The organism is Streptomyces sp. NPDC056161 (assembly GCF_042268025.1).
Lineage (GTDB): Bacteria > Actinomycetota > Actinomycetes > Streptomycetales > Streptomycetaceae > Streptomyces.
Window position 1 is genome coordinate 1 of record NZ_JBHJUV010000024.1, and the last position, 111272, is coordinate 111272.

The following is a 111272-nucleotide window of genomic DNA, read 5'->3' on the forward strand; positions in this document are numbered from 1 at the left end:
AGCAGGCACCGATCGTCTACGAGCAACAGTCAGCTACCCTGACGCTCGCCGCATAACGACACGAACAGGTGTCCACTCCCCGGGGACAAGGCCCCCGCGCCCCTGGCCCGCTCCCTCGTCAGGCGGCGCCAGATCTTCCACGCCGGCGGCAGCAGCCGCGGACCCGGCCGCCTGCGAGTCCCCTCGAGGGACTGCTGCTTCAGCCCCGAGGAAGTCCCTCAACTGCTGCCGCAAGCCTGGTTCGACGACCACCTCGCTTACCTCATCGACCACATGCAGCAGGTCAACAGCTCGACCGTACGCCACCTGCGGCGAGCGGCGTCCCTGAAGTTGATGGAGATGACCGCCGGCGGCACCTGGGCTGAATGCGCCAAGACACTGGGCACGCTACGCGGCAGCGTCGTCAGTACCTTCGATGCACTCGGCCGGGCGATGCCCGGAAATCTGTGGGAGGAGTTCGAAGCCGGCGTCGAACGGATCGCTGCCGAACTCGACAGCAACCCCAACCGAGTCAACTACGCACGACGTCGTCAATCCATAGCCACCTGGCGGATGCCGGCGCCCGACTGGCCCGAGCTATGCGACGGAATCCCCAAGCTCGGCCACCTGGCACGGCAAGAGCCTCACCTCGCCACGGTTCTCGTCTGGGCTGAGGTCACCCAGTCCGAGCACCTCAACTGCCCCCTCCTTGCCGCCCCGGCTCTTGGCGGACGGGACAGGAAGCAGCTGGTCGACCAGGTCGCCCAGTTCCTCACCCCGGCACACCAGAAGGCCGGACGCCTCGAGCTCCGCAGACGGCTCGACCTGTACGCAATCCGCCTCGCCGTGCAATGCGACTCCGCGCCTGACGGCGGCCAGTAGAAACCTAACTGGCCGCTGACAGCGCCTCCCGGCTCCTTCGGGCAGGGCACTTCGACAGCTTCAGCTGACCAGAGCGCAGCCGGCGAGGTATGAGACGCAGCGGATACCCTCGTGAACTCTCATTGACGACCGAGCCCGGCCGAGGCGAGGTCGGGCTGAGCCGGGACGCGCTACCGGTACGGCGTCTTCGCAGCGAGTCGCCTCCGACTGGTCGCTCAGGTCGCCCGGCCCCGTGAAGGCCGCGATGAAGGCGTTTGGGGCCACTCGGCCGGCCGTCGGCGCGATGGGCGCTCAGCATGGCCCGCGCCGCCTGCGAGCACGCCCTGGACTACGCACGCGAGCGGGAGCAGTTCGGCAGGAAGATCGGTGGCTTCCAGGTCATCGTCTTCAAGCTCGCCGATATGAAGACCCGGATCGACGCGTCTCGGCTGCTGGCGCGGCGAGCGGGCTGGATGGCGCGCCAGGACAAGCCCTTCGCTCAGGCTGAAGGCTCCACGCCAGCCAGACGGCCGTGCGTGTGACCGACGAGGCCATCCAGATCCTTGGAGGCCATGGCTACACGCCCGACTACCCCGTCAGGCGCATCAACCGCGACGCCAAGGTCTTCACCATCTTCGAAGGCGCCGGCGAGATCCGGCGTCCGGTCATCGGCAGCGCCTTGACCGGTCTGCCGGTCCACTGACGGAAGCTTCGTCGCCTGGCCGGCAGACAGTGCCAACTATCCCGCTTTTGTGCCAACTAAAAAGCCTCGTCACACGGGTTCAGCGCCGCACCCGCGGCATCCCCAGTCCGATCCACGAGATGATCTCGCGCTGGATCTCGTTGTTGCCGCCGCCGAAGGTGAAGATCACCGCCGAGCGATAGCCGCGTTCCAGTTCGCCGTGCAGGACCGCGCCCGCCGAACCCTCCCTGAGCGGGCCCGCCGCGCCGACGATCTCCATGAGCCAGGCGTAGGTGTCCCGGCGCGCCTCGGAGCCGTACACCTTCACCGCGGAGGCGTCCTGCGGGGTGAGGCTGCCGTCCTGGACGGCGCCCACCATCCGCCAGTTGAGGAGCTTCATCGCGTCCAGCCTGGTGTGGGTCCGGGCCAGCCGATTGCGCACCCAGGGCAGGTCGATCACCCGGCGGCCGTCGGTGAGCTCGGTCTCCGTCGCCCAGCGCTGGACGTCGCTCAGCGCGCGGATCGCCATCGTGCCGTGCGCGGCGAGGGTGACGCGTTCGTGGTTGAGCTGGTTGGTGATCAGCCGCCAGCCCTGGTTCTCGGCACCGACCCGGCGGGAGACGGGGACCCGGACGTCCTCGTAGTAGCTGGCCGTGGTGTCGTGCGAGGCGAGGGTGTTGATCACGGTACAGGTGTAGCCGGGGTCGGCGGTCGGCACCAGGAGCATGGTGATGCCCTTGTGCGGCGGGGCCGTCGGATCCGTGCGCACGGCCAGCCACACCCAGTCCGCGGTGTCGCCGTTGGTGGTCCAGATCTTCTGCCCGTTGACCACGTACTCGTCGCCGTCGCGCACCGCGCGGGTCTTCAGGGAGGCGAGGTCCGTACCGGCGTCCGGCTCGCTGTAGCCGATGGCGAAGTCGATCTCGCCGGAAAGGATCCGGGGCAGGAAGTAGCCCTTCTGCTCGTCGGTGCCGAACCGCATCAAGGTCGGGCCGACCGTGTTCAGCGCCATGAGCGGCAGCGGTACGCCGGCCTGCGCGGCCTCGTCGAAGAAGATGAACTGCTCCATCGCCGTCAGCCCGCGTCCGCCGTACTCCTCGGGCCAGCCCACGCCGAGCCAGCCGTCCGCGCCGAGCCGCCGGATCGTGTCGCGGTAGAACCGCTTCTGCGCGGCCGGGTCCGCGTAGCGCGCGTACGCGTTGTCCGGTACCAGGTCGGCGAAGTAGGCGCGCAGTTCGGTGCGCAGCCGCTGCTGCTCGGGCGTGTGGTCGAGATGCACGGCGCCTCCAGGCTCCCGATGGCCGGTCCTGACGGCGCACACCGTAGAACGTGTTACAGAAATTGTGAATGGCCCGTCTCGAAGGAAGTCTCAGTCCAGCAGCGCGACGAAGTCGGCACAGGCCCGAGCACACACCCGGCACACCTCCGCCGTCGACTGCGCGCCCGGCCGCCCGTCGAACGCCGCCGCACTGTCGGCGCAGACCGCGCGGCACCATTCCAGCTGGACCCGGACGCCGGCCTCGTCCTGGCAGTTCTGCTCGATCAGCATGCGACAGGTGCTGTCGCACACCTCGGCGCAGAGAATGCCCTGCCGCCGCGCCCGCTCGGGCCCGTCGGTCCCGTCCGGATCCAGCAGACTCGCGCGCAGCGCACATGCCCGCGCGCACTCCGTGCACGCCTGCGCACAGGCGAAACGGTCCTCAAGGAAGCGGTACAGCTCCTGCTCGGAAGTCGTCGGTGTCACGCGCACCGGGTTGCCCCGGCGAGGCGGATGAAACCCGGACGGCGGGATCGACGGCCGCCGGCTGTCCAGGAGGAGCACTGACCACCCAGAATGAGATATGTCCGGTTCACACCATTATCAGAAGGGTAGGTCAGCGCTATGAGCACACATTCGATACAGCTGGCCGCGCCGAGCGGCCTGTGGAGCCTCGCGCTGTTCGCGGTGGCCGTCGCCGTCCTGGCGGTGCTCGCCGGCAGCTTCTGGCTGGGCTCCCGGATCAAGTTCCGCGAACCGCCCCGGCCGCGCCCCGACGAACAGCCGCAGCTGCCTCCGGGCGGTGCGGTGCGCGAGATCCGGGAGAACCGGGAATCGGAAGAGGTGCCGAAGACGCTCGACGGCGGCCGTCCGCTCACCCCGTACGAGCTGAGCAACCAGCAGACCCGGCCGAGCACCGCCAAGGAGCGACCACGCTGGAGCAAGGGCTCCAGCGGCTCGTTCGGCGGGGGCGGCCTGGGCGCCCACTGACCGGCGCCCGTTCGTCCGCGACAGCGGCCACCGGGCTCCCACCCGTACGGTCCTCCCCTCTCCCCCGCCTGCCATGAGGACCGGGTGCGCGCGGTGGACGCGAGAAGCCACCGCCTTCGCCGTCACCGACCTCGTGACCGCCCGGCCTCGTCACCGCCCGGCCGTGGTCGCCTGCACCGCCGCACCACCGCGCAGCAAGCGACGAGAGGCGAGCAGGGGCTACGAATCCGGCCGCCCGGCGTCGAGGCGCCCGACGTGGGCCACGTTGCCCCGGTCCTCGGCGTCGTCGCTGGACCCGGTCGCGAACCAGGCGTCAAGAATCTCCTTGAGGACCGGCCCGGAGGTCAGGCGCAGGCCGAGGGCCAGGACGTTGGCGTCGTTCCAGCGTCGGGCGCCCTCGGCGGTGTACGCGTCCGTGCACAGCGCCGCGCGCACGCCCGGAACCTTGTTCGCCGCGATCGAGGCGCCGGTGCCGGTCCAGCAGCACACGACGGCCTGGTCCGCCGCCCCGGCGGCCACGTCACGGGCCGCCGCCTCCGAACAGACCGCCCACCGGGGGTCGGCCCCCGGCTCCAGAGCCCCGTATACGCGCACCTCGTGCCCGCGCTCGCGAAGTTCCGCGACGAGGAGACGGGCGACGGGTTCGTCCATGTCCGAGGAGACAGAGATCCGCATGCCGCGGAGCCTAACCGACCGCTGCCTACGGGCCCACCGCCCGTGGCCGGTGCCGCACCGGCCACGGGCCCTCAGCCGCGCGGCGGGCGGGCGGCGGGGCGAGCGACCGCGTGTTCAGGAGGCGGTGGCGGGGGCGGCGAAGTAGTGGCCCTTGTCTAGGTCGTCGAGGAGGCCGGGGTGGACCGGCTGCCAGTCGATCAGTTCACGGGTCAGGGCGTTCGAGGCGGCCATGTCGAGCCCGACGAGACCGGCCAGCCAGCCGAAGTGCCCGGCCGCCGCCTCGGGGGCCACGGGCGTCACCGGCAGATCGAGATGACGGCCGATGACCTCGGCGATGTCGCGGATCGCGACGCCTTCCTCGGCGACCCCGTGCAGCACCGAACCCGCGGGGGCCCGCTCGACCGCCAGCCGGAACATCCGTGCCGCGTCGAGGCGGTGGACGGCCGGCCAGCGGTTGGCGCCGTCGCCGAGGTAGCCGGAGACGCCCTTGGTCCGGGCCACGGCGACCAGGGACGCCATGAACCCGGCGTCCCCGTCGCCGTGGCAGGTCGGGGAGAGCCGGACCACGCAGGAGCGCACGCCGCGCGGGGCGAGCGCGAGCGCCGCCAGGGAGGTGGTCATGCGGACGGAAGCCGGTGAGCCGTCGTCGGCGGGCATGTCCCGCTCGGTCGCCACCCGCCCCGGGCTGAGGCCGACCAGGCCGGAGGCGAGGACGAAAGGCCGGTCGGTGCCGGCCAGCGCGTCGCCGACGGCGTCGACGGCGCGGCGGTCGGCTTCCGCGGCGCCCCGGTAGTCGCCGCTGAAGGCGATGTCGTGCTTGTAGGCGAGGTGGATCACGCCGTCCGACGCGGCCGCGGCGCCGGCCAGGACGTCGAGATCGTCGACGGTGCCCCGGACCGTCTCCGCTCCGGCGGCGGAAAGGGCGGCGGCGGAGGCGTCGGAGCGGGCGAGCCCGACGACCCGGTGCCCCGCGGCGATGAGTTCGGGCACGAGTGCGGAGCCGATCCAGCCGGACGCTCCGGTCACGAAGATACGTATGGAGAAGACACCCCAGACCTTGAAGTCAGTGACTGTCATCGACCGTAGCATGCGATGTCAGGCACTGACGTCACGTAGGATCTGCGCATGGGAAGATGGCAGCCGGATGCACGCGGACGCCTGGCTGTGGCGGCGTTGGAGCTCTACAGCGAGCGCGGCTACGAGCAGACCACCGTGGCGGAGATCGCCGGCCGGGCCGGTCTGACCGAGCGGACCTTCTTCCGGCATTACGCCGACAAGCGCGAGGTGTTGTTCGGCGGCACGGACCTGCTCCAGGACCTGTTCGTGAACGGGGTCGCCGAGTCTCCGCGGTCCGCCACGCCCCTCGACGCGCTGACGGCGGGGCTCACGGCGGCCTGTGCGATCTTCACCGGCCGACGCGAATTCGCGCGGCGGCGACAGGCCGTCATCAAGGCCAACCCGGAACTCTGGGAACGCGAGATGACCAAGCTCGCCACGCTGTCGGCCGCGGTCGCCGAGGCCCTGCGCCGGCGCGGCGTCGAGGAACCGGCCGCGAGCCTGACCGGCGAACTGGGGGTCGCCGTCTTCAAGGTCGGCTTCGCACGCTGGATCACGGCGGACGACGAACGCGAGATGGCCGAGTGGCTGGGGGAGTCGCTGGAAGGGGTGCGGGACCTGATGGCGGCGGGCGGCCGGGCCGAGCCGTCGCCGTGACCGACGGGCGGGACGGGCCGCACGGACGGGGTGCGAACCGGTCTCGGCGGCCCGGACGTGCCCGCCGGCCGGGACCTGGGCGGAGCACCGCAGGCCCGCACCCGGACAGGGCACGGGCCCGGGGGCCTGTGGGCGATCAGGTGTAGAGGAGTTCCGCCTGCCACTGGTCCTGCGGCTGGTGGTGCAGGTCGAGGTAGGCCGCGGCCAGGGACGCGGGAGCGAACCGGGGGTCCTCGCCGCCGATGTAACCCGCCACGGTCACGGTGGTCACGTGAACGCCGGAGCCCTGCTGCTGCGCGTGCAGGGTCTGGACGTACGCCCGCAGCGCCACCTTGCCCACCGACAGCGAGGTGTACTCGGGCGAGGGGCGGAGGGCGAAGCCGCCACCGGTGAACAGCAGGCTTCCCCGGCCGCCCGACAGGAGCGGAAGGACCGTCCGGGCGGCGACCACGGCCCCGGTGACGTTCACCGCCAAGGTGTGCGCGAAGTCCGCGGGGTCGGTTCCGGTAGGGGTGTCGGGACCCAGTACGGCCGCGTTGTACACGAGCAGTTCCGGCGCCCCGAGGTCGTCCGCGGCCCGTACCAGCCCGGCCCGCAGTCCCTCCGGGTCGGCGGCGTCCGCCTGGTAGGCACGCGCCGTGTGGCCTTCGGCCGTCAGTGCGGACGCGTAGCCCTCCAGGCGCTCGGCACCACGGCCGAACAGCGCCACCGGGTTGCCGTCCCTGGCGAACGTCTCCGCCAGGGCCAGACCCAGGCCCGGGCCCACCCCCACGATGAGTGCGGATCCCTTGCTCATGCTTGTTCCTCCAACTACCGGATGTTCCTGCGCCCGGTGACAGCGCCGAGACACGACGTCGTGCCCGCGACGGGCGGGCCTTCCCGCCTCGGCCGGGCACGGGCTCCCTGAAGTCAACCCGGTACGACGGCGGACCTTAAGGACCGATTCGGGCGCCGTTGATACCCCGCGAGTATGAATAGGGCGGAGCGACTCGGCGGCTCACGGCGATGACGGCCGTGACGGCGATGACGGCGGTGACGGCGGTCAGGAGTGCGGGATGCGGAGCGCCAGGACGGCCATGTCGTCGTGGCCGTCGCTGGGGTGATGGTCGGCCAGGGCTTCGACGAAGTCCGGCAGGGGCAGGGCGGCGTGCGTGGTGGCGAGGGTGGCGAGACGTTCCAGTCCCGTCTCGATCGGGTACCGCAGGTGCTCGACGAGGCCGTCGGTGAAGAGGACCACCGTGGAGCCACCTGGTGTGAGGCAGGTGTGGTCGGTGCGCGGTTCGGAGGTGTCGATGCCGAGCGGCAGGTCGGGGTCGGCGGTCAGGTACCGGGTCCGGCCGTCGGGGGTGAGCAGCAGGGGTGGTAGGTGGCCCGCGGTGCTCCAGCTCAGCCTCCACCCGTCCGGCGGGGCGGGTTCGATGCGGGCGAGGCACGCCGTGGTGAAAGGCTGCTCGGTGAGCACCTGGAGCGCCCCGTCGAGGTGGGCGAGGACGGCGCCGGGCGGGGTGCGCTGGTCGTAGAGGAGCACGCGCAGCATGTTGCGGATCTGGGCCATGGCGGCAGCGGCTTGCAGGTCGTGGCCGGCGACGTCGCCGATGACGGCCGCGCAGGAATCGTCGGGGACCAGGAGGGCGTCGTACCAGTCCCCGCCGATGTGGCCCGGTGTGACAGCGGCACGATAGGCCGCGGCGGCTTCGAAGGGGCGCAGGTCCGGCAGGCTCGGCAGCAGGAGCCGCTGGAACAGTTCGGCGTCGAGCCTGGTCTGCCGGTAGAGGCGGGCGTCGTCGATGGCCAGGCCCGCGGCGCCGGCGAGCGAGACGATGAGCGCCTCGTCATGGGCGTCGAAGGGCCGCCCGTCGCGTCGGTCGGCGACGTAGATGTCTCCGTAGACCTTGCCGCGGGTACTGATCGCGGCTCCGAGCAGGGACCGCATCTGCGGGTGGCCGGGCGGGAACCCGGCCGCGTCCGGGTGGGCGGCGATGTCATCGACGCGCAGCGGTTCGGGGACGGCGATCAGGCGTCCGAGCAGGCCGCGGCCGCGCGGGAACTCGACATCGGCCAGGTCGGCCCGCTCCTGCTCGGAAAGACCCGCCGAGATGAACCGGATGAGGGACTCGCCCTTCGCGTCGAGGACGCCGAGTGCGCCGTAGCGGGCACCGACCAGTTCCCTCGCGGTGTCGACGATCAGCCTCAGCAGCACCGACAGGTCCACGTTCCGGCCGAGGACCGCCTCGTACAGCTCGTGCAACCGGTCCTGTGCCCGGGCCAGCGACCGGAGTTGCTCGGCGATCCCTTCGAGCTCGGCTCCCAGCCGCAGCCGCGGCGGGTCGTCCGGCGGCTCGGAGGCGTCCGGTTCCCTCGGCATCACTGGCGGCCGTCCGTCCGACGTCCGCACCCGGTGGCACTCGCGTGGATGCCGCTCACGCGATCTGTACCCGTACGCCTGTTGCGCCCCATGGACTCCCTGCCCCGACCGTGCCCGACAGTCCGCACAGCGTGACCCGCCGGACGGCACGACACCGGGCATTGCACCAAAAGCGGTATGTCACACATGATCGGGGCTCCTGGCGTCGCCGCCGGTCCGGTGGCGCGGTGGGTCCGGTGGCGCGGTGGGTCCGGTGGCGCGGTCGGGCCGGTGGCGCGGTCGGGCCGGTGGTCACCCCGCTCCGGCGAGGCGTCGTTGTTCGAGGTAGATACCGGTGAAGACCGCGACTTTGGCCCGCAGGACCCAGGGGTCGAAGGGTTTGCCGATGTAGTCGACCGCGCCGGCGGCGTAGCCCCGGGCGGAGTGTTCGGGGTCGGTGCCCATGGCGGTGAGGAAGATGATGGGGACGTCACGGGTGCGGGGACGCCGCTTGATGTGGGCGGCGGTCTCGTAGCCGTCCATGTCGGGCATCTGGACGTCCATGATGATCACGGCGAAGTCGTCGTGGTCGAGCAGGGCCTTGAGGGCCTCCCGGCCGGAGGGGACGGCGACCAGTTCCTGGTCGAGCGTGGCCAGGACGGCGGTCATGGCCAGCAGGTTGTCCGCCTGGTCGTCGACGATGAGCACCTTGGGCATGGTCTGGGAGACGGCCGGTGCCACGGCCGCGGCGGTCTGCTGGACCTGCTCGACCGCGTCCAGTTGGCGTTCCAGCAGGGTGCAGCGCTGTTCGGCTTCGTCACGCTGTTTCTGCGCCTCGTGCAGCAGGGCCGACAGGCGGGTGACCTCGTCCTGCAGCTGATCGCGTTCGTGCAGCAGTTCGGTGGCGTCGGGGCCGGCGGCGGCGAGCCGTTCGGCGCGTGCGCGTTCCGCGCTCCAGGCCGCTTCCAACTGGTTCAGGCGCACCTCCAGGTCGGCGATGCGGTGCTTGCGGTCCAGCAGCGCGTCGCTCAGCGCGTCACCGCGTGCGGTGGAACGGCGTGAGACACGGTCCGCCTCGGCGAGTTGCTGCTCCAGTACCTCGACCGCGTGGCGGGGCGAGACGCTGGTCTCGACGGCCGCCCGGTGCAGTCGGCGCACCAGTTCGATGGCGTCCGGGGTGGCGGCCATGCCCCGGTGTTCGGCGGCGTCCGTGAACAGGTCCATCACCACTTCCCATGGCGGGACGCGGGTGCCGCTGAGGTAGCGCGAGAACGTACCGGCGTCGCGCAGGCGGCGGGCCGCGTAGCGGCGGACCGAGACGTCCAGGCTCTCGAACAACTCGCGCAGCGCCATGGCCAGGGCACGCGATTCCGGTGTCAGATCCGACGGCAGCGGACGCAGCTCACCCACGGGCCTGTCCGCCCTTCGCACGGGTCTCGCGCGAGGCGGGACCGGGCCGACCGGGGTCCGGGGCGATCACCTGGTTGAACACCGGCAGGGCCCCGCCCGTCGCGGCGAGCCCGGCGAGCAGGCCGCCCGCCGCCCCTTCGCCGGCCAGCACCGACAGGAGTCCCGCGGTCACACCGGCCAGCGCCGCCAGTAAGAGCACCAGCGCGGCCCGCACCGACACAAGCGAACGATCCATCGAACCTGCCTTCCCTCACCCCCGCCGCACGCCGGCCGGGACGGCGCGGCCCCGGACGGGCCCGCCCCGCGGTGAGCTACACAATGACGGCAGGTGAATCCGTTGCGCCGGGCAACCGGCAAACCGGCAACAGCCGGGGGCCGTTGCCGCGCCCGCGCGCCGTCCGCAACGCCTCCCGTCCGAGGTCGGGGCCGCCGCACGAATGGGTGTTGCGGCAACACCCGGGACGCCCGCGGCCGCCCGCACCATTTGCATCACCCGCATCACCCGCATCACCCGCATCACCCGCATCACCCGCATCACCCGCGGGCAGGGTGCCGAGTCCGGCCGGCTCGGGAGAAGTCAGTCGATCCCGGCGGCGGGGTCCGTGGCCGGGGTGTCGCGCAGGCCCAGGCGCAGGTGCTCGACGTGGTAGAGCGCCTGGTCGAGGAGTTCGGCCACGTGGTCGTCGTACAGGGCGTAGATGATCGAACGCCCTTTGCGTTCGCCGGTGACCAGGCCGAGGTTGCGCAGCAGGCGCAGTTGGTGGGAGCAGGCGGACGGCTCCATGCCCACGGCCGCGGCCAGGTCGCCGACCGAGCAGGGGCCCTCCTGGAGCCGGGCGAGGATGTGCAGTCGCGAGGGGGTGGCCAGGGCCTGGAGGGTGGCGGCGACATCGGCGGCGCCGACGGCATCGAGACGTTCGCGGGTGGTCGCGGTGCTGGTGGTGACGACTCCGTGGCCCATGAGGACAGCATAGCCATCACATGTGAATACTTGTTCATGTGTTCCGGTATGGTGAGGAGACGCGTCGGCCACGCCCGTACCGAGCCGACCACATCCGTGAAGGGTTGATGTGCCCATGCCTTCTGCGCTGGATCAACGTCCGGCCCCGGGCCTGACCGGTTTCAGCCCGCCGCCGCCCGCGCGGCGCACCCGGCTGCTGTCCCTGCCCGAGGCGCGGTGGGCGCTGGCGGCACTGGTGCTGTTCCTGGCGGCCCTCACCCTGTACCTGCCCGGTGCCCCGCTCTGGCTGTGGGGGCCGCTGTTCGCCGCGGTCTACGTCACGGGCGGCTGGGAGCCGGGATGGCAGGGGCTGAAAGCCCTGCGGGACGGGACGCTGGACGTGGACCTGCTCATGGTCGTCGCGGCGCTGGGCGCGGCGGCCATCGGCCAGATCCTGGACGGTGCGCTGCTGATCGTCATCTTCGCCACGTCCGGCGCCCTGGAGGCGGTCGCCACCGCCCGTACCGCCGACTCGGTCCGGGGACTGCTCGATCTCGCACCCGCCACCGCGACCCGGCTGACCGACCGCGGCGAGGAGACCGTCCCGGTGGAGCGTCTCGACGTGGGGGACCTCGTCCTGGTGCGGCCCGGGGAGCGGATCGGAGCCGACGGTCAGGTCGTGGCGGGCAGCAGCGAGGTCGACCAGGCCACCATCACCGGCGAACCGCTGCCCGTGGCCAAGCAGCCGGGGGACGAGGTCTTCGCCGGAACCGTCAACGGCACCGGTGCCCTGCGGGTCCGCGTCGACAGCGACCCGGCGGACTCGGTCATCGCCCGGATCGTGCAGATGGCCGAGGAGGCCGCCGCGACCAAGGCGCCCACCCAGTTGTTCATCGAGAGGATCGAACAGCGCTACAGCCTCGCCATGGTCGCCGCCACCGCCCTGGTCTTCGCCGTGCCCATGCTGCTGGGCTCCCCGCTCCAGGCCGCGCTGCTGCGCGCGATGACCTTCATGATCGTCGCGTCGCCCTGCGCGGTCGTCCTGGCGACCATGCCGCCGCTCCTGTCGGCCATGGCCAACGCCGGCCGGCACGGCGTCCTCGTGAAGTCCGCCGTCGTCATGGAACGCCTCGGTCGGATCGACACCGTTGCCCTGGACAAGACCGGCACCCTCACCGAGGGCACGCCCTTCGTGACCGACGTACGGCCCCTGACCGGCAGCGGGCTCGGCCAGGACGAGTTGCTGCGGCTCGCGGCAGCGGCCGAGCACGCCGGCGAACACCCGCTGGCCCGCGCCGTCGTGGACGCCGCCCGGACCCGCCGGCTTGCTCTGCCCACCGCCACGGAGTTCTCCTCCACGCCCGGCACCGGGGTCACCGCCACCGTCGACGGCCGTACCGTGACCGTCGGCAGTCCCGCCCGGCTGCTGTCCGGGCGGCACGCCGCCCTCGCCGTGGTCGAGCAGGTGGAGGAAGCAGGACGCACCGCCGTCCTGGTCATGATCGACGGCGAACCGGCAGGCGTCCTCGGCGCCGCCGACCGGCCGCGCGACGCGGCAGGCCCGGCGACCCGCGCGCTCACCGACCTGACCGGTCGCGCGCCCGTCCTGGTCACCGGCGACAACCCGCGTGCCGCCCGTCGCCTGGCCGACGGCCTCGGCATCAGCGATGTCCGCGCCGGCCTGCTGCCCCAGGACAAGGTCGCCGTCGTACGCGAACTGGAGCAGGACGGACGCAGGGTCCTGGTGGTGGGCGACGGCGTCAACGATGCCCCCGCCCTGGCCGCCGCCCACACCGGGATCGCCATGGGCCGCGTCGGAGCCGACCTCGCGCTGGACGCGGCGGACGCCGTCGTGGTCCGTGACGACCTCACCGCCATCCCCGCCACGGTCGGCCTCTCCCGTCGCGCCCGCCGCCTGGTCGTCCAGAACCTCGTGATCGCCGGCACCTTCATCGCCGCCCTGGTCCTCTGGGACCTGGCCGGGACCCTCCCGCTGCCCCTGGGCGTCGCCGGGCACGAGGGCTCCACCGTCATCGTCGGGCTCAACGGCCTGCGGCTGCTGACCGAGGCGGCCTGGCGGCGGGTACGGCCGGACGACGGACCGGCGCGTCCGGTGTGAGAACCGGCTGACGGGTTCGCCCGCGCCGCGGGACCAGGTCTTCGCCCGTGCTGTGCGCACCCCGGATGCGGCGGACCCGGGTGGATGATCGCATCCGAGGGATGAGGGCACCGCTTCGGGGCACTCGGAGCCGAGGAGCAAGCCAACGGCAGGAGGCACATCATGATTGCCCTCGGAGTCATCCTCCTCATCGTCGGATTCCTCACGGGAATCTCGATCCTGTGGACCATCGGCATCATCCTGGCCGTGATCGGCGTCGTCCTGTGGCTCTTGGGAACCATGGGCCACGCGGTCGCCGGTCGACGTCACTATTGGTGAGCGTCACCACGATGCGTGCGCACCACCATGCGTGCGCGTCACGGCCGTGGCTTCCCGCCTCCCGGCACCCGACTCCGCGGGCCCGGTGGGCGGGCGTCCCGTCTTTCCGTCGCACCGTCGTGAACGCGCACACGCCACCGAAAACGCGCGAGAATCGAAGTGGCACATCATGCCGACTCCGATGAAAGGAGCAGGACGATGGCCAGGACAGCGGAAGGCTCCCGACAGGCGGAATCCCGATCGCACAATGGCGCGGGACTGCATGTGCACATGCATACGCTGCATCCCTCGGTGCCGATTCCGTACTTCACCAAGGAGGACGTGACGAGCACCGCGCGCGAGGCGACGGCGCATCTGCCCGGTAGGCCCCCGGCCAAGGAACTCGCGTTCTACGGAGGTCTCGGAGCGTTGACGGTGGCAGGGGTCCTGGAATGGCCCGTCGCACTGGCCGTCGGCGGAGCCACCTGGCTGCTGCGCAGCGGACGGAAGGAGAAGAAAGAGGCAGGCGCCGAGACGCAGGCGTGACGAGAGGCATACCTACGGTCGGGGCGGGTTTTACGCGCCGACCGGCCGGGCGGTGCCGCGCAGGGAACGGGAGCAGGCGGCCCACAGGTCCCACAGGACTCGCAGGATGATCGCCTCGGCGATCGCTACGGCGACCTTCGTTGCCACGGTTATGAGGATCTCGCCCATGTCGGTCGGCTTCCTTTGCTGTGGATACGGATCTCCGAAACCCGGATACGGGTCCCTGAAAGCAGACAATGCATTCTTTTCCTCCGCCGCGGATGCCCTTCGGGTGCATTTTCCGTAGCGCTTGGGCGAACACCGGTCGGACGGCGAGCGATGTCGCCCGTGGAACGTGACCAGCTTCACGGCATTGGAACCCCGACCACCAGACAGGACCACATATCGTACGAAAGGGGCAGCATCGGAATCGACGAGACGGACATGACGGAATCGGAGATCGACTACAGCGCGGTTTTCCAGACCCTTCCCGGGGCTGCCGCGCTCTTGACCCCGCAGCTGGTTTTCAGGGACGTCAACACGAAATGGATGCGGCTGCTCGGCCGCCGCCGCGAGGACGTCATCGGCCGCTATATGCCCGACGATTTCGCCGACATGCCGAACCATCCCAACGCGGCGGCGGCACGCCAGATCGAGGCATCGCTGCGGCTGGTCGCCGAAACCGGCAAGCCGGAAACGATGGAGTTGCAGCGGTTCGAGCCATGGCCTTGCGACCGGCCCCACATGGGTGACGGACGCTTCTGGAGCATGACCAACGTCCCCGTCTTCGGCAGGGACGGGGAGGTGGCGCTGTTGCTGCACCGGGTGGAGGAGGTCACCGAACTCATCCGCGCCCGGGTGGTCGCACTCAGCCTGCAAGAGGCCATGCTGCCCGCTCCCCGCCCGGCCGGACGCCGTCCCGTGGCCGTCCGCTACCGCCCCGCCATCGGCACGCTGGAGGTGGGCGGCGACTGGTACGACCTGGTCGACCTGCCGGGCGACCGCCTCGGGGTCGCCGTCGGCGACGTGGTCGGGCACGGGCTGGCCGCGGCGAGCGTCATGGGGCAACTGCGCAGCGCGCTCAGCGCCGCGTCCCGCTCCGCCGACAGTCCCGCCCATGCCCTGGAAGTCCTGGAGCTGTACGCCCGCTCCGTAGTCGGCGCCGAGAACACCACCGTCACCAACGCGTTCGTCGACTGGGACACCCACACCATCACCTACAGCCGCGCCGGCCATCCCCCGCCGGCCCTCCTGCACCGCGACGGCACCGTCGAGTTCCTCGACCGGGCCACCGACCCGCCGCTGGGCGCCCGCCCCGAACACGGCCCCTGGCCACAGGCCGCCACCTCCTTCACCGAGGGCTCATCCCTCGTGCTGTACACCGACGGCCTGATCGAGCGCCGCCACGAGGACATCGACACCGGCCTCACCCGGCTCGCCGACTCCCTCATCCGCCACCGCGGCGCCGACCCCGAATCCCTCGCCGACGCCCTGCTGACCGACCTGTCCGCACCGCAGGGCATCACCGACGACACCGCCCTCGTCATCGTGAGTCTGTGATCCGGCGGCCCGCCGGGAAGGGGCCCCTCTGAGCACCGGGTTCCGGCCGCTTCCGAGCGGACCGGTGCGGGCCCCGGCCTGCCGGACGGCCCTCATCCGCGGACGTACCGGGCACGCACTCCCTCGCCCTGGTCGACGTGGGGGGCGTGATGGTCCGCTACCGGGTGGAGCGCCCGCAGGTGCGGGTCGTGCCGCGGACCGCCCTGGGCGGCTCCGCCGAACTGGCCGCCCAGGTGATCGGCGGCAGTCTGGACCTGGCGTTCGCCGCCCTCCCCGTGTTGCGTCCGCCCGACCTGACGGTCCGTGCCCTCAAGTCGGAGCCGTTGGTGCTTGTCTGCCCCCGGGCAGGCGGTCCCCGGCCCGGTGGGGCCGCGGCCAGGCTCCGGGCGGCGCGGCGGCTTCTCCCCAGGTCCCCCCGGCCGGCGTCACCGCGTCCGGCGCAGTCCCGTGACGAGGAGGGCGACCAGCCGGCGCGCGTCGTAGCCCGGATCGCTCTCCGCACCCACACAGAGGTTGCCCACGCCCCGCATCAGCTCAAGGCCGTCGAGTCCGGGGCGGATCTCGCCGCGCTCGGCCGCCGCGTCGAGCAGCCGGTCGCACACGGGTACGAGCCGGTCGAGGAAGTAGGCGTGCAGGGACTCGAAGCTGCTGTTGTCCGGTTGCAGCACGGCAGCGAGTCCGTGCTTGGTGATCAGGAAGTCGACGAAGAGGTTGATCCACTGCTCCAGCGCGGCGTACGGGGTGGGGCACTCGGACAGCAGCGCCGGGCCGGCCTCGGCGCAGGCGTCGACCTGGTGGCGGTAGACCGCGATGACGAGGTCCGCCCGGGTCGGGAAGTGGCGGTAGATCGTCCCCATTCCGACGCCGGCCTTGGCCGCGATGTCACGTACCGGCGCCTCCACCCCCGACGTGACGAAGACCGCCGCGGCCGCATCCAGCAGGAGCTGCTGGTTGCGCCGGGCGTCCTTGCGCTTGGACCCGGCTGCGCTGTTCGTGCTGTGACCGCTGTCGTTCACCGAGGCGACCCTCCTCCGAGACTTGCAAAGCGGAACATCGCTCCGTATCTTTGCGGAGCGAGGTTCCGTTTCACCCATTGTGGCAGACCCACGACCGGCGACCAAGCCGTCCGCCGGGCCGAACGGACCGAAGAACGCGAAGCAACCGAACGGAAGGCACGTCCATGTCCGATTCGATCAACGCCCCCGCACAACTGACCGCGGATGCGCCCGTCACGGTGATATCCGCACGGCCGGTGGTGCTGCCCGCCCCGGGACGCGGTACGGACCTCCAGGTCGCCGTGTCCGCCCCCGCCACCGGGAACGACCTCCCCGTCGTGGTCTTCTCGCACGGCTTCGGCATGTCGATGAAGGACTACGCTCCGCTGGCGGACTTCTGGGCCGCCCAGGGCTTCGCGGTCCTGCAGCCCACCCACCTCGACTCCAGGACGCTCGGTGTCCCCGCCGACGATCCCCGCACACCGCGGATCTGGCGCTTCCGCATCGAGGACGTCACACGTGTGCTGGACAGTCTCGACGTCCTGGCAGCCGCCGTCCCGGGCCTCGGCGGCCGCCTGGACCGCAGCCGCATCGCCGTGGCCGGCCACTCCTGGGGCGCCCAGACGGTGAGCACACTGCTGGGCGCACGCGTCCTCGACGCCGACGGCGTCCCCGGCGAGGACATGTCCGACCCTCGCGTCAAGGCGGGGGTGCTGCTGGCCCTGACCGGTCTGGGCGACGACCTGACCCCGTTCGCCGAAGAGAACTTCCCCTTCATGAAGCCGTCCTTCGACACCATGACCGCGCCGGCCCTCGTCGTCGCCGGGGACCACGACCAGTCCGCGCTGTCCACCCGCGGACCCGACTGGTTCACCGACCCCTACACCTACAGCCCGGGAGAGAAGAGCCTGCTCACGCTGTTCGGAGCGGAGCACTCGCTCGGCGGCATCAACGGATACGGGGCCACCGCGACCACGGACGAGAACCCCGCGCGCGTCGCCCTGATCCAGCGGCTCAGCACGGCCTTCCTGCGCAGCGCCCTGTGCGCCGAGGACACCGGCTGGAAGGCCGCCGTCACCGCCCTGGCGGCGGACCCCAGCCCGCTGGGGCAGCTCCGGAGCAAGTAGTCCGTCCCCGCCGGGGGCCCGCCGCGCGGCGGGCCCCCGCGCGCACCCGGCGGGACGGCCGCGACAACCGAACACCCGGTCGAGCGCCGTGGCGGGCACCGGCGCGTGGGCCGCCGAGCGCCCCGGGCGCAGGCCGCGCCAAACACAGCCGCGGCTCGCCCGTCCGCCGGGGCCCGCACCCTCGTTCACCCGAGCGATCGCCGCACGTGACCTTCGCTGCCACAAGGCCGATACTGCCGATAGCGCACTTCAGCGTCGCCGCACACGTCCACCCGATACACCTGAACCTCCGTCAGAAAGTCGGCATCCAGTCGGCGCCGTACCCCCCAAGACCGTTCCCATCACCCTGGACCGCCACCGTCGACAACCGCTCATATATAAGCTGACCAGCTAAGACGCAGGTATGGAAGCATGCCTGCCGAGCTACGTAGGAGACGCCCATGAGGATGCTCATCAACGTCCCGGAGTCCGTGGTGGCGGACGCGCTGCGCGGGATGGCGGCGGCCCATCCCGAGCTGACCGTGGATGTGGAGAACCGGGTGATCGTACGGCGGGACGCACCGGTGGCGGGACAGGTCGCGCTCGTCTCCGGCGGCGGCTCCGGGCACGAGCCGCTGCACGGCGGCTTCGTGGGGCCCGGGATGCTGTCGGCCGCCTGCCCGGGTGAGGTGTTCACCTCACCGGTGCCCGACCAGATGGCACGCGCCGCGGCGGCCGTGGACAGCGGCGCCGGTGTGCTGTTCGTCGTGAAGAACTACACGGGCGACGTCCTCAACTTCGACATGGCGGCCGAACTGGCCGAGGACGAGGGCATCCAGATCGCGAAGGTGCTGGTCGACGACGACGTCGCGGTCAGCGACAGCCTCTACACGGCGGGGCGGCGCGGCACCGGCGCGACCCTGTTCGTGGAGAAGATCGCGGGCGCCGCGGCCGCCGAGGGACAGCCGCTGGAGCGGGTCGAGTCCATCGGCCGACAGGTCAATGAGAACTCCCGCAGCTTCGGCGTCGCGCTCAGCGCGGTCACCACGCCCGCCAAGGGCAGCCCCACCTTCGATCTGCCGCCCGGCGATCTGGAGTTGGGCATCGGCATCCACGGCGAGCCGGGCCGTGAGCGGCGGCCGATGATGACGTCCGGTGAGATCGCCGACTTCGCGGTGAACGCGATCCTGGACGACATGACCCCGCGCAGCCCGGTCCTGGTCCTGGTCAACGGCATGGGCGCGACCCCGCTGCTGGAGCTGTACGGCTTCAACGCCGAGGTGCAGCGGGTGCTCGGCGAGCGGGGCGTGGTCGTGGCCCGCACCCTGGTCGGCGACTACGTCACCTCCCTGGACATGGCGGGCGCCTCGGTCACCCTGTGCCAGGTCGACGAGGACCTGCTGCGCCTGTGGGACGCGCCGGTGCGGACGCCGGCCCTGCGCTGGGGGATGTGACCCGGCGGACGCACCGACCAACGTACCTACCACGCAAGGAGATCTTGTGCTCGACGCCGATTTCTTCCACCGCTGGATGACCGTGACCGCCGCGTCCGTCGACCGCGAGGCGGAACGGCTCACCGCTCTCGACTCGGCCATCGGGGACGCCGACCACGGCGCCAACATGCAGCGCGGTTTCCACGCGGTGACGGCCGCACTGGAGAAGGAGGCGCCCGACACGCCCGGTGCCGTGCTGACGCTGGCGGGACGCCGGCTCGTCTCCACGGTGGGCGGCGCGTCCGGCCCGCTGTACGGGACCCTGCTGCGCCGTACCGGCAAGGCGCTCGGTGACGCCGCCGAGGTCGCGCCGGCGCAGTTCGCCGAGGCGTTGCGGGCGGGCGTCGAGGGGGTGATGGCGCTCGGCGGAGCCGCGCCGGGCGACAAGACCATGATCGACGCTCTGCTGCCGGCCGTGGACGCGCTCGGTGACGGCTTCGCGGCGGCGCGGGCAGCCGCCGAGGAGGGCGCCGTGGCGACCACGCCGTTGCAGGCCCGCAAGGGCCGGGCGAGCTATCTCGGCGAACGCAGCATCGGCCACCAGGACCCGGGGGCCACCTCGTCGGCCCTGCTCGTCGCCGCGCTGGAGGAGGCCGCAGATGACTGACGGCCAGCGGGTCGGCATCGTCCTGGTGTCGCACAGCGCCGAGGTGGCTGCCTCGGTCGCCGAGTTGGCGAAGGGCCTGGCGGGCGGTGCGGAAGGGGTGTCCGTCGCGCCGGCGGGCGGCACGGAGGACGGCGGTCTGGGCACCAGCGCCGAACTGATCGCCGCCGCCGCTGCCGCCGTCGACCGAGGCGCCGGAGTGGCGGTCCTCACCGATCTGGGCAGCGCGGTGCTGACCGTGAAGGCCCTGCTCGCGGAGGGCGACGAACTGCCGGACGGCACGCGTCTGGTGGACGCGCCCTTCGTGGAGGGCGCGGTGGCGGCGGTCGTCACCGCGGCGGCGGGCGCGGACCTGGCGGCGGTGGAGGCGGCCGCCGTCGAGGCGTACTCGTACCGGAAGGTCTGAGCACCGGAAGGTCCGAGCACCGGAAGGTTCGAGGGCCGCCGGAACCAGGGGCCGCGGGGCCCGGACCGGCACGGCCGTCGTGGACAGGGCGCCCGCATCCGGCCTCCGACAGGGGCCGGGGGCCTGGGCCGTGCCGGCCCAGGCCACCCCGACCACCCGCGCACGGCGCGGGATCAGCGACGACAGCGTTCCGCGCCACAGGCGCGAACTCCCCGGCACCGCAGGAGAGTTCGGCCGTGAGGAACCTCAGCATACGTAACTTTCGCGGGTGGTCACCAACACGGCCCCCTTGCTGTGATCGCACCGGTCGGCCATATTGGTCCGGACCATTGCCGTGACCGTCCCCGGGGAGGCACAGCCGTGCGACGCGTTTCCGTACCCCACGTGCTGGCCCTGGCGGCCCTGGCGCTGGTCTCGGCCTGCGGCTGGGGCTCGTCCTCCGACAACGGGGGTGAGCGGCCGCCCGGCGCGCCGACGGGCGTCACCGCGGAGGCAGGCAGCGCCACCAGCGTGCACGTCATGTGGAACGCGGTGCCGAGCGAACCGGGCATCGACTCCTACGAGGTCTACCGCGACTCCACGAGAGTCGCCGAAGTGCCGGGTTCCGAACGCATGGTGGACGTCACCAGGCTCAGGCCGTCCACCACGTACGCCTTCACCGTGCGGGCGCGGGACACCGAGGGGCGGCTCAGCGCGGACAGCCGACAGGTGCGGGCGAAGACCCCGGCCGCCGTCGCGGCGGACCGCTCGGCGCCCTCCCGTCCGGCCGAACCGACGGGCCGGGCCGTCGGCAGCCGGGCGGTCCAGCTGTCCTGGGACGCGGCGAAGGACGACCGGGCCGTCGTGTCGTACGACGTCTACCAGGGAACGGCGAAGATCCACAGCGTCGGCGGCAACCAGACCGCGACGGTGGTCGGCGGGCTGCGGCCGGGCACCCGGTACACGTTCACCGTCCGGGCCCGGGACGCCGCGGACAACCTCTCGCCCGCGAGCAGCGCCGTCCGCCTCACCACGCCGGGCACCGACGACGGCAGGGCCACCGCGCCCACCGGCTTCCGCGTGACGAGCCGTCTCACCGACGGCGCGTACTACCTCGACCTGTCCTGGGACCCGCCGGCCGACGACGGTGTGGTCACGGAGTACCAGATCCAGCTCGACCGGGGGCAGCCCACCTCGCTGGTGTGGGGCGGCACCCCGCCGAAGGGCCGCGCGACGTACAGCTTCTACGTCGGCCGGGAGGCCGGCGCCGACCACCGGGTGCGGATCCGGGCCCGGCTGTCGGACGGCACCTGGGGCGGGTACTCGGCGGAGCGGTCCGTGACGACCGGCGCGGGGTCCGGCGCCACCCCGTAGGCCGCGGGGAAGCCGCCACGCACGGCATTGCCCGGAACGGAGGACACCGCCACCCGGACGGGGGCCGTCCGGATGCGGCAGGGCCCGACTCCGCATGGGATTCCGGTGAGGCAGCACGGACGTTTCCCGACCCCCGGCGGCGCATGGGACGTTCCGCCACCCGTGCCGCCGGAGGGCAGCCCAATGCGCACTACTCGACTCCTCATCCGCTCCGGGCCGATCCTGGCGTTCGCCGCGGCGCTGCCGATATGCCTCGCCGGGCCGTCCACGGCGGCCTCGGGCATCTCGGCCGGCACCAACGGATCCACCGTCTCGGTCACCACCAGCGCCTGCACCCAGATCAACGGCAACTGGGGCAGCGCCTCCCTGCTCACCGGCGACCAGCGGAACTTCGCCGAGGGACGCCAGACGCCGCTCTCGGGTACGACCGCCGGTCAGTCCGCGGCCTGGTCGAACGTCGCCGCCGGGACGTACACGGTCGTCGTCGTGTGCTCGAACGGCACGTCCGCCGGCTCCCAGTCGGTCGTGGTCTCCGCCCCGAAGGTCCCGCAGACCGGAAAGGCCCCGGCGGCTCCGGCGGTGCCCGCGGCCCCGGCGGTCCCGCCCCCGGCCGTCCCGCAGCGGGGGGTCCTGGGCGGCCTGGGCGGCACCGTGCGCGACTACGGGCCGCTCACCCTCGGCGCCGGCGCGGCCCTGGTGGGCAGCGGGGTCATCGCCACGGCCTGGTACCTCCGGCGCCGCACCCGTCCCCACGGGTTGTGAGCCCGGCGCCGCCCACGGCCGGCCCTCCTCGTCGGGCGCGGTGCGGTGCCACCGGTGACGACGAGTCCCGTTCCGCCGCGCACCCGGACCCTACGGAGACGGCCCCCTGGGGAAGGACGGAACGGACGGGACGGTCAGCGGCTCTCCAGCCGCAGATGCAGGTCCCGCTCCTGGTCGCCGGAGGCCGTGCAGGTCTCCTGCACGCGGAACAGGGAGTCCAGGGTGGCGCGGAACCGGTCCACGGCCCAGTAGCCGCCCTGGACGTCCGCGACGACGCCCGTCCCGCGCAGGGCGGGCGGGGCGGGCACCGCATGGGCGTCCGCGACGTCGTAGGTGCCCAGCCAGACCATGGGACGCGTCTCGTGGAGCTGCTGCGGCACCTCGTCCGCGCCCCGGTCGCACGTGAAGCAGGCCCGCAGGGCGTCGAAGACGACCCGGGCGTCCTCCTTGGAGCACCCGCTGATCTCCACCGAGACGGATTCCGGGTGCGACCGCTCCATGTTCTTCATGATCGCTCCTCTCGTGGCCGCGCTGCGGCGGCACGGGGGTGCCTCGCGGCAACCCCGTCCCACCTCAGCAAAGCACCGCCCGCCGCGGAGCACTACCGGGCGCGGGCGCCACCCGGGAGCGCCGGGTCAGCTCCGTGTGAACCGGTACGTCTTGCTGTCCGTGAGCACACAGAAGCCGGGCGAGACGACGATCACGCGCAGGGTGCCGGTGCGCCGGTCGTAGTCGATGCCCTCGGCCTCGAAGGTGCCGGAACAGCCGCTGCGCAGCGGGAGTTGGCGCAGCGCCGTGACGTGACCGGACACGTCCGCCGTGCCGTTCGGCTGGGCGGACAGGTCGATCTGCAGGAGCGGCTTGGTGATGCCGAACAGGCTGCCTTCCGGATCGTCGGAGGAGCACAGCAGGGTCGTGGGGCCGGAGAAGTCGCAGCCCTGGACGTCGCGCACGGCGTGGTCCAGGTTGACGGTGGCGGCCTGCGGCAGGTTCGCGGAGGGCGATGTGCTCGGATTGACGCCCGGGGTCGGGAAGACCAGGAGCCGGTTCATCGTGCCGTACTCACCCGACAGCATCCACTGCCCGTCCGGCGAGATCGCGACCCAGGAGTTGTTCAGCGCCTCCCCGGCGCTGAGGGTGTGCACGTACTCGGTCCAGGCACCGCCCGGCGCCTGGACGCGGAACATCTTGGCGTTGCCCGAGTCCGCCTGGTAGGGCTCGATGTAGTGACCGTCGTAGGAGGCGTCGGGGTCGCCGACGTGGTTCCAGCCGCGGACGGCGAGGTCCACGGGGATGGTGCCGACGCCGGTGTAGTGGTTGGGGCTGCCGGCCGGGACCTCGACCGAGGTCAGGCCCTGGCTCTCGGTGAGCGGGTCGGCGCGGTCGGAGCCGACCTCGGTCCAGGTGTCGGCGGCGGAGGCGGGCGGTGCTGCGGACACGGACACGACGACGGCGGTGGCGAGGGTGACGAGTCCGGTCAGGACTGCGTGACAACGTTGCCGGGCGGACGCGGGCATGGGGGCCGACTCCTCGGTGGTGGGGGGCGGGTTGCGAGTTCCGGCGGACAGTCTGGCCCGCATCCGCTGAGCATGTACAGACCAATAGAGGAACTTGAGGGTGAACACACGGACCGGCGGTGGGCGGCGACTACCGTCGAACCGCGGTGAAGGACGGCGGACCGCGGCGGAAGACGGCAGACCGCGGGCGGGGCCGGCGGCCGACAGCTGCCGGTGCAGTGCGAATGCGAACGAAGGTTCGACCGGACCGGCCCACGGCGAACTGATGCCTGGTGAACTGCCGACTACCGCCCGCTTTCGGGCCGGTGTCCACCGGTTGACGACCGGTGGATGGCTGTTTCGCCGGACGCCCGGCCCGATGGTGAGGGATGGTGGAGGTAACGGACGGCGGCGTCGGAGAGTCGGGTGTGGGCGCGGGAGGACATGGGGTGCCGGCACGAGGGGACGGCGTGCCGCAGGGACGGTCGAAGGCGGTGCGTGCGATGAGTACAGCCGAGGCTCCCGTGGCCGAGGGCGAAGGTCCGGTACGGCCGAGCGGGCTGCTCGACGTGCTCAATGTGGCCTCGGTCGTACTGGACGACAAGGGCCGCATCGTGCTGTGGAGCCCCCAGGCGGAGGAGTTGTTCGGCTACTCGGCGCAGGAGGCCCTGGGCGAGTACGCGGCCCGTCTGATGGTGCACGACGAGCACATCGAGCTGGTCGGCAAACTGTTCGCCGATGTGATGGCGACCGGCCAGAGCTGGGCCGGGGCGTTCCCCATCCGGATCAAGGACGGCAGCACGCGGCTGGTGGAGTTCCGCAACATGCGGCTGATGGACGACCGGGGTGACGTGTTCGCGCTGGGACTCGCGGCCGACCGGTCGACGGTGCGCCGTCTCGAACAGGACGTCGCCCTGTCGGAGCGGATGGTCACCCAGTCCCCGATCGGGCTGGCCGTACTGGACACCGAAATGCGGTACGTCTCGGTCAATCCGACGCTGGAGCGGATGAACGGCCTCTCCGCCGAGGAGCACGTCGGACGGACCCCCCGCGAGGTGCTGCCGCGGCTGGACGCCGACACCCTGGAGGAGGCGACCCACCGGGTGCTGGAGACCGGCCGGCCGCTGATCGACCGCCCCACCGTCGGCCGGACCCCGGCGGACCCGGACGCGGACCACGCCTGGTCGGTGTCGCTGTACCGGCTGGAGGACGCCATGGGCCGGGTGCTCGGCGTCGCGACGTCGATCGTGGACATCACCGAGCAGTACCGGGCCGGAGTCGAGGCCGAGGCCGCGCGACGGCGGCTGGCCATCGTCGCGGACGCGTCCGCCCGCATCGGCACCACCCTGGATCTGGACCGCACCGCCCACGAACTGGCCGACGTCGCCGTGCCGGAGCTGGCCGACGTGGCTGTCGTGGATCTGCTCGACGCCGTGGTGGACGGCCGCCGCAGCACGTTCGGGCCCGCCGGGCCCGCGTTGATCCGGCCGGTCGCGGTCCGGGCGGTGCAGGCGGCGGACGCGGACGCGGTCCGGGCCGCCGACCTGCCCGGCCGACGGGTCAGCTACGACCCCGACCGGCTGATCGCCAGATGCGTACGCACCGCGAGCCCGGTCGTCGTGCCGCGGGTGACGGACGCGGACCTGGACCGCATCGCCCGTTCGCCCGAGGCGGCCGAGTTCCTGCGGCAGGCGGGCGTGCACTCCTATCTGGCGGTGCCGCTGATCGCGCGCGGCGAGGTGCTGGGCGCCCTCGACCTCAAGCGCACCCGCAATCCGCGGCCCTTCGACGAGGACGACGTGCTGCTGGCCCGGGAGCTGGCAGGCCGCGCGGCCGTGCAGATCGACAACGCCCGCTGGTACCAGAACGCCCGTGACACGGCCCTCACCCTGCAACGCAGCCTGCTGCCGGGCCGGCCGCCCGTGACGACCGGTCTTGAGGTCGCCTCCCGCTACCAGCCGGCGGGCGCCACCACCGAGGTCGGCGGTGACTGGTTCGACGTCATCCCGCTGGAGGGCGGCAAGACGGCGCTCGTCGTGGGCGACGTGATGGGCAGCGGCATCGAGGCGGCGGCCACCATGGGCCGGCTGCGCACCGCCACAGCCACCCTCGCCTCGCTCGACCTCGATCCGGCGGTGCTCCTCCAGCACCTCGACAAGATCGCCTCAGGTCTCGACCACTCCATCGCGACCTGCGTCTACGCCGTCCACGACCCCCGGCTGGGCCAGTGCCGGATCGCCAATGCCGGGCATCTGCCCCCGGCCCGGATCCGCGCCGGGCGCACTCCGGAACTGCTGACGCTGCCCACGGGGGTGCCGCTGGGCGTGGGCGGCGTCTCCTTCTCCACCACCACCGTCGGCTTCGCCCCCGGCGACCGGCTGGTCTTCTACACCGACGGACTGGTGGAGACCCGCAGTCACTCGCTGGACGAGCGCCTGGACGCCCTGCTGGCCCTCCTGGACGGCCCGGACCGCCCGTTGGAGGACGTCTGCGACCTGCTGCTGCGAACGCTCCACCACCCCGACAACCACGACGACGTGGCGCTGCTCATCGCGCGGGCCCGGGACGCCGGGGCCGCGTGATCCCCCGTCACGCCGGGAGGGAGCGCGGCGGCCCGGGGCGGCGTACGGCTCGGGACGGGGCGCGGCCCGGAACGGCGTACGGCCGGCGGCGTCTGAAAGACACCTCCGGCCGTCCGGTTCCGCAGCCGTGGTGGCTACTCCCTGACCCCGATCACCACATGCGCGTACCGCTCGTCGCAGACCGCCAGGGTCGCGGTCAGGCCGGCCCCGGCCAGGGTCTCGACGGCCGGGCCCGCCTGCTGCTCGCTCGTCTCCACCAGCAGGCAGCCGCCCGGGGCGAGCCAGTGCGGTGCGGCGATGGCGACGCGCCGCAGCACGTCGAGGCCGTCCGCGCCGCCGTCGAGGGCGAGCAGCGGCTCGTGGTCACGGGCCTCAGCGGGAAGCAGACCGACCTCGCCGCTGGGGACGTACGGCACGTTCGCCGCGAGGATGTCGACGCGGCCCCGGAGGGTCGGGGGCAGCGCCTCGAACAGGTCGCCCACGTGGGCGTGCCCGCCGTGGCCGGCTATGTTGCGCCGGGCGCAGCGCACGGCGGCCGGGTCCACGTCGGCGGCGTGCAGTTCGACCCGTCCCAGCGCGGCGGCCAGGGCGGCACCGACGGCGCCCGAACCGCAGCACAGGTCCACGACGACCCCGGCGCCCGGACGGCGGGCGAGGGCCTGGTCGACCAGGAATTCGGTACGGCGGCGGGGCACGAAGACGCCGGGTTCGACGGCGATCCGCAGTCCGTGGAACTCGGCCCAGCCGAGGACCTGTTCGAGGGGCAGTCCGGCGGCGCGCCGGTCCACCATCGCGGCGGCCTCGTCCGGTGTGCGGGCGGTGGCGAGGATCAGTTCCGCCTCGTCCTCGGCGAAGACACAACCGGCGGCGCGCAGCGCGGCGACGACGGTGGAAGGGGTGAGCAGGGGCATGGAAGCCGAGAGCCTTTCGGTGACCTGGGGCCGAAGGACGCTCCCCCCGGGCACCGGCTACCGGCGATGGACGCCGCGGTGCGGGGTGAGCACCCGACCTGACACAGCGGTAATGGGTCTCACCTCCTCGACGGCACACGGCCGGGACGTTCCACAGCCGGACGGCCACCCTACCCCAACGGCCTGACACCGACGGCGGCTTCGGTCTCCCACAAGACTCCGGCCGTCCCGGGGCCCCGGTCTCCTCCCGGCCCTGGCTGCGTCCAGGCGCCGCCGCAGTCCCGCAGCCCCGTCCTCCCCTTGCGTCGGAGGGCCCCGTTCCCCGGTCCCCGGACGCCCGCCCGGCCCGGTCCGCACCGCGCCCCGCAGGGCCGCTCGCCCGCGGGCCGGCGCCCGGACCGCGGGCGAGCCGAGTTGTATCGTGCAACCAAGGAGGACCGGAGGATTGGACGCTCGAAGGAGGCATTTCCGTGACGGCAGCGCAGACGGCGATCGAGACCATCCAGTACGAGATGACGGTCTTCGCCCGCCGGGCCCGGACTCTGGCCGGCCGGATGCACCCCGAGCTGTCCCTGGTGTCGTTCACCCTGCTCGGCCACCTGGAGGAGAGCGGCGGCTGCCGGGCCACGGACCTGGCGGCGCACTACGCCCTGGACAAGTCCACGGTCAGCCGCCAGGTGGCCGCCCTTCAGCGGGCCGGGCTCATCGAGCGGCGCCCGGACCCGCAGGACCATCGGGTCCAGGTGCTGCACCTGACCGGGAGCGGCCAGGAGATACTCGCCCAGGTCACCCGGAGCCGCCGTACCGCCGTCCAGGAGCGGCTCGCGGACTGGCCCGAGGAGGACCTGACACGGTTCGCCGACTTCCTGAAGCGCTACAACGGGGCCGGGCCCGGCCCCGTCGCCACTGACTGACCGGTCCCGGTCAGACCGGTACGGCGGTCCGCCCGTCCGCGAGGCGCTGCGGTGCCCGGACCGCGAGGAACTGCGTCCTGCGCCGGAGTCGGAAGCCGAGCGACTCGTAGAGCCGGATGGCGTTGGTGTTGTCCTCGCTCGTGTGCAGGAACGGCGTCTCGCCCCGGTCCCGGATGCCGTGCGCCACGGCGAGGATCAGCCGGGTCGCCAGGCCCTGGCCGCGGACGGCCGGGTCGGTGCAGACCGCGCTGATCTCGGTCCAGCCCGGCGGGTGCAGCCGCTCCCCCGCCATGGCGACCAGGGCTCCGTCGCGCCGGATGCCCAGGTACGTGCCGAGTTCGACGGTGCGCGGCAGGAACGGGCCCGGCTTGGTGCGGCCGACCAGATCGAGCATCTCGGGGACGTCGGCGGGGCCGAGGCGGACCGCCTCCGGGTCCGGCGCGGCGGCAAGGCCGTCGTCGACGAACTGCACGCCCTCGATCCGGAAGACCACCTCCCAGCCCGGCGGTACCTCTCCCCGGAAGCCGGGCAGCGGGACCTCGGCGCCCGGCCCGGCGAGCGCCGCGAGGTCCGCCCAGTCGCCGGCATCGGGCTCGTCGGGCATCCCGATCCACGGGGACACGTCGACGGGATAGCGCAGCACCCGGCCGCGGCGCTCGGCGAAGAAGGCGTGCGGGCCGGTCAGCGAGGTCAGGGCGGGATTGTCGAGGACGTGCTCGGTCCCGGCGGGCACGCCGGTCCGGTGGCTGGATTCGCTCACCGGGCGACCTCGATCACGATCTTGCCCTGGGTGTGGCCCTCCTCGACGGCCCGCAGCGCGGCTCCGGCCTGCTCCAGCGGGAAGGTGCGGGTGACATGGGGGTCGAGCGCGCCGGTCACCACGAGGTGGGCCACCGCGTCGAGCACGGCCGCGGTGCGGGCCCTCGCCACCCGGGAGGCGCCGCGCCGGGCGAGCGCCTCGGGCAGCGCGGCCGCGGTGATCACTTCGGCGGGGTCGGCGGGCAGGGCGGCCACCTCGGTCAGCACGTCGCCGCCGACCAGGTCGTAGACGGCGTCGACCCCGTCGGGTGCCGCGGCCCCGACCCGGTCGGCCAGGCCCGGCCCGGAGGGCACGTGCACGGCGCCGAGGGACTCGATGAAGTCCTTCTTGCTCGCGCTCGCCACGCCCACCACGCGCAGCCCGAGGGACCGGGCGATCTGCAGGGCCGACGCGCCGACACCGCCGCCCGCGCCGGTGACCAGCAGGGTCGCGCCGGCGGGCAGGTCGAGTTGGTGGAGGCCGTCGTAGGCGGTGGCCGCCGCGACCGGCAGGGTCGCCGCGTCGGCGAAGGACAGCGCGGCGGGCTTGTGGGCGGTCACCGCGGTGGACAGCAGGGCGTACTCGGCGTATCCACCGTCGACGGTGTTGCCGAAGACCTCGTCCCCGACGGAGATTCCGGTCACGCCGTCGCCGACCTCCTCGACGACACCGGAGACCTCGCTGCCGAAGACCGACGGGAACGTGCGCTCACCGGAGCCGGGGCGCCGCAGGCCGTTCCGCAGCTTCCAGTCGACGGGATTCACCCCCGCGGCACGGACCGCGACCAGGACCTGACCGGCGCCGGGCCCCGGCCGGGCGACGTCGGCCAGCGCCTCCGTCTCGGGACCCCCGTACCGGGTGAACACGTATGCCTTGGGCATCTGCTTCCTCGCTCTCCTTGCACTGTCACCGGCGCACCAGTGCCAACACCCAGCGGCAAGGCGGAGCACCCGGCGGCTATTCCCGGTCCGGCGCCGAGTTCATACGGCCGCAATGCTCGGGGCGCCGGGCCGCACCGGGGGGAGCCGCGGAGCACGACGTACGGTCGAACGATGCAGCGTCATCCGGGGTGTCACCGGGCCGCCGGGCGCCCTCGGGCCGGCTCCTCCGGGTCGTTCGGGTCGGGTTCCGGGGAGCCGGTACGGGGGGCGCGTCCCCGGGTGCGGAGCGCCGCCGCGGGCTCCCGTGCGACGGTCGCGTCCGTCGCCGGTGCCCGCACGCTGACGCAGCCGCACCGACCCGGGTACGACAGCGGTACGGACGCATCCCCGCGTGCGCGGCGCGCGGTGTGGTGGCGGCCGTCGCCCCTGAACGCCGACCGGAGCGACGGCAGGACGCCGTCCGGCCCTCCGGCCCCGGGCGGCCAGGAGGTCTGACATGCGGATCCCGGTGCGCGGCGGGCTTCGGCGCGGCAATCCGCTGCGGCGCCGCTCGGACGCCGTGGCGGCGTGGTCTGCGGTGAGCGTCGCGCTGCTGCTGTTCACGGGCGCGCCGCTGGCCGGGGTGTGGGCGGGCCTGTGGGCCCACCGCCAGGCCGCGACCGTCGCGGCCGTGCAACGGGCCGAGCGGCATCACGTGCGCGCGAAGGTGACCGGGAACCCGTCCCGGCCGCTTCCCGCGGCGGACGGCCAGGAGCGTCCCCGGCGGGCCACGGTGCGCTGGACGGAGGCCGCCACCGGCGAGCACACGGCCGAGGCGCGCGTCCCGGCGGGCACCCGCGCCGGAGACGTGGTGGACGTCTGGATCGATGCCCGGGGGCACGGTGTGGGCGCGCCTCCGGACGACGTGGCCGTGTGGCAGCACACCGTGACCGTCGGCGGGTGCGCGACGGGCGGAGCGGCCCTGCTCGTCGTCCTCGGCCACGGTGCGGCACGCCGGATCGCGATGCGCCGCCGACTGCTGGAGTGGGAGCGGGAGTGGGCCCGTACCGGCCCGGACTGGACCTCCGGGGCGGCCTGAACCGGACCGACCGGCCCGTCGGGCCGACCCGGACCGCCCCCGACCCGCACGGCCCGGTGAGCGGCGTGGCGGGCCGCCACATCCTGAGGGCGCGGAGCCTGTTCGGCACGGGGATGGTGGGGGTGTCCGACCGGATGCGGGCCCGGTCGACCCGGTCGGCCCGTCCCCGCCGTCTGCCACCGAGCCCTTGACACAGCCACCTGGGCAAGCGCTTCCTGTTCTCTGACCAGGGTCGCCCACCCCGCGGTCTCGGCACCGCGGAAAGGGTTGCGCCTCTGGCGAACGCTCCGACCGTCCACGTACGGTGTGATCATCCGCACGCACTCTTCACAAAGGCGACTGCTGATGGCTTTGTTCGACCTTCCGCTCGACGAACTCCGCGACTACCGCAGCGCGTCCACGGAGCCCGAGGACTTCGACGCCTTCTGGTCCAAGACGCTCCAGGAAGCGCAGGAGTACGACCTGGACGCGCGCTTCGAACCGGTGGACACGGGCCTGTCCACGGTCCGGGTCCACGACGTGACGTTCGCCGGATTCGGCGGACACCCGGTCAAGGGCTGGCTGACCCTGCCCGCCGGCGCCGAGGAGCCGCTGCCGCTGGTGGTGCAGTTCATCGGTTACGGCGGCGGGCGCGGGCTGCCCTACGAGCATCTGCTGTGGGCGTCGACGGGCCGCGCGCACTTCGTGATGGACACCCGTGGGCAGGGCAGCGCCTCCGGTGGCGGAGGCGGCACCGCCGACCCCGTGGGCGCCGCGCCCGCGTACCCCGGGTACATGACGCGGGGTGTGGACGCACCCGAGAACTACTACTACCGGCGGGTGTTCACGGACGCGGTGCGCGCGGTCGAGGCGGCCAGGTCGCACCCGCTGACCGACGCGACCCGGACCGTGGCGACGGGCGGCAGCCAGGGCGGCGGCATCGCGCTCGCCGTCGGCGGACTGGTCCCCGACCTGGTGGCCGTCGCCCCTGACGTGCCGTTCCTGTGCGACTTCCCGCGGGCGACGAAGCTCACGGACCGCCACCCGTACCGGGAGATCGGCCTCTACCTGAAGACGCACCGCGGCAACACCGAGGACGTGCTGCGCACGCTGTCGTACTTCGACGGCGTCCACTTCGCGGCCCGCGGCCGGGCGCCCGCCCTGTTCTCGACGGCGCTGGAGGACCAGACCTGTCCGCCGTCCACGGTGTTCGCCGCGTACAACGCCTGGGCGCACGACGACAAGGCGATCAAGGTGTACGACTTCAACGACCACGAGGGGGGCGGGCCGTACCAGGACGAGACGAAGGTGCGCTGGCTGCGCCCGCGCCTCTGAGGGCCCGTCCCACCGTCGTGTGCGCGGGGCCGGTCGCACCGGGAGACCGGCGGAATCCCGAGTGCGGCGCCGGCCGTGGGGGCGGTTGGGTTTCGGTCGTTCCGGCGGACCGGCCTTCCCTGTTGGTTTAGACCAATGCTAGATCTTGTCACGCAATGAGCCCGAGTGGCTACGTCTTGTGACCAACAGGAGGCGCGGCATGGCCCGCACCACCCCGCACGACCACCCCCGGACCGACGGCCCCGTCACGCCCCTGTACTGGCGGGTCGCGGCAGAGCTGCTCGGCGAGCTGCGCGACGGGACCGTACCGCCGGGCGAGCGGCTGCCGGGCGAACGGCGGCTGGCCGAGCACTTCGGGGTCAGCCGGGAGACCGTCCGGCAGGCCCTGGAGGTGCTGCGGCGGGACGGGCTGGTCAGCACCGACCGGCGGGGCAGCCACGCCGGCCTGCACGGCCGTCCCGTGCAGGCCGGCGTGTTTCTGGCCTTCCCACTGGGCGTGCGGGCGGCCGACCCGCACATGGTCGAGAGGGCCACCGTGACCTGGGAGACTCCCCCACCGGACCACGCCGCCGCCCTGGGGATCGCCCCGCACCGGCCGACCCTGGTGCACCGCTACGAGTCCGCGGCGCCGGACGGCCGCACCCTGCGCAGCGCGGTGACCTCGTTCTCCGCGGTGGCCCTGGCCGAGGTCGCGGAGCTGGGGCGCTACCGGGCCCGGGCCGGGGCCGCCGCGACCGCGCAGCTGCGGCGCGCCTACGACTGGATGCGCAAGGCGGGTCTGGCCCTGCACCACCGCGACGCCATCAGCCAGGTCGCGGACGCTTCCTCGGTGCGGGTGACACGGCACGTGCACGACCAGTACGCCCGCCCGCTGGAGATCACCGATCTCGTGGTGGACGCCCACCAGGACACCCTCGTCTACGAATTCACCCTGCCCGCGGTGGGCACGGACGACGGCGTGCCGGGCGACCGCGGGCGGGACGGCCGCGCACGGGGTGTCAGCTCACCTCGCGGCGGGTTACGGGGGAACACGGCCCCGGCCGTCGGTTAGGCCGCCGGTCAGGGCAGCCGCCGCGCCACGACCAGGCGGGCGCGGGGGCTGCCGTCGGCGCGCCGGCCGAACTCGGGCAGGGCGTGCAGTTCCGTGCCGAAGCCGGCGCGCCCCAATCCGTCGAGCACCGCGCCGAGCCGGAAGGCCCGGTAGTACATGACGAACGGCGGCCGCCACACGGCGTTGCGCACCCGCATCACCGCGTCGAAGCCGAGCAGCATCCAGAAGCCGGGGCCCGAGGGCCGGGGTGGGGCGAGCACCGGGAACGCGAAGCGGCCGCCGGGCCGCAGCACGGCGCGGACCTGGCGGAACAGCCCCGGCAGTTCGCGCGGCAGGAAGTGCCCGAAGGCCCCGAAGCTCACCACGAGATCGAAGGCGGACGCGAACGGCAGGGCGCGCGCGTCGGCGCGCACCAGGTGGACGCGCGGTCCCTCGGGGCAGCCGTGCCGGGCGGCCTCGGCGAGCATGCCGGCACTGAAGTCGACGCCCGTGACGCTCCGCCGGCACACCCGCGCCAGCACCTCCGTCCCCGCGCCCGTGCCGCAGCACAGGTCCAGCCCGTCATCGACCGGACCGAGCCTGCCGAGCGCCGCGGCGACGGACTCCAGGATGCCGTCGGGGGTACGGAAAGGCGTGTGGTCGAACTTCGGCGCGAGCAGGTCGTAGCCGTGCTCGACGGACGACAGCGCCTGGACGGCGAGTTCGCGCAGGCTGGGTCCCTCAGGACTGAACATCCGATCAGCCTAGGCGCACGCGGCGGCGGTCGGCTGCTCGGGCACGGCCGCGCGAGCCGACGGTCCGGCACGGCGGTCGTCGGCGCCGCCGTGGCCTGCGCCGGGTCCGCTGTCGTCCTGCCGACGTACGGCCCTCAGCCGGATCCGCACTCCGCGAGCCGCCGCTCCAGGAACCTCCGCTCCGCGTCGTTCTCGACGAGTTCCAGTGCCCGCTCGTACGCCGCGGCGGCCTCGGTGGTGCGGCCCAGGCGGCGCAGCAGGTCGGCACGGGTGGCGGGCAGCAGGTGGTATCCCGCCAGTCCGCCCTCGTCCGCCAGTTCCGCCACCAGGGCCAGGCCCGCCTCGGGGCCCTCGGCCATGCCCACCGCGACCGCCTGGTTCAGCCGTACCACCGCGGAGGGCACCCGGCGCCGGAGTTCGCCGTAGAGGGCGGCGATCTCGACCCAGTCGGTGTCCTCGGCCGTGGCCGCGCCGGTGTGACAGGCCGCGATGGCCGCCTGGATCTGGTAGGGGCCCGGGCGTCCGCGGCGCAGGGCCCGCTCCAGCAGGGCGGTGCCCTCGTCGATCTCCGCGCGGTCCCACCCGGAACGGTCCTGGTCCTCCAGGGTCACCAGGTCGCCGTGCGCGTCGACGCGGGTGGCGCGGCGGGCGTCGTGCAGCAGCAGGAGGGCGAGCAGGCCCGCCGCCTCCGGTTCGTCGGGCATGAGGCGGGCCAGGACCCGGGTGAGACGAAGGGCCTCCGCGCACAGGTCCACCCGTACCAGACCGCTGCCCGAGGTGGCCGTGTAGCCCTCGTTGAACAGGAGGTAGAGCACGCCGAGCACGCCCGTGGTGCGCTCCGGCAGCAGATGCGCGGGCGGCACCCGGTACGGGATCCCCGCGTTGCGGATCTTCCGTTTCGCCCGGACCAGGCGCTGTGCCATGGTCGCCTCGGGCACCAGGAAGGCGCGGGCGATCTCCGGGGTGGTCAGGCCCGCGAGGGTGCGCAGGGTCAGCGCGACCCGGGCCTCGATGGGCAGGGCCGGATGGCAGCAGGTGAAGATCAGCCGCAGCCGGTCGTCCCGCACCCCGCTGTCGCCGTCGTCGTCGCAGAGTCCCTCGTCGCGCGTCAGCAAGGCCGCCTCCCGCAGTTTCCCGGCGCCCACCTCCTGCCGGCGCAGCACGTCCACGGCGCGGTTGCGGGCGGTCGTGGTGAGCCAGGCACCGGGGCGGCGCGGCACTCCGTCGCACCGCCATCGCTCAAGGGCCTGGGCGAAGGCGTCCTGGGCGCATTCCTCGGCGAGGTCCCAGTCGCCGGTCGCCCGGATCAAGGTGGCGACGACCTGGCCCCATTCCTCGCGGAAGGCGGCGGTGACCGCCTTCTCGACGTCGTGCGCGGCGTTCACTCCCAGACCGGCCGCACCTCGACCGTGCCGCCGCCCAGCGCGGCCGGGTGCCGCGAGGCGAGCGAGATGGCCTCGTCGAGGTCGGCGACCTCGACGATGTCGATGCCCGCGACGTACTCCTTCGACTCCGCGAAGGGGCCGTCGCCGAGCAGCACCTCGTCGCCGCGCACCCGCACGGTCGTGGCGTCGGTGACGGGCCGCAGGCGGGCCCCGCCCTTGACGACGCCCCGTTCGCGCACCTCTTCGATGTACGCGGTGAAGCGGGGGTCGTCGGCGATCTCGGCGGGGCTGAGTTCCTCGCCGCCGACCGGGGTGCAGATGAAGAACACGTACTTCATGACCGCTCCTTCGTGGCGCCCGCCTCCGGCGCCGAGAGGTGTTCGTGGGTGATCAGCCAGCAGAAGCCGGTGTCGCGGTAGCCGGTGGTCACGCGCACCAGGCGGTCCAGCGGCCCGTTGTCGGTGCCGGTGGCGCGCAGCCGCACCAGGGCGTGGCTGAACGCGCTGCCCTCACCGGGGCGTACCCGCAGGTCGAGGACCTCGCGGTGGACCGGCCCGGTCAGCCGCGCGAGCCGGTCCCCGAGCGACGTGCGAAGGGCGTCGGCGCCCGTCGACTCGCCGCCCGCCAGGTGGAACACCTGCACGTCCGGGTCGTAGCAGGCCATCATCCGGTCGAGGTCACGCTCGCGGGCGGCCGCGGTCAGCTCGGCGTCGAGCCGTCGGACGCTCGTCTCGGCGTCCGCGCCGCCCTCGTCCCAGAACGGGCGCACCTCCATGGCCCCGATCGTCGCCACGGGGTGCTCGGCGGCGATCCGCACGGCCTCGTCGAGGCTCGCGCAGTCCACGACGTCGAACCCGGCGACGTACTCCTTCGTCTCGGCGAAGGGCCCGTCGGTGCACAGCACCTCGCCGTCCCGCACACGGACGGTGACCGCGTCGCCGGGAAGCCGCAGCCGGTGGCCGTACAGCCGCGCGCCGCCGCGGACGCCGTGCTCCTCCACCCACGGCTCGACGGGTTTCGTGCCGGAGGCGTCCGCGGTGTCGTCGCCGCAGACCAGCAGCATGTATTTCATGGTTCCTCCCGGTCCTCAGGGTCTTCCTACACCCCACCGACGAACGGGGCCGGGCGGAATCGACACACCGGGCGGGACGTTTTCCGCTAGGACTCCGCGGGGGACCGGGGCAGGTGGCCGCGGACATGGAAAAGCGGGAGTCAGCCGGGCTGACTCCCGCTGTGCGGGCCGGAATCCGCGGCTCAGGCGGAGACGGCCGACTGTTCCGGGATGACGGCGGGGTCGGCGGGGTCCCGGGCGGGGTCCTTCGACGGGCGCCGGCCCATGTAGCCGTAGACGGCGCCGACCAGCAGGCAGCCGCCGACGAGGTTGCCCAGCCCGACCAGGCCGAGGTCCTGGGCGAAGGCGCTCGCGGTCGCACCCGGCACGTGCTCGAACATGCCGAGCGCGAAGTAGGTCATGTTGGCCACGACGTGTTCGAAGCCGGACGCCACGAACGCCAGAATGGCCCAGAAGATCAGCATCAGCTTGGCGCCGTCGGACTTGGTCCGGGCGGCCATCCACACGGCCAGGCAGACGAGGAAGTTGCAGAGCACACCGCGGAAGAAGAGGGCCGCGCCGGACTCCGCCGTCTTCGTCTTGATCAGGCTGGTCAGCAGCGCGAGGGCAGGGGCGGGGTGGCCGGGGGTCGCACCGGCTTCGATGACGCCGCTGCCGTGCACGATCCAGGCGAACAGGACCGAGCCGATGAGGTTGCCGACGAACGAACCGACGATCAGGGCTATCGCGTTGCCGACCGTGCAGCGCCGGGTGATCGCTCCCTGGACCCCGGTCATCATGTTGCTGGTCGTCAGTTCGGCACCGGCGAACACCACCAGGGTCAGGGCCACGGCGAACACCAGGCCCTCGACGAGTTTGGTGAGCGGTGACGACGCGACGAGCAGTGGTCCGCCGACACTGAGCAGAAGGACTGCTCCCACCCCGATGAAAGCGCCGCCCAGTGCTGAACTCACCAGGTAATGACCGGGCTTGCGAAGACTGTCAACCTTGTCGGCAGCCACCTGCCCCTGCTCCATCAGAGCCTCGGTTACGGGGATGGGCATGCTTTCACCTCGTTGTGCTCGACTTGCTGGTCTTTCCGTGGTTCCCTCGCGGTGCCACCGCTCCCGCCGAGGGGCCCGACGACATGCGTGGTCTGCACATGCATCAGTGCAGACCTTCGATGTTTATCCCAGCCGCAGCCTGATTGCGTCAATAGAGTTAAAAGCTATGACAAAATGGCAGAAGTCCGATTCGCCGGTGCGCGAGAGCATTTATCGGCGCCCGTGAGAATTGTCACAGCCAATTCGGCGGGCTTCATCCGGTGGCGGTGGCGGCGAGTTTCGGCACGAAAGCCGAGGCGTCGATGGTGCCGAGTCCGGAGGCCATGTCGTAGCCCTTCACCGCCTGGTACCCGTCCGGGCCGTTGTTGCCGACGGTGATGTCGATGACGCCTCCGGAGGGGTCGTTCTGCAACCCGTACATCGGGCCGTGGACGGCGCCGAGGCGCCGGCCCGCCTTCTGGTCGGCCAGCGCGATCACCGCGGCGAACATGGGAGCCGCCTCGCTGGTGCCACCGACCGGCACCCAACCCGGGCCCGCCGGCAGGAAACCCTGGTAGATCAGGGTGCCGCCGGAGGCCGAACCGTCCATGCAGATGTCCGGTGTGCCGCGCCTGCCGCCGACGCGGTCCTCGACACCGTCCTGGTAGGCGGGGCGGGTGAAGGTCTGGGAGGGGCCGCCGCCGGTCGCGCCGTACTGGTCGTGCCAGACGGTGTCGGGGCCGGTCCGCCGGCCCTGGTCGTCGAGGTGGAGCCGGGAGGCGCCCAGGGAGAGGACGCTGGGGTCGGACGCGGGCCAGGACACCGACTTGACCCGCTCGCCGTGCGGCCCGATGGGCGGGGCGGCACCGGAGTCGCCCGCGCTGGCCACCAGGGACACCCCACCGGCCACGATCTGGGCGAGCACACCGCTGAACCGCGCCAGGTTCTGGGCGGGCCGGCCGCTGTTCCCGGCCGCCGTGTACTCCTCGACGCCGAAGCTGATGGAGATCGCGTCCGGGTGATGCCTGTTCAGACTGTCGGCGATGCCGTCGAGGATGAGCCCGGCGCCCACCGCCGCGCCGTCGGCGGCCTGCCGGGCCGCCTCCTCGTCCGGGGTGGGCTCGGGGGTGCCGGACGGGGAGGGTCCGGGACGGTAGACGGCCGCGGGCAGTCCGATCTGCGTGACGACGATCTTCGCCTCCGGGGCGACCATGTGGACCATCTGCACGTCCAGGGTGGTCTCCATGGCGGTGACGGCCAGCTGGGAGTTCTTCGGGTCGAACGGGGCGATGCGCCCGGCCGGATCGTAGCGGTCGACGGTCAGCTCCGGCTTCGGCAGCTTCATCGCCTGGCTGAAGGTCTCCAAGTCCCGCCTCAGCGTGTCCGGAACCACCTGCTCGTAGACGACGACCGTGCGGCCCTCGCCGGTCAGCCCCAAGGAGTTGAGCCGGTCGATGCCGTAGGCCGTGCGGACCAGGTCCGGTGTGTAGCAGGCGGAGCCGAGCACCCTGCGGCACTCCGCGCTGCTCGGCACCTGCCGGAAGGGGTGCGCCGTGGCGGACGGGGAAGCCCGCACCGTGGCGGTCCGCCGCGGTGTTTCGGCTCGGCCCGAGCCGTCACCGCCGCCCGAGCAGCCGACGGCGGCCAGCGCGAGCAGGGCGGCACAGGCGGCGGACTTGAGAACCGGGTGAGTGGTGGTCATCGTGGGATCGTGCTCCGTCGTCAGCCGAGTTTGCGTCGCAGTTGCAGGCTGTACAGCAGGTAGAGGGAGGGCGCGATCAGGATCGCCGCCACGCAGGAGACCGCGAACAGCATCCACAAGGAGGCCGCCGGGGCCGCCGCTTGATGAATGGTCAGGTGCGTGCCCAGGAGATAGGGGTACTGGGCGACTCCCCACCCCGCCACGACGGCGGCGATCGCGAGGGCCGCGAGGGTGCGCACGACGGGCGGTCGGCCCTTGCGCAACAGCAGCAGCGCGGCGAGACCGCACAGCCCGGAGACGGCCAGGAGCGCCGCGCCCACCGTGCTCAACTGGTGGAACAGCCGCGGGGCGTCCAGATCCAGGATGAACACGCCCGCGAGGGCCACCAGTCCCGTGACGACGCCCGCGCCGACGGCCCGACGGCGGAACCCTCTTTCCAGCGAGGTGCTCCCCCGGCGCTGGGCCTGTCCGGTGAGGAACACGGCGGCGAGGTAGGAGCAGACGGTGACCGCGAGCACGCCGCCGAGCACGGATGTCGGATTGAGCCAACTGGACATCGGGTCGCCGCGGCCCGCCGCGGGGACTCGGCCGGAGGCGATCCCGCCCGCGATGGTGCCGAAGAAGAAAGGGGTGACGATCGACGAGGAGGCGAAGGCGACACTGATGCCCAGCTCCCCCCGGCTGTGGGACAACGCGTGCCGGAAGGCGAAGCTCGCTCCGCGCGCCACGATGCCCAGCGCGGCCAGGCCCAGCGGGATGTACAGGGTGGTGGTGATGGCGGTGTACGCCTGGGGGAAGGCCGTCCAGATCGTGACGAGGCAGAAGATCAGCCAGGTGTGGTTGGCTTCCCACACCGGGCTGATGGAGAGGTTGATCAGCTCCCGGACGGGTCGTCCCCGCTCGCGGCCGCCGGCGGTCAGGTCCCAGAAGCCGGCTCCGTAGTCCGCCCCGCCGAACAGGGCGTAGGCGATGACGCCGACGAACAGGACCGCGGCGATCAGTGTGCTCATACGTCATCAGCTCCCGGTGTGCGCCCGTTCGCCGCCGGCGCCGGCTGGGGACCGTACGGGACCACGACGGCGTCGGTGCCCTCGCGCAGCCAGCGCCGGTGCATGGCGCGCAGGACCAGCAGGGCGCCGGTGCCGACGCAGATGTAGATGGCGAGGACCGTGGCGAACAGCGGCCACAGGTTGCCCTGCGTGGCGACCGCGTCCCTCGTCAGCAGGAGCCCCACCACGGTCCACGGCTGCCGGCCCACCTCGGTCACCACCCAGCCGCTCCACAGGGACAGCAGCGCGACCACGCCGGAGACCGCGGCACCGCGCAGGAACCAGCGGTTCGTCGGCACCTCGCGCCGCCGCCACCACAGCCAGCCGAACCACAGGGCCAGCAGGAGGAGCAGGGAGGCGGTCCCGACCATCACGTCGAAGGCGAGGTGTACGACGCTGACCACCGCGTCGTCGGGGCGCACCGCAGGGGGGATGGCGTCGAAACCCTTGATCGTGGTGGACGGGCTGAAACCCGCGAGGATCGACGCGACGTCGGGCAGGGGGATGCCGTAACGGACCTTGCCGTCGATGAAGACGCCGCCCAGGGTCTCGGGGATGTGGTCACCGGTCTTGGGGACCATCTCGATGGCCGCGAACTTGGCCGGTTCCCGGTCGAAGACCTGCCGGGCGATCGTGTCCCCGACCAGGAACTGCAACGGCATGGCGATCGCCCCGACCGTGAACGGCACGAGGAATCCCAACCGGTGGTAGCGGTCCCGGTGTCCTTTCAGCAGGCCCCACGCATAGACTCCCGCGACCATGAATCCCGCGACGATGTACGACGCGAGGAGCATGTGCACCATTTCCCACCAGAAGGCGCCGTTGAAGAACACCTTTCCAGGGAACACCTCCGTGACCCGTCCGTCCTTCACCACGATGCCCGCGGGCTGGTTCATCCAGCTGTTCGCCGCGATGACGGAGGCCGTTCCGCCGACGCTCGCCAGCGTGACGGCGACGCCGGTGAAGAAGTGCGGCCACGACGGAAGTCTCTTCCAGCCGTAGATGTAGATGGCCACGAAAATTGCTTCGAGGAAGAAGAACAGCCCTTCATAGGCGAACGGAAATCCGAACGCCGCCCCGTACGTGCCCATCAGCCCCGGCCAGAGCAGTCCCAGTTCGAAGGAGAGCACGGTGCCGGACACCGCCCCGACCGCGAACAGGACGGCGGCCACCTTGGACCACCGCTGTGCCAGGAGCAGTGCCTGGTGGTCGTCATGGCGAATCGCCCGGTAGTGGCAGATCAGCATCATGAAGGTGAATGCGACCCCGAAGGGCACCAGGATGATGTGGAAGCCGAGGGTGAACGCCATCTGCTCACGCGCGGGAAGGAGTTGCGGCGGGTCGGCAACTCCCAGCAGGGCAGACAACAGCATGAATTCTCTTTCCGGCTCGGGCAGCGGCGGGCCGGCCGCGGAATGCTCTCGGGCTCGCCGCCGTGGGGGATCAGGTCCGAGGGACGCTGAGAAGCTTCATCGGGGCCGGTCGTCGTGGGCGCCGCGAGCGTCCGCGGCGATCGGACCGGCGACGGCTCACCCGGGCACGCAACCGCCGCGGTCCAGTGCGCGGCGTTCGTTCGCGGCATGTCGTGGAATCGTCGCGCCCATGTCGTTCAATTCCTTCACGGCCCTTACCCCTAGGCAATCCGAAATTGCGTGAAGACAGATCCCGCGCATGGTAGTCAGCGGACCGGAACCACCCTTGCCACGACGGGCGACGGCGCCGCTGTTTCCCCCCTTGGTGCCATCTCCTGAGTGCCAAGTAGCGGAAACAGCGGGGTCCGATCGAGGTCTGATCGGAGTCTGATCAAGATCTGAGCAGGGTCGGAGCGGGGTCTGATCCAGGTGTGAGCGGGGGTCCGAACGGGGTCCGGCTGAAGGTCTGAGCGGGGTCTGAACGGGGTCCGGCTGAAGGTCTGAGCGCGATCTGAACGGGGTCCGGCTGAAGGTCTGAGCGCGATCTGATCCGGCGGACGCCGGAAATCGCCGTCGCCTTTGCCCGTCACCGGTTCAGACGCCCAGCCGCACCGGCAGCGTCCCGACGCTGTTGCCGACGAAACCGGCATGCCGCGGAAGGGCGTCCTCCGCCATGGCGAGGTCGAGCCCGCGGAAGCGGCCGAACAGCCGCTCCAGCGCCACGGTGGCCTCCAGCCGGGCCAGCGGGGCGCCCAGGCAGTAGTGGGCGCCGTGCCCGAGGGACAGATTCCGTACGGCACCGGGACGCCCGGCCCGGGTGACGTCGAACCGGTCGGCGTCCGGCCCGTACCCGGCGGGATCGCGGCCGGCGGCGGAATAGCCGGCCGGCACCGGGGTGCCCCGCGGGATGACGGTGCCGTCCAGCGTCAGGTCCCGTACGGGGTAGCGGAACGGAAAAAAGCTCACGGGCGCGTCCCAGCGCAGCGTCTCGTCCACCACGTCGTCCCAGCTCGCCCCGCCCGCCCGGACGAGGTCGAGCTGGTCCCGGTGCGCCACGAGCGCCCGTACGGCGTTCGTGATCAGGTTCAGCGTGGTCTCGTGCCCGGCGATGATCATCAGGACGAGCGTGCCGATCAGTTCCTGCGCGTCGAGCCGGTCGCCGTCGTCGTCACGGGCGGCGATCAGAGCGCTGGTGAGATCGTCGCCGGGGGCCGCGGCGATCTCGCCGAGGACGGCGACGAGTTCGCGGTGGGCGGCGACCGCCTCCGCGGGGGTGATGCCGGTGGCGACGACCTGGTTGCACAGGTGGTGCAGCCGGTCCCGGTGGCGCGTGTCCACGCCCAGCAACTCGCTGATGACGCCCAGCGGGAGCGGCAGCGCGAAATGCCGCCGCAGATCGACGACTCCGTCGTCCGCCGCGGCGGCCCGGACCAGGTCGTCGAGCAGGGCCACGGTCAACTCCTCGACGCGGGGCCGCAGTCCGGCGACGCGCCGGGGTGTGAAGGCCCTGCTCACCAGAGCGCGCAGCCGACGGTGGTCGTCCCCGTCGGCGGTCGTCATGCCCCGCACGGTCGCGAAGGTCGCCGGCGGCCACCCCGCGGGGATCCGCCCCTCGACCAGCGCGGTGAAGTGCCGGGCGCCCTTGGCCACATCGGGATGGGTGAGGAACTCCCTGAGCGTGTCGTGCCCGAGGACCGCCATCGCCTCGACCTCCCCCGGCAGCACGACCGGAGCGACGGCTCCGCGGGCCAGCAGCCGGGCGTTGGCCGCGTGCGGGCAGCCGCCCGCGGGGTCCATACGATGCGGTTCCGCGGACGTCCTGTTCATGGCTGAACTCCTCGGGACGGGGGGGGTGGATCGGGCGTGGCGCGGGGGACGAGCCGGGGACGGTGCACGAAGGTCCATCGGGCCCGGTGGAGCGGACCCGATTCTGCCCAGCCGCGGGGACTTGCGCACCGGTGCGCGGACGGTCGGGGGAACACAGGAGGCCGCCGATGCGTTGTGCTGGGCAGGAGGTGCGCTCGACGGCCGAGCGTCGACTGCCGCGCCTACCGGGGCGATGTCGCGGGCGGCGCGTAGCGTTCCCCTCCGGCGGCCCACCGTGCGCCTCCGGTCAACCCTTTTGGCGCGGGCCGCCGCCAGGGTTCCGCCACGAGTGGTACAGTGCAAGCAGCACTTGTCCACGCCCCGTCGAGGGCGCCGGTGCTTCTTTCCCTCAGGTCACCGTCATCACGGCCGTTCTCCGGCCGGTACGTCGGTTTTCCACAGCACCTTGTCGGCAGTCGCTGACGCCCTGCCCGTACCGAGGTGTCGTCCGCCGCCGCGGCGCTCTCGTGCGCCCGCCCCTCGCGGCCCCTCCCCCTCCCCTCACCCGCCTGACACCAGGACCCGTGTCCGCGAAAGGACCACCCTTCATGACCACCACACTCGAACACCCCCCTGCGCAGGCACAGGCTCCGGACGACCGGCAGGTCGTCGGTGTCCTCGACGTCGACGCACACGGGAAGGGGCAGCTACGGGCGGAGAACTGCCTGCCCGCGCCGTCCGACCCTCAGGTCCCGCCCGCGCTCGTCCGCCGGTACGGCCTGCGCAAGGGCGACCTCGTCGAAGGCGTCCGCGGACCGCAGCGCGCGCTGACCGCGATCGAACGCGTCAACGGCCGGACACCCGGAGAACCGCGCACCCGACCCCACTTCCACGACCTCACTCCCCTGCACCCGCACCGGCGACTGAGGCTGGAGCACCCGGCGTCCGGGGCGGCCGGCCGCGTCGTCGACCTGTTCACCCCCGTCGGCAAGGGCCAGCGCGGGCTCCTCGTCGCCCCGCCGAAGACCGGCAAGACCGTGCTGCTCCAGCAACTCGCGGCCGCCGTCGCCGGCAACCACCCGGAGTGCCGTCTCATGGTGGTGCTGCTCGACGAGCGCCCCGAGGAAGTCACCGAGATGCGGCGCTCCGTGCGCGGCGAGGTGTACGCCTCGACCTTCGACCGGACGCCCAAACAGCACATCGCGCTGGCCGAACTCGTGATCGAACGGGCCAAGCGGCAGGTCGAGGACGGCGCGGACGTCGTCGTCCTCCTCGACTCGCTGACCCGGCTGTGCCGGGCCCACAACAACGCAGCGAGCACCAGCGGCCGCACCCTCAGCGGCGGCGTCGACGCGGCGGCGCTGCTCGGACCCAAGCGATTCTTCGGCGCCGCCCGCCAGGCCGAGGGGGGCGGCTCGCTCACGATCCTCGCCACCGCGCTGGTGGAGACCGGCTCCCGGGCCGACGACTTCTTCTTCGAGGAGCTCAAGAGCACGGGCAACATGGAGCTGCGCCTCGACCGGCAACTCGCCGCGCGCCGCGTCTTCCCCGCCGTCGACCTCACCGCATCAGGTACGCGCCGCGAGGAACTGCTGTTGCCCCCGGCCGAGTTGACGACCGTACGGGGCCTGCGCCGAGCCCTGTGGAGCAGGGACGGCGGGCCGGCGAACGTGGAGACCCTGCTGCAACGGATGCGGGAGACCCCCGACAACGCGACGTTTCTGCGCCGCGTCCAGCCGACCCTGCCGCCCGGCTGAACCACCGGCCGCCACACCACCGACTGCCGCACCGCCCGGCCGCCACGTCCGGCCGCCACGTCCGTCAGTGGCCGCGTCATCGGTCGCCGCACCAGCGGCCGTCACGTCCGTCAGCGGCCAGATCGCACGTCGCCGCCGCCAGTGGGCGCGGCACGCCGCCGGACGATGCGCCTTGCGCGGCGCGGTATACCGCCGGACGGGGCACACCGCCGGTACGGTACGCAGCCGGGCCGGACACGACCGGGCGCCATGCCCCACCACACACGACATGCCTCCGGGAGCGACGCGCCGTCAGCGGCACCGCGGCGCCGGAGGCGGACACGGTCCGGCGACGTCCGCCGCGGCGGACGGCGTCCCCGGGTGCCGGGGCGACAGGCTCGGGGGGACTCGTGTGGGGCATCCGGGTTGCTCCCGAACGCCGTGCGGCCCTGGCAGCGCGGAGCACGACACCTCCGTTCCTACGTTGCTCATATGAAAATCGGATCTTCGTCTCGGATGGCCGTGTCGACCTGCGCCCTGTGCGTGGCGGGCGTGCTGGCCCTCACGCCCCCCGCGGCCATCGCCCACCCGCGGACCGTCGCCCCTTCGCCGGGCCCGGCGCGGGCCGCGGTGCCGCAGCCCGCGGTCCTCTTCGGCTCCGGCATCCAGGTCAGGCCGCGCTCCGGGGCACCCGAGGTGCCCGACGTCACGGCGCTGTCCTGGCTGGTCGCCGACGCCGAGAGCGGCGAGGTGCTGGCCGCGCACGACGCACACCGCGAGCTGCCGCCCGCCAGCACCCTGAAGACGCTGTTCGCCCTCACCGTGCTCCCGGTCGTGCCCGGCAGCGTCCAGCACACGGTGAGCGGGCAGGAACTGGCGGACATCGGACCCGGCAGCAGCCTCGTCGGGGTCAAGGAGGGCCTGACCTACGAGGTGGCCGACCTGTGGCGAGGCGTCTTCCTCAGCTCGGGCAACGACGCCGTACACGTACTGGCCTCGCTGGACGGCGGCTGGGACACCACGGTCGCCCGGATGCAGACCAAGGCGCGCGCCCTGGGGGCCCGCGACACCCATGTCATCTCGCCCGACGGCTACGACGCGCCCGGCCAGGTGTCCTCGGCGTTCGACCTCGCCGTCTTCGGCCGGGCCGGGCTGCGCAACCCCGACTTCGCCCGCTACTGCTCCACCGTCGACGCCGCCTTCCCCGGCGAGGGCGGGTCGTACGGGATCGAGAACACCAACCGGCTGCTGACCGGCGCGGACGGCGTGGCACGGTACCCGGGTCTGATCGGCGTCAAGAACGGCTACACCAGCGACGCCGGGAACACGCTCGTGGCCGCCGCCCGCCAGGGCGGCCACACTCTCGTCGTGACGGTGCTCAACCCCCAGGAGGACGACGGGCTGACCGTCTACGAGGAGGCGCGCGCGCTGCTCGACTGGGGTTTCGCCGCCGGCGGACACGTCGATCCGGTCGGCTCGCTGGACGCGCTGGTGGACAAGCCCCGGCCGACCGCGGCCCCGTCCCGGACCCCGTCCGCCGCGCCGGTCGCCGCGTCCGTGCCCGACGGCGATTCCGGCTGGTCGGAGTTCGGTGTCATCGCGGGCGTGGCGGGTCTGGGCGCGGGGGCCGTGGCACTGGCGCTGCGGGCCAAGAAGAACGGGCGGGCGGCCCGGGGCTGACCGACCGGCAGACCGATCAGCAGACCGAGCGTGATCCAGGTGTAGATGTTGCTGCCGAGGAACCCGTCCACGCCGGACGCGTCGTCGAACCACAGCCACACCACGCTGGTGCACAGCACCGCGTACAGGGCACCCGCGATCCGCGGGTGCCCGGCGCGGAGCAGCACCGCGAAGGACGGCAGCAGCCAGACCAGATGGTGCACCCAGGTGATCGGGCTGATCAGACAGGCCAGCAGGCCGGTCAGTGCGAAGGCGCCCGTCCAGTCCCCGGCCACCACCGCCCGGCGCGTCCGCCATGCCCACAGGCACAGCACCAGCAGCACCGCCGCCGCCCACAGCGGACGGCCGGTCTCGCCGAGCCGGGCCAGCACGCCCTGGAGCGACTGGTTCGACACGTAGTCGAGGTGCCCCACCCGGTTCGTGTCCCACAGCGCCACGGTCCAGTAGAAACGCGAGGCCCGCGGGTCCACCCCGGCGGCGAGGGCGGTGGCGCCCAGGGCGACGGCCGAGGCGCAGGCCGCGGCCCGCCAGCGGCGGGCGAGCAGCAGCAGGCCGATGAAGACGACGGGCGTCAGCTTGATGGCGGCGGCCAGGCCCGTCCCCACGCCCGCCCAGCGGCTCCGCCCCGTCGCCAGCAGCTTGGCGTCGACCAGGACCAGCGCCAGCAGCAGCAGGTTGACCTGGCCGAAACTGAAGGTGTCGCGCAACGGCTCGAACAGCGCGAGCACGCACGCGGCGAGCGACCAGCCGTACCAGCCGTGGCGGCGCCACCGCGACCCGGCCAGCAGACGCAGCACCAGGGCCAGCGCGGCCAGGTTGAACAGCAGGGACACCGCCATGGCCAGGTGCAGTCCGATCAGGGCCATCGGCAGCATGGCGACCGCCGCGAACGGCGGGTAGGTGAAGCCGTACGGTGTGCCCGGGACCCGGTAGTCGTAGAGCCGGCCGCCGTGGTGCATCCAGGTGTCGACGGCGCCGTAGTACACCCGCAGGTCGAAGAAGTCGCGCATCAGCGGGACGGTGGCCGTGAACGCGGTCACGGCGGCGACGAGGACCAGAACGAGGAGCAGCCGGCCCCGTTCCGTACGCGGTGCCCTCATGCGGCCCGGCCCAGCGCCGGGGCCTGCGCGGCCTGGTGGGCCTGCCACAGCACGACCACGGCCAGCACACCGCCGGAGACGGCGAGCACCAGTTGTCCGGTGTCGGCGGGGTCACCGCTGGGCAGCACGGCCAGGGCGAGCGCGGCCGTGACGGCGGCCACCCGGTGCCGTATCGACGTGCTGGGCGCGGCGGCGGCGATCAGGAACAGGCCCCACAGGGCGTACCAGGGGCGGATCGCCGGGCCGAAGGCGGCCACGACCGCGAGGCTGAGCCCGAGCGCGTACACGGGTTCGGGGCGCTGCCGCAGCCATATGACGAGGACGGCGACGGCGGTGACGGCGAGACCGAGCGCGTGCCAGGCGGGGACGGCGAGGGGGGCCAGGCCGCTGCCGAGGTGTTCGAGCAGCGCCCCGGTGACCCGGCCCAGCAGGCTGGTGAGCGCCCAGTTGTGCGAGGAGACCGGGGTGTCCAGGGCGCCTATCCAGCCGTATCCGGTACCGGCCACGGCCGTCGCGGCAACCGTGGTGGCGCCCGCCGCCATCGCCGTCGTCAGCAGGGCGCGCAGCGGGCCGCGGCCCGCGCGCACCTGGAGCACCACCACGGCGAGGAGGCCCAGCGCGGCGGGCGCCTTGACCAGGGCGGCCAGTGTGACCAGTACGGCTCCCAGGGCGGCCCACCGACCGAGCGCCGCGACCAGGCCGACGCCGAGCAGCCCGAGCATGATCGCGTCGTTGTGCGCGCCCGCGACCAGGTGCAGCAGGACCAGCGGGTTGAGCGCGCCGAGCCAGAGGGCTGCGGCCGGGTCGGCGCCGCTGTGCCGGGCCAGCCGGGGCAGCGCGGCTGCCATCAGGGCGACGCCGAGCAGGGCGACGAGCCGCATCCCGACGAGCCCGGCCGGGAGTTCGCCGCGGGTGAGACCCGACAGGGCCGCGGCGACGCCCAGGAAGGCCGGTCCGTAGGGGGCCGCGGTGTGCTGCCACACCGGGGCGACCTCGTCGGCGAGCGGGCCGCCGAGCTGTGCGGGTCCGTGCGTGTACACGTCCAGGTGCGCGTCGACCATGGCGCCCTGGGCGAGGTAGCTGTACACGTCCCGGCTGAACAGCGGCGGCGCGAGCAGCAGCGGGCTCGCCCAGACGGCGAGGACCAGCAGCAGGGCGCGTGGCGTCGGGGGCTCGGGGCCGCGCACGACGCGGCCGAGCAGCGCCCAGGCCGCGATCAGCAGGACGACGCCGAAGTACACCCCGACCAGGCCGAGGGCCGCCCGGGGCGACGAGGGCGCCAGGAGTTCTTGGACCGGCAAGGCCCCGGCGCTCTCACCGCCCAGCGCGAGGAAGGCGGTACCGGCCAGACCGAGCATCTGGCAGCGGCGGAGATCGACGGGGAAAGCCATGGCCAACACTCGGCAAGCGTGTCAACGCCGGGTGGCCGGAAGGCGACGCGCCACTCACCGGCGAGAGACCTGCTCGTGACCGGCGTGTAACCAGCCTGCACGGCGCACGCCGGTCCGCACCCGGACCGCCCGGTGAGCGGGGTGGGAGCCGAGGGCCGCCGGTCACGGCACCACGGGTCAGGCGCAGGCGGTCACCGGGCGGGGATCGAGCGGGGGCACCGGGCGTATGCAGCCGACCGGCTCTCCGCCGCCGAGCAGTGACTCGCCCGCGAACTCGGTGAGCAGCGCGGGGTCGACCCCGGCGCGGGCCAGCGCGGCCGCGGCGACCGGGATCCGGGCCCGGGACGCGCCGTCGGCGATCTTGACGGCGATCGCGCGTCCGTCGGGCAGCGCGGCGGCCTCGACCCCCTCGAACCCGTCCTTGGCGAGCAGACCGGGCACGGCCCGCATCAGCGCGGCCACGTCCCGGTCGGCCCCGGACGCCATCTCGGGGTGCGCGCGCAGCGCGTCGGCGACGCGCGCCTCGGGCGTGCCGGGTGCGGCGGTGACGATCCGGGCGACGGCACGGGCCAGGCCGTGCAGGGAGACGGCGAAGAGCGGGGCGCCGCAGCCGTCCACCGTGACCCGGGCGACACGCTGCCCGGTGAGGTCCTCGACGGTCTCGGCGATCGCCCGCTGGAGCGGGTGGGCCGGGTCGAGACAGTCCGTCAGGGACCAGCCGTTGAGCCGGGCGGTGCTGAGCATCGCCGCGTGCTTGCCGGAACAGTTCTGGGCGAGCCGCGAGGGCCCGCGGCCCGCACGGACCCAGGCGTCGCGCACGGCGGGGTCGAACGGCATGTCGGGCACGTTGCGCAGGTCCTCCTCGCCCAGGCCGGCCAGGTCGAGGATCCGCCGGACCCCGGCGAGATGGCACTCCTCGCCGGAGTGGCTGGCGGCGGCGAGCGACAGCAGGTCGCCGTCGAGCGGCAGCCCGGCCCGCACCATGGCCACGGCCTGGACGGGTTTGAGGGCCGAGCGCGGGTAGAACGCGGCCTCGGTGTCGCCGAGTCGGAACGCGGCCTCGCCGTCGGCGCCGAGCACGACGACGGAACCGTGGTGGACGCCCTCGATCACCCCGCCGCGTACGAGGTGGGCGACGGGGGCGTGGAGGGGGGCGCGGACGACGGGCGCGTCCGCGGGAGAGCTGCTGTCCATCACTACCTGCTCATGGGTGAGTCGGGAGGGACCGGCACAGGGTTCGCACGCCGGTTCCGGTGGGTGACGCGCCAGAGCGGCCGGGGCACCGGCCCGCCCGCCGGCGCTGCGACGGCCGGCGACGGGCACGGCACTGTGGTGCGTGCGGCGCCGCCGCCGTCGGCGTACGTGAGGACCGGGGACGGCGGCGGGGAAGGCCGGCGTCACGAGTACGGTCCGCAGGAGCGGGGCCGTCGGCGGTCCGGGGGGCGAGCGGTGTGCCGCGCCTTCGGGGTTCCGCACGCTCACGCCCCGACGACGAAGGTGCCCTTGGCGGTCCGGGTGACCGTCAGGCCCGTCGTCCGCGGTGCCCGCGGGTCCGTGCGGAGCACGGGCCGGGAGGCGTCGAGCCTGCGGCACGGCTCCGCCGCCGAGAGCAGCCTGTCGCCTGTCGCACGGGCGGCGCGCTCGATGACGCAGCGCTCGACGGCACCGCGGAGGTGGCCGGGGGCCGCTTCCGTCGCGCCGGCACGCCGCGGGCCCGGACCATCGGTCCGGCTGTCCGACAGGTTCACGGAGCGATGTTCCGGGTGAGCGGTGGACGGTGTCAAGACCGGCCGGGCGAGCGCAGCGAAGGGCGTGGAGCCCGCAGTACCGGCTTCACGCCCCCGTCCGCGCCGTGGGTGTCAGCCGTTCAGCGCTCCCGCGCCGAGCAGCCCGAACAGCACCACGCCGATGACGATCCGGTAGATCACGAAGGCGTTGAAGGAGTGCCGGGCGACGAACTTCAGCAGCCAGGCGATGGAGGCGTAGGCGACGACGAAGGAGACCAGCGTGCCGACCGCGAGGGGGGCGGCGCCCACGCCCGCGCCCAGGGCGTCCTTCAGCTCGTAGAGGCCGGCGCCGGTCAGGGCCGGGATGCCGAGGAAGAAGGACAGCCGGGTGGCGGCGACCCGGTCCAGGTCGAGGATGAGCGCGGTGGACATGGTGGCGCCGGAGCGGGAGAAGCCGGGAAAGAGCAGGGCGAGGATCTGCGAGCAGCCGACCAGCATCGCGTCCTTGAAGGAGGTGTCGTCCTCGCCGCGTTTGTGCCGGCCCATCTGGTCGGCGGCCCACATGACGCCGCTGCCGACGATCAGCGAGCCGGCGACCACCCACAGCGAGCCGAGCGCGCCGTCGATCAGCGGCTTGGCGGCCAGGCCCACGATGACGATCGGGATGGTCGAGTAGATGACCCACCAGGCGAACTTGTAGTCGTGGTGCACCCGCTCCTCACGGTTGCGCAGGCCGCGGCCCCAGGCGGAGACGATCCGCACGATGTCCTTGAAGAAGTACACGAGCACGGCGGCGATGGCGCCGACCTGGATGACGGCGGAGAACCCGACGACCGACTGGTCGTCGACCGGGATGTTCATGAGCCCCTCGGTGATCTTGAGGTGGCCGGTGGAGGACACGGGGAGGAACTCGGTCACCCCCTCGACGACTCCGAGGACGGCGGCCTGACCGACGGAGATGGCGCTCATGGGATCCAGTTCTGAGGAGTTGGTCGACAGTGCTGTAGACAGTCTTACTACGCCCGGACAGCCCGCAGGTACCGGCGCCCGGACGACGGCCGCGACCGCCGACGGCCCCGGACCGGGGAACCCGGCGCGTGCCCGCGAGGACACCGGAGGAAGAACGAGGAGGAACCGGGTCACACCCCGACCACACCGTACGGTCGGTCCGGACGGCCGGGCGCCGCACCGGCCCCTTCGGCGCGGCGGCACTGGCGGACTCACAACAATTTCTTACCTTTTATGCCCGTATTGTTCGAGTTTGCACTGTCGTTGAGGTTGGCCGGGCCGGCGCACCGCCCCGATCGGCCATGGCCGGTCGGCGTGTCCGCCCGGCTACCAGCCCTCCTCGAACAGTCGGGACACCTCGGCGATGCGGGCCTCGTCACGTCGGTAATAAGTGCGGTGCCGGATCCGCTTGGTGCGCAGCAGGCCGGTCCGGGCCAGGAGACGGAGATGGTTCTCGGCGACGCGGCGGGTCACGCCGAGCCTGGCGGCGACGGCCCGCGCCGGGACGCCGTCCACGGCCGGATCCACGCGGCGCCCACGCGGAAAGTGGGCAGCCGGGTCCTTCAGCCAAGCGAGGATCTCCAGGCGCGTCCTGCCCGCGGGAGTCCTCAGCACCTCGTCACCTCCACCGGGGCCGCCCTCGTGCCCCGGCCTCCCACTGTCCCGCAGCCGGCCCGGCCGCGTCCGGGACTCGTCGGCCCTTGTCCGGGACCCAACGGCCGTGCGGCCGAAGGCCGTGCGGTGCCCTCGTCCCGGGCCGACCGCGCCCACCGGTCCGGCCCCGTACGAGGAGCGGTACGCGCCGAGCGCACCCGGCGGTCGAGGAGGAGACCGTGCGCCGCCGGGCACGGCGACGGGGGCAGCGGCAGACCGCAAGGGGTACGCGGCCACAACCGGGGATACGGCCGCCGCCCTCGCGGCGCCGCGAGGGCGGAGCGCCTACGCCTCGGCGGCCGGGATGCGCTCGCGCAGGAAGGCGTAGAGGACGACGGCGACGGCCATCACCCCGGCCGCGGTGAACACACCCGGCGCCCAGCTGCCCGTGGCGTCGTACAGCACGCCGCCGACGACCGGGCTGGCCACCGCGCCGACCTCGGCCACCAGGTTGAACACGCCGAACACCTCACCGCGCCGTTCCTCTCCGGCCAGGTCGCCGAGGATGCTGTGCACGATCGGCTGGAGCGCGTTGAAGAACAACCCGGAGACGAACAGGATCAGGCCGAGCAGCAGCATGGACGGCCGCCCCGCCGCGATGCTGAACCCGAACGCCACGGCCAGCACCGTGTGCACGCTCGCGCAGACGATGGCCAGCGGCTTGCGCCCCTTGCCCCGCCTGGCCCGCCGGTCGGCGATCCAGCCGCCCACCGGGAAGCCGATGATGCCGGCGCCGGCGTTGAACGCGGCGGTCAGCGCGGAGGCGGTGAGCGTGCTGTGCGCCGCCTGGGCGACGATCTGCACCGACCAGAACGAGAAGAACCACAGGTTCCACATCACCGCGATGAACGACAGGTAGATCAGCCACACATTGCCGTTGAGCACCTCGCGGGCAAGGCCCCGGCGGGCGATGCCGCGCACCACGTACGCGATCACGGCCGCGGCGAGGACGCCGGAACCGATGGCCGTGAGCCAGTCGGGCCAGCCGAAGCCGTCCGCGAGCAGGAACAGCCCGGTGATCGCGGCCGCAGCGGGCAGCGCATAGCCGAGCAGGTGGAGCGCCGGCCGCAGCAGGCGCAGCGGGCGGTCACCGCGGGCGCGGAAGAACAGCCAGGTGGCACAGGCGACCACCAGGGAGGCGAGACCGAAGACGAACAGCGGCACCCGCCAGGCGTCCTTGCCCAGGCCCAGCGATCCGGTGCCCCAGTCGAGCAGGTGCGGGGTGGCCAGCACGGCCGCCGTCAGACCGATCGACAGACCGGACAGCACCACGCCCAGGCCCAGGGTGCGGCGCTTCTCGGGCGTGGTGGCGATCACCAGCACGCGGTCGTTGGAGTAGAAGACGCCTTCGCCGAGCCCGGTCAGGACCCTGGCGACGACGAAGGCGATCAGGCCGCTCACCAGTCCGGAGACGAGTGTGAGCAGACCCGCCCACAGCAGGGAGAGGACGAGCATCTCGCGTCGGCCGAAACGGTCGCCCAGGCGTCCGCCCGCGTACTGGGTGAGCACATAGCCGGTGAAGAACATCGAGCCGATCAAGCCACCGAGGGTGGCCGGATGCGAGGCACCGCCGATCAGACCGGCCTTGTTCTCGATCATCCAGGCCACGACGGGGCCGGTGACCGAGCGGTCCGCGTAGCTCACCAGCCAGCCGAACAGCAGGAAGACCCACAGGTGCTGGTACTTGCCGGAGAACAGCGGCCGTTGGGCCGCCTCGGCGTGCGCGGGTCCGGCGGACATGGTGCTGCGCATGGCGTCCCCCTTGACGCTGCGTGGTGGGCAATGCGTTCCAGAAAGCGCTTGCCAATCTGAACCCGCCTGCGGCGAAGATCAAGCCTTGACATCCGACCCACACCGGGGTAACGGCACCGGCCGGGGAATCGGCGGGCGGGCCGGCCGGCTCGTTCACCGTTCGCCCGGTCTGACCAGGCCCGTCTCATAGGCGAGGACGACGGCCTGGGCACGGTCGCGCAGGCCCAGCTTGGCGAAGATCCGGGCCACATGGGACTTGACCGTGGCTTCGCTCAACGTCAGCTCGGCCGCCAGCTCCGTGTTGGACCGGCCGTGGCCCATCAGGGTCAGCACCTCCCGCTCGCGCGGCGTCAGGGCGGCGAGGTCGGCGTGCACGTCGGGCGACCGGCCGCTCTCCGCGGCGTAGCGCTCCACCAGCCGCCGGGTGATGGACGGCGCCAGCAGGGCGTCACCCGTGTCGACCAGGCGCACGGCCGCCGCCAGGTGCGCCGGGGTGACGTCCTTCAGCAGGAAGCCGCTGGCCCCGAGCGACAGGGCCGTGTACACGTACCGGTCCAGATCGAAGGTGGTCAGGATCAGCACCCGGCAGCCCGGCACCTGCCCCAGGATCCGCCGGGTCGCCTCCAGACCGTCCATGACCGGCATCCGGATGTCCATCAGCACCACGTCCGGCCGCAGGTCACGGGCCGCGGCCACGGCCTCCGCCCCGTCCGCGGCCTCCCCCACCACCTCGATGCCCCGTGCGGTGAGGATCAGCCGGAAGCCGGTCCTGATCAGGGTCTGGTCGTCGGCGACGAGCACCCGCGGCACCGACGGCAGCCCGGCCGCGGGGACGACCGGGTCTCCCGCCCGCGCGGGACGCACTCCAGGTGGCCTCTCCGCCCCGGCCGGAGAATACGTCTCGGGAGGTCCCCCGGAACGAGCCACCGACGTCATGGGCGGTCCAGGGGGATGCGGGCCCGGACCCGGTAACCCCCGCCCAGTCGACGGCGGGCGTCCAGGTCTCCGCCGTACACCGCGACCCGCTCGCGCAGTCCGAGCAGGCCGCGTCCGGTGCCGTCCCGGCGCCGCGGCGGCGCCGGGTGGGCGGGTGTCGAGCCGGTCAGCACGCTCGGTCCGGTGTTGAGGACCTCCACCCGCAGAGCATGGTCCGCGTACCGCACGGTCACCTCCGCCTTGCCGCCGTCGCCGTGCCGGAGCGCGTTGGTCAACGCCTCCTGGACGATGCGGTAGGCGGTGGCCTCGATGCCCTGCGGCAGCGGGCGCGGGTCGCCGGATATCCGCACCTCGACGGGCAGACCGGCGAACGATATCCGGTCCACCAGCGGGCCCAGCCGGTCCAGTCCGGGCTGTGGGCCCGGCACCGTCTCCGGTCCGTGCCAGCCGGTCGGTTCCAGGCCGTCGTCCGCGCCGACCGCGCCGTCGGTGCCGTCCTGCGAGGGTGCGAGCAGGCCCAGCAGGTGCCGCAGATCGGTCATCGCGCCACGGCCCGCGTCCTCCACGGCCCCGAGAGCGGTGGCGGCCTCGTCCGGCATCGTGCCCAGCACCTCGCGGGCGGCGCCGGCCTGGACGACCATGAGGCTGACGTTGTGGCTGACGATGTCGTGCAACTCGCGGGCGATCCGGTCGCGTTCGGCCGCGACGGCGGCGTGTGCGGCGCTCTCCCGCTCCCGCTCCAGCAGCCAGCCGCGCTCCCCGACGGCAGCCTGCCAGCGGCGCCGGGTGCGCACCAGCGTCACCGCCAGCCACACCACGGCCGCGCACGCCACCCCCAGCGCCGTCGCCCACACGTCCCGTTCCCCCATGCGCCCACTTTCGCAGACGGCTCGGACATCCGCATCGGCCTGTGGATGCAGCGGGCTGCATCTGCGGTATGACACCCCGGCAGGTTGCCGTCCGGGGACGGATGCCCGTGCCGCCGAGGCAGCCCTACCGTCCTTGTCCATGGTCACTGAGGTGGAAACGGGAGAAGCCGTCGTACGGCTCGACGGCGTGCGCAAGGAGTACGGCGAGACGGTCGCCCTGGACGGTGTGTCGCTGCGGATACGGTCCGGGGAGGCGGTCGCGGTGATGGGGCCGTCGGGGTGCGGCAAGTCCACCCTGCTCAACATGATTGCCGGTCTTGACCGCCCTTCGGACGGCTCGGTCCTCGTACACGGCGAGAACGTCGGGGAGTTGGGCGAGAAGGGCCTCGCCCTGTACCGGCGGCGCCGCATCGGCATGATCTTCCAGTTCTTCAACCTCGTCGACGACCTGTCGGCGCTCGACAACGTCGCCCTGGCCGCCCAGTTGACCGGCACCCCGGCCAGGCAGGCCCGCCGCCGCGCCCTGGAGCTGTTCGAGGAACTGGGCATCGCGGACCGCCGCAACGCCTACCCGGCGGTGCTCAGCGGCGGTGAGCGGCAACGGGTCGCCGTGGCCCGGTCGTTGATGAACCGCCCGGCGCTGCTGCTGGCCGACGAGCCGACCGGCGCCCTGGACAGCGCGGCGGGCGAGCAGGTGATGGACCTGCTGATCGACCTCAACCAGATCGGGCAGACCCTGGTGCTGGTCACCCATGACGAACGGCTGGCACGACGCTGCGCGAGCCGGCTGGTGCTGCTCGCCGACGGCCGGGTGACCGGCGAGCACGCCTTGGAGCCTTCCGCATGAGGGCGGTGTGGCGGGCCGCCCGCGCGGCCGTACGCAGGCGCAGGCTCCAGACCCTGCTGATCGGTCTGGTCACGCTGGTGTCGACCGGCGCGACCGTGGTCGCGCTCGGCCTGCTGGACGCGGCGTCCGCCCCGTTCGACCGGGCCTTCGACCAGCAGCGCGGACCGCATGTCGTCGCCGCCTTCGACCCGGCGAAGGTCTCAAACGTCCGGCTGGCCGACGCGGCGCGGCGGCCGGGGGTCACGGCGGCCGGCCCGTTCACACTGGCGACGGTCAGCCTGCCGCGCGGCCACGACAGCTTCGGACTCGGCGGCGAACTCACCGTCGTGGGACGGCCCGGACCGGACGGGCCGGTGGACACGGTGGACCTGTGGGCGGGGCGCTGGGCCGTCCGGCCGGGCGAGGTGGTGGTCAACCGGCGCTCGGACTGGACCGCGGACGACCTGGGCAGGACGCTGCGGGTGCCGTCCGGCCCGGCCCTGACCATCGTGGGGTTCGCCTTCGACCTCAGCGGCACGGCGGACGCCTGGGTCGCCCCCGCCCAGATGCCGGCGCTGCGCCCGACCGCCACCCAGATGCTGTTCCGCTTCCGGGACGCGTCGTCCGAGGACCGGCTCCGCGCCGAACTGGCCACGGTGACCGACCGCCTGCCCGACGGCGCGCTGACCGGATCGCAGTCGTACCTCACCCTCAAGCACCGGATCGGCCGCTCGGCCAGGGCGTACGCGCCGTACCTGATGACCTTCGGCGTCCTGGGTCTCGTGGTGGCGGTGCTGATCGTCGCCCATGTGGTCGGCGGCGCCGTGCTCTCCGGCTTCCGGCACATCGGCATCCTCAAGGCGCTGGGCTTCACCCCGGGGCAGGTGCTGGCGGTGTACCTCGTGATGGTCTCCGTACCCGCGCTGGCGGGCTGTGTGCTGGGCGCGATCGCCGGGAACCTGCTGGCACGCCCCTTCTTCCAGTTCGTGTTCACCGGGCCGGACGCGGGTGTGTTCCACGACGAGGTCGGGGTCGCGCCGTGGGTGAACGTGCTGGCCCTGGCCGGCCTGCCGCTCGTCTGCGTCATCGCCGCGCTCGCCCCGGCGCTGCGGGCCCGCGGGCTGTCGGCGGCGCGGGCGATCAGCGCGGGCAGCGCTCCGCGGGCGGGCCGCGCGCTGGGCCTGCAACGGCGCCTGGCGGGCACCCGGCTGCCCCGGTCGGTGAGCCTCGGGGCGGGGCTGCCGTTCACGCGTCCCGGGCGCAGCGCCCTCACCCTCGCGGCCGTGGTCCTGGGTGTGGCCACGGTGACCTTCGCGACCGGGCTGGCCACGACGATGACCCGGTTCGGGAACGCGGGCCGGGACGCGTACGACGTCACCGTGTACGCGAGCAAGTTCCGCAACGGCCAGGAGGTCCAGCCGGTGCACGCCGATCGCGACCTCCAGGCGCTGCTGGCCTCGTTGCCGGGCGCGAGCCGCGTGACGGCCCGGGGCGACCTGGACGTGGTGATCGCCGGATCGTCCCGGAAGGTCATGCTGGAGGGCCGTCGGGGGGACACGGCGCTCGACGGCGTGCTCACCGAGGGCCGGTGGATGCGGAAGACCGGGGAGGTCGTGGCGGGCTCGGCCTTCCTGCGTCAGAACGGACTGCGCGTCGGGGACCGGCTGCGGCTGCGGAAAGGGGAACGCCAGGAGGAGGTGGCCGTCGTCGGCGAGTTCATGATGGACGACGCGCGGCTGGTCACCGCGGGCTGGCGGACCATGACGGCCCTGGCCCCGGCCGAGAAGCCCATCGCCTACCACGTCAAGTTGCGCGACGGCGCCGATCCGGCCGCCTACGTCCGTGCGGCGCGGGCCGCCGATCCCGGTATCGACCCGGTGCCGAACGGCTCGAACAGCGTCACCGACACCATCGTCGGCTCCGCCGCCGGGCTGACGCTGATGCTCGCCGTGGTCGCCTCTCTCGGTGTCTTCAACACCGTCGTCCTCAACACCCACGACCGGCGCCGCGACCTCGGCATGCTCAAGTCGATCGGCATGACGCCCCGGCAGGTCACGGTGATGACGGTGACCTCCATGGCGGTGCTGGGGGCGATCGGTTCGCTGCTCGGGATCCCGCTGGGCATGGCGGGCTACGACGTGGTGGTGCCGCGGATGGCGGACGCCGTGGACCTCGCGCTCCCCGCGGACATGACGGACGTCTGGCGGGCTCCGGCGCTGACCGCCCTGGCCTTCGCCGGGGTCGTCATCGCGGTGCTCGGCGCGGCCGTACCGGCCCGGCGGGCGGCTCGGCTGAGCGTCGCGGAGGTGCTGCGCGGCGAATGAGCGCGGAGGCAGCACAAGCAGCACAAGCGGCACAGGCAGCGGAAGCAGCAGACGCATCGACGTGGAGTGCCGGGACGCCGGAATGCCGGAATGCCGGAATGCCACGATCGGCTGTGTACGTCGGCAGTGTGTTCACTGGCCCCGTGTTCACCGGCCCCGTGCTCGCCGGTTGCGTGAGGTGCATCAGTGACACTAGTTGCATACTCAACAATTCGCCTGATCGGTGTTACCGTGCGGATATGGCAGTCAAAGCGGCCGAGGCAGGGCTGGAGGATCGCTGGCGGGACATCCTGTCGGTGCACGCGCGCACGATGTGCGAGATCGACCGGGTCCTGCACCCTCACGGCCTGGGCGCGAGCGACTTCGAGGTGCTCGACGTCCTGGCCGCGGAGTCCCCGCGGGAGGGCGACCAGTGCCGGGTGCAGAACCTGGCCGGACGCGTCCATCTCAGCCAGAGCGCGCTGTCCCGGCTGATCGGGCGGCTGGAGAAGGACGGTCTGGTGGTGCGCTCGGTGTGTGCCGAGGACCGGCGCGGTGTGTGGGTCACGCTCACCGGCAAGGGCCGCGACCTGCACGCCGAGGTGCTGCCGCTGCAACGGGCGGTACTGGAGCGGACGCTGTCCGCCCCGGCGGGTTAGCCCCGGGCCCCGGTGTCGGGTCCCCGAGGTTCGTACGAGGGGCGGGGCGCACCGGCACCGCGGTGTCAGGAGCGTCTCCTCCGCCCCGGAGGGCGTGCCAGGCGCCGTCTTCCCCCCGCTCGACGGACCGTGTGCGCCTAGACCACGAACTCGGACCCGTCCGGCAGGACTTCCACCTGCTGGGCGGCGATCCGCGCGCGGGCCGGTGAGTCGGGGTCCAGCAGGGGTTCGTGTCGCCCAGGTTTGTGTAGATCCGGCGGCGGCCGGGGTGACGGGCCAGCCCGGCCAGGCTGCCGTCCGGACCCGACACCGGGAGGTGCCCCGTGGCCGCCCGCCCGGCGCCGGCCCGCGCGGCCGCCTCCGGAGCGGAAGCGTCGAAGTGGGTGCCGTCCAGAAGGACGCAGTCGGCCGAGGCGCACAGGTTCTCCAGCGCGGGACTCCAGGCGCCGACGCGGGGCGCGTACAGCAGGACCCGGCCGGTGACCAGGTCCTCGACGCGGTACGCCGTCACCCACGGGGCGTCCGCCGCCGTACGGGCCGGTACGTATGCCGGGACCTTCGCGGCCAGCGGATGGGCCGTGACCACCAGGCCGCCGGCCAGTACGAAGCCGCCGTCGGCCAGGCTGTCGGCCCACTCCCAGGGGGCGTAGCGGTCGAGTCCGGCGCGGACCGGTGCGAGGACGGCGTGGACGGGCGGGGTCGCGTACACCTTGAGGCCCGTGGCACCGCGGAGCGCGGCCAGGCCGCCGACATGGTCGGCCTCGGCGTCCGTCAGCAGTACCCCCCGCAGCCAGGTGTCGCGCGGACGGGCCCCCGGCCACAGCGCGGGGGTGACGGTGAGCTGGGTCCGTATGTCGGGTGAGGCGTTGAGCAGCCACCAGTCGCGTCCGTTGCCGGTGATCGCGGCGCACTCCTGGGTACGGGACGGCAGCTTGCCGTCCCGGGCTGCGGCGCACAGCGCGCAGGCGCAGCTCCACCGCGGGAAGCCACCGCCGGCGGCGGTGCCCAGCAGGACGACCCTCACGACGCTCCCCCCTCTCGCTCACCCGGTTCTTCGGTGGGATCTTCCCGCCATGACCGGGTGGAGCACGCTTTCCCGGGGAGAAGTTCCGGCCGACCTCACCGCGCCGCCGGGGCCGGTGCCCACCGCGGAACGCGGACAACGGCCGCGCTTTGCGGAGTGCCGAAGTCGTCGCGTGCGCCTACCGTTTGCTCACGGCGCTCGGAGATCGCCGTGGGGATGGGCGGGGTCGGCGCCGCTCATCCTCGTCCGGGCCCGCCCGGGACCGCGCCTGCGCGGCCCGGTCGCCCCCCACCTCGGCCACACCACGCCGCGAAGCGACGGACCGTACCGGATGCCCGGTCGGCGACGGCCCTGCGGTCCGGAGCACGTCCTGTATCGGCCGTTCCACCATGGAAACCGTCGAGCGGGGGAGCGTGGGTGGCACGGGGGGTGGTGCGGATGCAGTTCTCGGGGGCGTGTGCCTCGCCCGCCGTCGGAGTTCATCCCTCGGGGCCGTCGGCCGCGGGTAGCTGTTGGCACGGAGTGACGGCACGCACGTGGGCCGTCCGGTGCGACAGGAAAGAAGGCGTGATGTCGGTCGAGACCGAACCGGTGCCCGAAGCGGCCGCCGGAGCACGGGAGCAGCAGAGCCTCGGCACGTCCGCGGCCCGCAACCTCACGACGACGAAGAAGTCCGAGCCCCAGATGCAGGGGATCAGCTCGCGCTGGCTGACCCGCACGCTGCCGTGGGTGGACGTCCCGGGCGGCACGTACCGCGTCAACCGCCGGCTGTCGTACGTGCTCGGCGACGGCCGGCTGACGTTCGTCAAGACCGGTGCGCAGGTCCGGGTGATCCCGGCCGAGCTGGGCGAACTGCCGCTGCTGCGCGGCTTCGCCGACGGCAGCTCGCTGGAGGCACTGGCCGCGCGGTTCCAGCAGCGCGAGTACGCGGCGGGGCAGGTGATCGTGACGGCGGGCCGCCCTGCCGACCACGTGTACCTGGTCGCGCACGGCAAGGTGGAGCAGATCGGGCAGGGCCCCTACGGCGAGGAGGCGGTCGTCGCCCTGCTCGCGGACGGCGACGCCTTCGGCGGCCAGGTGCTCGCCGGGCCGGACGGCGCCTGGGAGTTCACCGCCCGCGCGGCCACGGCCACCACCGTACTGGCCCTGCCGCACGCCGCGTACCTGGAGGTGGCCGAGCGCCACGAGGCCCTGCGTACGCACGTCGAGCGGGCCCTGCGGGACAGCCGTCCGCCGGTGAACGCGAGCGGTGAGGCCGAGATCGCGCTGCGGTCGGGACACACCGGGGAGCCCGACATCCCGGGCACGTTCGCGGACTACGAGGTGGCGCCCCGCGAGTACGAGCTGAGTGTCGCCCAGACCGTCCTGCGGGTGCACTCCCGGGTGACCGACCTGTACAACGGCCCGATGAACCAGACCGAGGAGCAACTGCGCCTGGTCATCCACGAGTTGCGGGAGCGCCAGGAGTACGAGCTGGTCAACAACCGCGACTTCGGGCTGCTCCACAACGCCGATCACGACCAGCGGATCTCCACCCACTCGGGTCCGCCGACCCCGGACGACCTGGACGAGCTGCTGAGCATGCGGCGCGACACCCGCTTCCTGTTCGCGCATCCCCGGGCCATCGCGGCGTTCGGCCGCGAATGCAGCAAGCGGGGCCTGTACTTCGGCAGCATCGATCTGAACGGCCACCACCTGCCGGCCTGGCGCGGGGTGCCGCTGCTGCCGTGCGGCAAGATCCCGGTCACCGAGAGCCGCACGTCGTCGATCCTCGCGCTGCGCACCGGCGAGGACGACCAGGGCGTGATCGGCCTTCACCAGACCGGGATCCCGGACGAGATCGAACCGGGTCTCAACGCCCGTTTCATGGGCATCAACGAGCAGGCGGTGATCTCCTACCTGGTCAGTACGTACTTCTCGGCGGCGGTGCTGGTGCCCGACGCGCTCGGTGTCCTGGAGAACGTGGAGGTCTCCCGCCGCGACTGAACCGCTGCCGGACCTCTCCTCCGGGACCTCCGGGGTCACCAGAACCGCCAGGAACACCGGGTGCGCCGGGGGCGCCGGGGCCACCGGGCGCGTCCCCCCGGTCACGTCTCGCGCCGCCGTGCGGGACGACGGGGCGCCCCGGCCGTCGGCGCACACGTGCCGGGGCGCCCGAACCGGGTGCGTGCGCACCCCCATTGGCCGACCACCGATTTGACACCCGTTCCGCACCCCCACCACTCTACGCTCATGAAATCCATTTCCAATAGGAACGGCTAGTCATGCGCGTCGCATTCGTCGGCAAGGGCGGCAGCGGCAAGACGACCCTGTCGGCCCTCTTCTCCCGGCATCTGGCGCGCGCCGGCGCGCCGGTCGTCGCCATCGACGGCGACATCAACCAGCACCTGGCCCATGCCCTGGGCCTCGACGAGGAGGAACGCCTGGCGGCGGCGCCCCTGAGCGCGCGCACCGGCGAGATCAAGGACTACCTGCGGGGCACGAATCCGCGGATCCCCTCGCGCGACGCCATGGTCAAGACGACCCCGCCGGGCCGCGGCTCACGGCTGCTGCGGCTGCTCGGGGACGACGAGATCCACACCCGGCATGTCCAGGTGGTGGGCGGGGTGCCGCTCATGGCCACCGGCGCGTTCGACGAGAGCGACCTCGGAGTGGCCTGCTACCACTCCAAGCTCGGCGCCGTCGAGCTGTATCTCAACCACCTGGTGGACGAGCCCGGCGAGTACGCCGTGATCGACATGACGGCGGGCGCGGACGCCTTCGCCTCCGGTCTGTTCACCCGGTTCGACCTCACGTTCGTCGTGGTCGAGCCCACCCGCAAGAGCCTGTCCGTGCTGCGTCAGTACCGTGATCACGCGGCCGAGTTCGGCATTCCGCTCGCCGTGGTCGGCAACAAGGTCACGGGCCCGGACGACCTGGACTTCCTGCGTCGGCACGTCGGCGAGGACCTGCTCGCCCACTGCGAGCTGTCGCCCTTCGTCCGCGCCCGGGAGCAGGGCCGCGGCGCGGGCGCGCTGGAGCCGCACAACACCCTTGCCCTGGACCGGATGCGCGCGGCCGTCGACGCCCGGCCCAAGGACTGGGCGGTCTTCCAGCGGCACGCCGTCGACTTCCATCTGCGCAACGCCACCGCCTGGGCCGACGACGCCACCGGCCTCACCCTGGCCGACCAGATCGACCCGGAGTTCCGGCACGGCCCCGCGGCGATGGCCGCCTTCGCCTGACCCACAGCCCCCATCCCGCTGCCCGCTGCCCGCTGCCCGCGACGACTGGTGTCGCCCGGCCCCGCGGAACGCCACCCGGCAGCACCCAGCACATGCCGAACCAGCCCGACAGACAGGACACCTCATCATGTCGCTCGACGTCTCCCCGCAGTTGCTCGCCCAAGCCGAGAACGGCGAGGTGCGGGAGCGGGACTTCGTGGAAACGGTCCGCACGTCCCTGCCGTACGCCTACGACCTCATCGCCCGTCTGACCACCGAACTGCGCGCTGGTGACCGGGAGTTCGCCGACAACCAGACCCCGCCGCCGTCAGAGCTGGAGCGTGGGCAGTTGCTGCGGGCGTTGTCCAGCGACGCGATCCGGGGCTGCCTGGAACGGCACTTCGGCGTCGCCCTCGCGTTCCAGAACTGCCACCGTGTCGCGGTCTTCCCGCCCGGGGCCCGTGGCGGGGCGACCCACGCCCGGTTCACCTCGCCGCGCGCGCAGCTCCTCAACCAGTCGCCCGAACTGCGGGACTGCTGAGACGACGGCGGGCCGGACCGTGGTCCGGCCCGCCCGCCGCTCACGCAGCCGTCAGCCCTCAAACCTCGGTCCCTCAGCCCTCGGCCCTCAGCCGTGGAGCAGTTCCGCGAAGCGTTGGGCGCCGACGTTGCCGCCGGAGACGATGACGCCGATCCGGCGCGGCACCGGATCGATCCGGTGTGCCAGCAGCGCGGCCAGGGCGCTCGCGCCGCTCGGTTCGACGACGGTCTTCATCCGTTCGAAGGCGAACCGCATCCCCTCCCGGATCTGGTCGTCGCTCACCAGGACGATGCCGTCCAGCAGACGCCGGTTGACGGAGAAGGTGAGTTCGCCCGGGATCTCCGCGGCCTGCCCGTCGGCGATGGTGCGGGGCACCGGGATGGCGACGCGACGGCCGGCCTCCAGGGACCGCTTGGTGTCGTCACCGGCCTCCGGTTCGACGCCGACGACCCGGATCCCGGGGAACAACCCGGTGGCCGCGACCGCGCTGCCCGCGATCAGCCCGCCGCCCCCGACCGGCACCACCAGGGCGTCGAGCTCCCCCACCTCCTCGATGAGTTCGAGGGCCGCGGTGCCCTGTCCGGCGATGATGTGCGGATGCTCGTACGGGGGCACGAGTGCCAGCCCGCGGTCGGCGGCCAGCGCCGCACCGATGGCCACCCGGTCGCCGGTGTAGCGGTCGTAGGTGACGATCTCGGCGCCGTAGCCGGCGGTCGCCTCGATCTTCGAGCGCGGGGTGTCCTCGGGCATCACGATCACCGCGGTGGTGCCCAGCTCCCGGGCCGCCAGCGCGACGGCCTGCGCGTGATTGCCGGAGGAGTAGGCGGCGACGCCCTTGGCGAGCTGCTCCGGGGGCAGCCGGGAGACGGCGTTGTAGGCACCGCGGAACTTGAAGGCGCCGACGCGCTGGTAGTTCTCGCACTTCACATGGATCTCGGCGCCGACGAGCCGGTCCAGGGTGCGCGAGCGCAGTACGGGCGTGCGGTGGGCCGCGCCCGCGATCCGCGCGGCGGCGTCCCGGACGTCCTGGAGGGTGACGGGCGGGCGATCGGGCATGTGTGTACTCCGTTCCGGACGGTACGGCGAGGGCGGGGAAGGGGAGGTGGGGAGCCTGTTCGGCGTTCTTCGGCGTCGTCCGGCGTTCTTCGGCGTCGTCCGGCGTCCTTCGGCGTCGTCCGGCGTCCTTCGGTGTTGGAGAAACGCCCACGGGGAAATACTGCACCTGCCGTACGCCGGACGCCCATGGTCTGGACGGCCACGACCGGTGGAGCCTGCCGCGTGCCCTCGTCGTCCCGGGCCGTCCCGGGCCGTCCCGGGCGCAGGCGGACGCGGGACGGGCCCGACACCGTGGTCCAGCCGTCGCCCGCCCCACCGCCCGGCAGGGGCAGGGCCGGGCGGAATGGGCCGTTCGGCTCTGGACCGCCCCCGCGGACGCGCGCAGCCTGGGGAGGGAGGGGGATCGCCACGGGAGGTGGACACGGTGGAAGCCAAGCAGTGGACCGTGCAGATCTACATCACCGAGGAGGGCGACGACACGCATGCGCGTGCGGTGCTGACCACCCGCGACACGTCCCGGCTCACCGGCCGGGGCATCGCCCGCCGCAATCCGGTCGACCGGCCGATCCCGGAGGTCGGCGACGAACTGGCCGCGAGCCGGGCCCTGGAGGATCTGGCCATCCGGCTGCACGACGTGGCCGCCGACGACATCGTCGAGCTGGCGGGTCCCGTCCACCGGTGACGGTCGCCCGCCGGGCAGGTCACTGCGGGAGCACGAGCAGGAACGTCTCCCCCGGCCGCACGCCGACCGACCGGCCCGGCAGCCGGAGGTCGATCGGCGCACGGTCGGACGGCGGGACGGCGACCTCCAGCTTCCCGCACTCCAGCCGCAGCCGGATGCCCCAGTGCCCCTGGTAGCGGAGCGAGAACCCGTACGACGACAGCTGCGGCAGCGGCACCGGATCGAGCCACAGGGCTCCCTGCCGGGTTTCGAGGCCGGTCAGTCCGCGCTGGACGAGGTCCAGGGTGCCGGCCATGGCGCCGAGGTGGATGCCCTCGCCGGTGGTGCCGCCCTGGAGGTCGGCGATGTCGCCGCGGAGGGCTTCCTGGCAGAACATCCAGGCGTCCGCGCGGCGGGCCCGCGCCAGGATCCAGCCGTGGACGAGGCCGCTGAGGGTGGAGCCGTGGCTGGTGCGGCGCAGGTAGTACTCGACGGTGCGCCGCCAGGTCTCCTCGTCCAGCCGGTAGCCCAACCGGTCGAAGAGGGAACGCAGTTCGGCCGGCGAGAAGAGGTAGCCGAGCATGAGCGCGTCGGCCTGCTTGGACGCCTTGTAGCGGTTGACGGTGTCGCCCTCGGCCTCCAGGATCCGGTCCAGCCGCCGGATGTCGTCGTAACGTTTGCGGTAGCCGTCCCAGTCGAGTTCGGTGAGGTCGGCGTAGCCCTCGAACTGGCTGATCACGCCGTCGTGGAAGGGTACGTGGAGGGTGCGGGACACCTCCTCCCAGCGTTCGGGCTCGTCGTCGGCCAGGCCGATGCGATCGGCGAGTTCCCGGCGCCGCGGCTCGGGCAGGACGGCCAGCAGGTCGAGGGCGCGGCCCAGCACCCAGGCGGCCGTCACATTGGTGTAGGCGTTGTCGTCCAGGCCCGGTCGCGGTGCGTCGGGGTAGGCGTCGTGGTACTCGTCGGGGCCGACCACACCGAGGATGCGGTGCCGGCCCCGGTGGGTGTCGTGGACGGCCGAGTCCGCCCAGAAGCGGGCGATCTGCAGCAGGATCTCGGCGCCCTCGGTGTGCAGGAAATCCGTGTCGCCGGTCGCCTCGCAGTACTGCCACACGTTGTACGCCACTGCCGAGCCGACGTGCCGCTGGAGGCGGGAGTGGTCCGGCAGCCAGTGCCCGGAGCGCGGGTTGAGGTGCAACTGCTGCGTCTCCTCGCGGCCGTCGCTGCCGCTCTGCCAGGGATACAGGGCGCCCCGCCGGCCGATCGCGCGGGCCGCCGCGCGGGCCTGGCCGAGACGCCGGTGGCGGTAGCGGAGCAGGGCACGGGAGACCTCCGGGAAGTGCAGGTTCAGGTAGGGCAGGACGAACAGTTCGTCCCAGAAGACATGGCCGCGGTACGCCTCGCCGTGCAGCCCGCGGGCGGGCACGCCCACGTCCAGGTCGGCGGTGTGCGGGGAGAGTGTCTGGAGCACGTGGAAGAGGTGCAGGCGCAGGATGTGCCCCGCCCGGCCGGGGACGTCCAGGCCGGTACGGGTCCACAGCTGGTCCCAGGCCGTGCGGTGCACGGCCAGCCGCTCGTCGAACCCGGCGGCGGCCCCGAGCCGGTCGGTGGCGGCGCGCAGCGGGTCGCTGATCGCGGGATCGTGGGAGGTGTGCAGGGCCACGGTCTTGTCGACGCGGACGGTGCGGCCGGGGGTGAGGCTCAGTCGCAGCCGCTGCACGACCCGCGGCGGTTCGTGCGCCACCGCCACCGGGACGTCGGCGGTCAGGCGGGCGGCCAGACCGATCCGGATGTCCGAGCTGCGGGTGCGGCAGCGCAGCCACACCGTGTCGGGGGCGGCGGCGCCGGTGAGCACATGGGTGAGGTGGCGGCCGTCCAGTTCCCGGTAGCGGACCACGCCGGTGTTGGCGACCCCGCCGTCGAGCGCGGCTTCCACGTCGAGTTCGCCGGCGAAGCCCTCGGCCGTGAACTCGGTGCGCAGGGCCGCCAGGTGGGGATCGGCCATGTCGACGAGGCGCTGCTGGCGGACGAACAGCACCTGCCCCTCGCCGAGCCCGTAGCGGGTGTGCCGCTCCAGCAGGCCCGAGTGGAGGTGCAGGACCTGCCGGTGGTCGAGCACCGTCGCGGTGTCGGGGGTGAGCCAGTCGTCTCCTGCGGGGCAAAAGCGCAGCGGCAGCCAGTTCGGCAGGTTGACCAGGTCCTCGTTCTCGACCCGCTGTCCCGCCACCTCCGAGGTGAGCCGGTCGTAGCAGCCCGCCGCGTAGGTACCGGGGTAGTGCACGTCGTCGGCGGCGCACTCGGGCAGCGCCCCGCGGGTGGCGAAGTAGCCGTTGCCCAGGGTGCACAGCGATTCCCTGAGGCGTTCGTCAGCGGGTGCGTAGCCGTCGTACTCCCAGGTCCAGCCCGTCACTGCGGCACCCCTTCATCGAGTCCGTCAAGTCCGTCAGGTCGGTCAGGTCGGTCGAATCCGGCGAGTCCGTCGGACGCGTCCGGTCGCCCCTCCTTCTCCGTCCGGTCCTGCCGCGGAGGGCCGCCGCCCCGAGTCGAGGACCCTCTCACCCCACTGTCCGGGGATCGGGCCCGGCCCGCCACCGGCGCCGGCGGGCGGGGCGGGACGAGGCCGCGGGCGGATCGCCGGCCGCGCCGGGGAGGCCGCCGCGGCCCGCGCCGGCTCAGGGGCGCGGCGGGGTGTCACCCGGCTCGCGGTACGACGGCGACGGGACAGGCCGCATGGTGCAGCAGCGCGCGGCCCACCCGGCCGGGCCGGGGTCCGAAGCGGCCGGTCCCCTCCCCCGCTCCGACGATCACGAGGTCGGCCGCGGCCGAGCGGTGCACGAGGATCCTGCGCGCCGAGCCCTTCACGGTGGCGCTCCGCACCCGGACCCCGGGGTGGTCGGCGGTGGCGTCCCGGAGCAGCGCGTCCAGGGTGGCGGCGGCCTGCCGCTCATGGGCGCGGGCCGGATCCTCGGCCGGTGCGGGGAACTCGGCGCTCTCGTACACGGCACAGTGCCAGGCACGGACGACGTCCAGGGTGCACCTGCGCGCCTCGGCCTCACGGAACGCGAACCGCACGGCCGCCGCGCCGGTGTCCGCCGCACCCGCGCCGAGCAGGATCCGCGCATGGGTGCCGGCCAGGCCCGCCGCGTCCCCGCGGACGACGATCACGGGGCTGTGCGCGCGGGCGGCCACGGCCGGGCCGACCGCGCCGGGCAGCATTCCGGCGGGCCCGCCGCGGGCCCGTGCCCCCGTCACCACCGCGAAGGCGCGGCCGGTCTCACGCAGCAGCGCGTGCGTCGCGTCCTCGGGGACGATGTCCGTGCCGATCTCCACTCCCGGCGCGCGGCGGGCCGCCCGGTCGGCAGCGGCGGCCACGATGTGCTGCGCCGCGGTACGTCCGGCCGCGCGTCCCCGCTCGCCCACCGGCAGGGCGGCCTCGTAGCGCTCCCACAGGGAGGCGTGCACCAGGAGCAGCGGGACACCGTGGCGGACGGCCTCGGCCGCCGCCCAGTCGACCGCCAGCAGGCTCGGCTCCGAACCGTCGACACCCACGACCAGGGGCCGGGTCATCGTCGTCCCCTTCGCTCCGCGTGTCTGCGCCCGCCGGGTCGCGGGACGGCCCGGCTCGCATCGGCCGGCGGGCCGTCCGCGAGGCGCGCGGCGGCTGTTCGGGGGCGCTCCGGCCAGGGTCGCCCGGGAGCACGAGGGCGGTCCGTCCCGCACCGGGGCCGAACGACCCGGTGTCCGGTCCGGGCGGCCCGTGGTGACCGGCCGCGCCCGAGCCCACCCTGGAAGAAGGAGCCCGGCGGTGTGCGGCGCCGTCGGGCCGCGGTCTGCGGACGGAAGGAGCCGGCGCGATGACCTCCGCCACCACCCTCAACTCGGCCCTGGCGGCCGAGCATCGTGAACGACTGATGCGGATCGCCCGTGAGGTCTCCTTCGAGGCCGGCACCCGGCTGTTCGAGGAGGGCCGACGTGCCGACCGGCTGTGGATCGTACGCACCGGGACGGTCGCCCTCGACCTGCACGTGCCCGGCAGGCGCGCGGCCGTGGTCGAGTCGCTGGGCCCGGGGGAACTGATCGGCTGGTCCTGGCACTTCCCGCCGTACGTGTGGCACATGGGTGCCGAGGCGGCCACTCCGGTGCGGGCCTACGAGTTCGACGCGAGGAGCGTGCGGGCGATGTGCGCCGAGGACGCCGAATTCGGGCGGGCCGTCGCCGTCTGGGTGGGCCGGGTGATCGCCCAGCGGCTGCACGCGGCCCGCATCCGGCTCCTCGACCTCTACGCGCCCTACGGCAGCGGAGTCTGGCCCTGACCGCTCCACGCCCGTCATGGCCGGCCTCAGAACTCCAGGACGAGCCGTGCCTCGGCCCGTCCGCCGAGCACCTCGTCGAAGGCGTTGTCGACCTGCTCCAGACGGCGCGGCTCGGCGATCACCCGGGTACGGCCGGCGGCGTGCAACGCGAACACCTCGGCGAGGTCCTGCCGGGTGCCGACGACGGAGCCGAGGACGGAGATCCCGCCGAGGACCGTCTCGTGGATCGGCAGGTCCATCGAGGCGCCGCCGCCGGGCAGCGCGACCACGACCAGGCGCCCGCCGCGGCCGAGGGACCGGAATGCCTGCTCGAACGCCTGGGGCGCGGTGGCCAGGACGAGGGCCACGTCCGCGCCGCCGACCCGCTCGATCTCCTCGACCGGGTCATGGGTGCGGGAGTTGACGACGTGGTCGGCCCCGAGCTGGTGGGCCAGGCCCAGTTTGTCCGGTTCGATGTCGACGGCGCTGACGAATCCGCCGACGAGGCGCGCGTACTGCACGGCCAGGTGGCCCAGGCCGCCCGCGCCGAAGACGGCGACGCGTTCGGCGGGCACCACGGCGGCGGCCTTGATCGCCTTGTACGTGGTGACGCCCGCGCAGGTCAGCGGTGCGGCCTCGAAGGACGGCACCGCTTCGGGGACCCGGACGACCGCGCGCGCCTGGGCCACGGTGTACTCGGCGTAGCAGCCGTCCACGGTGTATCCGGTGTTGACCTGGCTCTCGCACAGCGTCTCGCGGCCGGTGACGCAGTAGCGGCAACTGCCGCAGGACGAGCCGAGCCACGGGACGGCGACGCGGCTGCCGACGAGGCCGGCGCCGACACCGGGGCCGACAGCGGTCACGGGGCCGATGCCCTCGTGGCCGGGGACGAACGGGAGCCGCGGCCTGACCGGCCAGTCGCCTCGCGCGGCGTGGATGTCGGTGTGGCAGATCCCGCAGGTCTCCATGCGCACCAGCACCTGGCCGGGGCCCGGCTCGGGCACGGGCCGCTCCTGGATCTCCAGGGGCTTGCCGAAGCCGGTGACGACCGCTGCCTTCATCTCTCCTCCTCGTCCGGCCGACGGTGGGGGTCCAGGGGCGCCCGGCACGCGCGCGTACCGCTATCCGGGAAGCGGAACCTGCCAGACCAGCGTGGCCCCGCCGCCGTCCGTCCCGGTCACCTCCAGCCACCCGCCCAGCTGTTCGGCCCGTTCGGCGAGGTTGCCCAGCCCGCTGCGCCGGCCGTCGGGCGGTATGCCCACGCCGTTGTCGGCGACCTTGAGCCGTACGTGCCGGCCGTCCGTGGTCAGCGCCACCTCGGTCCGGTCGGCGTGGGCGTGGCGGGCGACGTTGGTCAGTGCCTCGGAGAGCACGGCCACGACGTGCTCGGCCGTCTCCCGCGGCACATCGGTGTCGACCAGGCCCTCGATGCGCACGCTGGGTGCGAAGCCCAGCAACGGCGCGGCCTCCTGGGCCACCCGGACGACCCGGGCGCGAAGCCCGCCGCCACGGGGGACGTCCTCGCGGGCCCGCAGGCCGAAGATGGTGGACCTGATGATCTTGATGGTCTCGTCGAGGTCGTCCACGGCCCGCAGCACCCGCTCGGACGCCTCCTTGTGCTCGATGAACCGGCCCGCGCTCTGCAAGGTCATCCCGGTCGCGAACAGCCGCTGGATCGCCAGGTCGTGCAGGTCGCGGGCGATCCGGTCGCGGTCCTTGAGCACCGCGATCTCCTGGGCGTCCTGGCGGCGCTCGGCCAGTTCCATGGCGAGCGCGGCCTGGGCGGCGAAGCCCTGGAGCGTCTCGGTCTCCTGCGCCGAGAACAGCGACTGCCCGGACTCGCGGGCCAGCAGGACCACGCCACGCATACCGCCGCCCGTGCCGATGGGGACGGCCACGGCAGGGCCGAGGCCGTCGAACCGCGGGGGATCCTGGGAGATGCGCTCGTCGTGCGAGACGTCCGCACTGGTGACCGGGGCGGCAGCGGAGAAGGCCAACCCGATCAGGCTCTCGCCCATGGACAGCACGAGACCGCGGTGCGCCTCCGAGTCCGTCCCGACGGCGATCTCCACGGTGAACGACCCGGTGTCCGCCATCGGCATGGCGACCACGCCCAGGGCCGAACCCGTGATCTCCCGGGCGCGGTCGGCGATCACGCCCAGCGCCTGGGCCCGCTCGCTGCCCGCCATCAGGCTGTGGGTGATCTCGGCGTTGGCCTCCAGCCACCGCTCGCGCAGCCGGGACTCCTCGTACAGCCGGGCGTTGTCGATCGCGACGCCCGCCGCTACGGCCAGGGTGGACAGTACCGACTCGTCCTCCTCGTCGAACTCCGCCCCGCCGCGCTTCTCGGTCAGGTACAGGTTGCCGAAGATCTGGTCGCGGACCCGGATCGGGACGCCCAGGAAGGTGTTCATCGGCGGGTGGTTCGGCGGGAAGCCGTACGAGGCGGGGTGCTGGGAGAGCTTCGTGAGCCGCAGGGGTTCGGGGAGCCGGATCAGCTCGCCGAGGATGCCGTGCCCCTCCGGGAAGTGGCCGATCTCGGCGATCTGCTCCTCGGTGACCCCGACCGTGTGGAAGGCGGACAACCGCTTGCCGTCCGGCCCGATCACGCCGAGGGCGCCGTACTCGGCGTCGACCAGGACCACGGCGGCCTCCACGATGGAGTGCAGGGCCTGTTCGAGGTCCAGTTCCCGGCCGACCGAGAGCACCGCCTCCAGCAGACTGTGCACGCGGTCGCGGGTGCCGCGGGCCGCGTTGAGGCGGACCTGCAACTCCGCCAGCAGCTCGTCCAGCTTCAGCTGCGGCAACCGGAGGCGGGCCTCCCGGAACTCCTCGGAGCTTCCCACCGGCGTTCCTCCAGCTCCCCTCGGCTCGTGGGCACCGACCGGCCCGTCAAGTGCCACGGTAATGCTCCACCACCCGGGCCGGTACGGCATCCCGCCCCGTATCTCGGCCGGCGAACGCCCCCGCACACCGGTCACCGCCGCCCGCCCGGCGCCCACCGGCCGACCAGGGCCGGTCGGCCCTGGATGCGCGGCCGGGTATCGGCGACAGTGGAGTCAGGAGCGGCACCGGTCCCCCGCGGTGCCGCTCCGTCGTGCGGCCGCGGGCCCGGCACCGCGGGGAACGGTCCGCGAGCACCCGTCCGCTCAAACGGTCACCGGCCCGCACACGGTGACCGGCGCCGGTCGAAACGCCTGGCGCGCGGAGATCTCGCCCATTCGTGCGAAATTCGCATCCTGGGCCGAAAGACCCTAGCGGGCAGAACCGCGGGACGGTTCGAATGGCCTGTCCGAGCCGTCCGCAGCCGCCGCCTCCGGATTCCGCGAGGCGTGCGCACACCCGCCATGGGAAGCCCCGATGACCACCGAAGACGACCGACCGCGCGTGAGCGTCGAACTCGACCGCGCCGAGGCCCTGCGCCTGCTGGGCAGCGTGCCGCTGGGCAGGGTCGTCTTCACCCGGCACGCCCTGCCCACCGTCCGCCCGGTCAACCACGTCCTCGACGGCTGCGACATCGTCTTCCGCACCCACGAGGGCGCGGAACTGACCTCGTACGCCCGGCGGGCCGACGGCGCGGGCGTGGTCGTCGCCTACGAGGCCGACGCCATCGATCCGGACACCCACCTGGGCTGGAGCGTGGTGGTCACCGGCTACGCCCGGCTGGTCACCGACCCGGACGAGCTGGCCCGCTACCGGCGGCTGCCGCACCCCTGGGTCGCGCGCACGATGGACCACGTGGTCCGTATCCGCCCCGACCTGGTCACCGGAATCCGCCTCACCACGAACGGGAGTCCGCCGTCGCCGTCCGCGCCGGAGGCGAGCGGGTCGTCCGCGCCGGACGCGGGTGACGGTGCTCAGGGGGCCAGGTCCAGGCCGTAGAGCGTACGGCCGCCGACCAGTTCCCGTCCGGTGACCAGTTCCGGCGCGATGCGGACGAAGACCTCGTGCGGCGCGGGCACCCAGGAGCGCGGGCCGGTGCGGACCAGCCGTTCGTGTTCGGCCGAGTCGGTGACCACGGTGGCCGCGCCGGTGACCACCACGCTCCACCCGGACTGGGTGTCCGCGTCGACCTGGTCGGCCTCGAAGGCGACCACCGACCCGTGGATCGCCCGCACCAGCTCCGACGACGCGGAGGTGCGCAGCAGCACCGTGCCGTCGCCGTCCAGGGAGAAGTTCACGGGAAGCACCGCCGGCAGGGCGTGGTGCGTGTGGACGATGCGGCCGACGGGCACCTTCGCCAGCAGTTGCAGGCACTCCTGCCGGTTCAGTTCGCGGAATCCGTCATTGGCGTACATCTGTCGTCCCGTCCTCTCGCCTCGGTACGGGCCCGTGTCACCGGGCACGGCCGGTCCGGCTCAGACCGTGATCCGGCGGCCGGTGAGCGTGTACGGGTCGATGCACACCCACATGGCGCGTTTTCCGCCCGCCCAGGGCGTGCTGTACGCCCTCGACGCGAGCCGGCGTTCCTCGTCCGGGTCGGAGACCGTCCGGGCGTGCCCGCGCACCAGCACGCTCCAGCCCTGGCTGAACGCGTCGTCGATGTGGTCGACCTCGAAGGCGACCTGGCAGCCTGCCGCCAGCGACGGCGTGGCGCCCTGCGCGGTCCGGAAGACGATCGCGTCGTCGATGACGCTGTAGTTCACGGGCACGATCACCGGTCCGGAGGCCGTGGGCACGCCGAGCCTGCCCACGCCGTGCGACGAGAGCAGGGAACGGCACTCCTGCGGGCTCAGCTCCGTGAACTCGGGGGCGCGCGCCGCACGTCCGGGGCCCGGCGGCAGGGTGACCGTGCCGCCCGTGAGGTCGTTCACCGTGGTCTTGAGGACCTCGGCCAGCCGGGTGAGGGGGCCGGTGCCCGGAGCGGCGCCTGGATGCTCCTCCAGGTAGCGGAGGTAGCTGGGCGCCATGCCGGCGCGCGCGGCCGTCTCCCGCCGCGACAGGCCGAGCTGGGTGCGCCGGGTGGCCAGCCTGCGGCCCAGGTCGCCCAGGGGCGCGCCCTCCACCACGTTCGTCCGGGACTGCTCCGCCATGGCCGTCACGTCCTCTCGTCAGGCCGCCCGAACGGCCACTTCGTGCTGTTCCACACCGAGCACGACCTTGAGCGCGCCGGTCTCGGCGGCCCGTGCGAAGACGTCGTACGCCTCCGCCATGTGCGACAGCGGGAAGGTGTGGGTGACCAGGTGTCCGGTCGGCAGCCGGCCCGCGGCCGCCATGGGCAACAGGGTGGGGGTCGAGCGGGTGTCCACCAGGCCGGTGGTGATCGTCAGGTTCCGGTTCCACAGGTCTTCGAGGTGCAGGGTCGCGGGCCCGCCGTGCACACCGACGTTGGCCACGTGCCCGCCGGGGCGCACCATGCGGGTGCACAGCTCGAAGCTCTCGGCCACGCCGACCGCCTCGACGGCCACGTCCGCGCCGAGCCCGTCGGTCAGATCGTCGACGAGTTGCCGGGGCGCCTCACGGGCGTCCGCCACGGCGTCGGCACCGATCCGCCTGGCCGCCTCCAGCCGGTCCGGGGCCAGATCCACGGCGATGATCCGCTCGGGCGCGAACAGGCGCGCCGCGGCGATGGCCGCGAGACCGACGGGCCCGGCACCGACGACGGCGACGGTGTCCCCGGGACGCACCCGGCCGTTGAGCACGCCCACCTCGTAGGCGGTCGGGAAGACGTCGGCGAACAGCACGGCTTCGCTGCTCGGCAGCGTGCCGGGCAGCGGGTGCACGGACAGGTCCGCGTAGGGGACGCGGACGTACTCGGCCTGGGTGCCGTCGATCAGGTGGCCGAGGATCCAGCCTCCGCCGCCCCGGCACTGGCCGTAGGAGCCGTGCCGGCAGTAGCGGCAGCGCCCGCAGGCGCTGATGCAGGAGAGCAGCACCCGCTCGCCCGGCCTGACACTCCACACGTCGCCGCCGGTCTCGACGATCTCGCCGACGGCCTCGTGCCCCAGCACCGTGCCGGGGCGCACTTCCGGCACGTCGCCCTTGAGGATGTGCAGATCCGTCCCGCAGATGGTGACGGCGTCGACCCGCACGATCGCGTCGGTGGGCTCCTTGAGGGCGGGGTCCGGGACATCCTCCCAGGCGGACTGTCCGATGCCGTGGAAGACGAAGCCTTTCATGTCGCTCCTCACGTTCAGGGGAACACCGTGGCGCATCCGGATCCGGCTCGGTGCCGACGGCCGGTGCGGGCAGCGCGCCGCGCCGGGGCCCGGATCGCCGCTCAGCTCCAGCTTGTCCGGCGGCCGGGTGCCACGCTTGGGCCGGTCGGCCCCGGTGCCCGGCCGACGGGGCCCGTCCGTCCGCGGGGCCGCACGGGGGCCGAAAGTCCCTGCGGGCCCCGCAACGGGTACCGACCGGCCCTTCCGTGTGACCGGTTCCACACGCTTGTCTCGGGGCATGACCGACAACCGGACCGGTTCCGGCCCGCTGCACTCGGCACGCATCGTCGGCGGGGCCACCGTGGTCACGCTCCGCGGTGAGATCGACCTTCTGGCCGCCGCTCCGCTGTCGGCCCGGCTGGACGCGCTGACCGCCGGTCCCCGGCCCGACCTGGTGCTCGATCTGCGGACGGTCGATTTCATCGACTGCGCCGGGCTGGGGGTGCTCTGCCGCGCCCGCAACCGGGTGCAGGACCGGGACGGCCGGCTGCGGCTGGTCACCGACAGCGCCGAGTTCCGGCGGCTGCTGCGGGTCACGGGCCTGACGGACGCCTTCGAGGTGCACCCGCGGCTTCCGGGCTGCCTCGGCGGCGGGGCGCCCCCGGGCCCGCGCGCCGCGTCGACGGGCTGAGCACGGCGGGCGGCGGGGCTCCGCCCGGCGCGACCGCCACGGCCGCGCCGGAGGGACCCGGTCCGGACACGCCGTGAGGGACGAAGGCCCCGCGAAGGCCGGACTTCCCGGACGAGGAGCGGGTCTCGGTCGAGGACAGCCGGTGGCCCCGGCGACGGGAAGAGTGGGCCGCGCGCGAGGAGGTGCCGCATGCCGTTCGAGGACCGTACGGAGGCCGGGCGCCGCCTCGCCCGGCGGCTGGAGCGGCTGCGCGGCCCGGACGTGATCGTGCTCGGGCTGCCGCGCGGCGGGGTCCCGGTGGCGTACGAGGTGGCACGGGCGCTGGACGCTCCGCTGGACGTACTGGTGGTGCGCAAGCTCGGGGTTCCGTGGCAGCCCGAGCTTGCGTTCGGGGCGATCGGCGAGCGGGACGTGCGGGTGCTCAACGACGACGTGGTCGCGGACACCGGTCTCGAAACGGACGAGCTGGCGGCCGTCGAGGAGGCGGAGCGGGCGGAACTCGAACGCCGGGTGCGCCGCTACCGGGTCGGCCGTGCCCCCGAACCGCCGGCCGGACGGACCGCGGTGATCGTGGACGACGGGGTGGCGACCGGCGCCACCGCGGAGGCCGCCTGCCGGGTCGTGCGGCAGGCGGGCGCGGCCCGGATCGTGCTCGCCGTCCCGGTCGGACCGCAGGGGACGCTCAGCCGGCTGCGGACCGTGGCCGACCAGGTGGTGTGCCTTCAGACGCCGCGCCACCTCGGCGCGGTCGGCGCCTGGTACCACGACTTCACGCAGACCACCGACGACGAGGTCGCCGCGCTGCTCGGGCGGGCCGCGGGGCACCCTCCGGCGGCCCGCCCGCGCCCGTCCAACCGGGAGGTCGAGGTACCGGCGGGGCCGGTGCGGCTGGCCGCCCGGTTCGAACTCCCGGACCGGGCGCCGGCCGTGGTGGCGTTCGCGCACGGCAGCGGGAGCGGTCGGCACAGCCCGCGCAACCGGCATGTCGCCGCCGTCCTCAACCGCGCCGGTCTGGGCACGCTGCTGCTCGACCTGCTCACCGAGGACGAGGAGCACGACCGGCACAACGTGTTCGACATCATCCTGCTGGCGGGCCGGCTGCGGGCCGCGTCCGCCTGGCTGCGCCGGGAGACCGGGCTGCCCGTGGGGTACTTCGGCGCGAGCACCGGTGCGGGTGCGGCGCTGGAGGCCGCCGCGGACGACCCGGAGATCGGCGCCGTCGTCTCCCGCGGCGGCCGTCCCGACCTCGCCTCCCCCGCCGCGCTGTCCCGGGTCCGGGCGCCGACACTGCTGATCGTCGGCGGCCATGACTGCCGGGTGCTGAGCCTCAACCGGCTGGCCGCGGACTGGCTGCGGTGTGAGCACCGGCTGGCCGTCGTGCCGGGCGCGGGTCATCTCTTCGCCGAGCCGGGCACCCTGGCCGCGGCCGCCGTCCTGGCCCGCGACTGGTTCACCGCGCACCTGACCCACCCGGAAACGGGCGTTGCGGAAGCGGGCGGCCCGCCACCGCCTTCGCCCTGATCCATCGGGCACGGACCCGGCTGGAGCCGACCGGCCCTGTCCGCTTGCCGCACGGCGCCGGACAATGGAGGTACCGCGGGAGCGTCCCGCGGTGTGCACGAGGCCGCCGGGCCGCTGTCGCCGGACGGCGGCCGCCGACTCCGCTAGCCGGAGGGCGAGGCGAGAGATTCGTGAAAGAGACGCTGTCCCTCGGCCGGATCGCCGGCGTACGCGTCGGGCTGAACTGGAGCGTGCTGGTCATCGTCGTACTGGTGACGCTCGCGCTCGCCCGGGGCCGCTTCCCCGCGGCCCATCCCGGCTACTCCGCCGCCGCCTACTGGGCGCTCGCCCTGCTGACCGCGGTGGTCTTCCTCGCCTCGCTGCTGGTGCACGAACTCGCCCACGCGATGGTCGCGCGGCGCAACGGCGTGCAGGTGGAGGGGATCACGCTGTGGATGCTGGGCGGCGCCGCCCGGCTGCACGGCGAGGCGCCGAGCCCGGCCGCGGAGTTGCGCATCGCCGGCGTGGGCCCGCTGACCAGCGCGCTGGCCGGCGGTGTGTTCGCCGGACTGGCGGCGTGGTTCGCGGCGCTGCGCGTGCCGGGGCTGATCGTCGAGGCGGTGGCGTGGCTGGCCGCGATCAACATCGTGCTGGCCCTCTTCAACGCGCTGCCCGCCGCCCCGCTGGACGGCGGCCGGCTGCTGCGGGCGCTCCTGTGGCACCGCACCGGTGACCGGCTGCGGGCCACCCGGGGAGCCTCGGCCGCGGGGCGGGCCCTCGGCTGGTTCCTGGTGGCGGCCGGTTTCGCCGCCGTGCTGTTCGCCGGGAACCTCTCCGGGCTGTGGTCGGCCCTGATCGGCTGGTTCCTGATCGCGGCGGCGACCGCGGAGGTCCGCCAGGCCGAGATGCAGGGCGCGCTGGAGGGCGTCCCGGTCGGAAGGGTCATGACCCGGGACCCGATCACGGTGCCGTCCTGGACGACCGTCGCGGGCTTCCTCGCCGAGGGGCCGTTCGGCCCCTACCGGCACTCCGCCTTCCCCGTCGTGGCGCCGGACGGCTCGCTGGCCGGGCTGTTCACCATGGGCATGGCCGAGCGGACTCCGGCGCGGGCCCGGACGCGGACGACGGTCGGTGACGTGATGCGCCGGCTGCCGGACGTCGTGACGGTCGGCCCCGACGAGCCGGTGGTGGACCTGCTGCCCCGATTGCAGGGGGGCGGCCTGCGCCGGGCCCTGGTGCTGGACGGCGACCGGCTCGTCGGCATCGTCACCCTCGCCGACATCACCCGCGCGCTGACGTGGCCGACCGCGGCACCACGGCAGCCGCGGCAACCGCACTGAGCGGCACCCCCGTCACGCGCGTCGGCGCGCCGACCGGATCCCCGGGCCCCTGCCGCGGTCAGGCGGTCCAGCTCCACTCCGCGACCTCGGGCAGGTCCAAGCCGTGCGCGCGGATCCAGGTGTGGTGACGGGCGCGGGCGTCCGCCATCGTCTGGCGCACGCCCGCCGCACGCACGGCGAGCCCGGGAACGCGGTCGATGACGTCCATCACCAGCCGGAAACGGTCGAGGTCGTTGCGGACCACCATGTCGAACGGGGTGGTCGTGGTACCGGACTCCTTGTAGCCGCGCACATGCAGGTGATCGTGACCGTCCCGGCGGTAGGTGAGCCGGTGGACCAGCCACGGGTAGCCGTGGTAGGCGAAGATGACCGGCTTGTCGGTGGTGAACAGGCCGTCGTACTCGAAGTCGGTCATCCCGTGCGGGTGTGCGTCGTGGGGCAGCAGCCGGGTCATGTCGACGACGTTGACGACGCGCACGGCGAGCTGCGGCAGGTGCCGGCGCAGCAACTGCGCCGCGGCCAGCACCTCCTGGGTGGGCACGTCGCCCGCGCAGGCCAGCACCACGTCGGGTTCGCCGCCCTCCTCGGTGCCCGCCCACTCCCAGATGCCGGCGCCACGCGCGCAGTGCACCCGGGCCTGGTCCATGGACAGCCAGTCGAAGCAGGGCTGCTTGCCGGCCACGATGACGTTGACGTGGTCCCGGCTGCGCAGGGCGTGGTCCGCGACCGACAGCAGCGTGTTGGCGTCCGGCGGCAGGTAGACGCGCACGACCTCGGGGCTCTTGTTGAGGACGTGGTCGACGAAGCCGGGGTCCTGGTGGGAGAAGCCGTTGTGGTCCTGCCGCCACACGTGTGAGGTCAGCAGGTAGTTGAGGGAGGCGATCGGCGCCCGCCACGGCAGTTCGCGGGACGTCTTCAGCCACTTGATGTGCTGGTTGACCATCGAGTCGACGATGTGCACGAACGCCTCGTAGCAGGAGAACAGCCCGTGTCGGCCGGTGAGCAGGTAGCCCTCCAGCCAGCCCTGGCACAGGTGCTCGGAGAGGACCTCCACCACCCGGCCGTGCCGGTCCAGGTACTCGTCCACCGGCAGGGTCTTCTCCTGCCATGCCTTTCCGCTGGCCTCGAAGACGGCCTGGAGCCGGTTGGAGGCCGTCTCGTCCGGACCGACCAGCCGGAAGTCGCGGCGGTCCTGGGTGTCGGCCATGACCTGTTCGAGGAGGGTGCCGAGGATCCGGGTCGGTTCGTGCAGGCTGGTGCCCGGCTTGTCCACCGGTACGGCGAAGTCGTCCAGGGAGCGGATCGGCAGGTCGCGGACGAGGAGGCCGCCGTTGGCGTACGGAGTGGCGCCGAGCCGCGCCGCTCCGGCCGGGACGTGCGCGAGGACGTCGGCGACGGGCCGGCCGTCTTGGTCGAACAGTTCGTCCGGGCGGTACGAGCGCAGCCACCCCTCCAGTTGCCGCAGGTGCCCGGGGTTCTCGCGGACGCCGGGCAGCGGGACCTGGTGGGCGCGCCAGGTGCCCTCGACCGGTACGCCGTCGACCTCGGCGGGGCCGGTCCAGCCCTTCGGGGTGCGCAGCACGATCAGCGGCCAGTGCACGCGTTGGGTGCTGCCCTCCTCGCGGGCGGCACGCTGCGCCCGCGCGATGCGGTCCAGGGCCCGGTCGAAGGCGGCGGCCAGGTCGCGGTGCACCTGCGCCGGGTCGTCGCCGGACACCTGGATCGGCTCGTGTCCGTACCCGCGCAGCAGCGCGTCCAGTTCGGGCTCCGGCAGCCGGGCGAGCACCGTCGGGTTGGCGATCTTGTAGCCGTTGAGGTGGAGGATCGGCAGGACGGCGCCGTCGTGCACCGGGTCGAGGAACTTGTCGGAGTGCCAGGAGGCGGCCAGCGGGCCGGTCTCCGCCTCGCCGTCGCCGATCACGCAGGCGACCAGCAGACCGGGGTGGTCGAAGGCGGCCCCGTAGGCGTGGGCCAGCGAGTAGCCCAGTTCGCCGCCCTCGTGGATGGAGCCGGGTGTCTCCGGCGCCACATGGCTCGGCACACCGCCGGGGAAGGAGAACTGCCGGAACAGCCGCGCCATCCCGGCCGCGTCCCGTGTCACGTCCGGATAGGTCTCGCTGTAGCTGCCCTCCAGCCAGGAGTTCGCGAGGACGGCCGGCCCGCCGTGCCCGGGACCCCATACGCACAGCGCGTCCAGACCGCGCGCCGCGATCACCCGGTTGAGGTGGGTGTACACCAGGTTGAGGCCGGGCGTGGTGCCCCAATGGCCGAGCAGCCGCGGTTTGATGTGCTCCGGGCGCAACGGCTCGGTCAGCAGCGGGTTCGCGAGCAGGTAGATCTGCCCGGCCGCGAGGTAGTTGGCGGCCCGCCAGTGCGCGTCCAGGGTGCGCAGTTCCTCGTCGGAAAGTACGGTGGCGTCCTGGTGTTCGGCAGGCGGCATGAGTGCTCCGGAAGTCATCGACGCAGGTCATCGAGCGGTTCGTAGGTCATCGGGCGGTGGAGGCGGCATGGCCGGCAAGCAGGCGGAAACGCTGCCGCGCAAGGTGTACGAGAAGGAACTGCTGCGCCTGCAGACGGAGTTGGTCAAGCTCCAGGAATGGGTGCGGACGGAGGGCGCCCGCCTTGTCGTCATCTTCGAGGGGCGGGACGCGGCGGGCAAGGGGAGCACCATCAAGCGGGTCACGGAGCACCTGAATCCGCGGGTGGCGCGGATCGCGGCGCTGCCCAAGCCGACCGAGCGCGAGCGGACCCAGTGGTACTTCCAGCGGTACGTGGAGCATCTGCCCGCCGCCGGGGAGATCGTGCTGTTCGACCGGTCCTGGTACAACCGGGCCGGGGTGGAGCGCGTGATGGGTTTTTGCACCAAGGAGGAGTACCAGCTGTTCCTGCGGCAGTGCCCGATCTTCGAGCGGATGCTGGTGGAGGACCGGATCCTGCTGCGCAAGTACTGGTTCTCGGTGAGCGACGCGGTGCAGGAGGAGCGGTTCCGGCGGCGGCTGGACGATCCGGTGCGGCGGTGGAAGCTGTCGCCGATGGATCTGGAGTCGATCGCCCGCTGGGAGGCGTACTCCCGGGCGAAGGACGAGATGCTGGTGCACACGGACATCTCCGAGGCGCCCTGGTACGTCGTCGAGAGCGACGACAAGCGCCGGGCGCGGCTGAACATGATCGCCCATCTGCTGGGCTCGGTGCCGTACCACGAGGTGCCCCCGCCGGTACTGGAACTGCCGCCCCGGCCGCCGTCGACCGGCTACCAGCGCCCGCCGCGCGATCTGCAGACCTACGTCCCCGACCACACGGCGGACCTCTGAACCACCCGTGTCGGCCACGCGCGTCCGGCGACCGGGCCCGTGCCCGTGCCCCCTCGGCGGTGCGCCCGGGAACCGGTCCGTGCGGCCGGACGAGTGGGGCGGGTGCCTGGGCCGGTCGGCCCTGGTGTCCGCGGGACGGGCGGGCAATGATCGTTGTCGTGGGCGGCCGGCGGACCGATCGCCGCCCTGGAACGAGGGGCGCATGAACGCGACACGCACATTCACGGAGCAGGATCCCATCCGGGTGTTCCTGCTGGACGACCACGAGGTCGTGCGGCGCGGGCTGATCGATCTGCTCGACTCCGAACCCGACATCACCGTGGTGGGCGACGCGGACACGGCGCAGCACGCGATCGTCCGGGGTCCGGCGCTCCGCCCGGACGTCGCGGTGCTCGACGTGCGCCTGCCGGACGGCGACGGCATCACGGTCTGCCGGGAACTGCGCGACCGCATGCCGGGCCTGGCCTGTCTGATGCTGACGTCGTTCGACGACGAGGACGCGCTGCTCGACGCCATCATGGCCGGTGCCGCGGGCTATGTCCTCAAGCAGATCAAGGGCTCCGACCTGGTCTCGGCGGTGCGGACGGTCGCGTCCGGGCAGTCGATGCTGGACCCGGCGACGACGGCCCGGCTGATGCGCTCCCTGCGTGCCGATCCCGCGCAGACTCCCGCCGTGCCGTCGGAGCTGGCGAACCTGTCGCCCCGCGAGCGGGACATCCTCGCCCTGATCGGGGACGGGCTGACCAACCGGGAGATCGGCCGACGGCTGTACCTGTCGGAGAAGACCGTCAAGAACCACATCTCGCGGCTGCTGGCCAAGCTGGGCGTGCAGCGCCGGGTGCAGGCGGCGGTCCTCGCCTCCCAGCTGGAGCAGTCGGAGCGGGGCGAGAGCGGCCGGGACGGGTGACGGCCGAGAGGGACGGGGACGGAGGTCGGCCGCAGGCGGCCGGGACAGGGTCGGGCAGCGGAGGGGGTCGGGTATGCGCAGAGCCCGGCCCGGGGCCGTCCCGGCCGCTGAGGCGCGGGTACGGCGCGGATCCGGGCGGGGCTCGGGCGCGGGTCCGGCGGGGCTCAGTCGCCGGTCCGGGCGAGGGCTCAGGTGCCGTGCTGGATCTCGACGTGCTTGGCCTCGGGCTTCTCGCTGCCCAGGCCCACGCTGACGGTGAGAATGCCGTCGGTGTAGTCGGCCCTGACATCGTCCTCGTCGGCCCCGGGCGGCAGCGGGACGCTCCGGCTCATCGAGCCGTAGCGGATCTCGCTGCGGTTCTTCTCCACGTCCCGTTCGGTGCGCTCGGCCCTGACGGTCAGCATCCCGTCGCCGATCTCGACGTCGATGTCCTCGGGGGCCATCCCGGGCAGCTCCGCCCGCAGCACGTACCGGCCCTCCTCCATGAAGTCCTCGATGCGGACCGTGTACAGGTCGCCCATGGTCGGCATCGCGAACCGCGCGGGGAAGGACTCGAACCACTCGGGAATCTCCGGGAAGGGGAACCTCTGCCTACGTGTCAGTGTCGTCATCGCCGTGCCTCCTCGGCCCTGGTTGCCGCTGCTGACACTTCCCAGTCCACCGCGTGCCCCGTCGGCCCGCTGAGGCCGAACAGCCCATGCCCAGGGGCCCCAAAGTCCCTTTCGCCCGATGCCGCCACCGCGACACTGGTGTCAGGGACAGTCCGTGCCCCGCACGGATCGCGAGGATCCAGGCCCGCACGGATCGCGAGGAGACCGATCCATGAAGGTCCGCGACGTGATGAGCGCTCCGGCCGTCACCGTCCCTCCGCACGCCCTGCTCGCGGAGGTGATCCGGCGGATGGCGGACCACGCCGTGGGATCCGTGGTCGTCGTCGAGGACGGCGGGCCGTGCGGCATCGTCACCGATCGCGACCTGGCGATGCGGGCGCTGGGCGTCGGCATGAGTCTGTCGGCGCGGGCGTCGGAGGTGATGTCCCCGCGGCCGGTCACGGTCGACGCCGCCGACGAACTGCACGTGGCCTACCGGGCTATGCGTCTCGCCGGTGTGCGCCGGCTGCCGGTGCTGGACGGACGGCGGGTGGTGGGGGTGGTCACCGCCGACGATCTGCTCCTCGACGTCTTCCAGCGACTGTCCGACCTGTTGGGCCCGGTGGCCCGCAGCATCCTCGAAGAGGCGCCGGGTTCCCCGGAGCCGCGACGGTGACCGCGGGCCCTCGCTCGCGGGCACTCACGGCCGGGGCGCCGCCGCGCGGACGATCACGACGGGACAACTCGCGTGCTGGGCGACGTGCCCGCTGACGGAACCGAGCAGGGCTCGGGCGAAGCCGCCCCGCCCGTGGCTGCCGACGACCAGGGCCTCGGCGCCCTCGGCCGCCCGCAGCAACACCTCGACGGGATGGCCGCGCACCAGCAGCGCTCTGACCGAACCCGCCTCCGGGCCCAACGCCTCCCGCAACTCCTCGGCGAGCCGTCGCCGGGCGTCCTCCTCGTCGAAGTCGGTGTCGACGGCGGGCGCCGACCAGCCCTCGATCCCCGGCAGTTCCCAGGCGGCCACCGCGTCCACACCGCCGCCGCCGAGACCGGCGTACCGTGCGGCCCAGCGCACCGCCGCACGCGCGGACGACGAACCGTCGACGCCCACCACGATCCGCGGCCCCGAGACACCCGTGTCCATCCGTCCCACCTCTCCTGCGGTCCGCTCCCCGACCGCGCCAGTGCACCGTCGCCCCTCCACGCTGCGGGACACACGGCGCCCCGCCGCGGAGGCGCGCCCCGGGGGATGGCATACGGGTGGTCCGGGCAGGAGGTGGCACGGTCACGAGGCGGCGCGGTCACGAGGCGGCGCGGCGACGTGACGGTCCGGTCCGGTCCGGTCCGGTCCGGTCCCACGGTATTGCGGTCACCCGCTGGTCCGGTCACGCGGTACTGCGGCCACGTGATGGTCGGGTCCCGCGGTGATCCGATCCGCGGTGGTCCGGTCGACTCGCGCGGGCCGCGGGGCGCCGCCAGAGCGCGCGGAGCCGGCCGCCCTCGTCGACGACGTCCGTGCCCAGTTCGGCACAGGCGCGGATCAGCCGGTCGGCGATCCAGCGGTACTCCGCCCGGTCGGCGAGGCGGGTGTGGCAGTGGTCCAGGGCGAGCGGAACCGCCTCGGTCCGCAGCGGGCCGTGTTCGTCGAGGGTGACCAGCCACAGCAGCCCGAGGTCGTTGCGGAGCGCCGGGTGGACCGCGTAGTCGTCGATGAAGTCACCCAGGTCGAACAGGACGCGCCGGGTGAAACCGTGGAAGACGTGCGCCGAGTGCCCGATCACGAGGTCCGCCCCCGCCTCGGTGAGGGCGGGCGCGGCACGCAGGACGTGCGGCACCGGGCGCGCGGTCATGTTCGGACCCCAGTGCGCGCTGACCAGGACCAGATCCGTCTCCCGGGACAGTTCGCGGATCGTGTCGGTGAGCCACCGGGGCGCGTCCTCGTGCCAGAGGTCGGCGTAGGCCACGCCGGGCCGGTCGGGGTCCGCGGCGAACTCGGCGGGGTGGTCGGTGACGGCGACGATGCCGAGGCGCAGGCCGCCGGCCGCCAGGCGGAGCGGGGCGCGGGCCTCGGTGACGGTCGGCCCGGCCCCGACGCTGCGGATGCCCGCCAGGGCCAGCCGGGCCCGGGTGTCGAGGAGCGCATCGGGGCCGTAGTCGAGGGCGTGGTTGTTGGCGAGGACCGCCACGTCGACGCCGAGCCCCGCCAGGACGTCGACGGCTCGGGGCGGGGCGCGGAAGAAGAAGGTCTTCCCGGGCACTCCGACCGGGGAGCCCCTGTCGGACACGCAGCATTCGAGGTTGAGCAGGAACAGGTCGGCGTCGCGGACGGCGTGGCGGACCGCGGGAGTGAACAGGGGGCGGGGCGTGCTGTGGGCGAGGACCTCGGCGACGTCCCGGCCCAGCATGGTGTCGCCCGCCAGGGCGACGGTGACGGCCATGAACCCGCACCTCCACTCTTCCGCCCGCGGCCCCGCTCGCTCGGCGGCGGTGCGGCCGGCGCGTGAGCGGGAAGGCGAGGGGCGGTCCGGGGTGGGGGTGCGGGGCCCGCGCGGCCGTCCGGGGAATGCGGGGCACGGACCGTGCCGTCACCCGTTCCCGCGCGCGGGCCCGCCCGCCCCGCCCGCGAGCCACGCCACCCACGCCCCGCGCCGCCACCCCAGCACGACGGGAGCCGGGTGGCGCGTGGGTCGGGGCCTTGAGGAACGGCCTCGATCCCGCGGATCTCCCGGGCCTGTGTCCACCGTGACACGGGACCGCCCCCGCCGCAGGGGCCGAACGGCCCCGCGCCGGGGGCCGATCGCCCCACCGACACCTCCGTGGACTCCGGCAGCAGGCGTCGCGGTGCGGCGTACGCACGCGCCGTACGGCATGCCGCGTCGACACGGCACGCGGATGTGCGGCCAGGGCGACGCGGATGTGCGGCCGGGGCGACGCGAGTGTGCGGCGGACCGGTCAGCGATCGGCGGCGCCGGGCGGCACGGTGCTCTGTCCGGCCCCCGGCCCGGCGCCGTGACCGGACAGCACCAGTTCCTTGGCCCGGCGGAACTCGTCGTCCGAGATGTCACCGCGGGTGCGCAGGTCGGACAGCTTGACGAGTTCGTCGGCGCTGCTCGGTTGCGCCGGTCCGGCGGTGCGTCGGACGTAGCTGTCGAACGCCTCCTGCTGGGAGCGTGCATGCGCCATCTCGCGGCGTCCCATGCCCTCGCCGCGGGCGACGAGATAGACGAAGACGCCGAGGAAGGGCAGCACGATGACGAAGATCGTCCAGCCCGTCTTGGCCCAGCCGCTGAGGGAGTCGTCGCGGAAGACGTCCATGACGACCCGGAACAGCACGACGAACCACAGGATCCACAGGAAGAACCAGAGCAGCGTCCAGAACGCGCTCAGCAGCGGATAGTCGTACGCGAGGTACGTCTGCGCGGTCATTGCCGTCCTCCGTCCCGGGCAGCCGCCCGCGTAGTGCCTTGCCGTTGTGTTGCCTTGTCGCTCGACGCACTCAGCGTGCACGGGGCGGGAGTGAGGCGGCCTCACCCGGGACGGGTGAGCGTGCGGCGGCTCGTCCCGCGGCAACCGCACGCCCCGTCCGCGGCGTCGCGGCGTCCGCGGTCACTCCGCCTGCTCCTCCTTGTCGAGCACGTACAGCCCTGGCAGGTTGACGACGATCGCCTCCTGGGTGCTGCGGGCGATGACGATGACCGCCTCGGTGTCGGTGCTGGGGTTCTCCTCACGGTGCGGGACGAACGGCGGTACGAAGACGTAGTCGCCGGGTGCCGTACGGATCCGCACCTCCTCGGGTGTGCCGGAGGAGTCGTCGAGGAAGACGAATTCCGGGTTGCCCCTCAGGATGTGGATGGCGGTCTCGGAGGGACCGTGGTGGTGGTCGGAGGAGGCGATGCCAGGCGAGACATGGGTCTGGCCCATCCAGACGCGCTCCGATCCGACGGTGCGGCCGCTGACGGCGGCGAAGCGTCGCATGCCCTCGGTCTGCGCGGTCCTGTCGTCGAGCGCATCGGCGCGGATGTGGTGCACCCGGGCCCGCGACGGCGGGACGGGACCGGCGGGACGGGTGAGGTCGGGGTGGAAGGCGTCGTGCTCGCCCTCCGTGCCGGACGCACCGGTGAGGGATGTCTCGTGCGAGGTCATGGGGGTTCCTGCTCGTCGAAGGAGCGGGTGCGGCCGGGCCGGGACCGGCGCACCACCGGGACGGATCGGGCGGCCTGGCCGGGCGGGCGTCGGAACGTCCGCCCGGCCATGCGTCCATCGTCCGCCCGTGGGCCGGTACGCGCACGGTCCGGTGACCACGGCGGCAGCCCGCCGACCGAAGTGATCCCGGCCGCGGTGCACACCGACGGCACCGACCGGCACCTGACCGGGGCAATGACGTCCCTGGGCCGAGCCCCTCACCCACCCCGGAAGGAAAGAAAATGGCAAGAGATGGGCAAGAGACATCGGCCGCGCGCTCGGCGCCCATCTGCGGCCTTACAAAGAGATAAACCCCCTTTGGGGAAATTCATACACTTATCAGGATTTCTTACTCCACAGAGCCGACAAACTTGGACACACGAGACAGGGGCGCCTACGGCCCCGTTCGTCGTCTCGTCGGCTTGCTGATGGGAGTCACCATGAACACCTCTCTCCGTAACCGCGGCAGGCGTGCGGTGGGCACCGGCGTCCACTCGCACGCGCTGCTGTCGGCCGGTGCGGCGGGAGCCCGCGCCGCGAACGCCGCGCCGGGTTCGCGCCACCCCGTGCCGCACGGTGCCACGCACCGGCACAGGGCCACCGCGATCTCGGTCCGGGCCACTCCGACCGTCGTGCGGCACGGGGAACAGGTCAGGTTCAGCGGGCGCACCTCGGGCCTCTCCCCCACGCCGGCCGTGACGGTACGGTGAGGGGCACCGGGAGGCGCGCGTAACCCCGCTCGACGAACGGGGAGACGCCCACCTCCCACACCGGCCTCGACCGCCGCCGGGCCCGCCTGCACACGGGCTCCGGATCGGCCGAGGTCGTACGGCGGGTGACGCCGGTGGCGACCCGGTCGGGCCGCCCGAAGCACGGCGTCCGGCCGGGCCAGGCCGGGCCCCAGCCGCCGACTCCAGCGTTCGCGCCCGTGCGCGAACCCTTCCGGCGCGGTGCACTGTGGGAGACATGTTCGCCTCGCAGCAACTCTTCGCCCGGCCGTGGCTACCCTGGCGGCCGAGCCGCTTGCTGCTGCTCGTTCCCCTGGTGCTGATCGTCATGATCACGGTGGCCGACATCGTGTCGCCGGTGGACATCGTGCTCGGTCCCCTGCTGGTCATCGCACCGGCGGTCACCGCATGGTTCGAGGGCCCGCTGCTGACAGGGGCCATCGGGGGCATCGCGGTGGCGGCCCAGGCGATCATCGGCTGGCGTTCCAACGTCCTGTGGACGCGGAACACCATCGTGCAGGTCTTCGCCCTGATCGTGCTCTCCCTCCTGATCGTGGTGTTCTGCGCGATCCGCGACCGGCGCAGTCGCGAACTGGCCCAGGTCCGATCCGTCGCCGAGGCGGCCCAGCGGGTCCTGCTGTGGCCGCTGCCGCACCGGCTCGGCACGCTGCAACTCGCCTGCGTCTACATGGCCGCCGAAGAGGAGGCCGAGATCGGGGGCGACCTGTACGCCGCGGCCCGCGGCACGGAGGGCACCCGGGTGGTCATCGGCGATGTGCGGGGCAAAGGTCTGTCCGCCATCGGGGAGGCGGCACTCCTGCTCGGCGCGTTCCGTGAGGCCGCGCACCACAACTCGGCCCTGCCGGAGCTGGCCGCCTCGCTGGAACAGAGCGTCACGCGCTACCTGGCCGACTTCGAACCCACGGAGGAGATGGGCGAGCGGTTCGCCACCGCCCTGCTGCTGGAGATCCCGGACAACGATCCGGTCGCCCGGTTGACCAGCTGCGGCCACCTGGCGCCGCTGCTGTTGCAGGACGGCCATCCGGCGACCCTCCCCGACCTGGTCCCCTCGCCCCCGCTCGGGGTCGGTCTGACCGACCCGGGTGACGCGGCGGTGGCGGTGCTGCCGTTCGCCGTCGGGGACACGCTGCTGCTGTACACCGACGGCGTCGTCGAGGCCCGCGACCGCGGCGGGGCCTTCTACCCCCTGGCGGAACGCGTCACCCAGTGGTCCGGGCAGTCTCCGCAGGCCCTCCTCCACCACATCCAGCACGATCTGCTCGCGTACACCGGTGGCCGGCTCGGCGACGACGCCGCCCTCATCGCCATCCGCCGCGCCCCCGCCGCGGACCACCCGGCCCTGCGGCTCCCGCACACCCGCTGAGCCACCGCCGTCCGGCCCTGGCGCGCATGCCCCTCGGCGTGCCGTCGGGCCGCCCCCGGCTCGTCGCGACGGGCGACGCCGGTCATGCTGGTGAGTACGGCCCGCCGCCTCGCACGTCCGACCGACTTCCCGAGGGAGACCCTCCGATGACGACATGGACGAACGACGAACTGACCAGGATCGGCACGGCCGACGAACTCCAGATGGCCCCGGCCCGCGGCGACGGCACCCTGCGCGCGCCGGTGCCGATCTGGGTCGTCCGGGACGGCGACGATCTCTACATCCGCTCCTACCGCGGCGGCGACGGCGTGTGGTGGCGCACCGCCCACACGAGCCACGAGGGCCACATCCGCTCCGGCGGCGTCGACAAGGACGTGACCCTCGTCGAGGAGGCCGACTCCACCGTCAACGACCGCATCGACACGGCGTACCGCACGAAGTACGGCCGCTACGGCGGCTCCTACGTCGACCCGATGGTGGCCGCCCGGAGCACCACGCTGAAACTCGTCCCGCGGTGACCGGACCGGCGGACCCGTCCTGACGCCGGGTCGGACGGGCCCGCCGGACCAGCGGCCCCCGTCCGACCCGGCGTGCGGGCCCGGGGACCTCAGTTCGGCCGGTACAGGAGCTGTGGGGTCGTGAAGGACCGCAGGCCCCACAGGCCGCCCCCGGTTCCCAGGCCGCTCCACTTGCTGCCGCGGAACGGGAGGTGGAGTTCGATCGTGCCGTGGTCGTTGACCCAGCACGTGCCGCTGTCCAGCCGGCGCCCGACGGCCAGCGCCCGCTCCGGGTCACTGCTCCACACCGAGGCGCCCAGGCCGTAGTGGGTGGCGTTGGCGCGGTTGACGGCGTCGTCCAGGTCGTCGAAGGCGATGACGGGCAGCACCGGTCCGAACTGTTCCTCGTCGACGACCGCGGTGCCGTCCTCGGCGCCCATGAGCACGGTGGGTCGGAAGAAGTAGCCGGGACCGGCCGACGGCCGCCCGCCCGACACCGCGACGGCGCCCCGCGACAGCGCGTCCGCGACGAGCCCGCTCACCCGCTTCCACTGGGCGCAGGTGGTGACGGGCCCCAGCTCGGTGCCCGTGTCCTTGCCGTCACCGACCTCGGTCCCGCCGGCGAGGTCGGCGAGGGCCCGCACCAGCGGACGGAAGACGGCACGGGACGCGTAGACGCGTTTCGGGGCGACACAGGTCTGCCCGTTGTTCCGGAAGGCCGCCGCGAACAGCTTCGGCGCCGTCGTCGCGGGGTCGGCGTCGTCGAGGACGAGGGCCGCGTCGTTCCCGCCGAGGCCGAGGGACAGCCGTTTCAGATCGGGGGCCACCCCGGCGGCCACCTCCTTCCCTGCGGACACCGACCCCGTGAAGCAGACCTTGCGGGCCAGCGGGTGCACGCTCACGGCGGCACCGAGCCGGTCGCCGCCGCTCAGCACATTGAGCACGCCGTCCGGCAGCCGGTCGCGCAACAGCGCGCCGAAGGCCAGCGAGGCGAGCGGGGTGTGCGGGGACGGCTTGAGCACCACGGTGTTGCCCGCCCGCAGGGCCGGGGCGATCCGGGAGGCGGCCAGGACGAGGGGGAAGTTCCAGGTCGTGATCACCGCGACCGGGCCGATGGGCCGGTGCGCCACCTCCGCGTAGCGCCGGCCGTCGTCGTGCACCACCTCCCGGTCCAGCGGCAGGTCCGCGTAGTAGCGCAGCCAGGCAGCGGCGGCGTGCACCTCCCGCACCGCGTCCGGCAGCGGCTTGCCCTGTTCCGCGGTGAGGATGTCGGCCAGCGGCAGCGCCGCGTCGGCGACGACGTCGGACGCCGCGAGCAGCGCCACCCGCCGGACGTCGTCGCGCAGGCTCCACACCGGGAAGGCCCGCAGGGCGGCGTCGAAGGCCCGGTCGAGGTCCTCCCCGCGGGCGAGCGGCGCCCGTGCGACGGACTTCTCGGTCGCCGGATCGAGGACGTCGAAGGTGGACGGTGGGCGTACCGGTCCGCCGTCGATGGTCAGGGCGGGGACACCGTCGACGAGATCCGGAAGGTCGACCATGGCTGCGGCTCCCTTCGGCTGCGCGGGCCATCCGGTCGTTGCCGGATGCGAAGACGCAGTCCACCGTGGCGCACGGGAGACCGGAGCGGCGTTATAGCAGGGGGTGGACCGCGGTACCAGATTTCCCGGGCCGCCCTCACCCCCAGGTACCAGGCCCGCGCCGTCGCCGCACCCGTCACCGGGCCACCCGATCCCGTTAAGGTGAGGCTGTGCTGCGCACCGCCTCCTGGCTGGCGAGGGTCGCGACCTTCGTACTGGTCGGGCTGGATGTCTTCCTGCGGGGCAGGCCGGAGCAGTGGGCCCTGATCTCCGCGGCCGTCGCCTATGCCCTGTGCGGGGTGCTGATGGCGTTGTGGGTGCTCCTCGAACAGCGTCCGCACGCGGCCTGGGCGGTGCCCCTCGTGCTCGGTCTGATCACCGTCGTCTCCGGCGCGGCGTGCGTCCTGGACGGGTCGACGTCGCTGGGCGCCCTGGCCGTGGTCGCCACGATGGACGCGGGCACCGAGCCGCGGCTGCTGTCGGGGTGGGCGGTGTTCACGGCGGGCATCCTGGCCGTGACCACCGGTGCCCTGGTCGGCGACGCCGGTCCCGAGAAGGCGATCGGGGTGATGCTGCTGCTCGCGGTGGGCCTGCTGGTCGGCCTGAACCGGCGCGCCTACCGGGTGTGGGCCGAGCAGAACGCGACTCTGCTGACGCAGGCCGAGGAACTGCGGGCGGAGCAGCAGCGCAGTGCCGTTCTGGACGAGCGTGCCCGGATCGCCCGGGAGATCCACGACGTGCTGGCGCATTCGCTCGGTGCCCTGGGCATCCAGGTCCAGACGGCGCGTGCCCTGCTCGCCGACCGTCCGGACCCGGCCCGCGCGGACCATGCCCTGTCCGTCGCCCAGCAGCTCGCCGCGGAGGGCCTGGCCGAGACCCGTCGTGCGGTGCACGCGCTGCGGGCCGACAGCAGGCCCCTGGAGGCAGAACTGGCCGCGCTGGCCACCGCCCATGAGCAGCGCCATCACACCCCGGTGGCGCTGCGCGTGGACGGTACGCCCGTGCCGCTTTCGCCCGAGCAGACGCTCGCTCTGATCCGTACCGCGCAGGAGTCCCTCACCAACGCGGCCAAGCACGCCCCGCGCCAGCCCCCGACCCTCACCCTGACCTACGAGGACGCCGACGTGGTCCTGCGTGTCGCCAATCCGCTCGGCGCGGGCGCGGCCTCCGGATTCGCGACCGTGGACGGCGGCTACGGGCTCACCGGCATGCGGGAGCGGCTGCTGCTGCTCGGCGGGACCCTCACCTCCGGTCCGGTGCGGGACGCCGGCTGGGCCGTGATCGCCCGGGTGCCGCGATGACCGGGCCGGAGCACGCACCGCTGCGGATCGTCGTGGCCGACGACCAGGCCAGCGTGCGCGAGGGGCTGTCGCTGATGCTGGACCTGCTGCCGGAGGTGGACGTGGTCGGCTCCGCCGCCGACGGTGCGGAGGCCCTGGAGCTGGTGGCGCGGCTGCGGCCCGACGCGATCCTGCTGGATCTGCGCATGCCGGTGCTCGACGGTGTGGAGACCACGCGCCGGCTGACGGCCGAGCATCCGGAGGTCGCCATCGTCGTGCTCACCACGTACGCCGACGACCGGTCGATCCTCGACACCCTGCGGGCGGGTGCGCGCAGCTATCTGACCAAGGACTCCGACCGCATGCACATCGTCAGCACGCTGCACAGCGCCGTGGCGGGGCTGTCCGTGCTGCACCCCCAGGTGCAGGAGGCGCTGCTGGCCGCCGCCCGCACCGGTGAACCGCCGCGGGACGACGCCGGGGGCGGTGCGACGAAGGAACTGCCGGACGGGCTGACCCCCCGGGAGTCCGAGATCCTCACGCTGATCGCACACGGCCTGAACAACACGGAGATCGCCGACCGGCTGTTTCTGAGCCGCAACACCGTCAAGACGCACATCAACCGCATCTTCGCCAAGACGGGCTCGCGCGACCGGACCGCGGCGGCGCTGTACGCCCGACGGCACGGGCTGGCGTGACCCGACCTGCGACCACGGGCCGGCGTGACCCGCCCCGCGGCACCGGTCGGCCGATCGCCCGGCGACCCGGCGGAACGCGTCGGCGGACCGGCCGGCGGCACCCGTCGGCGGACCCGCCCGGCCACCGACTCCGCGCGGCGGGGAACGCCGGCCCGGCCCGTCGCGGAGCGCGTCCCGGCCGCCGGTCCTTCCGGGCCCTTGGGGTGCTGCCGGACGTCGTCTGTGGCAGCGCACCGAAGGTAAAAGAAAATAAGTGCCCCTGGATCGGCAACAGTCGTCCCACCTGCGGCGACGCACGCCCGAGGCGTCTCCTGCGACGCCCGTCGCGCCCGGACCGAGATGCCGTGCCGGACCGCCCGGTTCACTCTGATGGAGGCGTGGCATGGCCCCATCGGCCCATGCCCGGCCCAGGGGGGCGTCCGTCGACCAACGGGAGTCACCATGACCTTCACCTACCGCAGCCGTACCCTCCGGACGATGGCCACCGGCGCCCTGACGGTGGCGCTGGTCTCCGCCGGCTCGACCGCGGCCCAGGCCGCGACGCCGAGTCCGAGATCCGACCTGATCCGGGCCACAGCCGCCCAGCCCACCTCGCTCACGGCCGAGGTCAGTCCGGCCAGCGTGAAGCCGGGTGAGGAGGTCCGGATCACCGGCCGTACCACCGGTCTGAAGGTCGGCGCCGAGGTGACGTTGCAGCAGGACAAGAACGGGAAGTGGGCCACGGTCCCCGGCCGCAGCACGGTCAAGCAGGGCGACACGTACTCCGTCAGCACCCGTCCCACCGCCAAGGGCACCCAGCACTACCGCGTGGCGTCCGGCGCCACGCACTCCCCGAGCGTCACCGTGACCGTCAAGTAGCCCCCGCCGGGGCGGCTTTCGGCCGTGCCGGATCCGCACCCGTACACCGGCCGCCGGCACCCCGTGTGCCGGCGGCCGGTCCGCGGGAAGGGACGGCCGTCCACGACACCCCGCGGGGCACCGGCAATGCCACGGTGAACCCATGACCGGTTGTCACAAGAGGAAAATCCGGTTCATCACTCCGCAAATCGCTCACTAGATCGGTGTAATCGGCGCGGATGCCGGGCCGCGAAGAGATCTAACGTCCGGAATGTACGCGGGCCGCACCAGGACCAGAAAGGCCACCAGGCACCCATGCCCATTCCGGATACCGGCCTCTTGCCGGAAGCAGACCTTGACCCCCTCCTCGTCTCCCCCTGCGCCGCTCCCCAGCCCGTCGGCACGCTGCTCGTGCCGGTCGAGGAACTGCCCGCGGCGGAATCGTCACCGGACGCGGTGTCCCGCCGCGTGCGCGACGAGCTGATGCTCGACGGGAACGCCCGGCTCAACCTCGCCACCTTCGTCACGACATGGATGGAACCCGAGGCGCGGCAACTCATGGCCGAGACCGCGGAGAAGAATCTCGCGGACCGTGCCGAGTACCCGCAGATCACCGCCATGGAGGAGCGCTGTGTCCAGATGCTCGCCCGGCTCTGGCACGCGCCGCGCCCGGAGCTGGTGCGCGGCTGCTCCACCACCGGCTCCAGCGAGGCGGCCATGCTCGGCGGTCTCGCGCTCAAGCGCCGCTGGCAGACCCGCCGCCGCGCCCAGGGCAAGGACGTCACCCGCCCGAACCTCGTGATGGGCGCGAACGTCCAGGTGTGCTGGAAGAAGTTCGCCAACTACTTCGAGGTGGAGCCGCGTTACGTCCCGATGGAACCGGGCCGCTACCACCTCACACCCGACACCCTGACCGCGTACTGCGACGACAACACCATCGGCGTGGTGACCGTCCTGGGTTCCACGTTCGACGGGTCCTACGAGCCCGTCGCGGACATCTGCCTGGCCCTCGACGGCTACCAGGCGGCCACCGGCACCGACATCCCCGTCCATGTCGACGGGGCCTCCGGCGCACTGGTGGCGCCGTTCCTCGACCCCGGCCTGATGTGGGACTTCCAGCTCGAACGCGTCGCGTCCGTCAACGCCTCCGGGCACAAGTACGGCCATGTCTTCCCCGGCCTCGGCTGGGCCCTGTGGCGGGACGCCCAAGCACTCCCCGACGACCTCGTCTTCGAGGTGGACTACCTCGGCGGCAAGTCCCCCACGTTCACCCTCAACTTCTCGCGTCCCGGCGCCCATGTCGTCGCGCAGTACTACAACTTCCTGCGGTACGGCTTCGAGGGACTGCGCAACCTGGCGCATCAGAGCCGCACGACGGCCCGCTCGCTGGCCGCGCAGATCCGCGCACTGCCGCCGTACGAACTGGTCACGGACGGCTCCGACCTCCCTGCCTTCGCCTTCCGACTCACCCCCGGCACCACCGACTTCACGGTCTTCGACGTGTCCGAGGCGATGCGCGCACGCGGCTGGCACCTGCCCGCGTACACCTTCCCCGCCCCCTGCCAGGACGTGTCCGTCCTGCGCCTGGTGGTACGCACCGGCTTCACGGCCGAACTGGCTCACCTGTTCGTCTCCGACCTGTCCCAGGTCACCGCGCTCCTCAGGGTGCCCGATCCGCGCGGGCGCACACCGGTCCTCAGTTCCTCGGCGTGAGCCCGTGTCCCGCGGCTCCTCGGCCTGAGCCCGTGTCCCGCGGCCCGTCCGGGACCTGACGGACGGAAGGGGCGAGCCGCCGTGGCCCGCCCCGGGCACGGGAAGGAGCCACGTCAGGAATCGAGGTCCGCCTCCAGTGCCGCGGCTCTCAGTGCCTCGCCGACCCGGGCGGCGGCCTCCGGCATCGGGCCGGGCAGCCTGGCCAGGAGGAGCCTGCGCTGTTCCTGCGGTCCGCCGCGTACGGGCCGGACGCACACCCCTTCGGGCAGCGCCCGGGTGATCCCTGCGGACACCGTGGTCAGCCCGCATCCGGCGGCGACCAGGTGCAGCTTGGCCAGCCAGTCCCGGGCGGTGTGGACGATCGCGGGCCGCTCGTCCAGGCCCGGCCAGACGCCCATGAGCCGGTCCTCCCCGGAGGGTGCCGCGATCCACTGCTGCCCGCGCAGGTCGGCGATGTCGACGTAGTCACGGCGGGAGAGCGGATGGGAGACGGGCAGCGCCAGGTACAGGCTGCGCTCCGTCAGGGTCTGGCACTCCAGGGGCGGCGACTGTCCGTCCAGCGGCCGGAACGGGGGCGCGGAGCTGATCAGCGCGAGGTCGATGCTGCTGGTGCGCAGGGCCCTGACCAGAGCGGGTGTGCTTCCCTCGCGGGTGACCACCGTGATGGCCGGATGCGAGGCCCGCAGGACGGTGATCGCGCGGGGGACCAGGACCGCGCCGGTGCTCGGCAGCCAGCCCACCCGGACGGTGCCGCCCTGGTCGGGGAGACCGGACACCTCCCGGGCCATGCGGTCGATCTCGTCGAGCGCGGCCGTGGCACGACGGAGGATGAGGTGCCCCGCGGCGGTCAGCCGCACCCCGTCCCGCCGCCGCTCCAGTACGGACGTCCCCGCGGCGCGTTCGATCGCCGCGACCTGCCGGGAGACCGCTGACTGCGTGTACCCGAGCGAGACGGCGGCCGCGGTGAAGGTGCCTTGCTCGGCGACCGCCCGGAAGACCCTCAGGGCGGTGAGCGAGAGATCACGAATCTCCATGAAGCCTACGCATACCACCTTTGTGAAAAATTCGCCGACCGCATGGGGACGATGGTTCGGCGCACTTCACACCAGGTGTTCTCAAGGGCCGACGGAGCTGCCGCGGACGCTCTCCGGGGACGCTCTCCAAGGACCGGCGAACCCGCCGGAGGATCCCCGGGCCTGCACCGGGGCAGCCGGAAGGGGACCTCCTGGGGTGGGAGGTCCCCCTGTCGCGCCGCGGTGGTGCGTCAGGCGGCGATGCCGTCGGTGTGGACCGCGGTGCCGCTGGTGTCGGCGGAGCGCACCTCCAGGGCGTGCACGACGTGTTCGGTGCTCAGCTCATGGGCCGTCAGGTCACCGAGGGCCGCGATGGCGAGGGCGACGGCGTCCGCGAAGACGAGCCAGGTCTGCGCGGTGCCGTGGAAGGCCAGGGCCGCGATCAGGGACCACAGACCGACCACCGCGAGCACGGCGTGCCCGGCCTTGGCCGAGGTGCGACGGGCGAAGACCGCGGCGGTGGCGCCCGCGACCGCGACGCCCGTGGACACCCCGAAGGCGATCCAGCCGGCGGCATGGGCGGAGAAGGCGAAAGAGGACACGGCGAGGAATCCGCCGGCGATGACGGCGACGGTGTTGAGCGCGTAGCGAGGGCTGACAGCCATCTCGTGAACACCTCCTGGGCTCCGCAGGCACGCGGAACCACATATGAATGTCGGAAGTGGGTCGTCACGGGGCGTTGCATCGACGCCGAGGGCGGCTCGCTGCCTCCGATCCGTTGTCGGAGACACCACTTGCAACCAACGCCGGGCCTCCCGCATGCCCTCATCCGGCTCCTACGAGGTGTGATCCGGGTCATACCCCTCCCAAGCGGAAGGCCGGGAAGGACACCTGACGGACCCCAAGACGGCCCGCGCGGCCACGACACGGACGGCGCCGACCGGCTTCAGGCAGCCACCGCGGCCGGTGCCGCGGACACCCGCCCCTACGCATTCGACACTGCTCCAGCATCTGCGCGCCCAGACGGACGGCGGCGTGCTCCGGCGGCTCGCCGGGCCGTCGAGGAGGCCGGGCGCCGGCCCATGGTGGGCGCGCGCACTTCCGCACCAGGAACTATGGTGTCCCACCACATACGCCTCTGACCTGCGCGTTCCTACGGTGTGGCGACACACGGACGTCCCCGTCGAACGCCAGGAAGTGGTACCGATGTCCTCCCCCTCGACCGCTCCGCCCGCACCGACCGACCTCAAACGCATCGTCGCCGCCAGCCTCGTCGGCACCACCATCGAGTGGTACGACTTCTTTCTGTACGGTTCGGCCGCCGCGCTCGTCTTCAACAAGCTGTTCTTTCCGGACTCCGATCCCGTCGTCGGCACCCTGCTCTCCTTCCTCACGTACGCGGTCGGGTTCGCGGCGCGGCCGCTGGGCGCCCTGGTGTTCGGGCACTACGGGGACCGGCTGGGCCGCAAGCGGCTGTTGGTGCTCAGTCTGCTGCTGATGGGCGCGGCGACCTTCGCCATCGGTCTGTTGCCCACGCACGCGAGCGTCGGGACCGCGGCGCCCGTGCTGCTGACCGTGCTGCGACTGGTCCAGGGGTTCGCCCTCGGCGGCGAATGGGGCGGTGCCGTACTGCTGGTGTCCGAGCACGGGGACGCCCGGCGCCGTGGGTTCTGGTCCTCGTGGCCGCAGACCGGAGCGCCGGCCGGGCAGTTGCTGGCGACGGGTGTGCTGTCGCTGCTCACCGCCCTGCTGTCGGACGCCTCGTTCGCCGGCTGGGGCTGGCGGATCCCGTTCCTGCTCTCGGGCGTGCTGGTCGCCGTCGGTCTGTGGATTCGGCTGTCCGTCGATGAATCACCCGTGTTCCGGGAGGCGTTGGCGCGGGCCGAGGCCCGCAGGACGACCGAGGCCGCCGATCCCGAGAAACTTCCGCTCGTCGCCGTTATGCGGCGCCACTGGCGCGACGTCCTGGTGGCGATGGGCGCACGCATGGCGGAGAACATCAGCTACTACGTGATCACCGCCTTCGTCCTCGTCTACGCCACGACCTCGGCCGGCGTCTCCAAGCAGACGGCACTGAACGCCGTGCTCATCGGCTCCGCCGTGCACTTCGCGGTCATTCCGGCCTGGGGCGCGCTGTCGGACCGGATCGGGCGCCGACCCGTCTATCTGCTGGGTGCGGCCGGGACCGGTCTGTGGGTGTTCCCCTTCTTCTCCCTGGCCGACACGGCCTCGTTCGGCGATCTGATCCTGGCCGTCACCGTGGGTCTGGTGCTGCACGGGGCGATGTACGCGCCGCAGGCCGCGTTCTTCTCCGAGATGTTCGCGACCCGGATGCGCTATTCCGGCGCCTCGATCGGTGCCCAGTTCGCCTCGGTCGCGGCCGGTGCGCCCGCACCGCTGATCGCCACCGCGCTGCTCTCCGAGTACGGCGACTCCACACCGATCGCGTTGTACGTGATCGCGGCAGCCGTGCTGACCCTGGTCGCGGTCGCCCTGGCCGAGGAGACCCGGCACCGGGACCTCGCCGAGATCGACCCCGAGACCGCGGCGGACGGAAAGCAGGCCACAGGCCGGGCGGCGGACACCCGCGCGGTGTGACCCCGCGGCTCTCACAGCGGCCCCGTACCGCCATCGGCGCACGGCGACGACGACCTCCGTGCCGAGCAGCGAGCGGCGCGTGGCGGCACCGGCCGGGGGTCCGGCGGCGGTGGCGGGACGCGGGGCGGAGTGCGGGTGGTGGCGGAACATGGTCACAGGATCCCGCACGGTCCGCCGGTCGCGTCCGGCCTGTGGAAAACCTCCCGGCCCGTGGTCGCCCGGCCGGTCAGTGGGCGGTCCAGCCCCCGTCGAGCACCAGCGAAGTACCGGTGACGAAGGCGGTGTGCGGGCCGCACAGATAGGCGACGGCCTCGGCGACCTCCTCGGGTTCGATGAGCCGTTTGACGGCGCTGTCCTGGAGGAGCACCTCGGACAGCACACGTTCCTCGGGGACGCCGTGGGCCCGTGCCTGGTCGGCGAGTTGCTTCTCGACCAGGGGGGTGCGCACGTACGCGGGGTTCACGCAGTTCGAGGTGACACCGTGGGCTGCGCCCTCCAGGGCGGCCGTCTTGGACAGGCCCTCCAGACCGTGTTTGGCGGACACGTAGGCCGACTTGTAGGCGGATGCGCGCAGACCGTGGACGGAGGAGATGTTGACGATGCGGCCCCAGCCCTGGCCGTACATGTGCGGCAGGGCGCCTCGGATGAGCCGGAACGGGGCCTCCAGCATCACGGTCAGCACGGTGTGGAAGACGTCGGGCGGGAACTCCTCGATGGGGCGTACCAACTGGAGCCCGGCGTTGTTGACCAGGATGTCGGTGCCGGCGGCGATGCGCTCGGCGGCTTCCAGATCGGTGAGGTCCAGGACCTGCGGTTCGACCGATCCGGCCAGCTCACCGGCGGCTCCCGCGAGTGCCTCCAGCCCGGCCGCGTCCCGGTCGACGGCCCTCACCTCGGCCCCGGCCGCCGCCAGCCGCAGCGCACACGCGCCGCCGATGCCGCCCGCCGCACCGGTGACGAGGGCGGTGCGGCCGGTGAGGTCGAGGGAGGGGGCGGAGGGGCCGGGCGAGGTGTCGTACGAGGTCATACCCCGACCCTAGGCAGCCCCTCGACCGGGCTACATATGGTCCCGCCCCATACTTCAGTCAGAACTCGTGGGGACGAACCATGTGGGCTCATCGGACAGGGCCTGCTTGATCCGGAAGAGCTGCCGCTCGTTCATGGTCGGCATCGCGTCCACCTCGAACCAGCCCACCTCCAGGGACTCCTCGTCGTTGACCCGTGCCTCGCCGCCGACGGCCCGGCAGCGGAGGGTGATGTCCATGAACTGGCAGATGTCGCCGTTGCCGAAGGTGACCGGCTCGCCGGACTTCACCATCACGACCCGCTCGGGGACGCATCGGACGGCCGTCTCCTCGTACACCTCCCGCACGGCGCAGGCGGCCGGCTGCTCGCCGGGGTCCGGGATGCCCGAGGGGACCGCCCACTTGTGGTTGTCCGCGCGCCGGCCGAGCAGGATCCTGCCGCGGTCGTCCAGGACGACGGCGCTGACACCCGGCAGCCACAGCAGTTGGTGGCCCGCCGAGGCCCGGATGGTCCGGATGAAGTCAGGAGTACCCATGGACCCGACCCTAATGGAGCCCGTCGTGTTCCTCGCGCGCGAGGAACGGGCGGACCGCGGGGCGGGGCGCTACGCCGTTCGGGTGCGCCGGGCCCGCACACCTGCCGCGATCGCCCAGCCGAGGCCGCCGGCGGCGACCAGCACGAGGGCCATCTCGGGCAGGATGCCCAGCCGGGTGGCGGGTGTCTCGGAGGAGCGCAGCGGGATCTTCTGCACCAGGTAGCCGGGGACGAACATGCCGGTCTTCTGGGTGATCCTGCCGTCCGGCATGATGATCGCGCTGACGCCGCTGGTCACCGGCACGGTCACGGTCCGGCTGTGCTCGACGGCGCGGATCCGGGACATGGCGAGTTGCTGGTAGGTCATCTCGCTGCGGTCGAAGGTCGCGTTGTTGCTCGGTACGGAGATCATCTGCGCGCCGTGGGTCACGGTGTCCCGCACGGCCCAGTCGAAGGCGGCCTCGTAGCAGGTCGCGAGGCCGACCTTGGTGCCGTCGATGTCGAAGACACCCGGTTCGCTGCCCCGGCTGAAGTCCTGGCGGACCATCGAGGTCCAGTTGTCGTTGATCGCGCCGAGGAGCGAGCGCAGCGGGAGGTACTCGCCGAACGGCTGGATCTGCCGCTTGTCGTACGTCTGTGTGGGGCCCTTGACCGGGTCCCACAGGATCTGCTCGTTGAGCAGCTTGCCGTCCCTTTCGATGACCGCGCCGACGGAGATGGGCACACCGATCGCCTTGACGGCCTTGTCGATGACGGCGGCCGCGTCGGGGTAGGCGAAGGGGTCGACGTCGGAGGAGTTCTCCGGCCACAGCACGAAGTCGGGCCGTGCGGCCTTGCCCGCCTTGACGTCGGCGGCCAGTTTCTCGGTCTCCCGCGCGTGGTAGTCGAGCACGGCCCGCCGCTGCGCGTTGAACTCCAGTCCGGAGCGCGGCACGTTGCCCTGGATGACGGCGACGGTCACCGTGCCGTCCTCGGCCTTGTCGCTCACCAGCGACCGGGCGGCCAGCGCTCCCACCACCGGGACCGCCACGCTCAGCAGGGCCGCCGCGGCCGCGGCCCTGCGGACCGCGCGGGTGCGCCGTCCCTCGGCGACGAGGTGTGCGGCCTCGTACAGGCCGAATCCGCACAGGACCACGGCGAAGCCGAGCACGGGCGTGCCGCCGACCGCGGCGAGCGGCAGGAAGACACCGTCCGCCTGGCCGAACGCGATCTTGCCCCAGGGGAAGCCGTGGAAGGGTACGCGCGCGCGTACCGCCTCGCCCGCCACCCACACGGCTGCCGCCCACACCGGCCCGCCGGGCAGTTTCGAGACCGCGGCGATCCCGACCCCGACCAGCGCGATGAAGACCGCCTCGACGACGACCAGGGCGAGCCAGGGCCCGGGGCCGACCTCCACGCCGGTCCACACGAGCAGTGGCAGCAGGAAACCGAGGCCGAAGAGGTAGCCGAGCCCGAGGGCCGCCTTCCAGCCGCGCCCGCGCAGCACCCACGCGAAGCCCGCGAAGGCGGGCAGGGCGAGCCACCACCACAGCGTGCGCGGAGGGAAGCTGACGTAGAGCAGCACTCCGCAGAGCGCCGAGACGGCGGCCGGGACCAGACGCAGCAACCTGGCGCCGCGCGTACGCGCCTGCCCTGGTCGGAGCCGGTCCGGCCGGTCCACGGAAGTTGTGGTGACGGTCACCCGGGGAGTGTACGGCGGGTGACTTTGAAGCCGACAGCGCGGCCCGTGGGACCGCCGCGCCCGTCTTCCTTGCCGGGCGCCCCCTGCGTACGCACGACCATGTCCGTCACACCGTCCAGAGGGGTACGCACGCAGAGGGGTACGCGCGGCCCTGCTCCGCACCGCCCCGGGCGACCGCGGCGCCTTGCCGTCACACCGTTCGTGCGGCGGCCCGGGGCTTTGCCGCCACCACACCGCCCCGTTCGTGCGGCGGCCCGGGGCCTCGCCGCCACCACACCGCCCCGTGCCTACGCACGGCCCTGTTGTCGCACGCCCGGTGCGTACGGCGGCCGGCAGCCGTTACGGTGTGCCGGAGCCCGTGCGGCACGGCCGGTCCCGGTCCGCCGCCCGGGGTCGGCCACTGGTCGGGGGACCGGGTACGGGGGGCTACGGGTGGGGACGACAGGGCTGACATCCGCGTCCGGATCCGATGCGGATGCGGACAGCGACAGACGAAACGTTTCTGATGTCCTGGGCATCACGGTGCTGGGGGCCTGCGCGGCGTGGTCCCTGATCGCCGCCGCGGCACACGACGGCCGCCCCGAGGGTGTCCTGCTCGCGGTGCTCGCCGTGACCGCCGGATACGCCTCGGGCCGGATCGCGGGGGCGCTGCTGCCGGTCGCCGCGCCCTGCGCCGCGGCGCTGGCCGGGCTGGGTCTCGCGGTGGCCGTGCCGGCTCCGCCCTCGGGTCTACGGTTCGACGCCCCGCCCGGTCATGCCGGGGCCACGGCCGCGCTGCTGGCCCTGGCCACCGGAGCCGTGTGCTGCGCCGCCTGGGCCACGGCCGTCCCGGGGCTGCGGATCGCCCTGCGGCTGTCGGCCGCGGTGATCGTGCTGACCGGTGCCGCCGTGGGGTCGGCCGCCGGGTGCGCGCTGAGCGCGGGTGTCCTGCTGTGGTCGCTCGCGGCCGGCCGGACTCGGCACCGCGGCCGGGGCGTCCTGGGCCTGGGTCTGCTGGCGGCGCTGGTCACCGGGGTGACCTGGGCCGTCGCGGGCAACGTCCTGCCGACCGGTCCTGCCGCTCCGTTGGAGTCCCTGCTGACCCCGGACCGCGTACGGCTGTGGCGGGACGCCCTGTGCCTCGCCCGCCGGAACCCGGTGCTCGGCACCGGACCGGGCCGCTTCGGCGAACACGGTGCCGTCCTGTCGCCGACGGCACCGCCCGACGCCAGGCCGCATTCGGCGCCGCTCCAGCAGGCGGCCGAGCAGGGACTCGTCGGCGCGGCCCTGCTGGTGGCGGTGTTCTGCTGGGTGTTGTACGCGTTGTGGCGCACGTCCCGGACCACGCCGGTCGCGCTGACCGCGGGTGCGGCCCTGACCGCGCTGGCGGTGGTCGCGGCGGTCGGCAACGCGCTGAGCTTCACCACGGTGCCGGCGGGCGCGGGGCTGCTGGCGGGGCTGGCCACCGCCCATCCGCTGACCGGGGACGCCCCGGAACCCGGAGGCGGAGACGTCGGCGGACCCGCGGGTTCGCCGGGCGGAGACGGTCTCAGTGAGCGGTGCCCGGTGTGATCGTCCGCAGCCGGGCCTTGATCACCCGGACCGCGGACTCCGCGTTGTCCACGGTGATCGTGAACGTGTGGCCGTCCCACAGCCGGAGCACCACGCCCTCGCCACGGCGCACCACGACCGCGGTGCCCTTCTCGGGCCGCCAGCGATAACCCCAGCCGCCCCAGTGACGCGGTGTGACGTGCGGCGCGAACTCGGCGCCGGCGACATGGCTGAGCGGGATGCGGCGGCGCGGCAGCCCGATGTGGCCGCAGCGCACCTCAAGGGAGTTCCCGTCCAGCCGCAGATCGACGTGCACGAACGCGAGGGTGCCGAAGAGGACCAGCAGCCCGGCCGCGATACAGCCGACTACGGACATGACAAGCGGAACGATGCCGGAGGTCCAGGCGGATTCCAGGGCGAGTTCGATACCGAGGGCCATGCAGGCCGCGCCGACGAGCGCGAGCAGCCACTGGACCCGGTTGGTTGCGCGGCCGGTCCATACCTCGGTGTGGAAGGAGTCGGCGGTGACCTCGTCGTGCGAGTGGTCCTGCATGACTACGAGGTTACTAAGGTTTCGCTGCGCGGGTAACGTGTTGCGCAGCGTGACTGCGCCGGGTGGCGGGAGACCCAGCCCGGATCGGGCCCGTGCCGTGCGCAGGTCGTGTCGGTCAGCGGGCGGCGCTCGCGGCCACCAGGAGACGGCCCTCGGCGTAGTGCAACGCGGCTGCGGGCAGTCCGCCCGCCCGGCCGCTCAGCAGGACCGTCACGGTGCCCGCGGCCGGGGCCTCGGGCGCGGGCGGTTCGGCGATCCGGCGCAGCGTCTGGGCGGCCACCGCACCGGCGCTGCCGTGCAGGACCAGTGGCGCGGCGGCGGAGCGCCGCAGGGCGGTGCGGATGCGCTCCGCGACCAGTTCGTAGTGGGTACAGCCCAGGACGACGGTCGTCACGTCCTGCGGGGTCAGTTCGGCGGCGGCGGCGACGGCGGCGTCGATGGCCGACTCGTCCGCGTGCTCGACGGCCTCGGCGAGTCCCCAGCACGGCACCTCGGCGACCGGTACGCCGTCGGCGAAATCCTCGATGAGTCCGCGCTGGTAGGGGCTGCCGGTGGTGGCGGGTGTGGCCCAGATCGCCACGGGACCGCCGCCGGCCGCGGCCGGCTTGATCGCCGGGACGGTGCCGATCACCGGGATGCCGGGTTCCAGGCGGGCGCGCAGGGCGGGCAGGGCGTGCACGGTCGCCGTGTTGCAGCCGACGACGAGGGCGTCGGGCCGGTACGCGGCGGCGGCCTCGGCCACGGCCAGGGCGCGCTCGGTGAGGTCCTCGGGGGTACGCGGCCCCCAGGGCATGCCGTCGGGGTCGAGGGAGAGGACGAGATCCGCGTCGGGCCGCAGCCGCCGCACCGCGGCGGTGGCCGCCAGGAGGCCGATTCCGGAGTCCATGAGCGCGATCTTCACGCGGCCACCATAGAGGATGGCTCCCAGCGCTCCGGCCGGGTGGTGCAGACTGCGCGGGTGAGTGCCCTCGTGTGGATCGCCGTCCTGTCGTTCGTCGCCTGGCTGTGGCTGCTGCTGTGCCAGGGCTTCTTCTGGCGGACGGACATCCGCCTGCCGCCGCGCCGGGACCCGGAGGTGTGGCCGTCGGTGTGCGTGGTCGTACCCGCCCGCGACGAGGCCGCCGTGCTGCCGTCGAGCCTGCCCTCACTGCTGGCGCAGGAGTACCCGGGGCGGGCGGAGGTCTTCCTGGTCGACGACGGCAGCTCGGACGGCACCGGGGAACTGGCCCGCCAACTGGCCGGCCGCCACGGCGGGCTGCCACTGACCGTGGCCTCGCCCGGCGAGCCGCCCGCGGGCTGGACGGGCAAACTGTGGGCGGTGCGCCACGGCATCGGCCTGGCACGCACGCGTGACCCCGAGTACCTGCTCCTGACGGACGCGGACATCGCACACGAACCGGACAGCCTGCGGCACCTGGTGGCGGCCGCGCGCACCGGGGGCTTCGACGTCGTGTCGCAGATGGCCCGGCTGCGGGTGGAGAGCCTGTGGGAACGGCTGGTGGTGCCCGCCTTCGTGTACTTCTTCGCCCAGCTGTACCCCTTCCGCCGGATCGGGAAGCGGGGCGCGCGGACCGCGGCGGCCGCGGGCGGCTGCGTGCTGCTGCGCACGGAGACGGCGGAGCGGGCGCGGATCCCCGACGTCATCCGGCACGCCGTCATCGACGACGTGGCGCTCGCGCGGGCCGTGAAGGGCGGCGGTGGGCACATCTGGCTGGGACTGGCCGAGCGGGTGGACAGCGTGCGCCCGTATCCGCGGCTGCACGACCTGTGGCGGATGGTCTCGCGCAGCGCGTACGCGCAGCTGCGGCACAACCCGCTGCTGCTCGTCGGCACGGTCGCCGGGCTGGCGCTGGTGTACCTCGTACCGCCGGTGGCGCTCGTGGTGGGCGCGACGGCCGGGAGCGCGGCGGCCACGGCGGCCGGCGGGGCGGCGTGGCTCGTGATGACGGGAACGTACCTCCCGATGCTCCGCCACTACCGCCAGCCGCCGTGGCTCGCCCCGTTGCTGCCGTTCACCGCCTTCCTGTACCTGCTCATGACGGTCGATTCGGCGGTTCAGCACTACCGGGGGCGTGGCGCTGCCTGGAAGGGCCGTACGTACGCCCGTCCGGACGCCGTCCCCGACGAAGGCTGAGGGGCCGTCACTTCCGGCCGGGTGTCCAGTTCATGCCCCACCCGTAGGCGCGGTCGACCGTCCGCTGCGGGCTCACTCCGCGCGGCGGTACCAGATACTGCGCCTCGCGCCGCACGACGAGGTCGCCGCCCGTGTTGGTGATCAGGGCGAGCGCGCACACCGGCGACGGCACGGTGCACTCGTCGAGCGAGAACTCGACGGGTGCGCCGTGCTGGGGGCGCAGGGTGACCGTGGCGTGCAGGTCGGCGAAGGAATTGGCGCCTTCGTAGATGGTCACGAAGACGAGGATGCGCCGGAAGTCCCGGGTGTGGTCGAGGTTGACGGTGAGGTTCTCGCCGCTCGTCGTGCCACCGGTGCGGTCGTCGCCGTCGAGATGGATGTACGGGGGCCGGTCGAGCAATCCAAAGGCGTTGCCGAGCGCCTGGACGACTCCTTTGCGGCCGTCGGTGAGTTCGTACAGGGCGCACAGGTCGAGGTCGAGGTCGGTGTGCGCGGTGCTCCACCGGCCGCCCCATCCGCGCGTCTGCCGGCGCGTCTGCCAGTTGAGGTTGACCCGCAGCGCGCCGGAGGTGCCGCCCTGCTTGGCCAGCGAGACCGAGGGGGCCGCCTTGGTGAGCGTGACTTTGCCGAGCCGTACCGGCGCGGCGGACGGCGGCGGGACCGGCGGGGCGACCGGCGGCGGTGCGGGCGCCGGAGGCTTCGCGGTCAGGTACGGCGGTGGGGTGACGGGTGCCCGCGACGGCACCGGAGGTGCGGCCGGCGGGGCGGGGGCGGGCTGCGGTGCCGCGCGTTGCGGCTCGTCCACGGTGATCCCGAAGTCGGTGGCCAGGCCCTCCAGCCCGCTGCTGTAGCCCTGCCCGACGGCGCGGAACTTCCAGCCGCCCTGACGGCGGTAGAACTCGCCGAGCACGAAGGCCGTCTCGACCGTGGCACCCGCGCTGTCGAAGCGGGCGACGACGTCGCCCCGGGCGGCGTCGCTCACCGCGATGTAGAGGTCCGGGACCCGGCCGAACGTCCCGCCGTCCGCCGAGGCGGCGAGGACCACCCGCTCGACGGTGCCCTCCACGCGCGCGAGGTCCACGAAAAGCGTGTCGGTCACCTTCCCCGCGGTGGTGTGTTTCCCCTCGTGGCGCACCGCACCGGAGGAGTGCCCCGGCTGGTTGTAGAAGACGAAGTCACCGTCGGAGCGCACCTTTCCGGCCACGAGGAGGAGCGCTGAGGCGTCCACGTCCGGAACCCCGGGCTCCGAACGCCACCCCAATTCGACCCGCAGTGCCGTCGTGGGCACCGGCGCATTCGATCCTTTCGGCATTGACATGTCCGCCCCCTCACGTCTCACCGGTCCGCGTCCCGGCCGTCCATTGCATCCCTACCCGGCCAACCTATTCCCGAGGGCGGGGAACTCCCACCGGCCGCACAGAAAGATCGCCGTCCAACACCCGGTAACCTGCCAGGAACTCGGCCTTTACAGGATCCAAACGTCGAACTCCGCCCCATTTTGCCAAGTTCGCTCGGATTAGCGATCCCACGTCACCGCCGACACGGAAAACAACCCTCTTATCGGTCTCCCCAACCAGCACATCGTGGGCTTAACTTATGTGCCATGACCTCCCCCCGCTCCACTTATGGCGGCGGCTACTACTCCGCCTCCTTCCCGGACACTCCGATCTACGACTCGCTCGTGGCCGAGCGGGGCACCCCGCAGATCGCCCCGATCCGGGTCCCCGCGGCCTACGACACGCCGGTCAGCAACCTGCCCGCGCTGCCGTCGGCACTGCCCGCGCTCCCTGCGGGCCCCTCTCAGAGTGCTCCTCTCTACGGGTACCCGCAGGCGCAGCAGCCCGCTCCGCTGCAGCAGGCTCCCACGGCCTACATCCCGCAGCAGGCCACCGCGCCGCGCGGCTACCCCGGTCCGCAGGCGCCACAGCCGCCGCGGCCGATGACGTACGGCAACGGCTACGAGGCGATGCGTCCCGCGGCTCCGCGGCCCGCTCCGGCCCCGTACCAGGACCCGTACAACAACCAGCAGCCCTACCGCGGCTACTGACGGAGCTCCCCGGCTGTCGGTGACGCCTGGCACGATGGCGGCATGGGGAACGCCACGCTGCAGTCGATCCACGTCCATCCGATCAAGGCGTTCCGGAGCATCGCGCTCCGGGAGGCCGCCGT

Annotated in this window: 104 protein-coding genes and 2 pseudogenes (1 of these 106 running past the window's edge); 48 read left to right on the forward strand and 58 right to left on the reverse strand. The window is 73.0% G+C overall.

Annotated elements, in window-relative coordinates; translation table 11 throughout:
* Positions 1-273 precede the first annotated feature (273 nt).
* Together ACFC09_RS22620 and ACFC09_RS22625 are read left to right on the forward strand one after the other, a co-directional pair.
* Positions 274-861: a hypothetical protein gene (locus ACFC09_RS22620; RefSeq protein WP_376531160.1), complete on the forward strand. Its 588-nt coding sequence runs from the start codon at positions 274-276 to the stop codon at positions 859-861.
* 238 nt (positions 862-1099) lie between these two features.
* A pseudogene (locus ACFC09_RS22625) lies at positions 1100-1543 on the forward strand (acyl-CoA dehydrogenase family protein); the annotation flags it as partial.
* 79 nt (positions 1544-1622) lie between these two features.
* Here ACFC09_RS22625 and ACFC09_RS22630 read toward each other — a convergent pair.
* Positions 1623-2801, reverse strand: coding sequence for an acyl-CoA dehydrogenase family protein (locus ACFC09_RS22630; RefSeq protein ID WP_376531162.1), 1179 nt, complete (start codon positions 2799-2801; stop codon positions 1623-1625).
* Positions 2802-2891: 90 nt separating this feature from the next.
* Complete coding sequence (locus tag ACFC09_RS22635) at positions 2892-3266, reverse strand: ferredoxin (RefSeq protein WP_376531164.1); 375 nt, start codon at positions 3264-3266, stop codon at positions 2892-2894.
* Between the two features lie 138 nt (positions 3267-3404).
* Here ACFC09_RS22635 and ACFC09_RS22640 point away from each other — a divergent pair, with 138 nt between their 5' ends.
* Positions 3405-3770: a DUF6479 family protein gene (locus ACFC09_RS22640; protein ID WP_376531166.1), complete on the forward strand. Its 366-nt coding sequence runs from the start codon at positions 3405-3407 to the stop codon at positions 3768-3770.
* A gap of 219 nt (positions 3771-3989) precedes the next feature.
* Here the strand turns inward: ACFC09_RS22640 and ACFC09_RS22645 are convergent, their stop codons facing one another.
* Both ACFC09_RS22645 and ACFC09_RS22650 read right to left on the reverse strand, forming a co-directional pair.
* Entirely contained in the window at positions 3990-4445 is a 456-nt protein-coding gene (locus ACFC09_RS22645; protein WP_376531168.1) for an RpiB/LacA/LacB family sugar-phosphate isomerase, read from the reverse strand.
* Positions 4446-4559: 114 nt separating this feature from the next.
* Positions 4560-5483 (reverse strand): SDR family oxidoreductase, encoded by a 924-nt coding sequence (locus tag ACFC09_RS22650; protein ID WP_376531455.1) that lies wholly within the window; start codon positions 5481-5483, stop codon positions 4560-4562.
* Between the two features lie 87 nt (positions 5484-5570).
* Between ACFC09_RS22650 and ACFC09_RS22655 the strand changes: the two genes are divergently transcribed.
* Entirely contained in the window at positions 5571-6158 is a 588-nt protein-coding gene (locus ACFC09_RS22655) for a TetR/AcrR family transcriptional regulator (RefSeq protein ID WP_376531170.1), read from the forward strand.
* 136 nt (positions 6159-6294) lie between these two features.
* Here the strand turns inward: ACFC09_RS22655 and ACFC09_RS22660 are convergent, their stop codons facing one another.
* The 5 genes from ACFC09_RS22660 to ACFC09_RS22680 form a co-directional block, all read right to left on the reverse strand.
* Positions 6295-6954 carry an SDR family NAD(P)-dependent oxidoreductase gene (locus ACFC09_RS22660; protein WP_376531172.1) on the reverse strand — a complete coding sequence of 220 codons (660 nt, stop codon included), beginning with the start codon at positions 6952-6954 and terminating at the stop codon, positions 6295-6297.
* A 246-nt stretch (positions 6955-7200) separates the two neighbouring features.
* Positions 7201-8523 carry a PP2C family protein-serine/threonine phosphatase gene (locus ACFC09_RS22665; RefSeq protein WP_376531174.1) on the reverse strand — a complete coding sequence of 441 codons (1323 nt, stop codon included), beginning with the start codon at positions 8521-8523 and terminating at the stop codon, positions 7201-7203.
* A 291-nt stretch (positions 8524-8814) separates the two neighbouring features.
* On the reverse strand, positions 8815-9912 hold the full coding sequence (locus ACFC09_RS22670) for a response regulator (RefSeq protein ID WP_376531176.1): 1098 nt from the start codon (positions 9910-9912) through the stop codon (positions 8815-8817).
* On the reverse strand, positions 9905-10147 hold the full coding sequence (locus tag ACFC09_RS22675) for a hypothetical protein (protein WP_376531178.1): 243 nt from the start codon (positions 10145-10147) through the stop codon (positions 9905-9907). The genes ACFC09_RS22670 and ACFC09_RS22675 overlap by 8 nt, the downstream gene beginning before the upstream one ends.
* A 342-nt stretch (positions 10148-10489) precedes the next feature.
* Positions 10490-10873, reverse strand: a complete 384-nt coding sequence (locus ACFC09_RS22680; RefSeq protein WP_376531181.1) for an ArsR/SmtB family transcription factor — start codon at positions 10871-10873, stop codon at positions 10490-10492.
* Between the two features lie 115 nt (positions 10874-10988).
* Here ACFC09_RS22680 and ACFC09_RS22685 point away from each other — a divergent pair, with 115 nt between their 5' ends.
* The 3 genes from ACFC09_RS22685 (at position 10989) to ACFC09_RS22695 (ending at position 13814) form a co-directional block, all read left to right on the forward strand.
* Complete coding sequence (locus ACFC09_RS22685; protein WP_376531183.1) at positions 10989-12971, forward strand: heavy metal translocating P-type ATPase; 1983 nt, start codon at positions 10989-10991, stop codon at positions 12969-12971.
* Positions 12972-13133: 162 nt separating this feature from the next.
* Positions 13134-13289 carry a DUF6131 family protein gene (locus ACFC09_RS22690; RefSeq protein ID WP_376531185.1) on the forward strand — a complete coding sequence of 52 codons (156 nt, stop codon included), beginning with the start codon at positions 13134-13136 and terminating at the stop codon, positions 13287-13289.
* A gap of 270 nt (positions 13290-13559) precedes the next feature.
* Complete coding sequence (locus tag ACFC09_RS22695; protein WP_376531187.1) at positions 13560-13814, forward strand: hypothetical protein; 255 nt, start codon at positions 13560-13562, stop codon at positions 13812-13814.
* 30 nt (positions 13815-13844) lie between these two features.
* Here ACFC09_RS22695 and ACFC09_RS22700 read toward each other — a convergent pair whose 3' ends face one another.
* The gene (locus tag ACFC09_RS22700) at positions 13845-13982 is read right to left on the reverse strand and encodes a hypothetical protein (RefSeq protein WP_376531189.1); all 138 of its coding nucleotides are present in this window, start codon (positions 13980-13982) and stop codon (positions 13845-13847) included.
* A 255-nt stretch (positions 13983-14237) separates the two neighbouring features.
* Here ACFC09_RS22700 and ACFC09_RS22705 point away from each other — a divergent pair, with 255 nt between their 5' ends.
* A complete protein-coding gene (locus tag ACFC09_RS22705; protein WP_376531191.1) occupies positions 14238-15353 on the forward strand; it encodes a PP2C family protein-serine/threonine phosphatase in 1116 nt (371 codons plus the stop codon).
* Positions 15354-15778: 425 nt separating this feature from the next.
* Here the strand turns inward: ACFC09_RS22705 and ACFC09_RS22710 are convergent, their stop codons facing one another.
* Positions 15779-16369 (reverse strand): TetR/AcrR family transcriptional regulator, encoded by a 591-nt coding sequence (locus tag ACFC09_RS22710; RefSeq protein WP_376531193.1) that lies wholly within the window; start codon positions 16367-16369, stop codon positions 15779-15781.
* Positions 16370-16533: 164 nt separating this feature from the next.
* Here ACFC09_RS22710 and ACFC09_RS22715 point away from each other — a divergent pair, with 164 nt between their 5' ends.
* The 6 genes from ACFC09_RS22715 to ACFC09_RS22740 all read left to right on the forward strand — a co-directional run bounded on the left by ACFC09_RS22715 (position 16534) and on the right by ACFC09_RS22740 (position 22072).
* Positions 16534-17475 (forward strand): alpha/beta hydrolase family protein, encoded by a 942-nt coding sequence (locus ACFC09_RS22715; protein ID WP_376531195.1) that lies wholly within the window; start codon positions 16534-16536, stop codon positions 17473-17475.
* Between the two features lie 440 nt (positions 17476-17915).
* The gene (dhaK, locus tag ACFC09_RS22720; RefSeq protein ID WP_376531198.1) at positions 17916-18908 is read left to right on the forward strand and encodes a dihydroxyacetone kinase subunit DhaK; all 993 of its coding nucleotides are present in this window, start codon (positions 17916-17918) and stop codon (positions 18906-18908) included.
* A gap of 46 nt (positions 18909-18954) precedes the next feature.
* A complete protein-coding gene (gene dhaL / locus ACFC09_RS22725; RefSeq protein ID WP_376531201.1) occupies positions 18955-19554 on the forward strand; it encodes a dihydroxyacetone kinase subunit DhaL in 600 nt (199 codons plus the stop codon).
* Complete coding sequence (locus ACFC09_RS22730; protein ID WP_376531203.1) at positions 19547-19957, forward strand: PTS-dependent dihydroxyacetone kinase phosphotransferase subunit DhaM; 411 nt, start codon at positions 19547-19549, stop codon at positions 19955-19957. The genes dhaL and ACFC09_RS22730 overlap by 8 nt, the downstream gene beginning before the upstream one ends.
* Before the next feature lie 360 nt (positions 19958-20317).
* Positions 20318-21310 carry a fibronectin type III domain-containing protein gene (locus tag ACFC09_RS22735; RefSeq protein ID WP_376531205.1) on the forward strand — a complete coding sequence of 331 codons (993 nt, stop codon included), beginning with the start codon at positions 20318-20320 and terminating at the stop codon, positions 21308-21310.
* 183 nt (positions 21311-21493) lie between these two features.
* Complete coding sequence (locus tag ACFC09_RS22740) at positions 21494-22072, forward strand: hypothetical protein (RefSeq protein ID WP_376531207.1); 579 nt, start codon at positions 21494-21496, stop codon at positions 22070-22072.
* Positions 22073-22206: 134 nt separating this feature from the next.
* On the opposite strand, the gene ACFC09_RS22745 is transcribed toward ACFC09_RS22740, so the two are convergent.
* Complete coding sequence (locus tag ACFC09_RS22745) at positions 22207-22581, reverse strand: hypothetical protein (RefSeq protein WP_376531209.1); 375 nt, start codon at positions 22579-22581, stop codon at positions 22207-22209.
* Between the two features lie 126 nt (positions 22582-22707).
* Positions 22708-23589 carry a hypothetical protein gene (locus tag ACFC09_RS22750; protein ID WP_376531210.1) on the reverse strand — a complete coding sequence of 294 codons (882 nt, stop codon included), beginning with the start codon at positions 23587-23589 and terminating at the stop codon, positions 22708-22710.
* Positions 23590-24071: 482 nt separating this feature from the next.
* Between ACFC09_RS22750 and ACFC09_RS22755 the strand changes: the two genes are divergently transcribed.
* Entirely contained in the window at positions 24072-26150 is a 2079-nt protein-coding gene (locus ACFC09_RS22755; protein WP_376531211.1) for a SpoIIE family protein phosphatase, read from the forward strand.
* Positions 26151-26284: 134 nt separating this feature from the next.
* Here the strand turns inward: ACFC09_RS22755 and ACFC09_RS22760 are convergent, their stop codons facing one another.
* Complete coding sequence (locus ACFC09_RS22760; RefSeq protein WP_376531213.1) at positions 26285-27061, reverse strand: putative protein N(5)-glutamine methyltransferase; 777 nt, start codon at positions 27059-27061, stop codon at positions 26285-26287.
* Positions 27062-27573: 512 nt separating this feature from the next.
* Here ACFC09_RS22760 and ACFC09_RS22765 point away from each other — a divergent pair.
* A complete protein-coding gene (locus ACFC09_RS22765; RefSeq protein ID WP_376531457.1) occupies positions 27574-27975 on the forward strand; it encodes a MarR family winged helix-turn-helix transcriptional regulator in 402 nt (133 codons plus the stop codon).
* Between the two features lie 10 nt (positions 27976-27985).
* Here the strand turns inward: ACFC09_RS22765 and ACFC09_RS22770 are convergent, their stop codons facing one another.
* Both ACFC09_RS22770 and ACFC09_RS22775 read right to left on the reverse strand, forming a co-directional pair.
* The gene (locus ACFC09_RS22770) at positions 27986-28735 is read right to left on the reverse strand and encodes a GNAT family N-acetyltransferase (RefSeq protein ID WP_376531215.1); all 750 of its coding nucleotides are present in this window, start codon (positions 28733-28735) and stop codon (positions 27986-27988) included.
* On the reverse strand, positions 28732-29655 hold the full coding sequence (locus ACFC09_RS22775) for an NADP-dependent oxidoreductase (protein ID WP_376531217.1): 924 nt from the start codon (positions 29653-29655) through the stop codon (positions 28732-28734). The genes ACFC09_RS22770 and ACFC09_RS22775 overlap by 4 nt, the downstream gene beginning before the upstream one ends.
* Before the next feature lie 496 nt (positions 29656-30151).
* On the opposite strand from ACFC09_RS22775, the gene ACFC09_RS22780 reads away from it, so the two are divergent.
* The 3 genes from ACFC09_RS22780 (at position 30152) to ACFC09_RS22790 (ending at position 33098) form a co-directional block, all read left to right on the forward strand.
* Positions 30152-30733, forward strand: a complete 582-nt coding sequence (locus ACFC09_RS22780; RefSeq protein WP_376531219.1) for a hypothetical protein — start codon at positions 30152-30154, stop codon at positions 30731-30733.
* 345 nt (positions 30734-31078) lie between these two features.
* Entirely contained in the window at positions 31079-32047 is a 969-nt protein-coding gene (locus tag ACFC09_RS22785; RefSeq protein ID WP_376531221.1) for an acetylxylan esterase, read from the forward strand.
* Between the two features lie 199 nt (positions 32048-32246).
* A complete protein-coding gene (locus ACFC09_RS22790; RefSeq protein WP_376531223.1) occupies positions 32247-33098 on the forward strand; it encodes a GntR family transcriptional regulator in 852 nt (283 codons plus the stop codon).
* An 8-nt stretch (positions 33099-33106) separates the two neighbouring features.
* Here the strand turns inward: ACFC09_RS22790 and ACFC09_RS22795 are convergent, their stop codons facing one another.
* The 9 genes from ACFC09_RS22795 to ACFC09_RS22835 all read right to left on the reverse strand — a co-directional run bounded on the left by ACFC09_RS22795 (position 33107) and on the right by ACFC09_RS22835 (position 43301).
* Positions 33107-33832: a class I SAM-dependent methyltransferase gene (locus ACFC09_RS22795; RefSeq protein ID WP_376531226.1), complete on the reverse strand. Its 726-nt coding sequence runs from the start codon at positions 33830-33832 to the stop codon at positions 33107-33109.
* A 134-nt stretch (positions 33833-33966) separates the two neighbouring features.
* A complete protein-coding gene (locus ACFC09_RS22800) occupies positions 33967-35217 on the reverse strand; it encodes an RNA polymerase sigma factor (RefSeq protein ID WP_376531228.1) in 1251 nt (416 codons plus the stop codon).
* Entirely contained in the window at positions 35214-35555 is a 342-nt protein-coding gene (locus ACFC09_RS22805) for a YciI family protein (RefSeq protein WP_376531230.1), read from the reverse strand. The genes ACFC09_RS22800 and ACFC09_RS22805 overlap by 4 nt, the downstream gene beginning before the upstream one ends.
* Complete coding sequence (locus ACFC09_RS22810; RefSeq protein ID WP_376531233.1) at positions 35552-36289, reverse strand: nuclear transport factor 2 family protein; 738 nt, start codon at positions 36287-36289, stop codon at positions 35552-35554. The genes ACFC09_RS22805 and ACFC09_RS22810 overlap by 4 nt, the downstream gene beginning before the upstream one ends.
* A gap of 182 nt (positions 36290-36471) precedes the next feature.
* On the reverse strand, positions 36472-37332 hold the full coding sequence (locus tag ACFC09_RS22815) for a formate/nitrite transporter family protein (RefSeq protein ID WP_376531235.1): 861 nt from the start codon (positions 37330-37332) through the stop codon (positions 36472-36474).
* A 253-nt stretch (positions 37333-37585) separates the two neighbouring features.
* Entirely contained in the window at positions 37586-39013 is a 1428-nt protein-coding gene (locus ACFC09_RS22820; RefSeq protein WP_376531237.1) for a S8 family serine peptidase, read from the reverse strand.
* Positions 39014-39033: 20 nt separating this feature from the next.
* Complete coding sequence (locus tag ACFC09_RS22825; RefSeq protein ID WP_376531239.1) at positions 39034-40023, reverse strand: cytochrome d ubiquinol oxidase subunit II; 990 nt, start codon at positions 40021-40023, stop codon at positions 39034-39036.
* Positions 40020-41435: a cytochrome ubiquinol oxidase subunit I gene (locus tag ACFC09_RS22830; protein WP_376531242.1), complete on the reverse strand. Its 1416-nt coding sequence runs from the start codon at positions 41433-41435 to the stop codon at positions 40020-40022. Before ACFC09_RS22830 ends, ACFC09_RS22825 begins: the two co-directional genes overlap by 4 nt.
* A 633-nt stretch (positions 41436-42068) precedes the next feature.
* Positions 42069-43301, reverse strand: coding sequence for a cytochrome P450 (locus tag ACFC09_RS22835; protein ID WP_376531245.1), 1233 nt, complete (start codon positions 43299-43301; stop codon positions 42069-42071).
* A 587-nt stretch (positions 43302-43888) separates the two neighbouring features.
* On the opposite strand from ACFC09_RS22835, the gene rho reads away from it, so the two are divergent.
* Together rho and ACFC09_RS22845 are read left to right on the forward strand one after the other, a co-directional pair.
* The gene (rho, locus tag ACFC09_RS22840) at positions 43889-45037 is read left to right on the forward strand and encodes a transcription termination factor Rho (protein WP_376531247.1); all 1149 of its coding nucleotides are present in this window, start codon (positions 43889-43891) and stop codon (positions 45035-45037) included.
* A 495-nt stretch (positions 45038-45532) separates the two neighbouring features.
* Positions 45533-46342: pseudogene (locus tag ACFC09_RS22845) on the forward strand (D-alanyl-D-alanine carboxypeptidase family protein); the annotation flags it as partial.
* Positions 46343-46425: 83 nt separating this feature from the next.
* Here the strand turns inward: ACFC09_RS22845 and ACFC09_RS22850 are convergent.
* The 9 genes from ACFC09_RS22850 to ACFC09_RS22890 all read right to left on the reverse strand — a co-directional run bounded on the left by ACFC09_RS22850 (position 46426) and on the right by ACFC09_RS22890 (position 56133).
* Positions 46426-47796, reverse strand: coding sequence for a glycosyltransferase 87 family protein (locus tag ACFC09_RS22850; RefSeq protein WP_376531249.1), 1371 nt, complete (start codon positions 47794-47796; stop codon positions 46426-46428).
* Complete coding sequence (mptB, locus tag ACFC09_RS22855) at positions 47793-49187, reverse strand: polyprenol phosphomannose-dependent alpha 1,6 mannosyltransferase MptB (protein ID WP_376531251.1); 1395 nt, start codon at positions 49185-49187, stop codon at positions 47793-47795. The genes ACFC09_RS22850 and mptB overlap by 4 nt, the downstream gene beginning before the upstream one ends.
* 177 nt (positions 49188-49364) lie before the next feature.
* Complete coding sequence (locus ACFC09_RS22860; RefSeq protein ID WP_376531253.1) at positions 49365-50381, reverse strand: asparaginase; 1017 nt, start codon at positions 50379-50381, stop codon at positions 49365-49367.
* A 284-nt stretch (positions 50382-50665) separates the two neighbouring features.
* Complete coding sequence (locus ACFC09_RS22865; protein ID WP_376531255.1) at positions 50666-50935, reverse strand: hypothetical protein; 270 nt, start codon at positions 50933-50935, stop codon at positions 50666-50668.
* 111 nt (positions 50936-51046) lie between these two features.
* Positions 51047-51883, reverse strand: a complete 837-nt coding sequence (locus ACFC09_RS22870; protein ID WP_376531257.1) for an undecaprenyl-diphosphate phosphatase — start codon at positions 51881-51883, stop codon at positions 51047-51049.
* Between the two features lie 366 nt (positions 51884-52249).
* The gene (locus ACFC09_RS22875) at positions 52250-52537 is read right to left on the reverse strand and encodes an ArsR family transcriptional regulator (RefSeq protein WP_376531259.1); all 288 of its coding nucleotides are present in this window, start codon (positions 52535-52537) and stop codon (positions 52250-52252) included.
* A 324-nt stretch (positions 52538-52861) separates the two neighbouring features.
* Positions 52862-54328, reverse strand: coding sequence for an MFS transporter (locus ACFC09_RS22880; protein ID WP_376531261.1), 1467 nt, complete (start codon positions 54326-54328; stop codon positions 52862-52864).
* 153 nt (positions 54329-54481) lie between these two features.
* On the reverse strand, positions 54482-55147 hold the full coding sequence (locus ACFC09_RS22885) for a response regulator (protein ID WP_376531459.1): 666 nt from the start codon (positions 55145-55147) through the stop codon (positions 54482-54484).
* Positions 55148-55260: 113 nt separating this feature from the next.
* On the reverse strand, positions 55261-56133 hold the full coding sequence (locus ACFC09_RS22890; RefSeq protein ID WP_376531263.1) for a sensor histidine kinase: 873 nt from the start codon (positions 56131-56133) through the stop codon (positions 55261-55263).
* Between the two features lie 139 nt (positions 56134-56272).
* Here ACFC09_RS22890 and ACFC09_RS22895 point away from each other — a divergent pair, with 139 nt between their 5' ends.
* From ACFC09_RS22895 to ACFC09_RS22905, 3 genes are all read left to right on the forward strand, one after another.
* Complete coding sequence (locus ACFC09_RS22895) at positions 56273-56980, forward strand: ABC transporter ATP-binding protein (RefSeq protein ID WP_376531266.1); 708 nt, start codon at positions 56273-56275, stop codon at positions 56978-56980.
* The gene (locus tag ACFC09_RS22900) at positions 56977-59283 is read left to right on the forward strand and encodes an FtsX-like permease family protein (RefSeq protein ID WP_376531269.1); all 2307 of its coding nucleotides are present in this window, start codon (positions 56977-56979) and stop codon (positions 59281-59283) included. Before ACFC09_RS22895 ends, ACFC09_RS22900 begins: the two co-directional genes overlap by 4 nt.
* Positions 59284-59522: 239 nt before the next feature.
* Positions 59523-59921 carry a MarR family winged helix-turn-helix transcriptional regulator gene (locus ACFC09_RS22905; RefSeq protein ID WP_376531271.1) on the forward strand — a complete coding sequence of 133 codons (399 nt, stop codon included), beginning with the start codon at positions 59523-59525 and terminating at the stop codon, positions 59919-59921.
* Here ACFC09_RS22905 and pqqB read toward each other — a convergent pair.
* Positions 59833-60945, reverse strand: coding sequence for a pyrroloquinoline quinone biosynthesis protein PqqB (gene pqqB, locus ACFC09_RS22910; RefSeq protein ID WP_376531274.1), 1113 nt, complete (start codon positions 60943-60945; stop codon positions 59833-59835). The two genes, ACFC09_RS22905 and pqqB, sit on opposite strands and share 89 nt — an antisense overlap.
* A 570-nt stretch (positions 60946-61515) precedes the next feature.
* On the opposite strand from pqqB, the gene ACFC09_RS22915 reads away from it, so the two are divergent.
* From ACFC09_RS22915 to ACFC09_RS22925, 3 genes are all read left to right on the forward strand, one after another.
* On the forward strand, positions 61516-62931 hold the full coding sequence (locus ACFC09_RS22915; RefSeq protein WP_376531277.1) for a family 2B encapsulin nanocompartment shell protein: 1416 nt from the start codon (positions 61516-61518) through the stop codon (positions 62929-62931).
* A 278-nt stretch (positions 62932-63209) separates the two neighbouring features.
* Positions 63210-64169 (forward strand): adenylyl-sulfate kinase, encoded by a 960-nt coding sequence (locus ACFC09_RS22920; RefSeq protein WP_376531280.1) that lies wholly within the window; start codon positions 63210-63212, stop codon positions 64167-64169.
* Between the two features lie 127 nt (positions 64170-64296).
* The gene (locus ACFC09_RS22925; RefSeq protein WP_376531283.1) at positions 64297-64689 is read left to right on the forward strand and encodes an SCO5389 family protein; all 393 of its coding nucleotides are present in this window, start codon (positions 64297-64299) and stop codon (positions 64687-64689) included.
* An 87-nt stretch (positions 64690-64776) separates the two neighbouring features.
* On the opposite strand, the gene ACFC09_RS22930 is transcribed toward ACFC09_RS22925, so the two are convergent.
* The gene (locus tag ACFC09_RS22930; protein WP_376531286.1) at positions 64777-65745 is read right to left on the reverse strand and encodes a pyridoxal-phosphate dependent enzyme; all 969 of its coding nucleotides are present in this window, start codon (positions 65743-65745) and stop codon (positions 64777-64779) included.
* A gap of 415 nt (positions 65746-66160) precedes the next feature.
* Between ACFC09_RS22930 and ACFC09_RS22935 the strand changes: the two genes are divergently transcribed.
* Positions 66161-66427 (forward strand): DUF1876 domain-containing protein, encoded by a 267-nt coding sequence (locus ACFC09_RS22935; RefSeq protein WP_376531288.1) that lies wholly within the window; start codon positions 66161-66163, stop codon positions 66425-66427.
* A gap of 19 nt (positions 66428-66446) precedes the next feature.
* Here the strand turns inward: ACFC09_RS22935 and ACFC09_RS22940 are convergent, their stop codons facing one another.
* The gene (locus ACFC09_RS22940; protein ID WP_376531291.1) at positions 66447-68816 is read right to left on the reverse strand and encodes a glycoside hydrolase family 65 protein; all 2370 of its coding nucleotides are present in this window, start codon (positions 68814-68816) and stop codon (positions 66447-66449) included.
* Positions 68817-69097: 281 nt separating this feature from the next.
* Positions 69098-69973, reverse strand: coding sequence for a universal stress protein (locus ACFC09_RS22945; RefSeq protein WP_376531294.1), 876 nt, complete (start codon positions 69971-69973; stop codon positions 69098-69100).
* Positions 69974-70260: 287 nt separating this feature from the next.
* Between ACFC09_RS22945 and ACFC09_RS22950 the strand changes: the two genes are divergently transcribed.
* Positions 70261-70719 carry a Crp/Fnr family transcriptional regulator gene (locus tag ACFC09_RS22950; protein WP_376531297.1) on the forward strand — a complete coding sequence of 153 codons (459 nt, stop codon included), beginning with the start codon at positions 70261-70263 and terminating at the stop codon, positions 70717-70719.
* Between the two features lie 26 nt (positions 70720-70745).
* Here the strand turns inward: ACFC09_RS22950 and ACFC09_RS22955 are convergent, their stop codons facing one another.
* Together ACFC09_RS22955 and ACFC09_RS22960 are read right to left on the reverse strand one after the other, a co-directional pair.
* Positions 70746-71759 (reverse strand): zinc-dependent alcohol dehydrogenase, encoded by a 1014-nt coding sequence (locus tag ACFC09_RS22955; protein WP_376531300.1) that lies wholly within the window; start codon positions 71757-71759, stop codon positions 70746-70748.
* 60 nt (positions 71760-71819) lie between these two features.
* The gene (locus ACFC09_RS22960) at positions 71820-73544 is read right to left on the reverse strand and encodes a GAF domain-containing protein (protein WP_376531303.1); all 1725 of its coding nucleotides are present in this window, start codon (positions 73542-73544) and stop codon (positions 71820-71822) included.
* Positions 73545-74058: 514 nt separating this feature from the next.
* Between ACFC09_RS22960 and ACFC09_RS22965 the strand changes: the two genes are divergently transcribed.
* Positions 74059-74580, forward strand: coding sequence for a pyridoxamine 5'-phosphate oxidase family protein (locus ACFC09_RS22965; protein ID WP_376531306.1), 522 nt, complete (start codon positions 74059-74061; stop codon positions 74578-74580).
* Here the strand turns inward: ACFC09_RS22965 and ACFC09_RS22970 are convergent.
* Genes ACFC09_RS22970 through ACFC09_RS22980 form a run of 3 tightly spaced genes read right to left on the reverse strand, consistent with a single transcriptional unit; the run spans position 74556 to position 76817 of the window.
* Positions 74556-74996, reverse strand: a complete 441-nt coding sequence (locus ACFC09_RS22970) for a pyridoxamine 5'-phosphate oxidase family protein (protein ID WP_376531308.1) — start codon at positions 74994-74996, stop codon at positions 74556-74558. The two genes, ACFC09_RS22965 and ACFC09_RS22970, sit on opposite strands and share 25 nt — an antisense overlap.
* Positions 74997-75056: 60 nt before the next feature.
* The gene (locus tag ACFC09_RS22975) at positions 75057-75731 is read right to left on the reverse strand and encodes a helix-turn-helix domain-containing protein (protein ID WP_376531311.1); all 675 of its coding nucleotides are present in this window, start codon (positions 75729-75731) and stop codon (positions 75057-75059) included.
* Positions 75732-75749: 18 nt separating this feature from the next.
* Complete coding sequence (locus tag ACFC09_RS22980) at positions 75750-76817, reverse strand: alcohol dehydrogenase catalytic domain-containing protein (RefSeq protein WP_376531313.1); 1068 nt, start codon at positions 76815-76817, stop codon at positions 75750-75752.
* A 277-nt stretch (positions 76818-77094) separates the two neighbouring features.
* Here ACFC09_RS22980 and ACFC09_RS22985 point away from each other — a divergent pair, with 277 nt between their 5' ends.
* The 3 genes from ACFC09_RS22985 (at position 77095) to ACFC09_RS22995 (ending at position 80327) form a co-directional block, all read left to right on the forward strand.
* Positions 77095-77487 carry an STAS domain-containing protein gene (locus ACFC09_RS22985; protein WP_376531316.1) on the forward strand — a complete coding sequence of 131 codons (393 nt, stop codon included), beginning with the start codon at positions 77095-77097 and terminating at the stop codon, positions 77485-77487.
* 189 nt (positions 77488-77676) lie between these two features.
* Positions 77677-79008: a phosphoribosyltransferase family protein gene (locus tag ACFC09_RS22990; RefSeq protein WP_376531319.1), complete on the forward strand. Its 1332-nt coding sequence runs from the start codon at positions 77677-77679 to the stop codon at positions 79006-79008.
* Positions 79009-79178: 170 nt separating this feature from the next.
* Positions 79179-80327 carry a site-2 protease family protein gene (locus tag ACFC09_RS22995; protein ID WP_376531321.1) on the forward strand — a complete coding sequence of 383 codons (1149 nt, stop codon included), beginning with the start codon at positions 79179-79181 and terminating at the stop codon, positions 80325-80327.
* A gap of 58 nt (positions 80328-80385) precedes the next feature.
* Here the strand turns inward: ACFC09_RS22995 and ACFC09_RS23000 are convergent, their stop codons facing one another.
* Positions 80386-82767, reverse strand: a complete 2382-nt coding sequence (locus ACFC09_RS23000) for a phosphoketolase (RefSeq protein WP_376531461.1) — start codon at positions 82765-82767, stop codon at positions 80386-80388.
* A gap of 67 nt (positions 82768-82834) precedes the next feature.
* Here ACFC09_RS23000 and ppk2 point away from each other — a divergent pair, with 67 nt between their 5' ends.
* Positions 82835-83638 carry a polyphosphate kinase 2 gene (gene ppk2, locus ACFC09_RS23005; protein ID WP_376531323.1) on the forward strand — a complete coding sequence of 268 codons (804 nt, stop codon included), beginning with the start codon at positions 82835-82837 and terminating at the stop codon, positions 83636-83638.
* A gap of 202 nt (positions 83639-83840) precedes the next feature.
* Positions 83841-84545, forward strand: a complete 705-nt coding sequence (locus tag ACFC09_RS23010) for a response regulator (protein WP_376531325.1) — start codon at positions 83841-83843, stop codon at positions 84543-84545.
* Positions 84546-84733: 188 nt separating this feature from the next.
* Here ACFC09_RS23010 and ACFC09_RS23015 read toward each other — a convergent pair whose 3' ends face one another.
* Entirely contained in the window at positions 84734-85156 is a 423-nt protein-coding gene (locus ACFC09_RS23015) for an Hsp20/alpha crystallin family protein (protein ID WP_376531327.1), read from the reverse strand.
* A 211-nt stretch (positions 85157-85367) separates the two neighbouring features.
* Between ACFC09_RS23015 and ACFC09_RS23020 the strand changes: the two genes are divergently transcribed.
* A complete protein-coding gene (locus tag ACFC09_RS23020; protein ID WP_376531329.1) occupies positions 85368-85811 on the forward strand; it encodes a cyclic nucleotide-binding/CBS domain-containing protein in 444 nt (147 codons plus the stop codon).
* Between the two features lie 24 nt (positions 85812-85835).
* Here the strand turns inward: ACFC09_RS23020 and ACFC09_RS23025 are convergent, their stop codons facing one another.
* The 4 genes from ACFC09_RS23025 to ACFC09_RS23040 form a co-directional block, all read right to left on the reverse strand.
* The gene (locus ACFC09_RS23025; protein WP_376531332.1) at positions 85836-86282 is read right to left on the reverse strand and encodes a universal stress protein; all 447 of its coding nucleotides are present in this window, start codon (positions 86280-86282) and stop codon (positions 85836-85838) included.
* Positions 86283-86523: 241 nt separating this feature from the next.
* Positions 86524-87576, reverse strand: coding sequence for a CapA family protein (locus tag ACFC09_RS23030; protein ID WP_376531335.1), 1053 nt, complete (start codon positions 87574-87576; stop codon positions 86524-86526).
* A 514-nt stretch (positions 87577-88090) separates the two neighbouring features.
* The gene (locus ACFC09_RS23035; protein ID WP_376531338.1) at positions 88091-88564 is read right to left on the reverse strand and encodes an SHOCT domain-containing protein; all 474 of its coding nucleotides are present in this window, start codon (positions 88562-88564) and stop codon (positions 88091-88093) included.
* Between the two features lie 180 nt (positions 88565-88744).
* Positions 88745-89281 (reverse strand): cupin domain-containing protein, encoded by a 537-nt coding sequence (locus tag ACFC09_RS23040; protein WP_376531341.1) that lies wholly within the window; start codon positions 89279-89281, stop codon positions 88745-88747.
* A gap of 479 nt (positions 89282-89760) precedes the next feature.
* Between ACFC09_RS23040 and ACFC09_RS23045 the strand changes: the two genes are divergently transcribed.
* The 3 genes from ACFC09_RS23045 (at position 89761) to ACFC09_RS23055 (ending at position 91950) form a co-directional block, all read left to right on the forward strand.
* On the forward strand, positions 89761-90030 hold the full coding sequence (locus ACFC09_RS23045; RefSeq protein ID WP_376531343.1) for a hypothetical protein: 270 nt from the start codon (positions 89761-89763) through the stop codon (positions 90028-90030).
* A 256-nt stretch (positions 90031-90286) separates the two neighbouring features.
* On the forward strand, positions 90287-91432 hold the full coding sequence (locus ACFC09_RS23050) for a PP2C family protein-serine/threonine phosphatase (protein ID WP_376531346.1): 1146 nt from the start codon (positions 90287-90289) through the stop codon (positions 91430-91432).
* Positions 91433-91578: 146 nt separating this feature from the next.
* Positions 91579-91950, forward strand: a complete 372-nt coding sequence (locus ACFC09_RS23055; RefSeq protein ID WP_376531349.1) for a DUF2255 family protein — start codon at positions 91579-91581, stop codon at positions 91948-91950.
* 89 nt (positions 91951-92039) lie between these two features.
* On the opposite strand, the gene ACFC09_RS23060 is transcribed toward ACFC09_RS23055, so the two are convergent.
* Positions 92040-93467, reverse strand: a complete 1428-nt coding sequence (locus ACFC09_RS23060; RefSeq protein ID WP_376531351.1) for an aldehyde dehydrogenase family protein — start codon at positions 93465-93467, stop codon at positions 92040-92042.
* A 209-nt stretch (positions 93468-93676) separates the two neighbouring features.
* Between ACFC09_RS23060 and ACFC09_RS23065 the strand changes: the two genes are divergently transcribed.
* From ACFC09_RS23065 to ACFC09_RS23080, 4 genes are all read left to right on the forward strand, one after another.
* The gene (locus tag ACFC09_RS23065; RefSeq protein ID WP_376531354.1) at positions 93677-94807 is read left to right on the forward strand and encodes a sensor histidine kinase; all 1131 of its coding nucleotides are present in this window, start codon (positions 93677-93679) and stop codon (positions 94805-94807) included.
* Positions 94804-95484, forward strand: coding sequence for a response regulator (locus tag ACFC09_RS23070; protein WP_376531357.1), 681 nt, complete (start codon positions 94804-94806; stop codon positions 95482-95484). Before ACFC09_RS23065 ends, ACFC09_RS23070 begins: the two co-directional genes overlap by 4 nt.
* A gap of 441 nt (positions 95485-95925) precedes the next feature.
* Positions 95926-96342 (forward strand): hypothetical protein, encoded by a 417-nt coding sequence (locus tag ACFC09_RS23075; protein ID WP_376531359.1) that lies wholly within the window; start codon positions 95926-95928, stop codon positions 96340-96342.
* 294 nt (positions 96343-96636) lie between these two features.
* Positions 96637-98034 (forward strand): glutamate decarboxylase, encoded by a 1398-nt coding sequence (locus ACFC09_RS23080; RefSeq protein WP_376531361.1) that lies wholly within the window; start codon positions 96637-96639, stop codon positions 98032-98034.
* Positions 98035-98147: 113 nt separating this feature from the next.
* Here the strand turns inward: ACFC09_RS23080 and ACFC09_RS23085 are convergent, their stop codons facing one another.
* Complete coding sequence (locus ACFC09_RS23085; RefSeq protein ID WP_376531364.1) at positions 98148-99068, reverse strand: LysR family transcriptional regulator; 921 nt, start codon at positions 99066-99068, stop codon at positions 98148-98150.
* 230 nt (positions 99069-99298) lie between these two features.
* Positions 99299-99712 carry a hypothetical protein gene (locus tag ACFC09_RS23090; RefSeq protein ID WP_376531367.1) on the reverse strand — a complete coding sequence of 138 codons (414 nt, stop codon included), beginning with the start codon at positions 99710-99712 and terminating at the stop codon, positions 99299-99301.
* A gap of 541 nt (positions 99713-100253) precedes the next feature.
* Between ACFC09_RS23090 and ACFC09_RS23095 the strand changes: the two genes are divergently transcribed.
* Positions 100254-101645 (forward strand): MFS transporter, encoded by a 1392-nt coding sequence (locus ACFC09_RS23095; protein WP_376531370.1) that lies wholly within the window; start codon positions 100254-100256, stop codon positions 101643-101645.
* 226 nt (positions 101646-101871) lie between these two features.
* On the opposite strand, the gene ACFC09_RS23100 is transcribed toward ACFC09_RS23095, so the two are convergent.
* The 3 genes from ACFC09_RS23100 to lnt form a co-directional block, all read right to left on the reverse strand.
* A complete protein-coding gene (locus ACFC09_RS23100; RefSeq protein ID WP_376531372.1) occupies positions 101872-102672 on the reverse strand; it encodes a 3-hydroxybutyrate dehydrogenase in 801 nt (266 codons plus the stop codon).
* A 54-nt stretch (positions 102673-102726) separates the two neighbouring features.
* Positions 102727-103206 carry an NUDIX domain-containing protein gene (locus ACFC09_RS23105; RefSeq protein ID WP_376531375.1) on the reverse strand — a complete coding sequence of 160 codons (480 nt, stop codon included), beginning with the start codon at positions 103204-103206 and terminating at the stop codon, positions 102727-102729.
* Positions 103207-103275: 69 nt separating this feature from the next.
* Positions 103276-104886 (reverse strand): apolipoprotein N-acyltransferase, encoded by a 1611-nt coding sequence (lnt, locus tag ACFC09_RS23110; RefSeq protein ID WP_376531378.1) that lies wholly within the window; start codon positions 104884-104886, stop codon positions 103276-103278.
* Between the two features lie 516 nt (positions 104887-105402).
* Between lnt and ACFC09_RS23115 the strand changes: the two genes are divergently transcribed.
* Complete coding sequence (locus ACFC09_RS23115) at positions 105403-106437, forward strand: O-antigen ligase family protein (RefSeq protein WP_376531463.1); 1035 nt, start codon at positions 105403-105405, stop codon at positions 106435-106437.
* Here the strand turns inward: ACFC09_RS23115 and ACFC09_RS23120 are convergent.
* Positions 106415-106969, reverse strand: coding sequence for a hypothetical protein (locus tag ACFC09_RS23120; RefSeq protein WP_376531381.1), 555 nt, complete (start codon positions 106967-106969; stop codon positions 106415-106417). The two genes, ACFC09_RS23115 and ACFC09_RS23120, sit on opposite strands and share 23 nt — an antisense overlap.
* A gap of 115 nt (positions 106970-107084) precedes the next feature.
* The gene (locus ACFC09_RS23125; protein WP_376531383.1) at positions 107085-107870 is read right to left on the reverse strand and encodes a glutamate racemase; all 786 of its coding nucleotides are present in this window, start codon (positions 107868-107870) and stop codon (positions 107085-107087) included.
* Between the two features lie 39 nt (positions 107871-107909).
* Between ACFC09_RS23125 and ACFC09_RS23130 the strand changes: the two genes are divergently transcribed.
* Complete coding sequence (locus ACFC09_RS23130) at positions 107910-109103, forward strand: glycosyltransferase (protein ID WP_376531385.1); 1194 nt, start codon at positions 107910-107912, stop codon at positions 109101-109103.
* A gap of 7 nt (positions 109104-109110) precedes the next feature.
* Here the strand turns inward: ACFC09_RS23130 and ACFC09_RS23135 are convergent, their stop codons facing one another.
* Entirely contained in the window at positions 109111-110415 is a 1305-nt protein-coding gene (locus ACFC09_RS23135) for a TerD family protein (protein WP_376531465.1), read from the reverse strand.
* A 291-nt stretch (positions 110416-110706) separates the two neighbouring features.
* Here ACFC09_RS23135 and ACFC09_RS23140 point away from each other — a divergent pair, with 291 nt between their 5' ends.
* Together ACFC09_RS23140 and ACFC09_RS23145 are read left to right on the forward strand one after the other, a co-directional pair.
* Complete coding sequence (locus ACFC09_RS23140; protein WP_376531388.1) at positions 110707-111150, forward strand: DUF6643 family protein; 444 nt, start codon at positions 110707-110709, stop codon at positions 111148-111150.
* Between the two features lie 42 nt (positions 111151-111192).
* Positions 111193-111272: the start of an MOSC domain-containing protein gene (locus ACFC09_RS23145; protein WP_376531391.1), read on the forward strand. It continues 745 nt past the right edge of the window; the window shows 80 of its 825 coding nt (coding positions 1-80); the start codon lies at positions 111193-111195; its stop codon lies beyond the right edge, outside the window.

Bases quoted from the DNA above. Each gene is read 5' to 3' on its own strand.
- ACFC09_RS22620 (WP_376531160.1), top strand. From the start codon at position 274: ATGCAGCAGGTCAACAGCTCGACCGTACGCCACCTGCGGCGAGCGGCG.
- ACFC09_RS22640 (WP_376531166.1), top strand. From the start codon at position 3,405: ATGAGCACACATTCGATACAGCTGGCCGCGCCGAGCGGCCTGTGGAGC.
- ACFC09_RS22645 (WP_376531168.1), bottom strand. From the start codon at position 4,445: ATGCGGATCTCTGTCTCCTCGGACATGGACGAACCCGTCGCCCGTCTC.
- ACFC09_RS22655 (WP_376531170.1), top strand. From the start codon at position 5,571: ATGGGAAGATGGCAGCCGGATGCACGCGGACGCCTGGCTGTGGCGGCG.
- ACFC09_RS22660 (WP_376531172.1), bottom strand. From the start codon at position 6,954: ATGAGCAAGGGATCCGCACTCATCGTGGGGGTGGGCCCGGGCCTGGGT.
- ACFC09_RS22665 (WP_376531174.1), bottom strand. From the start codon at position 8,523: ATGCCGAGGGAACCGGACGCCTCCGAGCCGCCGGACGACCCGCCGCGG.
- ACFC09_RS22675 (WP_376531178.1), bottom strand. From the start codon at position 10,147: ATGGATCGTTCGCTTGTGTCGGTGCGGGCCGCGCTGGTGCTCTTACTG.
- ACFC09_RS22680 (WP_376531181.1), bottom strand. From the start codon at position 10,873: ATGGGCCACGGAGTCGTCACCACCAGCACCGCGACCACCCGCGAACGT.
- ACFC09_RS22685 (WP_376531183.1), top strand. From the start codon at position 10,989: ATGCCTTCTGCGCTGGATCAACGTCCGGCCCCGGGCCTGACCGGTTTC.
- ACFC09_RS22690 (WP_376531185.1), top strand. From the start codon at position 13,134: ATGATTGCCCTCGGAGTCATCCTCCTCATCGTCGGATTCCTCACGGGA.
- ACFC09_RS22695 (WP_376531187.1), top strand. From the start codon at position 13,560: ATGCATACGCTGCATCCCTCGGTGCCGATTCCGTACTTCACCAAGGAG.
- ACFC09_RS22700 (WP_376531189.1), bottom strand. From the start codon at position 13,982: ATGGGCGAGATCCTCATAACCGTGGCAACGAAGGTCGCCGTAGCGATC.
- ACFC09_RS22705 (WP_376531191.1), top strand. From the start codon at position 14,238: ATGACGGAATCGGAGATCGACTACAGCGCGGTTTTCCAGACCCTTCCC.
- ACFC09_RS22715 (WP_376531195.1), top strand. From the start codon at position 16,534: ATGTCCGATTCGATCAACGCCCCCGCACAACTGACCGCGGATGCGCCC.
- dhaK (WP_376531198.1), top strand. From the start codon at position 17,916: ATGAGGATGCTCATCAACGTCCCGGAGTCCGTGGTGGCGGACGCGCTG.
- ACFC09_RS22730 (WP_376531203.1), top strand. From the start codon at position 19,547: ATGACTGACGGCCAGCGGGTCGGCATCGTCCTGGTGTCGCACAGCGCC.
- ACFC09_RS22740 (WP_376531207.1), top strand. From the start codon at position 21,494: ATGCGCACTACTCGACTCCTCATCCGCTCCGGGCCGATCCTGGCGTTC.
- ACFC09_RS22745 (WP_376531209.1), bottom strand. From the start codon at position 22,581: ATGAAGAACATGGAGCGGTCGCACCCGGAATCCGTCTCGGTGGAGATC.
- ACFC09_RS22750 (WP_376531210.1), bottom strand. From the start codon at position 23,589: ATGCCCGCGTCCGCCCGGCAACGTTGTCACGCAGTCCTGACCGGACTC.
- ACFC09_RS22755 (WP_376531211.1), top strand. From the start codon at position 24,072: ATGAGTACAGCCGAGGCTCCCGTGGCCGAGGGCGAAGGTCCGGTACGG.
- ACFC09_RS22760 (WP_376531213.1), bottom strand. From the start codon at position 27,061: ATGCCCCTGCTCACCCCTTCCACCGTCGTCGCCGCGCTGCGCGCCGCC.
- ACFC09_RS22765 (WP_376531457.1), top strand. From the start codon at position 27,574: ATGACGGTCTTCGCCCGCCGGGCCCGGACTCTGGCCGGCCGGATGCAC.
- ACFC09_RS22775 (WP_376531217.1), bottom strand. From the start codon at position 29,655: ATGCCCAAGGCATACGTGTTCACCCGGTACGGGGGTCCCGAGACGGAG.
- ACFC09_RS22780 (WP_376531219.1), top strand. From the start codon at position 30,152: ATGCGGATCCCGGTGCGCGGCGGGCTTCGGCGCGGCAATCCGCTGCGG.
- ACFC09_RS22785 (WP_376531221.1), top strand. From the start codon at position 31,079: ATGGCTTTGTTCGACCTTCCGCTCGACGAACTCCGCGACTACCGCAGC.
- ACFC09_RS22790 (WP_376531223.1), top strand. From the start codon at position 32,247: ATGGCCCGCACCACCCCGCACGACCACCCCCGGACCGACGGCCCCGTC.
- ACFC09_RS22795 (WP_376531226.1), bottom strand. From the start codon at position 33,832: ATGTTCAGTCCTGAGGGACCCAGCCTGCGCGAACTCGCCGTCCAGGCG.
- ACFC09_RS22805 (WP_376531230.1), bottom strand. From the start codon at position 35,555: ATGAAGTACGTGTTCTTCATCTGCACCCCGGTCGGCGGCGAGGAACTC.
- ACFC09_RS22810 (WP_376531233.1), bottom strand. From the start codon at position 36,289: ATGAAATACATGCTGCTGGTCTGCGGCGACGACACCGCGGACGCCTCC.
- ACFC09_RS22815 (WP_376531235.1), bottom strand. From the start codon at position 37,332: ATGCCCATCCCCGTAACCGAGGCTCTGATGGAGCAGGGGCAGGTGGCT.
- ACFC09_RS22820 (WP_376531237.1), bottom strand. From the start codon at position 39,013: ATGACCACCACTCACCCGGTTCTCAAGTCCGCCGCCTGTGCCGCCCTG.
- ACFC09_RS22825 (WP_376531239.1), bottom strand. From the start codon at position 40,023: ATGAGCACACTGATCGCCGCGGTCCTGTTCGTCGGCGTCATCGCCTAC.
- ACFC09_RS22830 (WP_376531242.1), bottom strand. From the start codon at position 41,435: ATGCTGTTGTCTGCCCTGCTGGGAGTTGCCGACCCGCCGCAACTCCTT.
- ACFC09_RS22835 (WP_376531245.1), bottom strand. From the start codon at position 43,301: ATGAACAGGACGTCCGCGGAACCGCATCGTATGGACCCCGCGGGCGGC.
- rho (WP_376531247.1), top strand. From the start codon at position 43,889: ATGACCACCACACTCGAACACCCCCCTGCGCAGGCACAGGCTCCGGAC.
- ACFC09_RS22850 (WP_376531249.1), bottom strand. From the start codon at position 47,796: ATGAGGGCACCGCGTACGGAACGGGGCCGGCTGCTCCTCGTTCTGGTC.
- mptB (WP_376531251.1), bottom strand. From the start codon at position 49,187: ATGGCTTTCCCCGTCGATCTCCGCCGCTGCCAGATGCTCGGTCTGGCC.
- ACFC09_RS22860 (WP_376531253.1), bottom strand. From the start codon at position 50,381: ATGGACAGCAGCTCTCCCGCGGACGCGCCCGTCGTCCGCGCCCCCCTC.
- ACFC09_RS22870 (WP_376531257.1), bottom strand. From the start codon at position 51,883: ATGAGCGCCATCTCCGTCGGTCAGGCCGCCGTCCTCGGAGTCGTCGAG.
- ACFC09_RS22880 (WP_376531261.1), bottom strand. From the start codon at position 54,328: ATGCGCAGCACCATGTCCGCCGGACCCGCGCACGCCGAGGCGGCCCAA.
- ACFC09_RS22890 (WP_376531263.1), bottom strand. From the start codon at position 56,133: ATGGGGGAACGGGACGTGTGGGCGACGGCGCTGGGGGTGGCGTGCGCG.
- ACFC09_RS22895 (WP_376531266.1), top strand. From the start codon at position 56,273: ATGGTCACTGAGGTGGAAACGGGAGAAGCCGTCGTACGGCTCGACGGC.
- ACFC09_RS22900 (WP_376531269.1), top strand. From the start codon at position 56,977: ATGAGGGCGGTGTGGCGGGCCGCCCGCGCGGCCGTACGCAGGCGCAGG.
- ACFC09_RS22905 (WP_376531271.1), top strand. From the start codon at position 59,523: ATGGCAGTCAAAGCGGCCGAGGCAGGGCTGGAGGATCGCTGGCGGGAC.
- ACFC09_RS22915 (WP_376531277.1), top strand. From the start codon at position 61,516: ATGTCGGTCGAGACCGAACCGGTGCCCGAAGCGGCCGCCGGAGCACGG.
- ACFC09_RS22920 (WP_376531280.1), top strand. From the start codon at position 63,210: ATGCGCGTCGCATTCGTCGGCAAGGGCGGCAGCGGCAAGACGACCCTG.
- ACFC09_RS22925 (WP_376531283.1), top strand. From the start codon at position 64,297: ATGTCGCTCGACGTCTCCCCGCAGTTGCTCGCCCAAGCCGAGAACGGC.
- ACFC09_RS22930 (WP_376531286.1), bottom strand. From the start codon at position 65,745: ATGCCCGATCGCCCGCCCGTCACCCTCCAGGACGTCCGGGACGCCGCC.
- ACFC09_RS22945 (WP_376531294.1), bottom strand. From the start codon at position 69,973: ATGACCCGGCCCCTGGTCGTGGGTGTCGACGGTTCGGAGCCGAGCCTG.
- ACFC09_RS22950 (WP_376531297.1), top strand. From the start codon at position 70,261: ATGACCTCCGCCACCACCCTCAACTCGGCCCTGGCGGCCGAGCATCGT.
- ACFC09_RS22955 (WP_376531300.1), bottom strand. From the start codon at position 71,759: ATGAAGGCAGCGGTCGTCACCGGCTTCGGCAAGCCCCTGGAGATCCAG.
- ACFC09_RS22965 (WP_376531306.1), top strand. From the start codon at position 74,059: ATGACCACCGAAGACGACCGACCGCGCGTGAGCGTCGAACTCGACCGC.
- ACFC09_RS22970 (WP_376531308.1), bottom strand. From the start codon at position 74,996: ATGTACGCCAATGACGGATTCCGCGAACTGAACCGGCAGGAGTGCCTG.
- ACFC09_RS22975 (WP_376531311.1), bottom strand. From the start codon at position 75,731: ATGGCGGAGCAGTCCCGGACGAACGTGGTGGAGGGCGCGCCCCTGGGC.
- ACFC09_RS22980 (WP_376531313.1), bottom strand. From the start codon at position 76,817: ATGAAAGGCTTCGTCTTCCACGGCATCGGACAGTCCGCCTGGGAGGAT.
- ACFC09_RS22985 (WP_376531316.1), top strand. From the start codon at position 77,095: ATGACCGACAACCGGACCGGTTCCGGCCCGCTGCACTCGGCACGCATC.
- ACFC09_RS22990 (WP_376531319.1), top strand. From the start codon at position 77,677: ATGCCGTTCGAGGACCGTACGGAGGCCGGGCGCCGCCTCGCCCGGCGG.
- ACFC09_RS23000 (WP_376531461.1), bottom strand. From the start codon at position 82,767: ATGCCGCCTGCCGAACACCAGGACGCCACCGTACTTTCCGACGAGGAA.
- ppk2 (WP_376531323.1), top strand. From the start codon at position 82,835: ATGGCCGGCAAGCAGGCGGAAACGCTGCCGCGCAAGGTGTACGAGAAG.
- ACFC09_RS23010 (WP_376531325.1), top strand. From the start codon at position 83,841: ATGAACGCGACACGCACATTCACGGAGCAGGATCCCATCCGGGTGTTC.
- ACFC09_RS23015 (WP_376531327.1), bottom strand. From the start codon at position 85,156: ATGACGACACTGACACGTAGGCAGAGGTTCCCCTTCCCGGAGATTCCC.
- ACFC09_RS23020 (WP_376531329.1), top strand. From the start codon at position 85,368: ATGAAGGTCCGCGACGTGATGAGCGCTCCGGCCGTCACCGTCCCTCCG.
- ACFC09_RS23025 (WP_376531332.1), bottom strand. From the start codon at position 86,282: ATGGACACGGGTGTCTCGGGGCCGCGGATCGTGGTGGGCGTCGACGGT.
- ACFC09_RS23030 (WP_376531335.1), bottom strand. From the start codon at position 87,576: ATGGCCGTCACCGTCGCCCTGGCGGGCGACACCATGCTGGGCCGGGAC.
- ACFC09_RS23035 (WP_376531338.1), bottom strand. From the start codon at position 88,564: ATGACCGCGCAGACGTACCTCGCGTACGACTATCCGCTGCTGAGCGCG.
- ACFC09_RS23040 (WP_376531341.1), bottom strand. From the start codon at position 89,281: ATGACCTCGCACGAGACATCCCTCACCGGTGCGTCCGGCACGGAGGGC.
- ACFC09_RS23045 (WP_376531343.1), top strand. From the start codon at position 89,761: ATGAACACCTCTCTCCGTAACCGCGGCAGGCGTGCGGTGGGCACCGGC.
- ACFC09_RS23050 (WP_376531346.1), top strand. From the start codon at position 90,287: ATGTTCGCCTCGCAGCAACTCTTCGCCCGGCCGTGGCTACCCTGGCGG.
- ACFC09_RS23055 (WP_376531349.1), top strand. From the start codon at position 91,579: ATGACGACATGGACGAACGACGAACTGACCAGGATCGGCACGGCCGAC.
- ACFC09_RS23060 (WP_376531351.1), bottom strand. From the start codon at position 93,467: ATGGTCGACCTTCCGGATCTCGTCGACGGTGTCCCCGCCCTGACCATC.
- ACFC09_RS23070 (WP_376531357.1), top strand. From the start codon at position 94,804: ATGACCGGGCCGGAGCACGCACCGCTGCGGATCGTCGTGGCCGACGAC.
- ACFC09_RS23075 (WP_376531359.1), top strand. From the start codon at position 95,926: ATGACCTTCACCTACCGCAGCCGTACCCTCCGGACGATGGCCACCGGC.
- ACFC09_RS23080 (WP_376531361.1), top strand. From the start codon at position 96,637: ATGCCCATTCCGGATACCGGCCTCTTGCCGGAAGCAGACCTTGACCCC.
- ACFC09_RS23085 (WP_376531364.1), bottom strand. From the start codon at position 99,068: ATGGAGATTCGTGATCTCTCGCTCACCGCCCTGAGGGTCTTCCGGGCG.
- ACFC09_RS23090 (WP_376531367.1), bottom strand. From the start codon at position 99,712: ATGGCTGTCAGCCCTCGCTACGCGCTCAACACCGTCGCCGTCATCGCC.
- ACFC09_RS23095 (WP_376531370.1), top strand. From the start codon at position 100,254: ATGTCCTCCCCCTCGACCGCTCCGCCCGCACCGACCGACCTCAAACGC.
- ACFC09_RS23100 (WP_376531372.1), bottom strand. From the start codon at position 102,672: ATGACCTCGTACGACACCTCGCCCGGCCCCTCCGCCCCCTCCCTCGAC.
- ACFC09_RS23105 (WP_376531375.1), bottom strand. From the start codon at position 103,206: ATGGGTACTCCTGACTTCATCCGGACCATCCGGGCCTCGGCGGGCCAC.
- ACFC09_RS23120 (WP_376531381.1), bottom strand. From the start codon at position 106,969: ATGCAGGACCACTCGCACGACGAGGTCACCGCCGACTCCTTCCACACC.
- ACFC09_RS23135 (WP_376531465.1), bottom strand. From the start codon at position 110,415: ATGCCGAAAGGATCGAATGCGCCGGTGCCCACGACGGCACTGCGGGTC.
- ACFC09_RS23140 (WP_376531388.1), top strand. From the start codon at position 110,707: ATGACCTCCCCCCGCTCCACTTATGGCGGCGGCTACTACTCCGCCTCC.